The organism is Colwellia sp. 12G3 (assembly GCF_002836775.1).
In the GTDB taxonomy this organism is placed as follows: Bacteria; Pseudomonadota; Gammaproteobacteria; order Enterobacterales; family Alteromonadaceae; genus Colwellia.
Map to the genome: position 1 here is coordinate 692,057 of NZ_PJAQ01000068.1, position 115,343 is coordinate 807,399.

Genomic DNA, 115,343 nt, shown 5'->3' on the forward strand with positions numbered 1-115,343 from the left:
GAATTAACTGCCAATAAAGATATGGGATTGATTTTCCTGACTGGTCGAGATAGCGATATTGACAAAATTCTTGGCTTAGAAATTGGGGCCGATGATTATTTAACAAAGCCATTTAATCCACGCGAGTTAACAATCCGAGCACGTAATATTTTAAGTCGTATTGGACAAACGAGCGCAGAACCAGAACAAAGCATAGTGAGTTTCAATCAGTGGACGTTAGATGGTAATTCTCGTCAAATGACTAGCCCTGAAGGAGAGATAATTGCTATTCCTCGTGGCGAATATCGAGCATTAAGTTTGCTTATAAAAAATTCTGGTAAAATAATTTCTCGACAAGAATTAATTAAAGAAATGACCGGCAGAGATTTACGCTCAAATGACCGTACAGTCGATGTCACCATAAGACGATTACGTAAACACTTTGAATTGAATCAAAACACACCTGAACTTATTAATACCATTCACGGCGAAGGATATCGTTTTGTCGGCACCTTAGATTAAACTATTTTAGCAGCCTTCAGGGGCTGCCAAATTATCACCTAATAAAACTGCACAACACTTTATTTACTTTCCAACCAGCTTTTAAACGTAAGTATTGCTTGCTCATTAGCCAACTTTAATGCTGTTAACAACTCCCTTTTTTGCTCTTTGGGTGCGGTCGATTTTTCTAATAACTTTAATTGTGCATGTAATTGACACATACCAACACTCGCTGTTGCGCCTTTCATTTTATGGCAATGCTCTTCCCAGCCAGAGAGTGAATCGTTGAGTTGCGCACTTTCAATATCATTTAGGTAAATTGCAACTTGCTGACAATATAAAGCGAACATCTGCTCAACAATAGTTTTACCTAAACTGTCTAAATAACCTTCAAGTAATTCCAAATCTAAGTCTGGATTCGATTGTTCAGTTCCCATAGACACACCTTTTTACGCAAATAATATAGAGTACCTCTATATTACAGCAGTAATAAATATCAGACAAACTTCCTGAAAAATAGAGGAAAAGGCGTTCTATTCTCATCTTTTTTATCTATAGAGCAACAACAGTAATGATTACCATTAAAAAATAAGCTAGAATGTGCGCCCTTAGATCTACTCTTCGTCTTATTGCAAGAAAGTCTCGAAGTTTAGTTAGTAATTATCGTTTAAAGTGGAGTCGAAATGACGACATCAATGCCAGATATAGCCAACCATACAACAGCTCAAACCGAAGGTACACTTGACTGGGTTGGCATGAGTAACATTGAAATGCCTATAATGGTCGCTTCAAAAGGCCAAGCCGAGCGTATGGTGTCGGCACATATTGATGCATTTGTTAACTTAAAAGAAGCTCAAGCGAAAGGCATTCATATGTCACGCCTTTACTTACTTATTGATGAGTTATCTACAAGTAATGTGCTTAACTATCAAAGTTTAGTTAGCTTACTTGACGGTTTTATTAGTAGTCACCAAGAATTAAGTGATCAAGCCAAAGTTCAATTCAGCTTTGACTACCACTTACGTAGAAAATCATTGGTTAGCGGTAAAGAAGGTTGGAAAGCTTACCCGGTAACACTTACCGGTTATTTAAATAAGGGCAAACTTACTATAGAGTTAACCATTGATGTACGTTATTCATCAACTTGTCCGTGTTCTGCTGCACTTGCTAGACAATTAATCCAAAAGGCGTTTCAAGATAAATTTGCGCAACAAAGTGAATTAGCACTAACGGATGTCCATGACTGGCTAGGAACTACAGAAGGAATCGTAGCAACCCCTCATTCACAGCGTTCCGTTGCTGAAGTAAAAGTGAAACTTAATTCAAGTATTGATGACTTTCCTATTACCGAATTAGTTGATCTTATTGAAAACTCGCTGAAGACTCCGGTACAAGCAGCAGTTAAACGCGAAGATGAGCAAGAATTTGCTCGCCTAAATGGTCAAAACCTAATGTTTTGTGAAGACGCTGCACGTCGTTTACAGCATAGTATGAATCAGACAGAGCAATTCGATGATTTCTGGCTGCGTATTAATCATTTAGAGTCACTCCATGCCCATGACGCTGTTAGTGTCACTACCAAGGGTATCGAGGGTGGTTATCAGCCTTAGCTATAACCCGCTCTATTAAAACTAAAGCCAATAGTGATATCACTATTGGCTTTTTTTTGTCTTATCGCTAAATTAGAACTTATAGCAATTAAATTAATTAAGGGGATAATACCAATTGTACTAATTAATTGCCCATCTTCAAATGGTCTTAATCTACAATTTCTGCGTTGCGCTCAATCTCAATAGCTAGCTATTTTTCAATCACGCGCCTTGAACTTGAAAATTTATCCTCATTGAATTTTGATCACTAAATTAATACAAATGGTATAACTTCTATTTTAAAATAAGTAATGAGCAGAATGTTCAAAAGCAAAACAATGGATCGAGTAAGAGTTGGTCATTGGATACAACGGCGCTATTGGATATTTAAGAATGCACTTTTAGTTATTTAATGTCCTGCTTTAATAACTACTTCACGTATAACCTGTATAAATATTGAATATGCCCCCACAGCATAAACCCCGCCAAAATGTAGTTTTATTTCATGATTTTTCACAGGTTGAAATAAAAACCACAGAACAAAAACAACAAACACAATAAAAACAACAACATACAAAAACACTATTACTCTACTTAGTTACAAAAAAGAACGAAAATGTAAATTAGTTACGAGCAAATGCTCTATTTTCATTGACCTTTAGCGAATAACTGAGTAGTGTTGAATGTCCACTTACTTAATAAGAGGAGTATTTATGCATTTTTTCCATGCCTTTATTCCCCTTTGACTGTCCTGTGAGTAAGTTGGCTTATTATTTAGGAGAAAAGAATGCAGCTTTATGATCATAGCGTCCAAAAAGACAATTGTGGCTTTGGTTTAATCGCCCATCAACAGGGTGAGACCAGTCACAAACTAATCAAGACCGCTATTTCCGCTTTAGATCGTATGCAACATCGTGGCGGTATCGCCAGCGATGGTAAAACAGGTGATGGTTGTGGCTTGTTATTACAAAAACCAGACAGTTTTTTTCGCGCTGTAGCTGCAGACAATAACTGGAAGCTAGGTAAAAAGTATGCTGTTGGCATGATTTTCCTAAGCCCTGATCCTATTGAAGCTGCATTGTCTAAAAAAATATTAGAACAAGAGTTAGCCGATGAAAGCTTGACCTTAATAGGCTGGCGAACGGTACCTACCGACACTTCAGTGTTAGGTGAAATCGCTATCGGTAACTTGCCAACAATAGAGCAAGTATTTGTTGATGCTCCCCCAGGTTGGAGAAACTTAGAATTAGAGCGCCGTTTATATATGGCTCGTCGTCGTGCTGAAAAACGCATTACAGATGAAAAATTTTATGTGGCGAGCTTGTCTTGCTTAGTAACAATCTACAAAGGCCTAATGATGCCGGTAGATTTACCCAATTTTTATTTAGATTTAGCTGATATTCGGATGCAAAGCGCGATTTGTGTATTCCACCAGCGCTTTTCAACCAATACCTCACCCCAGTGGCATTTAGCACAACCGTTTCGTTATTTAGCGCATAACGGTGAAATCAATACTATTAACGGGAACCGTCAGTGGAGTCGAGCAAGAACTCATCGCTTTAAGTCACCGTTATTGCCAGACTTGCAAGATGCAGCACCTTTTGTTGGCCAAACAGGCTCTGATTCATCTTCTTTAGATAATATGCTTGAGCTATTTTTAGCCGGTGGCATGGACTTATACCGTGCCATGCGTTTATTGATGCCACCTGCATGGCAAAACAGTCCTTTAATGGATGATGACTTACGTGCCTTCTATGAATTCAATTCTATGCACATGGAGCCGTGGGACGGTCCTGCTGGCGTAGTAATGACTAACGGTCGTCATGTTGCTTGTAATCTTGATAGAAACGGATTACGCCCTGCCCGCTATGTCATCACACGTAATGGCTTTATTACCCTAGCCTCAGAAGTAGGTATATGGGATTACGGTGAAGATGAAGTGGTAGAAAAAGGCCGCGTTGGTCCAGGCGAAATGCTAGCGATTGATACCTACACAGGTAAAATATCTCATTCATGTGATATTGATAATGACCTCAAAGAACGTCACCCTTATAGAGAGTGGTTGAATAAAAACGTTCGCCATTTAGTGCCCTTTGATAAGCTAGAAGCTAACTTGATTGGTCAGCGGGTATTTACTGATATTGAGATGAGTCAATATCATAAAATGTTCAATTACAGCTATGAAGAAATTCAGCAAGTAATAAGAACATTAGCGGAGAATGGCCAAGAAGCGACTGGTTCTATGGGTGATGATACACCTATGGCGGTATTATCAAGTCAAACACGCACCCTATATGACTACTTCCGTCAACAATTCGCGCAAGTAACAAACCCACCAATAGATCCGTTGCGTGAACGTTATGTTATGTCACTAGGTACTTGTATTGGCCGTGAGCATAATGTATTTAACGAAACGTCTGGTCATGCAGACCGTATGTTATTTTCAACGCCTGTACTTATGTATACCGGTTTGAAACAATTACGTGAATTAGATCCTGAACACTATCGTTCAGATACGCTCTCACTAAGCTTTGATGCCAAAGAAGGTTTAGAAGCCGCTATCAGACGCATATGTGACGAAGCCGATGCACTTGTTCGCAACAGCCGCACTGTTATCTTGGTTTTATCGGATAGAAATATTCAACCTGGTTTACTTGTTATTCCTGCGGCAATGGCTGTTGGTGCAGTTCAAAAACGTTTAGTCGACCAACAGCTACGTTGCGATTCTAATATTATTGTAGAGACTGGCTCTGTACGTGACTCACATCAATATGCAGTATTGCTTGGCTTAGGTGCTACGGCAATATATCCCTATTTGGCGTTTGAAACAATTGAGCAACTAGTTGAACAAGGACAAATAGATTTATCAGCCCGTGATGCTATCGTTAATTACCGAGAAGGCATTAACAAAGGTTTATTAAAAATATTGTCTAAAATGGGTATTTCTACCATTGCCAGTTACCGCTGTGCCGGCTTATTTGAAGTCATTGGCTTAAATGAAGATATTATGGCACTTTGTTTTAGTGATTTACCAAGTCGCCTTAAAGGTGCTGACTTTAGTGATATTCAACAAGATGCAATAAACCTAACGCGCAAAGCATTTTTGCCTCATCAAAAAGTTAACCATGGCGGCTTATTAAAGTATGTTCATGGTGGTGAGTATCACGCCTTTAATCCTAATGTTGTTAACTATTTACAACGTGCGGTGCGAAACGGTGATTATAATGATTACCGTACTTTTGCTGATGAAGTTAATAACCGTCCAGTTGCCACCCTTCGTGACTTATTAAAATTCAAGGATGACTGCCAGCCTATTCCTCTCGATCAAGTTGAAGCGGAAGGTGAAATGTTCAAACGTTTCGATAGCGCCGCTATGTCAGTTGGTGCTCTTAGCCCAGAAGCACATGAGGCTCTTGCTATTGCAATGAACCGCTTGGGTGGATTTTCAAACTCTGGTGAAGGTGGCGAAGATGAACGCCGTTACGGTACCGTTAAAAATTCTCGTATCAAACAAATTGCCTCAGGACGTTTTGGTGTTACCCCACATTATTTAGTTAATGCCGACGTATTACAAATAAAAGTAGCGCAAGGGGCAAAACCTGGTGAAGGCGGACAGTTACCTGGTGATAAAGTGTCGCCATTAATTGCTAAGTTACGTTACTCAGTACCTGGTGTTACCTTAATTTCTCCGCCGCCACATCATGATATTTATTCGATTGAAGATTTAGCCCAGCTAATTTTTGACTTAAAACAAGTTAATCCAAAAGCGATAATTTCCGTGAAGTTAGTTTCAGGTCCTGGTGTTGGTACCATCGCCTCGGGGGTTGCTAAAGCGTATGCCGACTTTATTACTATTTCAGGTTACGACGGTGGTACTGCTGCGAGTCCGTTAACGTCAGTAAAATATGCAGGTTGTCCATGGGAAATGGGCTTAGCAGAGGCTCATCAATCCTTGGTAACCAATGGCTTGCGTCATAAAGTGCGCTTACAAGTTGATGGTGGTTTAAAAACTGGTGTTGATATTGTTAAGGCCGCTATATTAGGCGCTGAGAGCTTTGGTTTTGGTACTGCCCCTATGGTTGCGTTGGGTTGTAAGTTCTTGCGTATTTGTCATCTTAATAACTGTGCTACCGGTGTAGCAACACAAGATGAAGTTTTACGCGAGAAGTTCTTTAAAGGTTTGCCTGAACAAGTGATGAATTACTTTAAATTTATTGCCCGTGATGTACGGGAAATACTTGCCAGCCTTGGCGTAAAAAGTCTAACGGATATCATCGGTAGAACTGACTTATTAATACAAGTGGATGGTATTACCTCTAAGCAAAGTAAGTTAGATTTATCACCGATAATTGCGCCTGTTGTTGCCGGTGAAAATACAGCACTTCATCAAACTCAGGAAAACACCGCCTTTGATAAAGGACAGTTAAATCAGAATATTTTAGCTGCTGCGATTGATGCGGTAGCGCATAGTAAAGGTGGTGAATACCGCTTTAACATCCAAAATACTGATCGCTCTGTCGGTGCTACTTTATCAGGTGAAATCGCTCGTCACCATGGCGATCAAGGTATGGCAGCCTCACCAATTACGATACACCTATCCGGTACTGCAGGACAAAGTTTTGGAGTCTGGAATGCTGGCGGTCTACACATGATTTTAACTGGTGATGCCAACGATTATGTTGGAAAGGGTATGGCGGGTGGTAAACTCACGATCAAACCCCCTGTTGGCGTCGAGTATGCTAGCCATAAAACTATGATTATGGGTAATACTTGTCTATATGGTGCGACGGGCGGTAATTTATTCTCTTCTGGTCGTGCTGGTGAGCGTTTTGCGGTACGTAACTCAGGTTGCCAAGCGGTTGTAGAAGGCACTGGTGATCATGCTTGTGAATATATGACTGGCGGTATTGTCACTATTTTAGGCGATACAGGTGTTAACTTTGGTGCTGGTATGACTGGTGGTTTCGCTTATGTATTAGATGAATCAGGTGATTTAGATATTCGTCTGAACAAAGAGTCTATCGAAATGCTTGCTATTGAAGAGCTAACTATTCACCAAGAACATTTACGTGGCATCATCAATCAACACTTTGAAGAAACAGGCAGCTTACGCGCTCAGGAGATCCTTCATGATTTTGATAAATATGCTCCATTATTTAAATTAATTAAACCGACAGCTACCGATGTAAAAACCTTATTAGGTCACCGTAGTCGTTCAAGTGCTGAACTTCGCGTGCAAGCACAATAATTGATAATAATTTAGGATTAAAATAATGAGTAAAAATGTTTATCAATTTATTGATGTAAAGCGAATAGACCCAGCGAAAAAGTCTATAGACGTACGTAAGATTAATTTTGTCGAAATCTATCAACCATTAGGCAATGAGCAAAGTGCCGGCCAGGCTGACCGTTGTCTTGACTGCGGTAACCCATACTGTGAGTTTAAGTGTCCTGTGCATAATTACATTCCACAGTGGTTAGAGTTAGTGACTGAAAATCGCATTTTTGAAGCGGCTGATTTATGTCATGAAACTAACAGCCTACCTGAGATGTGTGGCCGAGTTTGCCCACAAGATAGGTTATGTGAATCAGCCTGTACTTTAAATGATGAGTTTGGCGCAGTCACTATAGGTAATATCGAAAAACATATTACTGATACCGCTATTGCGCAGGGTTGGAAGCCTGACTTATCTCACGTAGTAAAAACAGGAAAACGTGTTGCTGTTATTGGTGCAGGCCCTGCGGGAATTTCTTGCGCTGATAGACTGACCCGTAACGGTGTTGACGTTGTTGTTTATGACAGGCATGCGCAAATTGGTGGTCTACTAACCTTCGGCATCCCGTCATTCAAATTAGAAAAAAGCGTCATTCAAACGCGTCGTGAAATTTTAGAAGGCATGGGCGTTGAGTTTCGTTTAAATACTAATATCGGCACTGATATTAGTTTTGGTGATATTAGCGATGAATATGACGCTGTATTTCTCGCTTTAGGTACTTATAAAGACATGAGCGGCGGTTTCGATAATGAAGGCGCAAAAGGCGTTTATAATGCTTTAGATTTCTTAATCGGCAATACTCAGAAGCTCATGGGCATCACTGCAGCTGAAAGCAATCAAGTTAAGCCTTATGTTAACTTCAAAGATAAAAAAGTTGTCGTACTTGGTGGCGGTGATACCGCTATGGATTGTGTTCGTACGTCCATTAGACAAGAAGCGACGACAGTAACGTGTGCTTATCGTCGTGATGAAGCGAATATGCCCGGCTCACCGCGTGAAGTTCAGAACGCCAAAGAAGAAAGTGTAAATTTTGAGTTCAACCTTCAACCGCTTGATATTGCGGTTGATGAGCAAGGCCTTGTTATAGGTGTTAAGTTTGTTAAAACCCAACTCGGTGCTGCTGATGCCAGCGGTAGACGTAACCCTGAGCCTATTGCTGATAGTGAATTTATTATGGAAGCTGATGCAGTAGTTATTGCTTTTGGTTTTCTCCCTAGCCCACCACAATGGATGATAGATGCGGGTGTACAACTAGACCCTCGTGGCCGTGTGCTTGCGGTCGATAGCTCTGACTTTGCGCTACAAACCTCTAAGCAAAATATTTTTGCTGGTGGCGATATGGTACTCGGCTCTGATTTAGTAGTTACTGCCGTTGATCAAGGTCAAAAAGCAGCCATGGGTATTTTAGATTACATCACTCAGTAACTAAAAATTTAGTTTTTAACTCTTATTATTTAAAAATAATCTTTAGCATAATAAAAAAACGGTACGTTATTAACGTACCGCTTTTAATTGTATCATTATCGTTTATGTAACTTTATCGAGCTTAACTGCTAAGACTACTTAGCCTTACGTTCGTAAACACAAAAATCTAATTGATGGACATTATTTTCATCACTATCACGTACTTCACTACTCATTTTATGCCAGCTACCGTCATCGTAATTTGGAAATTGGGTATCGCCATCAATGGCAGCCTTAATATGAGTCACATATAAACGGTCAGCTTTAGGTAAGCAATGGGCATAAATTGCACCACCACCGATCACCATAATTTCGTCAACCGCTTCATCACCATTTGATCCACTAACTAGACCTAATGCCTGTTCGACTGAAGTTACTGTATCAATTCCTGCTGCTGCATAATTTTCATCGCGAGAAATAACAATATTACGTCGACCTGGTAAAGGTCTGCCAATAGACTCAAACGTTTTTCGCCCCATGATAATAGGTTTGCCTAAAGTCACTTTTTTAAAATAAGCTAAATCCGCAGGTAAGTGCCACGGCATATCATTGTCTTTGCCAATAACATTGTTATCCGCAGTAGCAACGATCATAGATAGAATGGTCATAAAACTCTCAAAATTATTTTGGTATTACTCGAAAAAGGTAAAAAAAAAAGCACTGGTTCATAAAAATAAACAAGTGCTTCATATTAACAGGTAATGTTATTGACGATATTCTACTTCAACATCGTAATCATCTTCATTCCAGTCGTCATCATCTAAGTCGTCGTCATTAGCATGAGCCGCTATAGTTTCTTCATGATAGGTATCCCATTTAAACTCAACAGTTTTACCATCAATCACTTCTTCCTCTTCTGGAGGTAAGTTTTCGATAAAGGTCATCACTTTTTGTGTTAACTCTTTCGTGCCCGTACGATTAAATGCAGAGATACTATGCACTTCACCTTTCCAATCAAGACCAGCTAAAATTGCATCAGTAATCTCTTTAGCTTCTTCTTCAAGCACTAAATCAAGTTTATTGAAGACAACCCAGCGAGGCTTACCAGCAAGTTTTTCATTATGCTGCTCTAGCTCACTGATAATGACTTTAGCATTCTCTAATGGGTCAGAGCCATCAACAGGCATGATATCAATTACGTGCAATAATATACGACAACGTTCAAGATGTTTTAAGAACTGTGTTCCTAAACCAGCGCCATCTGCAGCACCTTCAATAATACCTGGAATATCGGCAATAACGAAACTACGCTGTGTATCTAAACGTACCACACCTAAATTAGGCACTAAGGTAGTAAATGGATAATCAGCTACTTTAGGTGTTGCTGCAGAAACACTGCGAATTAGGGTAGATTTACCTGCATTAGGTAGACCTAATAAACCAACATCGGCAAGTAGTAATAACTCTAACTTAAGACTACGTATTTCGCCCGGCGTACCATCGGTTCTCTGTCGAGGAGAACGGTTAGTACTACTTTTAAAGCGTAAGTTACCTAAACCATGCCAGCCGCCTTTAGCAACAAGCATCTTTTGGCCTTTATGCGTTAAATCACCAATTTGCTCACCCGTATCTTGATCGATAGCGCGCGTGCCAACGGGTACTTTTAATAATAAATCGTCAGAGCCTTTACCCGTACAATTCTGTGGCTGACCATTTTGACCACGTTTAGCACGATGGAAACGTTCAAAACGATAATCTATTAAGGTATTTAAACCTTCGTCAGCGACCAAATAAATATCACCGCCATCGCCGCCATCACCACCATTAGGGCCGCCATACTCAATAAATTTTTCTTTACGGAAACTGACACAGCCGTTGCCGCCATCACCCGCTTCAACTCTGATCTCAACTTCATCAACAAATTTCATGGAATCTCAATAACCCTAATATGGTAATGCTTGTGCAATTATCACTAGTATAAACTATTTTTGCCTGACTAAAAATGAATCTCTGCTCAGTCAAAAAAAAATCAAAAAAAAACCTCGCATGAAGCGAGGTTTTTGGAGTGTTAAGTTATTATTAGTCAGCGATTATGCTAACGAACTTACGACTCTTTGGACCTTTAACTTCAAATTGTACTTTACCGTCAGATAAAGCAAATAAAGTATGATCTTTACCGATACCCATGTTGTTACCAGCGTGGAAACGAGTACCACGTTGACGAACAATAATGTTACCAGCTAAAACAGATTCGCCACCAAAGCGCTTAACACCTAGGCGTTTTGCTTCTGAATCGCGACCATTTCGTGTACTACCTGCAGCTTTCTTATGTGCCATGTCAAAATGCTCCTAATTAGCCGTTAATACCAGTAATTTTCACTTCAGTGAACCATTGACGATGGCCCGCTTGTTTGCGTGAATGCTTACGACGTTTGAATTTAACAATGGTAACTTTAGGAGCGCGGGCTTGAGTAACAACCTCTGCAACAACTTTACCACCAGCAACGTAAGGCGCGCCTACATTGATGTTATCGCCATTAGCGATCATTAAAACGTTATCAAATTCTACTGTTGCGCCTACTTCAAGCTCAAGCTTTTCTAGACGAACTGTTTGTCCTTCGGTTACACGATGCTGTTTACCACCGCTTTGGAATACCGCGTACATAGCTACTCCGTACTGCGTCATTATATTATTGACGCTAAATTTATAAAATATAGGGCGCGAATTCTACGCGAAGAAAACTACAAGGGCAAGTCTAAAGTCGATCATTTATTAACTTTATTGGCCTTTTATGCTTTTTAATTGCTTTTCACCTAAGAATTAAAACAAAGCGACTAGAAAACTACTTTTGCATAAAATTTAGTGTAAACTTTGCTTTCATAACTAATTGAATACTTTTGATTAATAACTAATCAAAATAGCTAAAGAAAAGTGGCATGGGCAATAAAGTAAATATTAAAGCAATACAGGCATTAGCGCAAAGCGATATGACAGCAGTGAACGATCTTATTTATGATCAATTACAATCTGATGTCGCACTTATTAATCAGCTTGGTATATATATTGTTAACGGTGGCGGTAAACGTATGCGCCCTATGTTAACGGTTCTTGCTGCTAAAGCATTCGCGTACCAAGGCGAAAAGCATTGGGAAATCGCAGCCATTATTGAGTTTATTCACACGGCAACGTTACTCCATGATGATGTCGTTGATGAATCAAATATGCGCCGTGGTAGAGAAACTGCCAATGCTTTATTTGGCAATAGTGCTAGCGTATTAGTCGGTGATTTTCTTTATACTCGCTCTTTTCAAATGATGACTAAACTGGGTGATATGCGCATTATGGATATTTTATCAGAGGCCACCAATATAGTGGCCGAAGGTGAAGTATTACAGTTAATGAACTGCAATGATGCAAGCACTACCGAAGAAAGCTATATGCAGGTCATTTATTGTAAAACAGCTAAATTGTTTGAAGCAGCAACACGCCTTGCTGCAGTAATAGCCAAACAAGATGATAAAATTGAACAAGCCATGGCTGATTATGGCAAGTACCTAGGTACCGCATTTCAGTTAGTTGATGACATTATGGACTATACTGCTGATGCTAAAGAAATGGGCAAAAATGTCGGTGATGATCTTGCTGAAGGTAAACCAACGTTACCATTACTCTATGCGATGAGGCACGGTAATGATGCACAACAAAAATTAATTAAGGAAGCCATTGAACTTGGTAATGGCATGGATAACCTTGAGTTAATTCTTGCAGCGATGGAAGAGACAGGTGCTTTACGTTATACCCAGCAACAAGCTGAAATTGAAGCAGACAAGGCCATTAACGCTCTCAACGTCATTACTGATAGCGAACATAAGCAAGCCCTTATTGCCTTAGCACATATCGCTGCTAACAGAAGTCACTAAGCCAAGACTTTAGCCTACGGGCAATGTATTAATTCGATGACTGCATGTGACTAACGCTTATAAATAAGTAGGCGATTCCCTCTAAATTTATGAATAAAAAAAACGCTGTTATCGGTTGATAACAGCGTTTTTTATTGTCGGTTTTACGGCTGCTTAGCTAGCCATAAAATCAACACCTTCTTGAATATCTTTTTTCAAGGTTGCAAGCATGTCTTCTTTTGCTTTTTGTTCAAAAGCACTTAACTCGCCGTAAGGTAGAATTTCACTTACACCGTTAACGCCTAAACGTACAGGTTGTGCGAAGAACAATGCATCTTCACCATTACCTTCAACGTATGCGTAATCAACAACATCTTCACCTTGTAGGCCTTTAACTAAAGACATACAAAAACGTGCAGCAGCAGCACCCATAGAAAGTGTCGCAGAACCGCCACCAGCTTTTGCTTCAACTACTTCAGTACCTGCATTTTGGATACGAGGAGTAAGCGTAGCAATTTCTTCATCTGTGAACGTAGCGCCTTCAACTTGAGATAGTAATGGTAAAATTGTTGTGCCTGAGTGACCACCAATTACGGGTACTTTAACAGTAGCAACATCTAAGCCTTTCAACTCAGCAACAAAAGCTTCAGAGCGAATAACATCTAGCGTAGTAACACCGAAAAGACGCGCTGCATCATAAGTACCTGCTTTTTTGAATACTTCAGCAACAATTGGTACCGTACCATTAACTGGATTAGTAATTACACCTACCAATGCTTTAGGACAGCTTGCAACAATGCCTTCTGCTAATACTTTAATAATACCCGCATTTACATTGAATAAATCAGCACGATCCATACCTGGTTTACGTGGCATACCCGCTGGAATCAAAACAATATCAGCACCTGTTAGTGCACCGCTAAGATCGTCACGACCAAAACCTGCAACTTTAACGTCAGTTGGGATGTGTGATAAATCTACCGCAACACCTGGAACAACAGGTGCAACATCATATAAAGACAACTCAGAACCTGCTGGCAATTGAGTTTTTAATAATAATGATAATGCTTGACCAATACCGCCTGCGGCGCCTAAAACAGCTACTTTCATGTGATTTCTCCGAAACTAAGTGGGGTTATTTGTTGTAAAAATTATGGTTGAAATATTATTCGAGTAAATACGTTAATTTTTTTCTGACCAAAAGATATAGTATAAGCAAGTAAAAAACAATTATTATACTCAGATATTAACTTTCAGTATGATGATGCGATAACGTATACTAGCTTTATTTATAGTGATTACAAACGCCACTTTAGTCTACTACAGGGTTGATTTCGCATTATGAGCGGTTTACAAAAACAAGAAGCACTAGTACAAGCATTTAAAGATTTATTAAAACAAGAGCAGTTTGGCTCTCAAGGTGAAATTGTCGATGCATTAAAAGCCAATGGTTTTGACAATATCAGTCAATCAAAAATATCTCGTATGCTTAGTAAGTTCGGTGCGGTAAGAACCCGAAATGCTCGCCAAGAGATGGTCTATTGTTTACCTGCTGAGTTAGGTGTACCAACCGCACAAAGTCCGCTCAAGCAATTAGTATTAGAAATAGAGCACAATGAAGTAATGATCATTCTTCAAACCAGTCCAGGTGCTGCTCAGCTAATTGCCCGACTACTTGATAGTTTAAGTAAAAGTGATGGTGTACTTGGCACGATTGCTGGCGATGATACTATTTTCATTGCGCCTACTGATGTTAGCAAGATCAATGAAACTATCAAAAAATTGGAAGAGCTCTTCTCTAAGAATTTAAGCTAAGAATTTAAGCTAAGAATTTAAGCTAAGAATTTAAATCCAAAGCTTAGGCAGCAGTCTAAGCTTTTATCGTACTTATCACTTTTTTTATGCTGCGAAGCAAAGCTTTTCCTGTAACGGGTTTAGCCATATGTAAGTTCATTCCTGCAGCTAAGCTCTGCTGTTTATCTTCTTCTCTAGCATGGGCTGTCATGGCAATAATAGGTAAATATTGATAATTACTCTGCGCTCTAATATGTTTAGCTGCAGTGAGTCCATCCATAATGGGCATTTGAATATCCATTAGCACAACATCAAAATTTTGTTCCGCTAAAGTATCTAAGGCCCCTTGACCGTTATCAGCTATCGTTACTTTAGCGTGCATATTTAATAGCAATTCTTTAGCAACTAACTGGTTAACTAAATTGTCTTCCACCAATAAAATTGACACGCCTCGTAAATCTCCTTCATCGTTGGTAGTTAATAATTTTGTCTTAGTACCTGTTGAACTGTTCGCTAATCGTTCTTGATGAAAGGGATTATTTTCAGTGATTATTCTTGAGCTGTTTGCCTGTTGAGTTGAGTAATCGACTTTATTAAGTAACGCTTGTGATATTTGATCAAGCGCATAACGAAACAAAGGCATATCAACTAATAAGTACCGTGTAGATAGTTTATCTAAATAGACGCAAGTCTCATTCCGTAATGGGGTTAATGCTGGCTGACACAAACACAGTAATCTAAAGTCAGCTAAAGACACACTTAACGCTTGATGACTTTGTTGTTGAACAAAGTCATCCTCGTCGACAAGTACTATACTATCTGCCACTATGTCCATGTGACTTAAACCTTCCACACCACTTACTAGATGTAATTGCCAGTTCATTTGAGCAATACTTTCCACAAAACTCTCTGAGAGTTTTTGATTTATAGCATAAACGGTTATGTTGGTTACTAGCGGCTGATTCAATTCTGCAGGTAAGTTTGTCAATAACTCTTTTGTCACTGGTTGAACTGAATGATCAACTATCGCTGAGTCCTGTTCCTCAATTATATCAAGCTTAACTATTTGTAATGGTAATACAAAGCTTAGCTCACTGCCCCGCCCTAACTCGCTAGTAAGACTGATCTCCCCGCCTAACAGTTTAATAATTTGCTGACAAATGGATAAACCTAACCCAGACCCACCATATTTACGTGTCATCGATTCATCGGCTTGGCTAAAAGCGTTAAATAAATGACTTTGATTATCACTGGCAATGCCTATACCGGTATCTCTCACTCGAAAGCGAACTTTAGCCACCGTATCTTTTAATAAAAGCACATCAATGATTAACTTAATCTCACCTTGCTCTGTAAACTTGATAGCATTATTAAATAAGTTAGCCAGCACTTGTACTAAACGCATTTCATCGCAAATTACATTGCTAGGTACATCTGCGCTCATATCAACCAGTATATTAACCCGTTGATGATCAACATTGGTAATATTGAGCTTTAATGCTTTATCAATAATGATCGGTAAATTAACTGCGGTTTGGCTGACAATCATTTTACCGGCTTCGATTTTAGAGAGGTCTAAAAGTTCATCGACTAGGTGAAGCAGTGTCGATGAAGCACTCTGCGCATTAACTAAATAATGTTGTTGGCGGGGATCTAGTGCAGTACGTGCTAATAAGTCCATCATGCCTTGCATAGCATTGATTGGCGTTCTGACTTCATGACTCATATTCGCCAGAAATTGAATCTTCACTTTGTTGGCATACTCAGCTTGATTTTTTGCTTTTTCCAGTGCTGATTGCGTTGCTTGCTGCAAAGTCACATCATGAAAAATACTGATAGAGCCAAGAATATTTCCTTGCTCATCGGTAAATTGATTACAAAAACCTTGATAAATATAATCTCCCGCATTAATAAGCGCTTGCTGCGGATAAATGTCATTGTTATTAGCATTTAACTTATTTATTTCTTGTGCCAAAGGCGCTGGCATAAAAGTAACTGACTTAACCCCTAGCATTTGTTCAACAGAGAGATTAGCTAAACGTTCAAAAGCTTTATTACACCCCATCAACAAGCCCTTAGGGTCGTTAAATACAATCAATTCAGGGATGGCATTCATCACAGAGCGTAATAGCGCATAATCACGTTGATGCTTAGCACTGCTCTCTTGTAACGCTTTAGTTTTTTCTATTACGCGACTATCCAACACATCATTTTGCTCTGTTAGCTGTAAGAGTAAACTACGATTTTGAGCAAAGATATCTTCAACCACTTGAAACCAATGTAACCAATCCGCTGCGGGGGTAATCTTGCCAGGGTCTCCTTCAGCACAATATTGAATATGACTAATAAATTCTGTAGTTGGCTGAATAAAAGTACGTTTTGTCATGGTATTTACCAGCATAAGAAATGCCAACAAGCCGATAAATAGCATCGCAAAAACAAAAATAAAATCACTATACTGGGGGGCTGAAAAATGTTCATATTGTTGATATTTAAGTAAGGTCCAGCCATTAACCGTGAGCATCTGTTTTTCAATCAACCAATCACCTAAGTGTTCAGAATTTTCCATTTTGGCTAGATGCTTAGCACTAAGCTCTTGAAGCGACTTTGGTAATAGGTCTTGCCAAGATGCACGGTAACTTAACGACTCCTTCCCGAGACGCTTTGAAAGTAGAATGTCATTATTTTCATTATATAAAATAAGACCTTGGTCATTAGATTCTAACTCAGGCAAGCTGGCATGCAAACGCGATAAGTTGATATCAATAACAACTGCTCCTAACAACTTGTCCTGATGAAAAACACCTGTGCCTAAAGAAGCATTCATGCCCCCGCCTGCAGCATCAAGATAAGGTGCAGACCAAAGTACCTGGTTAGTATTTGGGGTTAATGCTCGCATGGTTTGGTGATGTGGGCTATTGAGGGTTTTTTTACTAAACTGCCATATTTCTCGGTCAACCCAGGGATATATATTCACAAAGTCATCAAAGGAAATATAATAAAACCATGTGGCTTCTTCTAGGATATTTTGCGCCGCAATAAACGCAGGAGTTAACGCATTAGCCATAGCAATTTCTTGCTTTTTGAGTTCATCAAACTGACTCACTTCTCCTAGGCCTGTAATATTACTGCTTAAACGTTTACCTTGCTTAATAACATCATGCAGTGGCTTATTTAAATAAAACATATCACCTTGTTGTGACAAGGAAGGCATCGGAATGTTTATTTCGATAGGGTGCTTTAAAATATATTCGGCAAACTCTTTAATACCAACGACCGCTTGGACACTTTGCTCTAGCATAATATTTAGTTGTTCAGCTTCTTGCTTGAGCTCGGTCAAGCTTTGCTGTTTATGTTGTGCAATTTGATTAAAATAACGTAATGAAGCGGCAGAAAAGGCAACAAGAATAATGACAATAAAGGCCACTACAACAGTGATATTATAGCGTCTGAAAACTGTATTTATGCCCGTTTGGTAATACACTAAAGTGCCTTAACTTTTTGTTTAAATAACTCGATTACTTAGTAAGTTAAAGCAGTCACATCATTTAAACAAGAGCTAAAAAATAGTTAAGCAAGGATAAGTGCTTTATTTACCCCGTTACTTATCTAAGCTGTATCAAGTAACCTCAACCGTTTAACACGACTATAAATTCTCCTCAGCAAAAGCCGCGAGTCGGCTACGTACCACCCCATTTAAGTTGACTGTGGCAGAGCCTGGGAAGTCTTTAAAACGCTCGACAATATAAGTCAGCCCAGAAGTTACTGCCGTTAAATAGTTACTATCAATTTGTGCCAAATTACCCGAACAAACTAATTTAGTTCCTTCACCACAGCGAGTGATAATAGTTTTTAACTGAGCCGCAGTTAAGTTTTGACACTCATCAAGCAGTACAAGGGCATTTTGAATACTACGTCCACGCATAAAGTTTACTGATTTAAATTGAATATTGGCTTTATCTATAATGTAGTTCAAACTGCCATGCATACTTTCATCTTGTTGGTGTAATACTTCAAGAGAATCAGTTATTGCTGCTAGCCAAGGCGCCATTTTCTCTTCTTCAGTGCCAGGTAAAAAGCCAATAGACTCTGCAATTTCAGGCGTACTGCGCGTTACAATTATTTTGTCATAAAGACCACGTTCTATGACTTGCTCTAATGCAGAAGCTAAGGCAAGTAAAGTTTTACCACTACCTGCTGGCCCGGTCAGAATAACCAAATCAATAGTAGGATCCAATAAAGCATCCATCGCCATACCTTGATAAATATTTTTCGGATGAATACCCCAAGCATTTTTAGCTAATAAACGATCTCGCCCAAGATCTAAAATAGCAAGATTATCGTCATCCCAACCGGTAACTTTACCAGCAAAAGTATCACCACCATCAATTAAGTATTCATTGATATAAGTAAAAGGTACTGTATCTCTAGCAACATAATGCGTAGTTTGCCTCCCTTCTGTTTCACTATTAACAGCTTGAATTTGTTGCCAGAAGTCACCTTCAAATTTATGATAGCCTTTAGTCAAAAACTGGATGTCATCAATGAGCTGATCCGTTCGATAATCTTCAACGTGGGCTAGCCCTGCTCCCTTGGCTTTCAGTCGCATATTGATATCTTTAGTAACTAAAACTATTTTCTTATTCGGCATTTTCTTTTGGATATGTAAAGCGGCGTTAATGATACGGTTATCATTTTCATTAAAAGATAACGTATGTGCCGTTTTATCAAGTGCATAATCATTAATAATAGCAAGACTACCACTAGGATGTTGAGCGTCGTTTTGAGGTAGTTTAACGCCGGCAAGTACTTGCTCGGGACTGGCATCCCGTAAAGTGTCTTCAAGCGCTCTTATCGCTACTCTAGCGTCACGGCTAACATCTTTACGCCTATCTTTAATGGAGTCGAGTTCCTCCAAGACGGTCATGGGCACAACAACATCGTGTTCTTTAAAGGATAAAAAAGCGAAAGGTTCGTGCAGAAGGATATTTGTATCTAAAATATAGATAATTTGTTGTTCAACGTTATCTTCAGTTTGAAGCGGCGAGGATAACTTCTCATTTAACACATTCTCATTATTCATATTCTCTTTAGTCATGGGAAATCTCCGTGAGTCTCTGACAAAACAAATATAAAAGAGCAATACCGTCTTAAAAGTATAGCTTGTTAACAGTAATATCCTATTTATAGTGAAGCAAGCATAATTTTTTAATGATTCCGTCTATGATTAAGAGTAATATAGCGCTTTTTTTTTACCCCGAGTTTTAATGTTTAGTATCGCTTGTACTAATAATTAAGTAATCGTTGGAGAAGTAAGTTTATGCCATTTCAGGTTGGTCAGCGTTGGATTAGTGACAGTGAATCAGATCAAGGATTAGGTACAGTAACAGGGGTTGAACACCGCTTTGTTAATATTATTTTCACGGCAACAGGTGAAGCCCGTAAATACGCGAAAGAAAATGCGCCCTTAACGCGTGTTGTATTTAATCAAGGTGATCTTATTCCTAGTCACGAAGGCTGGTCTTTAAAAGTAACCTCACAAAGTGAAGCTCATGGCATAATTAGCTATGAGGGCATACGCCAAGACACCAATGAACAAATAACGCTAAAAGAAGTGATGATAGATCACTTTATTAAATTCAATAAACCACACGACCGCTTGCTCAACAGCCAAGTTGACCGTTTAGACTGGTTTCGCTTGCGTAAAGATTGTTTACAACACCAATATCAGCAGCAACAATCTGATTTAACTGGTTTGACCGGAGGTCGAGTTAGCTTAATACCACATCAGCTTTACATTGCCGATGAAGTGGGTAATCGCTTTGCCCCGCGCGTTTTACTCGCCGATGAAGTTGGCTTAGGTAAAACTATTGAAGCCGGTTTGATCATTCATCAACAATTAGTCACTGGCCGTGCCAAAAGAATTTTAATCATAGTACCAGAGTCTTTAATGCATCAATGGTTGGTTGAAATGCTACGCCGATTTAACCTTAATTTTAGTATTTTTGATCATGAGCGTTGTGTTGAAACCAGCCAAGATAATTATGTTGATGGCAAAAAATCTAATCCCTTTAGTTCTGAACAATTAGTACTGGTTAACCTCGGATTTATTACTAATAATCCAGAATGGTATGAGGCACTGGTTAGTGAAGATTGGGACTTAATGGTTGTCGATGAAGCACACCACTTAAACTGGCAACAAGATAAACCTAGCATTGAATACCAGTGTATTGAAAAACTTGCACAAGTTATTCCTGGCGTTTTATTGTTAACGGCCACCCCTGATCAATTAGGTCATGAAAGTCACTTTGCCCGTTTACGTTTGTTAGATGCGGATCGTTTTTATGATTATCAAAAATTTATCGAGGAAGAATCTCACTATAGTGAAGTTGCTGATGCCGCTAATGCTTTAGTGGAAGGTAACAAACTCTCTAGTGAGCAAGAGGCAACACTGTCTGAATTATTGAAAGAAATAGATATTAGCGCTCAGCTTACTGAGTTAAACCAAGTAGACACGTCACTATCAGCTAAAGTACGCCAAGACTTGTTAAAGCAATTACTTGATAGACATGGTACTGGTCGTATTTTGTTTAGAAACTCTCGAAACACTATTAAGGGTTTCCCTGCCCGTCAAGTTGTGCCAACAGCGCTGAATATGCCTGAGCAATATCAAGAAAACATTAATGAGTTTATGCTCAGTGACTGCCCAGAAAAATTAGCTAAATCAAAACAAGCTAAATATATTTTCACCCCAGAAATGCTGCACGGCTTAGATCAAAAAAATGATACATGGACTGATTTTGATCCTAGAGTCGATTATTTAATTGAATTATTACAGTCACTTAAAAAAGAAAAAGTCTTAGTGATTTGCGCGCATGCACAAACAGCGATTGATTTAGAAGCAGCGCTACGGATAAAAGAAGGAATTCGTGCCGCAGTTTTCCATGAAGGTTTATCAATATTTGAACGTGATAAAGCTGCCGCTTATTTTGCTCAAGACGAAGACAGTGCTCAACTATTGTTGTGTTCTGAAATTGGTAGTGAAGGACGTAACTTTCAATTCGCTCATCATTTAGTCCTGTTTGATTTACCAAGTAACCCAGATTTATTAGAGCAGCGCATTGGTCGCTTAGACCGTATTGGCCAAACAGAGGTCATTCGTATTCATGTGCCTTACTTTGAAGACTCTGCTCAACAATTATTATTTGATTGGTACCATCAAGGCATGCAAGCATTTGAGCACACCTGTATTACCGGCCGAGTGGTTTTTGAAACATTTGGCGAGCAGTTACTTTCGCTAGCATTAACCTGCCAGCAACAGTCAACTGAAGCAGAAACGCTTATCAGTAATAGTTGGCAAAAGCACTTAACTATTAAAGCCGAGTTAGAGTCTGGTCGAGATAAACTGTTAGAGCTTAACTCCTCAGGGCAAGGGCGCGCCCATGAACTGGTTGAAAAAATACAAAAAGTGGATGACGATATAGGCTTGCCACAGTTTATGTTTCAAGCACTTGATGTATTTGGCGTCCAACAAGATGATAAAGCTGATAATGCGATAGCCTTAAATCAAAGCGAACATATGCTTAATAGCAACTTCCCTTGTTTGCCTGAAGACGGAACAACAGTCACTTTTGATAGAGAGACCGCTTTAATTAATGAAAATTACCAGCTACTCACTTGGGATCACCCTATGGTCCGCGGTGTTATGGATATGGTATTGTGTGATGAAATTGGTAATGCCAGTATTGGTTTATTAAAAAATGAAGCGCTACCTGTAGGTACCTTTTTCATAGAATGTTTATTTACTGTTGAAGCAACTGCGCCGGCTCACTTACAATTAGGTCGCTACTTACCGACTACGCCAATTCGTATCTTAGTCGATAAGAATGGCAATAACTTAGCTGACAAAATCAGTGAAAATGTACTTGATAAGCAGTTATCACCTGTTAAAAAGCAAATGGCATTACAACTTATCAAAGCACTTAAGTCTCAAATTGCACCTTTGGTTGAGAAAGCAGAAGCACATGGTGCGCAACATATTGTTGCGATCCAAGAGAAATCACTAGTCGCTATGCAAAGCAAGTTATCCTTAGAACAACAAAGGTTAACTGCGTTAAAAGCAATTAATCCAAGTGTTCGCCAAGAGGAAATTGACTTTATTAGCCAGCAAAAAGATGAGTTAAGCCACTATATTGATAAAGCGCAATTGACCTTTGAGGCAATTCGCATGATAGTGGTTACACACTAACAGTCTGCATATTAATTGATAAGGGGTCAGTTCATACGAACCTGCTCCCCTTATCACTAATCATGAGAAAGTAATGAGCGCAAACCCTGATTTTATCTATCTCCCTTCTATGTCACCTTATCTTGATATTATTTACCAAGACGATGACTTTGTTGTATTAAATAAAGCAAGTGGCATTTTAAGTGTGCCGGGTCGCTTGCCTGAACACCAAGATTGTTTACAAAATCGTGTTCAACGAATTTTACCCACTGCAACTATCGTGCATAGACTCGATATGGCCACCTCTGGTTTAATGATTATGGCATTAAACAAACCAGCGCATGTCGCCATTAGCCGCCAATTTGAACAAAGGAAAACTAAAAAGACTTACCTTGCCCGTGTATTCGGTTTAGTCGAATTAAGTGAAGGCAGTGTTGATTTACCACTGATATGTGATTGGCCCAATAGACCAAAACAAAAAGTCGACTTTGAAAACGGCAAACAATCGTTAACACATTACCGAGTCATTAGTTATAGTGACTCGACAGATAAAAAAGCAAGTACTCTTGTAGAGTTGACTCCAGTAACAGGGCGTTCTCATCAGCTTAGGGTGCATATGCTAGCCTTAGGTCATCCTATTTTAGGGGATAGGTTATACGCATCAAAAGAAGCCTTAGCCATGAAAAAAAGATTACAGTTACATGCTTTGAATTTAAGCTTATTTCATCCGAGTACTGAGAAAGCCATTACCTTTAATGCGCCGTGCCCATTTATTTAACACTTTCTACTTTTTGGTCGACTGTCACTTGATAAGAGCACAGGTACTTTAACCCGCTGAGGAAAAAACGTGCATAAGATAAATCAAAATAAAATCAGCTCAAAAGTATTGGTATTATTTATCTGTACACTTACTTTTATTTACTCAATTCCCCCTTGCTTTGCTGAAGAGAAAAAACCTGATACTTCACTAGATAAGGCGGCGAAGACAACAAATAAAACGCCCTCACAGCAAAAACCTATCGCGTTGACCAAGCAGCATAAAGAAGATCTTAAACATTATTTAACAGCTGAGCAGGTAAAACCATTATTAGCGGGACCTGATGATTATTTAATGTTAGTGAAAAGGTATACCAGCGCCAATAGCAAAGGTGTTGCCATTTTATTACCTGAATGGCAGCAAGGAGCTACTAATCCAAAAGCAATTAATTACTTACGTAATATCTTGCCATCTAATGGCTGGAGTACCATTGCAATACAACCGAGTAACAAACCAGAAAATTACCCTTCAACAGCAATTACTGTTGAAGAGCAACAAAAAGAAAACCAATTAACCCTAGATGATTATAAAAATAAACTAAGTACTATGCTCAATGCAGTAATGAACACAGCAAAGGAGTATCCAGGTATAGTACTGGTTATTGCTCAAGGTAATAATGCCGCTTTACTCGTGGATTTATACAGCCAAGAAGGTAGTCAACGGCCCAATGCACTGATAATGCTTAGTAGCTATCGACAGAGTAACCATACTCTTATCAATAGTGTAAATGAAAACTTTGCCCGTCAACTGGCTTCTACTGAACTACCAGTGCTCGACCTCTACCTTAAACACGATAATTTAATTGTGTTAGACAAAGCGCCACAAAGAAAGTCGTTTGCAAAACAAGAAATGAAAGTATATTTCCGTCAGCGACAGTTAAACAATAGCGTGACTGGCTATTATCCCGAAGAAGAGTTGTTGAGCCAGATTAATAGCTGGTTAAAAGCAATAGGTTGGTAAAGTTATATAGCCAAAAAAGATGCAGAGGTATTATACCTATTAAGACTATTCACAGCATATAATCTGTGAATGCTTAAGGTGTTCAAGTACAAAACTTATCCATTTTATACTGATGTTAGTTTAATACCCATTGTACTAATTAATTGCCCATCTTCAAATGGTCCTAATCTACAATTTCTGCGTTGCGCTCAATTCCAATAGCTCGCTATTGCTCAATCACGCGCCTTGAACTTGAAAATTTATCCTCATTGAATTTTGATCACTAAATTAATACAAATGGTATAACTTTCTGTTAATTGTTCTGTTTAACAATAAATTCATACGCGGCTTGAATGTCTTGTGTTTTTTGCTTCGCACTTTCCATCATTTCTGGCGGTAAGCCCTTAGCAATTAACTTATCAGGATGATGCTGAGACATTAATTTCTTATACGCTTTTTTAATGACTGGCATAGTAGAATTTTTATCAATGCCTAGCACCTTATAAGCGTTAGCTAAATGTTGACCGCTAGTAGGTATACCCCCCTGTTGCCTATAATCACCACCAGCCTGTTGTTGATGAAAGTTAGTACCCGCAATAATCATTTCCAGTAAATTATCAAGCTCTCTTGCTGAATACCCTAACAATTTTGCTATGTTGTGCAAAACAGAACGTTCCGCACCATCTAACTCGCCATCACTAAAGGCAACTTGAATTTGGATCTCTAAAAACATTAACAATAAGTCATGTCTATTACCCATCAAGCGCTTAAACTTAACAAGACGATCTTTAAGGGGAAAGCCTGATGACTTTCCTTCACGGAAAGCATCTTGCGCTTGTTGACGTAAATCGCTGCTCAATCCCATCTTGTCCATATAGGCTTTAGCAAAAGCGATCTCATGACTAGTAACCTGTCCCTTGGCTTTAGCAACATGTCCCATCACGGAAAACGTGGTATAGAAAAAGGCAGCTTGCCTAGATATTTCATCCTCCTTACCGCCTGCGATACCGTTGAAATTAAAACCTCGGCCGCGGTCAAATAGGTGACCCAGCCAAAGACCAAGTAAAGCGCCAAACAAGTTTTTACTGAGCATAAAGCCAAACAAAAAACCTAAAATTTTACCCCAAATATGCATATTGTTGAGCATTCCTTAAAATAGTACCTAGCCTAAAGCTGAACCTATAGCAAATTGATTCAGTTCTTCCCACTCAGCGAGAATTAAAAGGCTTAGAGGCAAGGCATTGATTGTGGAGATGGTTATTCAGGAGAATATACTCCTGCATTCTCTAATAAGCTGCATCCATGCAGCGTCCTTGTCAAAATCAATAACGCTGCAAATACGCTTTTTAAACTGGTCCTTCCGGAGTACACTAAATACCCACTAACGTCGTTAAATTAATTTAATTTAGCATAACTAAACCTAAAAAAATTTGCCTTGCTAATGTATATTGAGCATAACTCTGAGTTGGAAAGAAATTTATTCAAATTGCTATTCGACATAAGAATTGAGTCCAACTGAAAAAATTGCTATATCATAAAGCAATTAGCCGTTAAAATACTTGATTCATAGCTATTTTATAAGTACTTTCATCATTTTCGGACAATAAATGCTTTTTTCCCGTACATTAAGTTTTGCCCTAGTCGTACTATTAGTTTGCTTTTCAGAAGTATCACAAGCTAATGTCGAAATAAAGAATCAATCTCCTGCCACTAAAGTCATGCAGTGTACATTACCTGTATTTGATGATATTGCTTTGGATATACCCGAGGTTGTTGATGGCAGTATTCGTATATCCTCTTTACAGGCAAGTATCGAACAAGACCAAACCGCACTATTTAATGGTTCTGTCATTTTGGTAGATAAAGACCAAAAAATAATTGCCGATCAGCTTTCCTTTAATCGTTTAAAAATGCAGATAGAAGCCATAGGTAATATTCATTTCCAAGGGAAACAAATAAATATTTTTGCTAACACGTTAAGTGCCAGTAAAACAGAACGCTCAACAGAAATGACCTCTGCCTCATATCAACTTGATGGTAACCCAGGTCATGGTACTGCAAAGAAACTGTCTATTAGCCGCGATGGCATGCTGAGTTTAGTCGACTCAACTTTCACCACCTGCTTGCAAGAAGTACCAGACTGGCAAATAAAAGCCGCTGAAATTAACTTATCATCCACCGGTGATTTCGGAGAGGCTTATCATGCTCAATTTAGAGTCTTAGATGTACCCGTTATGTATGTTCCTTATTTTTATTTTCCTATATCAAAAGAGCGCTTAAGCGGTTTTTTGTATCCTCAACTAGAAACAAGAACCAATACTGGTCTTGAAATTACCGCCCCTTTTTACGTCAATATTGCCGAAAACTATGATGCCACAGTTACTCCGCGTTATATGTCTAAACGTGGTTTGCAATTGCAAACTGAATTTCGTTATTTAATGGACCAGCAATCTGGAAAAATTGATCTAGAATATTTAGACAATGATAAAGAAATCAAAAGCAATGATGACTCTAGATATTTAGCGCGCCTGCAACATATAGGCACCTTTTCTGAAGATTTTCGTGCCTATATTGATTACACCACTATTAGTGATGATAACTATTTAGTTGATATTGGCAGTAAACAGTATAATTCAAACGATGCTTATCTTTATCAAACAGGTGAATTGGCTTACTTTGGTGAGCAGTGGCAAGCGACAGTACAATTGCAAGATTTCGAAGTCCTGGGTGATCATCAGCCTAGCTATAAAACATTACCGCATTTTGAACTATCAGCTCAACAACCACTAAATTTTTTATCTGGCCAATTTGAACTTTATTCAGAAATGACTAATTTTCAGTCTTCTGAAAAAGATCAAGTAGAAGCAAATCGTTACCATGTTGAAGCAGGCTTTACCTTCCCAATTGTTAGACCTGCTTGGTTTTTAAACTCTGAAGTAAAGTTAATGCATACCTATTATCGACAAGATAATATTAGTGACGGAAGCCCATTAGAAGAAACCGTAGAAAGAACCTTACCTAAGGTACGTATCCATGGTGGTATTAATTTTGATAGACAACTTAGCGCTTTTGGAGATAGCTATCGCCATACCCTAGAACCGCAGTTGCAATACCTTTATGTACCAGAAGAAGATCAATCCGATATAGGCTTATATGATACGACAATCCTACAAGACGATTTTCACGGTATCTTTAGAGATACTCGTTATAGTGGCTTAGATAGAATTGCGGCAGCTAACCAATTTACTTGGGGTATTACCAGTCGATTACTCGATGAAGAGAACTTGGAAATAATTCGCGTTAGCCTTGGTCGTATTCAATATCTAGGTGACAATAATACCGACCTTGCCAATGATGCCTTGTTAACTGATAATGGCAACATTGACAATAAACAATCGTCTGTTGCAGCTGATTTATTTTACCGAATAAATCACCAGTGGCAAGTGAGTGGAGATATTCAATACAACACCATAGAAGACTTTACCAATAAAGGGCAAGTTAATATTGATTATCAAATTAATAAATATAATCTAATACAATTGAACCATCGCTATACTCGTAATGTCTCAGGAGATAGCTTAGAACAAGCTTCCCTCTTAACAAGTGTTGCTATTAACAAAAACTGGGCATTTGTTGGACGTTTAACACAAGATTTAAAGCAAGATAGAAGTTTAGAGACTTATGCAGGCTTTCAATACGAAAGTTGCTGTTGGGCAGTACGTATAGCCTATCATCGCCATATTATCTCTAACTTGGATCCAGCCAGCGACATTACTGAGGGTCGTGAAGAGTTTGATACTGGCATTAGTATCAAATTTATCATTAAAGGCTTAGACGGCAAGCAATCAGCCATAGGTACTCAAGAGATGTTTGATAAGAGCATATTTGGTTATAAACGCCCTTATTACTTACAAAACTAGCACCATTCGCACTATTAAAAATATAAAACAAGATATAAAAAATATGAAATATAGAATTAAAGCAATACTGTTAGCCTCTAGTCTTATCATGACTACTATCACGTCCGTACAAGCAAAAGAAGAACTGCTTGATAGAGTTGCTGCCATCGTTAATAGCGGTGTAGTACTTGAGTCTGAAGTTAATGACCTACTCGTTAATATAAAGCAACAAGCTAAAAGCAATAATCAAAGCTTACCCTCTGATAATGCTTTACGCATTCAAGTAATGGATAAACTCATTAATGATAGCTTGCTTAGTCAAATGGGTCAGCGCATGGGTATCCAAATAAGTGATGCACAACTTGACCAAACTTTAAATAATATGGCCAAAGAAGACAAGATTACTCTAGCTCAGTTTCGTCAGAAAATTATTAGTGAGGGTAATAGTTATGAAAAATACCGTGAAAATGTTCGGATAGAACTGGTTTCAGGTGAAGTAAGCCGTAATAGTGTTAGACGTCGAATATTTGTTTCCCCACAAGAAATACAAAATTTACTTAGTGTGATGAAAGAGCAAAGTACTAATAATGTCGAATATCATTTAGGCCATATCTTAATAGAATTCCCAGCCGATGCGAGTCAAGAAGATTTAGCGGCAGCTAAAATCCGCGCAACCAAGGTTGTAGACCTACTTAATGATGGCTCTGACTTTGCTAAAATTGCGATTACTTCTTCAGGTGATGCTAATGCCTTAAAAGGTGGTGATTTAGGTTGGAAAAATATTAATGAAATGCCTACACTCTTCTCTGAGTTAATTAATGATAAACCTAAAGACACTATTGTTGGCCCAATTCGTACAGGCTTAGGTTATAGCATAGTTAAAATATTAGATATTCGAGGTAGAAAAATAGTCGAAGTGGAAGAAACAAAATCTCGTCACATATTAATAATACCATCAATTATTTTGAGCGATGCAAAAGCGGAATCTTTATTACAGGTTTTTTTAAATCAAATTGAAGCGGGTGAAGCAACCTTTGAAGAATTAGCTAAAAAACATTCTGAAGGGCCAACATCTGTTCGTGGCGGAGATTTAGGATGGGCAGATCCGAAAAGCTATGACCCTGCTTTCACAGACGCACTAGCCTCAATGAAAATTGGAGAACTTCATAAACCATTTCGCTCCTCTTTTGGTTGGCATATTATTCAACTAGAAGATCGACGTTTGGTTGATGCCACGTCACAATTAAATGAAAACCGCGCTTACCAAATTCTCTTTAACCGTAAATATGGTATGGAAAGCACGCGCTGGTTAAAAGAAACCCGCGATGAAGCCTACATTGAAATATTTGAACAGGATGGCAAGTAATGACACTACGCATTGCCATTACACCCGGTGAACCAGCAGGTATTGGTTCCGACCTAGTTATTACTATTGCTCAACAAGACTGGCCTGTTGAAATGGTTGTCATTGCTTCAAAATCATTATTACAAGAAAGGGCAAAAGTACTTTCTTTACCGTTAACCCTAATCGATTATGATCAGCATACTCCAGCCAAAGCGCAACAAGCAGGGACTTTAACAGTGCTTGATGTTGAACTAGCCGAACCTTGTATTCCTGGAACGCTAAATAGTGCCAATGGCGCATATGTAGTAGAAACGTTAAGAATTGCCAGTGAAAAAAACATCTCAGGTGAGTTTGATGCAATAGTGACAGGTCCTGTACACAAGGGTCTAATAAATAAAGCAGGTATTGCCTTTAGTGGCCACACCGAATATTTTGCTAATCAAGCTAATTGTACTGATGTTGTTATGATGCTTGCTACCAAAGGTCTTCGAGTGGCATTAGTAACTACGCACATACCTCTGGCTTACGTGTCTAAAGCAATTACCTATGAGCGTTTACAGAAGGTTACCCGGATTTTACATCAAGATTTACAAGATAAATTTGGTATCAAATCACCTAAAATTTATGCTTGTGGTATCAATCCCCATGCGGGTGAAGATGGTCATCTCGGCCGCGAAGAAATAGAAGTTATGGAACCCGCTTTTGCTGACCTTCGCACCGAGGGCATCGATATTATCGGCCCTTTACCTGCCGATACAATTTTTCAGGAAAAATACTTGGCTGAAGCGGATGCTATTTTAGCTATGTATCACGACCAAGGACTTCCCGTACTAAAATACAAAGGCTTTGGCTCCTCGGTAAATATTACACTTGGCCTACCTTTTATTCGTACCTCTGTTGATCACGGAACAGCACTTGAACTTGCAGGTAAAGGTACAGCAGACTCAGGTAGTTTTATTGAAGCAATGAACAACGCCATCAACTTAGCTAATAACAAATAGTTTAACAAAGAAGTAGTTATGAACGACAAAAAACATTTAGGTCACCAAGCAAAAAAACGCTTTGGACAGAATTTTCTCCATAATGATGCTGTTATCAGTGACATTGTTGATGCCATTAATCCAGAGCCTGGTGAAAACCTAATAGAAATTGGCCCTGGTTTAGGTGCCTTAACAGAGCCTGTTATCGAACGTGCAGGTAAATTATCCGTCGTTGAATTAGACAGAGATCTTGCCCATAGACTTCGTCATCATCCATTTTTAGCCAAAGATTTAACTATTTATGAAACTGATGCACTGAAATTTGATTTTGCTCAGTTAGCAAATGAAGAAAAACCATTACGAATTTTTGGTAATTTACCTTACAACATTTCTACGCCGCTTATTTTTCATCTGTTAACTTTTAAAGATAAAGTAAAAGATATGCACTTCATGTTACAAAAAGAAGTGGTAGAACGAATGGCTGCAGGGCCTCACTGTAAAGCCTATGGTCGTTTATCAATAATGACTCAGTATCAGTGTCAAGTACATCCTGTGATGGAAATAGGACCTGAGGCTTTTAAGCCCGCTCCAAAAGTCGACTCTGCGATAGTACGTTTGATTCCTCATACACATATTGAGAATCCAGTTAAAGACATTAACGCATTAAACACCGTTTGTTTGGCCGCATTTAACCAACGTAGAAAAACGATTAGAAATACTTTTAAAAAGTTAATTAGCGAAGCACAGTTAGCTGAATTAAACATTGATGCTAATTTACGTCCAGAAAATTTAACGCTTGATGAATTTAAGAAACTTGCTGATTTTATTGTGGATAACCCACCAGAGGTTGCTCCAGTAAAGGAAAAAAGACACATGGCAAAAAATAAAAAGACTCTACATGCTAACGACAGTTTGAATGGGGATTCTGCAATCGAAGCAGAGTAATACCAATTTGACTAAGTTTGTTCCCACTCAGAGCTTGTCAGCGGTTTGAGAACAAATTGAATTTTTTATATTATAGTTATTCTATATGAAAGAAATTCAGTGCGGTTATCGAATCGCTGACAAACTCCCGAAGGGCGAGTATCTAATAAAAGGTAAAGGCTTACATGCTACGTTATTGATTTTGATAAGGGAATAACCATTCTCTTCAATCAATGCCTTGCCTCTAAGCCTTTTAACTCTCGCTGAGTGAAAAGAAACTTAATCAAAATGGTATAGCTTATGGCGATTTATCTGGTCGGCGATATCCAAGGTTGCTTTAACGAGTTAACTTCCTTGCTTTCAAAAGTCAATTTTGATCGTAAAAAGGATATCCTCTATGTCGCGGGCGATCTAGTTGCTCGCGGTCCAGATTCTCTTGAAACGTTACGCTTTGTTAAATCCCTTGGCAAGCATGCTAAAGTCGTTTTAGGTAATCACGACTTACATTTATTAGCGGTTCACGCTGGCATCAAAAAAGCTAAAAAATCAGATAACTTATCAGCAGTATTAGCAGCCCCTGATGTTAATGAGCTTATGGACTGGTTAGCCGCACAGCCTTTATTACAAAAAATATCGAATACTGAGCCCTGTTTCCCAACGGAATCTAGTCATCATGAAGACACTGCCTACATGAGTCATGCTGGTATTTCACCACAATGGCAGTTAGTAGATGCGCTAGAACAAGCCGAGTTTGTTCATACTAAGTTAGCAAGTAGTGACCGTAATACTTGGTTAGCATTAATGTATGGTGAGGAGCCTAACAACTGGCATAAAGCAAAAACTGACGTTGAAAAATTTCGTTATAGTATTAATGCGTTTACTCGCATGCGGTTTTGTTTTCTAGATGGCTCACTAGAGTTTACTCAAAAAGAGTCTCCTGAAAATACAAATATTGACAACATCGTTGCTTGGTATGAATTATCTAAAACGATCCGATATACTCAATGGGTTTTTGGTCATTGGGCCTCGCTCATGGGTAAAAGTTCACACTCTAACGTTTATCCCTTAGATACAGGGTGTGTTTGGGGGAATCATTTGACCCTGCTTCGCTGGCATGATAAAAAATACTTCAAGCAAAATGCTGAAATGAATAATTAGAAGAGGTTATTATTGTACAAAAAACTATGGTGGATAACTTTTCACACCGTATAATACTAAAATATAAACTAAATATTTACTATTACAAGCCGATACAAGCTAAGCTTTGTATATCATAAACAAATAAACGTATTAACTAGGCAAGTAGCCTACCAATTGGGTGGATTCTATGAATTTGACTGTAGCTGTAAAAATAATTGGTGGCTTTGCCATTATCTCAATTTTACTGATAGTAATTAGCATAATATCGTTATCTAACTTAAATACCATCAGCAAGTCGACTCAGCAACAGAATACTTTGGCGATCCCAACTCTCAAAGCCAGCAATAAGCTTGCGCTTGAACTTAGTAAAATGAGTAATTTGGCCCTAAAAGGCTATTATCAAACTGATCTTAATCTATTAGCTGGAGATCTTAAAAATTATAAAGATATAGAAACAATATTTACAAGGCAATTATCAGAATTAAAGCAAATTGTAGCTTCTGAACAAGATTTGATAACTAATTTATCTCAAGTTGACCAGTTATACTCAACCTTTAATACTGCTAGTATTGGTTTGTTTAGTAACCATAAAATCAGTATCGAACAAAAAAAGTTATTGACTGAAAAAATTAATACTTTAGAAGAAAAAGCAGATGACACCGTCATGTTATTGTTAGATTTAGCTGATCATGAACTTGCTGATACTAAACTTCAACGTGCAATCAGCTTAAGTGAGCAGTTGGAAAACAAGTTTAACTCTATAGTCTCTTCTGTATTCGAGTACCGCGATATCCTAGATGAGAGTACTACTCAGCTTATTGAGAATGAAGTATCTCGTAGCCTTAATGAGGCAAAAGGGTCAGTTGATGCTATCGTTGCTGAATTAAATGCTCATGGTATTGAAGATATTTCACAGGAAGTGACGTTAGCATTCAACGAAATACAAAACCTTCTATCACAAGACGATGGCATACTAGCTCACAAAGCAAAGCAACTTAGAGCTAATCAACAAGCAACTTCCCTGCTACTAAAAGAAGAAAAAGTTGCCGATCAAGTTAACAAAGTATTAGATAATCAAATTGAACTTGCTAACCAAACAACTATTGAAGCAAGTCAACTGGTTGCAGATTCAGTTAGCCGTGGTAGTACTCAAACAACCATTATTATGCTCATATCAATTGCTGTAGCGCTAATAATCGCGAGAATTACACTTATTGGTATTACTCGTCCATTGGCACGCGTTAATGAAATGCTCAATATCGTTGCCTCTGGTGATCTTTCGATGAAACTTGATGAAAGTGGTAAAGATGAGTTTGCTCAACTATCCAAAAATTGCAATTTATTAATTGATAGCTTGCGTAATTTAATTGAAAGCATTGTAAATCGCTCCGCTCAACTGGCAGCCGCTGCTGAGCAAACGTCAGCTGTTACCGCCCAAAGTACCACAGCGATAGAAGAGCAACGTAATCAAGTAGAACAAGCGGCTTCCGCTACCACTGAAATGAGCAGTACTGCACAAAGTGTTCTATCAAGCGCTAATGATGCCCTTGGCGAAATTAAACACGCTGATGATGAAGCAGAACGAGTTAAGGTTATTTCTGCAAGAAACCGTCAAACCATTGAGTTACTTGCTAGTGAAGTTGACTCAGCTGCGCAAGTAATTAATCAATTACAACAAGACAGTGCCTCCATTGGTAGTATTTTAGATGTAATACGAAGTATTGCCGACCAAACTAACTTATTAGCATTAAATGCCGCCATTGAAGCTGCGCGAGCAGGTGAGCAAGGTCGAGGCTTTGCTGTTGTTGCAGATGAAGTACGTACTCTAGCAAGCAGAACCCAACAATCGACCTCTGAAATACAAACAATGATCGAAGCACTACAAACGGGCGCAGGTAAAGCAGTAACCGTAATGGATGCAGGTAAGGTTAAAGCGAGCGAATGTGTTAAGCAAAGTGAAGAAGCAGATCATGCCCTAGAGGTTATCACTCACGCGGTTCATGAAGCATTTGATCGCAGTTCACAAATTGCAACAGCTGCTGAAGAGCAAAGTGTGGTTGCCCATGAAATTAGTGAAAATCTTGAGTCTATCGTCACTATTGCAGAGCAAACCACTGCAGGCTCACAACAAACAGCAGCATCAAGTAGTGAAGTTGCACGTTTAGCGGAAGAACTACAACAATCGGTTCAAGAGTTTAAATTATAACAATAAAGTAAAGCTGTAAGTCTATTTTACTCCTTAACTTACAGCTTATACGATACTAATGGTTGACATATAAGTTTCTAACTATATAATGCACCCAGCTTGAAGTTAGTTTTATTTTTTTGTACACCATTTCGATGTTATCTCATGCTTACGTAGATAAGATATCTGTAACACGTCCTGATTTATAAGTAATAGCAACTCTTTTTAGCAAACCCCTAGCAGCTTCGCTTGTGCAAAGATTGTTAGTATAATTACTCTTAAATATTTATAGGATACACATATGTCTACTACTACTGGTACAGTAAAATGGTTTAACGAAGCTAAAGGTTTTGGTTTTATCGAGCAAGAAAACGGTCCAGACGTTTTTGCTCACTTCAACGCTATCGTTGGTGACGGTTTCAAAACTCTTGCTGAAGGTCAAAAAGTTGAATTTACAGTTACTGACGGTCAGAAAGGACCTCAAGCTGAAAACATCGTTGCACTTTAATTTGCAATAATTAGGTAGGTTATTCGGGTAATAATTCGATAACAAATCTAAAGATGTTAAAGAAAGGACATACCTTAATTGGATGTCCTTTTTTATTACCTGCTTTATAGTCGTCATAATATCAGCATATTGTTGACTTACGATTTAAATTCTTCCTACCCATCTTCTTCTTGTAAAGTTGCTATATCTAGCATTATCTGGTGTTTATATATGTGATTAGGCATGTAATATCATTACCTCGTAATATCACGTTCATTAAATTATTTTTTCTTCGCACCACAAAATCACAAACTTAATGGAACTGGTATAACCTTTACCATAAAGGTTAATGTTTCAAAATTGATAGGCGGCTTTAGCCATTAAACACAGCCATTAAACAATTATTATTTCCACAGAAAGTATACGTAACTTTTATCTGGCCCTTTAAAGGAAAAAAACCAGTACTTGTTACAGTACTGGTTTTTCAATCTGCGCCACTCACTAATCAGTAAGTTAATACAGTAATATATATGAACGATTAATCAACTTTGATACGTGTAATATCAGCACCTAAGCCTTGTAGCTTACCCTCAATACATAAGTAGCCACGGTCAATATGGTAAATACGGTCTACTTGCGTTGGTGATTTCGCAACTAAACCTGCAATCACTAAACTTGCTGATGCACGTAAATCAGTCGCCATCACTTGAGCACCGTTAAGACTAGTTACCCCTTTAACAATAGCGGTGTTACCTTCTAAAGCGATATCTGCACCCATACGTTGTAATTCTGGTACATGCATAAAACGGTTTTCAAAAATAGTTTCAATAACTGTTGCAGTACCTTCAGCTAGTACATTCATCGTCATAAACTGTGCTTGCATATCAGTAGGAAAAGCAGGATGAGGAGCTGTTCTAACATTTACCGCTTTAGCTCGAGAGGTCATTTCTAGTTCTATCCAGTCATCGCCGGTAGTGATTGTAGCACCTGCTTCTTGCAGCTTACTCAATACTGCTTCTAAAGCCTTAGGGTCGGTATTCAAACATTTGATATGACCTTGAGTTACTGCAGCAGCGACCAAGAAAGTACCTGTTTCAATACGATCAGGCATAACAGTATATTCTTTACCACAAAGCTCGCTAACACCTTCAATAGTTAAAGTATCAGTACCCGCCCCGGTAATTTTTGCACCCATACTAATCAAACAATTAGCAAGATCAACAATTTCGGGCTCTCGAGCAGCATTTTCAATAACGGTAACGCCATCAGCTAACGCAGCAGCCATCATTAGATTTTCGGTGCCGGTTACACTAACCGTGTCCATGAAAATAGTTGCCCCGCTTAAACGGCCTTGCTTTTTAGCCACAATATAACCGTCTTCAACGGTAATATCTGCTCCCATAAGCTTTAGGCCCTGGATATGCAAGTTAACTGGTCTTGCGCCGATGGCACAACCACCCGGCAAAGACACTTCTGCATGCCCCATACGAGCGAGTAATGGGCCAAGTACGAGAATTGAAGCGCGCATAGTTTTTACTAAGTCATACGGCGCACGACAAACATCAATGCTACTAGCATCGATCATAAGTTTCTCTTCGTTAAGCCACTCAGTTTTAGCTCCTAACTGACCTAATAATTTAACCGTTGTTAAAATATCATTTAATTGCGGTACGTTACTAAAAACAACAGGTGTTTTAGATAATAGCGCTGACATCAAAATAGGAAGAGCAGCGTTTTTTGCTCCAGAGATCACGACATCGCCGCGCAGTGGTTTACCACCAATAACTTTAAATGCGTCCAAAATAACTACTACTTACTTAAAAAGGATTAAAAAACATCGAGCCAGTATACACAAAAATGCCCAGCAATAAAAAGCTAGGCATTAAAAATACAAATTAGTAACACTATTACTAATTAATACTAACTATTAAATAATTTATCACGTTGCCACTGCGCTTTATTAAATGTCTTCACAGTAACGGCGTGGATTGTGCCATCTTTTATAATATCAGCCAATGGCTTTAAAACGGCTTGTTGGCGTTTAACACGACTCAAGTCATCAAACATATCACTTACCGCATTGATTCGGCATTGAGAACCATCAAAAGCCACATGAAGTTCATCAAGTTCAAGTACTTCATTTATTAACTTACTTACTAAATTTTCAATCTCGCCAACTTCCAAGGGAGTCTCCTTTGTTCATTATTTTTATGATACTAATCACATGTTATAGGTAATAAACCATCTACGCCACTTAAGGTGATTAATTTAGTTAATTTGTCTGGTATATTGCTAAAACTCAATTGACAAGAGTGATGTGCGGCTTGCTCTAAAAGATAAAACAACCAAGCGAGGCCAGCAGTGTCTGCCTTGCTAACCTTGCTTAAATCCACTTTAACAGCGCCATGCGCAAACCAATTTACATACTCACTATCTTTAATATCCGCTATAGTATAACGGCTCAATTGGCCAGAGACTGCTAGGGTACCATGATTAAGAACTATATTCGCTTTACTCACTGTTTATCCTTGCTGCTCTTTTTTTTCTGTTGTATTTTCATTTTTTACTGCTCGATTTTTAAAAACAATGTCACGAGTACTTTTAGTCTTTAATAATTCAGTAACGTAAGGCAGGCCTTTTTGCCTAATAATGCTGCCTAATTCAGCTTGCTTTGAATCAAGTAAGCTAATTCCCTCTGCAACCATATCAAAGGCTTGCCACTGTTTAGTCTTTGTATTCAGTCTAACCTTGAATGCCACATCAATATTATCTCGACCCGGCATAATAATGCTTGTATTTACAGCGACAATTTTTTTATCCTCAAAGGTTCTTTCTGGAGAGAAATTTACTACTTGATTATCATATAAAGTAAACACTTGCGCATAAGAGCTCACTAAATATTCTCGAAAAACGGGTACGAATGCACGTCGCTCTTCATCAGTAGTTTTCTTTAAGTACGTACCAATAACCTTAAAAGCCGAATATTTATAATTTATATACGGCATCAGTTCTTCTCGGACGATGTCTTTTAACAAATTGGGGTTGTCTTGAATTGCTTGTTGTTCGCGTGCAAAACGTTGAAAAGTCTGCTCCGCCGCGCCTTTTATCATGAGGTACGGGTTGCTTTGATCAACAGCTGAACGTGTTGCATTTATAGGGAGCTCAGTTACCTGAGAAGCTAGCGTAGTTGCTTCTTCGCTATTAGCGATAGCATTATGACTAATTATCAGGCTAACCACTAAACTAATAAATATATTACCTCTACCAAATTTACTTATGTTCACTTACTACTCCTCACCACTTCCTTGGCTAAATAAAAATTGACCAATCAACTCTTCTAATACTAAGGCTGGCTTAGTATCTTCAATAAAATCACCTGGTTGTAATGTATCTACAGATTCATCTACAAAACCAGGTTGTATACCTAAATATTGTTCCCCCAACAAACCTGCCGTTAGTATTGCGACAGAGGTAGCTTCTGAAAATTCATTATATTGTGTATAAATTTCAAGAGTAACCAAAGGGGTATAATCTTCTTTATCTAACGATATATTGCTAACACGGCCAACAACAACCCCGCCTACTTTAATAGGTGAACGCACTTTTAAGCCGCCAATATTATCGAACTTAGCAAAAAGCTGATAGCTTTCACCACCACCACCTATACCTGAGTTTGCTACTTTAAGCGATAACATCAATAAGGCAGCTAGACCTAATGCAACAAAAAAACCTACTAATAATTCTACTTTCTTTGACACCATGTCTTTCACCAACGCCTTGTAATAAAAATTGAACAATAAAATTATAACGGAACAACAATGTTCAGTAATCGCTTTACCAGCGTTAACTACTTTACGAACATTAATGCCGTTAAAATAAAATCTAAAAATAAAACTAATAATGATGATTGCACTACTGTTGAGGTAGTCGCCCGACTAATCCCCTCAGAGGTAGGCTCACAATCGTAACCTTTGTATACGGCAATCCACATAACAACAAAAGCAAATACAATACTTTTAATAATACCGTTGAGGATATCTTTTTGAAAGTCGACTTGGTCTTGCATTACTGACCAAAAAGTCCCGCCATCAACACCTAGCCAGTCAACACCAACAACATGAGCGCCAAGGATACCCACCATAGAAAAAATAGCTGCTAATAAGGGGAGGCTAATAAATCCAGCCCAAAAACGCGGCGCTATAACTCTCCTTAAAGGGTCAATTGCCATCATTTCTAAACTTGATAATTGCTCTGTCGCTTTCATTAAGCCAATCTCTGCTGTCAGTGCAGAGCCAGCACGCCCTGCAAATAATAAAGCAGCAACCACGGGGCCAAGTTCACGTAATAACGACAATGCAACCATAGGACCTAAACTAGCCTCAGCGCCATAACCCACAAGAATAGTATACCCTTGTAAAGCTAAGACCATACCAATGAAAGTGCCGGATACTACAATAATCATTAAAGACAAGACGCCAACGCTGTAAAGCTGTTGCATCAATAAAGGTGTACCTTTACGAATATTGGGTATATGCATTAACGCAGAAACCAACAAAATTACTGCTCGGCCTAAACCACCTATCAAATTTAGAGTTTGCTTACCTAAAAACTGTATCTGCTGCACTATTTGCCGCCTTGAAACTGATTCATTTATTTAACTCTTTTTGAAGGTATCTTAATGAGTTCATCACTATAAGCTGGTGCTTCATAATGAAAAGGTACTGCGCCATCAGCCTCTCCTTGAATAAATTGTTGCACTAAAGGAGAGCTATCTTGTCGTATTTGCTCAGGTGTGCCATGGCCAATGATTTTCTTTTCTGCCACAATATAAATATAATCTGCGATGCTCATGACTTCGGGAACATCATGTGAAACCACTATAGATGTTAACCCTAGAGCATCACTTAATGAGCGTATTAACCGGACAATAACGCCCATAGAAATAGGATCTTGGCCCGCAAATGGCTCATCATACAAAATCAACTCAGGGTCGAGGGCAATTGCGCGCGCTAATGCTACTCTGCGTGCCATTCCCCCAGAAAGTTCACTGGGTTGCAGGTGTCTTGCACCTCGTAAACCAACCGCTTCTAATTTCATCAGTACTATTTTCTCAATGATAGCTTCAGATAGTTTGGTGTGTTCTCTAATCGGAAAGGCTATATTATCGTAAACGTTCATTTCGGTGAATAACGCACCGCTTTGAAAGAGCATACTCATATGTTTTCGCGCTTCATATAAGTCTTTACGAGAGAGTAATGGGATATTTTTACCGGCAAAAAATATATTACCGCTTTCAGGTTTTATTTGACCGCCAATTAAGCGCAGCAATGTTGTTTTACCAATGCCACTGGGTCCCATAATCGCGGTAATTTTCCCTTTAGGGATAGACAAGCTAATATCATCATAAATGACTCGCTCACCCCGTTTAAAGGTTAGATTTTCAATTTCAACCAAGTTTATTTCTGGTGCAGAGTTTGTCATCGTTCAACGTCACTGTTTATTATTGCCTAAATAGATACCCGTTCCACTTGAAGATGCAGGATTCAGCTGGAATTATAAACGCCTTTAGGCAAGGCATTGATTGAAGAGAATAGTTATTCTATTGTCGAAATCAATAACGTAGCATAAAGCATTTATAAACCAGCCCTTTTGGGGAAAACTGAGCAAACCATATTCGTCGTTACATTTGTTTTTAAGGGAATAACCCTTAACAAAAAAATGTGCCTTGATTATGATTTGCTCAGGTTTCCTGAAACGAGCATCTTCAAGTGGAGCGGGTATACAATAGAAATTCTAATAATGGTAGGTGATCTTACCTTAGCGACTAGAATTCTTCATTAGAAATAAACCAATAACAGCGCAATATTTGTAAAAAGCTGAGGTTAATTTGTAAGAAAGTGATCGTTTTTGCTTAAAAGTAAGGCAAAAGAATACTATTTTCATTTTGGCCGCATTATTTACTTCTTTTTTGCTCAACAACCAGCGACAATTTACGCTTAACTTTGGAGTCCTTAATGCTAGAACAGATTTTTATATTACTTATCGCCCTTGTTGCTTTAGTTTGGAGTGCCGATAAATTCGTTTTTGGCGCCTCATCATTAGCGAGAAACTTAGGTATTTCACCAATGATAGTTGGTTTAACCATCGTTGCTATGGGATCTTCAGCACCTGAAATGATGGTAGCGGCAACCGCATCATTGCAAGGTAATCCCGATACGGCCATTGGTAACGCTATAGGCTCAAATATTACCAATATCGCTTTAGTGCTTGGTATTACCGCTTTATTACAACCTTTAACCGTTTCATCACAAACTATAAAACGTGAAATCCCACTTATTCTGGCCGTAACCGCTTTAGGCTATTGGTTACTTATTGATGACCACTTAAGTTTTATTGAAGGCATTGTCTTAATGTCTGGCTTTGCCATTTACATTATCGCACTGCTTGTTATCACCTTGAAGAAAACAAAGGGCAAGCCCAGTGATGACCCCTTGATTATTGCTGCAGAGCATGATGTTCCTGCCGCTGTAGATATGAAATCATCTTTACTATGGTTAACTGTTGGAATCATTTTATTACCATTAAGTGCGAGCTTTTTGGTTGACTCTTCTGTATTTATAGCCAAAGCATTTGGTATTAGTGACTTAGTTATTGGATTAACTATTATTGCTATAGGTACTAGCTTACCTGAGCTCGCCGCTAGCATTATGAGTATTATCAAAAAAGAAGACGACTTAGCATTAGGTAATATAATAGGTTCGAATATCTTTAATATCCTGGCTGTATTACCAATAGCGGGGCTGATTGCGCCTGGAAATATTGATCCGTTAGCTGCCAGTAGAGATGCACCTTATATGTTAGGTGTTACTTTACTGCTATTTATTTTATGTTTTAGTCGACGCTTTGGTGCATTTAGAATTACCCGTGCCAAAGGCGGATTATTACTGTTAAGCTTTATCGCCTATCAAGTATTACTTTTTAGCCAATTATAATCATAAGAGCTGATATAAATTAATCATTATGCAAAACTTCAAACAGTTAGCAAAAAACGTTATTGAAATTGAACAGCAAGCTATTGCTGAACTAGTACAGTATATTGATGATAATTTTGAGCTTGCCTGTCAACTCATGTTTCATTGCAAAGGTCGAGTTATCGTTATTGGTATGGGTAAGTCAGGTCATATTGGCGGTAAAATAGCAGCGACACTTGCCAGTACCGGCACACCCGCTTTCTTTGTTCATCCTGGAGAAGCCAGTCATGGTGATTTAGGCATGATCACCAGTAATGATGTGGTGTTAACCATCTCTAATTCAGGTGAAACCAGTGAAGTACTTGCCATCATTCCAGTTATTAAACGCATCGGCGCTAAATTAATTTCAATGACAGGTAACACCGACTCTACCTTAGCTAAACTAGCCGATACACATGTCTGCATTAAAGTATCTGCTGAAGCTTGCCCTTTGGGTTTAGCGCCTACATCAAGCACCACTGCAGCACTAGTTATGGGTGATGCTTTAGCTGTCGCTCTACTTAATGCTCGTGATTTTACCGCTGATGATTTCGCTTTATCTCATCCAGGTGGTAGTTTAGGTAAACGTTTATTACTTCGCCTAAACGATATTATGCATCAAGGCGAAAGAATCCCTGTTGTTTCTGAGCATGCACTGATCAAAGATGCCTTGGTAGAAATGTCATTAAAAGGTTTAGGCATGACTGCTATAGTGAATGACAAACAGCAGCTAGTCGGATTATTTACTGATGGCGATCTTCGCAGAGTATTAGATAATAGAGTCGATATTCACAGTGATAGTATCAGCACAGTAATGACACATAACCCCAGAGTAGCGCAAAGTGATATGCTAGCCGCACAGGCCTTAAAGATAATGGAAGATAATAAAATAAACGGCCTAATCATTGTCGATAACAACAATAAGCTGGTTGGCGCAATGAATATGCATGACTTCTTAAGTTCTGGAGTGCTTTAATGAATACCCTATATGGCAATGTACAAAGTAACATATTAGCTAAAGCGCAACAAATAAGACTCTTGGTATGTGATGTTGATGGCGTATTTTCTGACGGTAGAATATATTTAGGCAATGACGGCGAAGAGCTAAAAGCTTTCCATACTAAAGATGGCTTTGGCATAAAAGCGCTAGGCGCCAGTGGTGTTGATGTTGCGATTATTACTGGAAGAAACTCTGCAATTGTCGCTAATCGTATGAAAGCATTAAATGTTGCTCATATTATTCAAGGCCAAGAAAATAAATTACCCGCCTTAATTGAGTTAACTCAACAGTTAAACATTAACCTTAACGAAGTCGCTTACATAGGTGATGACACACCTGATTTACCTTGTATTGAAGCCGTAGGTCTCGGCATTAGCGTTTCCGACGGCCACCCTTTAGTGTTACGTAATGCTGATTACACAACATTTACTCGTGGTGGTTTTGGCGCCGTACGGGAAACGTGTGATTTGATTATGCAAAGCCAAGGTAGCTTAGCCAGTGCTTCGGGCGCGAGTATATGAATCGATTAAATAGCCTAGCGCTATTTGTCTTACTGCTTAGTGCGCTAGTTTATGGCATTATTGAATGGCGTACTGCATCAATTGAGCAAGATACCTTAATTGTTAATGAACAACGCCCTGACTTTATCGCTGAGAAGCTAGAAAGTAAAATATATAGTGATTTAGGGTTACTGTCTCACACTATTGAAGCGGAAAGAATGGAACATTATGCTGATTTAGAGGTCAGTTACTTTGAATCGCCAAATTACACCTTATATCCACAAAAGAATGCTTTGCCTTGGAAGGTAAGTGCACAAGAAGCAACGCTTTACAAAGACAACCGTGTAGAGTTAAAAAATCAAGTGCATATTAAAGCAACCGACATTGGCAGTTTAATAAAAGAGATTCATTGCAAAACAATCGCATTAGATTTAAAAACAAATATCATTAGTTCAGAGCAAGCTGTTGTTGTGGTCGGCAAAGACTTCACCATGTATGGCTCAGGACTAATTATCGATTTAAACACTAAACAAATGACCCTAACCCAGCATGAACGTACTATCTATAAAAAATATGATGAAAGCTAATTTAAGCCGTATTACCTTCAAACGTAATACCTTCAAACGTAATACCATCAGAGTATTAGCACTTACTTCTTGTCTGTTTATTTTTAGCCCTGCTCAAGCCGCTAAAAAAGATCTAGAACAAGAGATCACCATTAAATCACAAAGACAAGCTGCAGATCTTAAAAATAAAATAGCCAGTTACTTAGACAATGTCAGTATTCGTCAAGGCTCTATCTCTATTACTGCTGATATAGTTAAAGTATTTAGTGTCGTCGATAAGAAGACTGGCGACAAAAATGATACTTATTTAGCCAAAGGTAAACCCGCTATATTTCAGCAAAAATTAGAAGACGGTAGCTTAATTAAATTACAAGCTGATGAAATAACTTATAGTCCTACTTCCCATATGATTACGATTACAGGTAATGCTTTGGTCAAGCAAGCGGGTAGTGAAGTGAGTGGTAATGAAATAACATACAATACCTTAAATGAAAAGCTAGAGGCCAAAAGCGCTAGTAATCAATCAGTTACCACCGTATTACAACCCACCATTTTGAAAAAACAGAAAGAAACATACGAGAAATCTAAAGCGGAAAAAGTAACTGAAAAGGTAGTTGAAAAAAAAGGCGATAACCGTGACAACTAACTCAGAACAGCAGGCTCCCGTAAATACCCTTATTGCCGATAGCTTATCGAAGTCTTATAAAAGCCGACAAGTCGTTAAAAATGTTAGTTTGCAAGTCAATGCAGGACAAATTGTTGGTTTGTTAGGACCAAATGGTGCGGGTAAAACTACTTCCTTTTATATGATCGTTGGCTTAGTGCCGAATGACAATGGGACTATCAAGCTAAACGGTGAAGACTTAACGCTTGCCCCTATGCATGAAAGAGCCCGTAGCGGTATTGGATATTTGCCGCAAGAAGCCTCTATTTTTAGAAAGCTTACCGTAACTGATAATATCATGGCGATATTACAAACACGTAAAGAGCTTACTGAAACTCAGCGAGCTGAAAAACTCGAACACCTCTTAGAAGAGTTTCATATTTGTCATATCAAAGATAATACCGGTATGAGCTTATCTGGTGGTGAAAGACGAAGAGTCGAAATTGCCCGTGCATTAGCCGCAGACCCGCAATTTATTTTATTAGATGAACCTTTTGCCGGGGTTGACCCAATTTCGGTTGGCGACATTAAAAAAATCATCTTACACTTAAAGCAACGAGGCATAGGTATATTAATCACAGACCACAATGTTAGAGAAACTTTAGACGTTTGTGAGCATGCTTACATAGTTAGTCACGGTGAAATAATTGCACAAGGTAATGCAGATCAAATTCTTGCTAATCAAAAAGTCAGAGATGTATACCTTGGCGAACAATTCACGCTATAGTAAAGTTATAAGTTAGTCATTTTAGCCAACAACGTTAATTGAAAAGTAATGACACATTGCAAAGACGTAACTACTCAGAATAATAAATAGGAAATCATATAACCTAGATGCGCCCTACACTACAGCTCCGTATTGGACAACACTTAACGATGACTCCACAGTTGCAACAAGCGATCAAGCTATTGCAATTATCAACGTTAGAGTTACAACAAGAAATTCAAGAAGTTTTAGAGAGCAACCCACTACTTGAGTTAGATGAAAAAGCCGCAAGTGAAAGTTCCACTGAACAAAATAATCTTGAAGAAGCTTTTTCAACCAACACGAATGACACAACAACTGAACAAGACACTGGCGACGGTAGTGAAGATCAAAAGGCCAGTATTGACGAAATATCGACTACTGAGGCCATGGAAAAGAGTGATATACCAGAAGAGCTCAATATCGATACCACCTGGGAAGATAGTTATAGTGCTGGAGTATCAAATACTGGCGCAGTAAGTAGTCCTGCTGATGATTATACCTATCAAGGTGAAACAACCGATTCCATACAAGATCACTTATTATGGCAAATGGAATTAACGCCCTTCACCAGTACCGATAAAACCATCGCTATTGCGATTATTGAAGCGGTTGATGATGCAGGATATTTAACTGTTTCAACCGAAGATATCTTGGAAAGTGTCGGTATCGACGGTCTTGAACTTGATGAAGTAGAAGCCGTATTAAAGCGTATTAATATGTTTGATCCTATTGGTGTCGCTGCACGCTCAATTCCCGACTGCCTACTTATTCAATTAAATCAATTTAGTGCTGACACTCCTTATCTCAAAGAAAGTAAATTGATTATTAGTGAGCATATTGATTTACTTGGCAATCGAGATTATCGCCAGTTAATGCGTAAAACCAAATTAAAAGAAGATCAGCTACGTGAAGTGATGCGTTTAATTCAAAGCTTGAATCCTCGCCCTGGTGATGTGGTAATTAAAGGCAATGATCAATATGTTATTCCTGATGTTACTGTTGAGAAAAAAAATGGACGCTGGGTAGTTGAATTAAATTCTGATACAACACCAAAATTATCGATCAATAAGCAGTATGCTGCCATGTCTAAAACAATGAAGTCGTCAACTGATGATGGGCAATTTATTCGATCCAATTTACAAGAAGCTAAATGGTTTATTAAGAGTTTAGAGTCACGCAATGACACGCTACTTAAAGTATCCAACTGTATTGTTCAACGCCAGCAAGGCTTTTTAGAACATGGTGCTGAAGCCATGAGACCTATGGTCTTAAACGATATAGCTGAAGCTGTTGATATGCACGAATCGACCATATCACGCGTTACCACGCAAAAATATATGCATACGCCAAGAGGTATTTTTGAGCTGAAGTACTTCTTCTCTAGCCATGTTAGTACCGAAAATGGTGGTGAGTGCTCATCTACGGCAATTCGCTCTTTAATTAAAAAACTAATCTTAGCGGAAATACCTGCTAAACCGTTAAGTGATAGTAAAATGGCTAATTTATTGGCCGAGCAGGGAATAAATGTGGCACGACGTACCATTGCTAAGTACAGAGAATCATTAGCAATACCACCGTCAAACCAACGTAAGAGTTTACTTTAAAATACTACAATAAAAGGATCATGCTTATGCAAATTAATCTTTCTGGCCACCATGTTGAAGTAACAAGTTCATTACGAGAATATGTCGATACAAAGTTCTCAAAACTAGAACGACATTTTGATCACATCAATAATGTACATGTGGTACTTACCGTAGAAAAGCTTAACCAAAAAGCTGAAGCTAATATTCATATGAATGGCAGTGAAGTATTTGCATCAGCAGTGAACACCGATATGTATACTTCTATTGATACCTTAGTTGATAAACTTGATCGACAGATTCTTAAGCATAAAGGCAAAATATCTCATCATTAAGTTGAGTTAATAGAACGCTTTAAAGTAATTAAAGTATGTTACAGCTGGCGCCCTGAGCTAAATGATTTAGGTTAAGTGGCGCCTAAAAACCATAAACACAATTATGCAACTATCAGAAATATTAACAACAAGCTCTACCTGTTGTGCAGCAGCAGTAACCAGCAAAAAGCGTATTTTAGAAAAAATATGTCAACTCGCCGCTTCTCAGATAACTGACATAGAGCAAGATGAACTATTAGAGAGTTTACTCGATAGAGAGAAAATGGGTAGTACCGGTATAGGTAATGGAATTGCCATTCCTCATGGTCGACTACCTAATTCAAGTAAAGCCGTTGCCGTATTAATAACAACTGAGCACGCGATCGACTTTGATGCCATTGATAATCGAGAAGTAGATGTTTTTATCGCTTTATTTGTACCTGAAAATAGCTGCCAAGAACATTTAGATACGCTACAAAATATTGCTAAATTATTTAGTGACAAAAAAATGATCAAGAAAGTTCGAAAATGCAATGATAATCAAGCACTCTATAACTTAATTCAGCAAGCAAGCTAGCAACATAAAAAGTTGCCGAAAACAAAAACTCCGGAATATAATAAATGAAACTAATCATTGTCAGTGGTCGCTCTGGCTCAGGTAAATCAGTTGCGCTGCGAGTTTTAGAAGATCTTGGTTATTATTGTGTAGATAACATCCCTATTAATCTCCTGCCAGCATTAATTCATACCGTTATTAACGACTATGAAAACGTTGCGGTCAGCTTAGATGTTCGAAACTTACCGAAAGATCCTGAAGATATTCCAGAAATTATTGATTATTTACCTAAAGCGGTAGACGTGAACACGCTGTTTTTAGATGCTGATGATAATGACTTAATCAGACGCTTTAGTGAAACACGCCGGTTACATCCCCTTATTCGAGAGAATATGGCACTTGATCAAGCTATTGCTTTAGAAAAATCATTACTAGAGCCTATATCCACTAATGCTGATTTATATATTAATACCAGTCAACTTACCCCCCACCAACTGGCTGATTTAGTGAGAGAGCGGATCTTAGGCAAGAAAACCGGCTCTATGGTATTAGTGTTTGAGTCTTTTGGCTTTAAACACGGTATTCCTGTTGATGCTGATTATGTTTTTGATGCTAGATTTCTACCTAATCCATTTTGGGAAAAATCACTTAAAGGTAAAACAGGTGTCGACTTAGAGGTGAAAGATTTCCTCGCGAGCCAAGCTATTGTTACTAAATTTATTTGGCAAATTAATAGTTTTATGATGACTTGGTTACCGCATTTAGAACGAAATAATCGTAGCTATGTCACTATAGCAATTGGCTGTACTGGTGGTAAACATAGGTCTGTTTATATCGCTGAAATGTTAGCAAAAAATTTCCGTAAAGAACGTGAGGATATTCAAACTCACCATAGAGATATTGATGTTAAATCTACCTAAACTATTGGCAATCAAATGAGTACTATCTCTCAGCAAATAACAATCTGTAATAAGTTAGGCTTACACGCGCGTGCCGCGACTAAACTAGCCCAACTAAGTCAAAAATTTTCTGCGCAAATCACCCTCGAATTGGCAGGTAAAGAAGCCGATGCGAGTAGTATTATGGCGCTAATGCTATTAGCTGGCGGCCAAGGAAAAATTGTAAATATCACAGCTCAAGGCAAAGATGCACAATTAGCATTAACTGAAATATGCCAACTTATTTCTGATAAATTTGACGAATCTGAATAATAATACCAACCTAAAAGCGCCCTCTATAAGATAAAAAAGCTGATAAAACCACTAAGTTACGATAAACTTAAGTAGACTTCAGCTATTTTCAAAAGACAGCTGTTTTTCTTTTCATCATTAAGCAACCCTCCGTTTCGCGACCTTCTCAGCGATACACTCTTTAGAGGGTTTTCTGTGCACTATACACTTAAGAAGTAGAGTCGCTATGCCAGAATTATCAGAACAAGAGTTTAACCAACAAAGGTTACAACAGGTTAACGAAGCCCTTGGCAGTGGTATGTTCGTCTACGTACGAAAACTGCTACAGCACATGCCCGCTTATGATTTAGCTCTTATATTAGAATCATCCACTGCAAAAAGTCGTCCGGTACTTTGGCAACTTATAGATCCTGACTTTCATGGTGAAGTCCTCGAAGAGCTAAATGAAGAAGTCCGTAAGGGTATTCTGAAAAGCATGCGTCCTGAAAAGCTTGCAGCGGTTGCTGAAGGCATGGATATTGATGATTTAGCTGAGGTTTTCCGTACTTTACCAGACAGTATTTATAATGAAGTACTGAATTCGATGGACTCGCAAGACCGTACTCGTGTCGAAACAGCGTTATCTTATGAAGAAGATACTGCTGGTGGGATAATGAATACGGATACTATCACCTTACGCCCTGAAGTCACTGTTGAAGTAGTACTAAGGTACCTACGTCTAAAAGGTAAACTACCTGACGCAACCGATTCATTTTATGTCGTTGATCGTCAAAACCATTTTATTGGTGCAGTATCACTTGCTGCCATAGTGACAGCGAAGGCTGAAGTCATTGTTTCTAGTTTGATTAATGCTGAAGTTGAAGCGGTGCAAGCAGATATGGATGAGCAAGATGTTGCGCAGCTATTTGAACGTCACGATTGGTTTTCAGCCCCGGTTGTTGATGGTGCTGGTCGCTTACTCGGTCGTATTACCATTGATGATGTGATCGATATCATTCGTGAGAATGCTGAACATTCTATGATGAGTATGGCGGGTTTAGATGATGAGGCGGATACGTTTGCCCCCGTTATTAAAAGTACTAAGCAACGTTCATTATGGCTTGGTGTTAACCTTATCACCGCATTAATGGCTGTTGCCGTTACCAGTATGTTTGAGGGTGTCTTTCAACAATTAGCTATTTTAGCCGTGTTAAATTCTTTGGTGCCTAGTATGGGCGGTGTTGCAGGCAATCAAACCTTAACACTGGTTATTCGAGGTATGGCATTAGGTCATGTTGGTGATAGTAACGCTCGCGCTCTGCTCAGTAAAGAAGTGGCGATTGGTTTTTTAAATGGCATAATTTGGGCGACATTAATTGCGACGGTTGTCGCTATTTGGAAACAAGATTTAATGCTTGGCGGTGTTATTGCGTTCGCTATGCTGATGAACATGACGGCTGCAGGACTTGCTGGTGTAAGTATTCCGCTGCTTTTAAAGCGCCTCAATATAGACCCGGCCCTGGCCGGTAGCGTTATTATTACTACGGTAACCGATGTTGTGGGTATTTTCGCTTTCCTTGGAACAGCCACGTTATTGCTTACTTAACCTGCACTATGGATAATGGGTGCTTGATGCTTTAGTGAAATCAATTCATTAGGTTTTAATCCGAAAACCTCAACAAAGTCACAGTCGTTGAATGTCCCATCAATGTTTCAATTTCTGCGGTTATCAAGGCAAAACGTTTATGAATAGCTGGCTATTTATCGACGTTTTAACGATGAGAACTACAATAATGGGAATGTTGAGCAAGTACTGCTTATCTAGAGTTCAGGTTACTTAATTACCTAGTCATTGCTACTGAGTAATCACAACCTAGTTTCACTGACAAAAAAAGCGTTATCAATATAATATTGATAACGCTTTTTTATTCATATATTTATACATTGAATAAATATTTACTTGCTAATGTCCAGCGACTTGCATCTCATCAATGAGAATGGAACCAGTACGGATACTTCCGCGCATATCAACATCAGAGCCAACAGCAACAATGCCTTTGAACATCTGCGCTAAATTACCTGCTATGGTTATTTCACTTACAGGGTAAGAAATTTCACCATTTTCGACCCAAAATCCTGCCGCGCCACGAGAATAATCACCATTTACCACATTTACCCCTTGCCCCATTAATTCAGTAACCAGTAAACCAGTACCTAACGTTTTTAACATAGCGTCGAAATTACCGTTATGACCCTGAGCATCGACCAACCAGTTATGGATGCCACCGGCATGACCTGTGGTAGTCAATCCTAGTTTACGTGCTGAATAACTCGTTAACAAATAGGTTTGTAATGCACCTTGAGTGATGATTTCTCTATCCTGCGTTAGAACCCCTTCACTATCAAAAGCACTACTCGCTAATCCTTTAGCAATGTGAGGTCTTTCACTAATATTTAAAAATTTAGGGAAAACATCATTACCTAGGGCATCAAGTAAAAAAGATGATTTTCGATATAGATTACCGCCACTAATCGCCGCAATAAAGTGCCCCCAAATGGTATTGGCAATATCAGCTCTAAACAATACAGGGACTTTACCTGTCGGGATTGTTTGTGGTTTTAAACGAGAGAGCACCTCTTGTGAGGCTTGCAGACCAATATTTTTAGCGCTTTCTAATAAAGAAAACTCGCGACTTACGGTGTAAGCATAATCACGTTCCATATCATCACCGTCACTCGCAATCATCACACAGCTCAAGCTATGTCGAGTACTCGGGTAACCGACTAATTGTCCATGACTATTCCCGTAAACCTTAAAACCAGAAAAGGTATCAAAATTGGCACCGTCTGAATTACTAACGCGAGGGTCAACTGCTAGTGCACTTTCTTCACATTCTTTAGCAAGTTCAATCGCTTCCTCTGTACTTATTTCATGAGGATGATATAAATCTAAATCAAGTGGGTCCATAGCCAGCAGAGACTTATCAGCTAAACCTGAACAATCATCTACCGAGGTATATTTAGCGATGTTTACTGCAGCGGTAACCGTCTGAATTAATGCTTTTTCTGACAAGTCAGCTGTAGAAGCACTACCTTTACGGCCTTCACGGTAAACAGTGATACCTAAACCACCATCATTAGTAAACTCAACATTTTCCACTTCCCCCATGCGAGTACCGACACTTAAACCTTGTTGGCGGCTCATCGCAACTTCAGCACCATCTGCGCCAAGTGATTTAGCAAGTTCAAGTACCGTGCTAACACGTGCTTTAACTTCGCTGAGTTGTTTCATTAGGGGATCATGCGATTTAGAGGCTAGGGTCATATTGGTTTCTACTTTCTCTTTTCTTTAGTAAGGAGTAATAAGGCTTAAACAGTGACTTAGAATATTTATACCAAACGGATTAATTAATTGAACAACTTAGAGCTTCACTAGCGAGCTTAGAACAAATAAAATGGATTAAACACAGTTATCTCTATATTTCATTCATTTTGTGATGTTATCAGTTTGCTAGTGAGCTCCCAAAGGGCGAGTTTAAAAGGCTTACAAGCAGCGTTATTGATTTTGACAAGGGAATAACCATTCTCTTCAATCAATGCCTTGCCTCTAAGCCTTTCAATTCTCGCTAAGTGGTCAATAAATTAGTCCGATTGGTATTAATTTAGTGATATAATAAGGGCAATTATTATTTATTTTAACATGGTATTAGACATTATTATGCCCCAGTCAGCCAAAGATATCGACGAATCTTCAGAAGAAATGGAAGAAGAGTTAAAAAGTAAAAGTGAAGTTAAGCGTGAAATGCATAAATTACAAGATTTTGCACAGAGCTTAATAGAAATGTCTAAGCATCAACGAAGTCGCTTACCTTTAAGTGATGACATAAAAGATGCCATGATTTTAGCCGATAAGATCTCCAATAAGCATGAAGCTTTACGACGCCACATTCGTCATACTGCGAGAATACTTTTGGAAACTGATCTTGAGCCAATTCACCATGCTATTGAAGTTATGGCTAATAAGCATCAGCAAGAAACGGCAAAATTTGTTCGTTTAGAAACGATTAGAGATGAATTGATTGACCACGGAAATGACGCTGTTGAAGCATTACTTAGTGAGTTCCCAACAATCGAGCGACAAAAAATTAAGCAGTTGATTCGCCATGCAGCGAAAGAGAAAAAGGCAGAGAAGCTGGGTAAGCATTATAAGAACTTGTTCACTTACCTAAAAGAAAATGCTTAAAAGAAAACGAATAAAAACTGTAGATATCTGCAAGCACTACTATTCATAGTAGTGCTTGCTAACTTTTACAGTTAACTCACTTATTAATTCTCGCTAATTACTGCGTGCCTCCAACCGTCATTTCATCTACTTTTAAGGTAGGTTGACCAACGCCAACTGGTATACTTTGACCATCTTTACCACAAACACCAACACCGGCATCAAGTTTTAAATCATTACCTACCATACTGATTCGTTTCATCGCTTCAGGTCCATTACCTATTAAGGTAGCGCCTTTAACGGGTGACGTAATTTTACCATCTTCAATTAAGTATGCTTCTGAACTGGTAAAAACAAATTTACCTGAAGTAATATCTACCTGTCCACCAGCAAAGTTTGGTGCATAAATACCTTTTTTAACCGACTTAATGATATCTTCAGGACTAGACTCGCCCGCTAACATATAAGTATTAGTCATTCGCGGCATAGGCAAATGCGCATACGATTCACGTCTACCATTACCTGTTGGTTTTACGCCCATCAAGCCAGCATTATGCTTATCTTGCATGTAACCTTTTAATATGCCCTTTTCGATCAGTACATTATATTGTCCTGGCGTGCCTTCATCATCAATAGATACTGAACCGCGACGATAGGCTAATGTACCATCATCTACAATGGTACAAAGTTCAGAAGTCACTTGCTGACCAACTTTACCTGAAAATGCTGACGAACCTTTACGATTAAAGTCACCCTCTAAACCGTGTCCAACCGCTTCATGTAATAATACACCAGGCCAACCTGCACCTAATACTACAGGGTATGTACCTGCCGGTGCTTCAATAGCAACTAAGTTAACCAATGCTTGTCTCACAGATTCTTCAGCATAAGCAAGGTAACGTGGTTTGTTATCTCCCGCTTCAACCTCAAAGAAGTAACTGTAATCTGTACGAGCACCGCCACCAGCACTTGCACGTTCTCGTTTGCCATTGTCTTCAACTAATACCGAACAGTTTAAACGAACTAATGGACGGATATCTGTGCCAAAGGTTCCATCGCTAGCGCTAACTAATATAGTTTCATAGACACCTGATAAGCTAGCTATAACTTGCTTAACCCGGCTATCGACTTGACGTGCATGTGCTTCAACTTGATGTAATAAATCAATCTTTTGCTCTTGTGTTAAGCTGCCAAGCGGCTCAACTGATTGATAAACTTCAATCGGTGATTGACGGCTAAACGCTTTAACGCTTGCACCAGTACCACTATCTGCAATACCTTTTGCCGCATCGGCCGCCTGTTGAAGTGCTTCAGGGGTAATATCATCAGAATAGGCAAAGCCCGTTTTTTCGCCTGAGATTGCTCTTACACCAACACCACGTTCAATGTTATATGAGCCTTCTTTAACAATGCCATCTTCTAGGACCCAGGTTTCATGCTGACTCGCTTGAAAATAAAAATCAGCATAATCAACTTTTCGGCCCATCATACTGTTTAGGGTTTTTGACAACATCTCTTCGTCAATATTACTATCACTTAATAAGGATTTTTCAACTATGTTCATTAGGTCTTAGCTCAACTTCTATGTTCTTTCATTATAATCAAATTGCTGCTATATATTCAGCGGCGAGTTCAAAGGCATGCTTTGACGTATGCGTGTTAATTCTTCGGGGTGGTAGTCGATTGAAATATAACCTTCACCCGTTTCAATACCCTGCTCAATTTCGCCCCAAGGGTTAATGATCATTGAATGACCCCAAGTTTCACGACCATTTTCATGAACGCCTTCTTGACCTGCAGCTATAATATAGACTTGATTTTCAATAGCCCTTGCTTGTAATAAAATTTGCCAATGCGCTTGGCCTGTAACTCTTGTAAAAGCACTGGGTACGGTAATAATGTCAGCGCCAGCTTTTGATAGTTGCTGAAATAAAGTCGGAAAGCGTAAATCAAAACACACTGATAGACCAATGTTAGCAAATTCGGTGTTAACAACACTTATTTCTTTACCTGCTTGCGTATAACGAGACTCACAATAACTTTTTGTACCATCACTTACACTAACATCAAATAAGTGAATTTTATCGTATTGTCCTATTAACTCACCATTCGGGTTAAAAAAACAACTGCTATTAGTAAACTTGTTAGTAGATGCCGTTAAGATTGGCACGGTTCCCGCGACTAAATAAACATGAAATTTTTTGGCTAGCTCTCCAAGGGCTAAACATAGATCATTACCACTTGCCGACTCTTTAGCTAAATTTAATTGTTCGCGGTCTTGACCACCAAAATACAAACAACACTCAGGTAATACCACTAAGTGTTGAGTATCTTCTTGGTTATTCGTCATTTTCTCTTCTGAATTAACGCTACTGTTGGAGCAATCAGAAGAGACAGCGGTGATTTTTGCTAGTAACTCAGTTATTTTAGCAAGGTTTGTAGCCACATTAGCCGCTGAAGATAATTGTATCGCACTGAGTTTAATCATTAGTTACTCTTACTAGCCGAGTTTTTGACAGGAGTATCATCGTTAACAGACTCCTCTTGCTTAGCACCTTGGGTAGGCAGCGTACTTTCTACACTAATACTTTTGCTTTTTCTGTCAACTTCCTTAAAGTCAGGATTATCAATAGTGCCCTTTAGTTCAAAGGTAAATTCAGAAACCACCTGTGATTTAATCACCTGATCAATAGCAACGCCTGCTAAAAAGGTAACTGGATTTAGCGTTGCGATCCAAGCTAGCACAGGTAAACTTGACGTTAAATTAGGCTTGTAGGACATATCATAATCAAGCTCACCCGATACCAAGTTAGTATGACCTGTCATAAACAAGTTACCTGCAGTACCGTTCATTTCGGTATTGTCAGTCGATAGCGTGCCTAGCTTTAATTGATAGTCACCCTTGATGCTACTATAAAACATACCATCACTGAAAATATCACGAAAATCGAGTGTTAATTTACGTACTAAAGATTGTAAACTGAGCACTGAAAAAATACGCGCGCCTTTATCACTTACATCGGCTAAATAACCATCATCAAGTCGACCATTGACTGTCCCGTTTAATTGGGTAACGTCAAAGTCATGCAAACCGCCATTCCAATTCAGGTTTAGTTCAATCTCAGCACCACTATCCTTAATGATTGAGTCAAAAGAAAGTGCCTTCATCTCTGACTCTATGTCTTCAACGGAAACTTTCCCCACTAACGCAGTATTTGATTCTTGTTCATTATGAAGCCATCGGCCCGTCAGCGTTAATTGTGTTTTATTACGCTTTGCGGTGAAGTTAGTAAAGTCGATTGTCTGATCATCAATACGCTTAACTTGTACATCAACCTCCCCTAAATCTAACAAGCCAATCGCACAATGATCACAATGAAACGTCAACGGTGGAATATTAGCAAAAACAATATCATTTTCAGCTCTATCTGGTTGCTCAATAGCGAGTGATGAATTAGCCTCACGCTCTTTTGTGTTTTTGGGTAGTTTTAAAAATTCAGCATTAATATCTATGCCTTCTTTTAACCAATCAGGGTAAATCTTTATTTGGCTGCGCGTTTCTTTGGCATTAAGTTGTAATAGCCACCACTGTTTTTTATCTAATAAGTTAAAAGAAACATTAGTGAGTTCCTGCCCGAGTATTTTCAACTGACCAATTGAGCCTCTAATTCTCTTTGGTTTTGCTAAGAAAGGGACTGAATTTTCTTGCGCTGCACTACCTGAGTCATGATTAATGCTGTCAATAATGTCGCTGATTAATGGCTGCCACATAGAAAAGTCGGCTTGGGCAAGCTTAGTGGTGATATGAAAGCCATCACTGGGCAACGCCATAGCACCTTGACCAAACATTAAATTAGCACGGGTAAATGCGGTACTTTGGTGATCTAACTGTCCTGAAAAATGCATTTTATCACCATAATTCAGTACAATCTTAGACTGTGCCTCCGCACCATTAATTTGCAGTGATAAGCGGTTTTCTTGCTCACTGTTACGGTCATAAGGAGCGGGTAATAGTAGCTGAGTATTGGTTAAATCAGAGTCAAAATTTGCCGTGTAAGAAAAGCCCCCTAAGTGGTGCTGATGTAACGACAGTTTCCCTTGCCAAGGTAATTCGCCTTGGGTATAGCGACGCAATTCTTTAGGCACATGAGTCAACCATTTTGACTCTTGCCATAAGGCTGATAAGTTAATGTCCGTATTATAATAATCGGCCTTATCCATACCATTGATATCAAGTGAAACTGGTAGCCCTTGCCAATGTAAAGTTAAATCTTTAGTGCTTATTTTATCATTGCTAAAACTTAGCTGACCATAGACTTCACTAAAGTCCATTTTAGGTGTTTGCAATGCCACTTGATTATTATCAAAGTTAATAGTGCCACTTGCTAACGCTTGTTCATTATTATTAAGTGGTAGGTTTAAATTAAAATCCCCGCTCACTTCGCCATTAATCTTTAACTGTTCTAATACACTGCCAACGCTATCTTTGAACGGGCTTTGATTCATCAAGTCGCCAATATAACTAGCTTGCGTTGGCTTTATCTGTGCATCTACCGTTAAAATTTGACCATGCGCTAAATCAGCAATACCTGCGCGAACTCCTGTGACATCTAATCCTGTTAGTTTTCCGCCGCGACCTGTAATGAGCATTGAGTTATTTGTGAAGTTTAAATTGGCGACAAAATCGGTTATGGCAGGCCAATTTTCAACAAATTTAAATTCTGATTGACTTAATTCAGCATCAACAACAAAAATACCACTGCCATCGGTAAACGGAAAGCGACTGATCGGACCGTTAATGAGTATTTGTGCATTTTCAACACGCCCTGAAACAACCGCTGCGTTTAAGTAATTAACTAAATTATCACTCATAATGGGTAAGGGTAAGTAACGCCCCACTAAGCCAGCATTGCCATTGGTAACATTAGCCAGTAGCGCTAAATTTATTTCACTGTCAATTGGCGCTTCAACTTTAACTTGCGCCGATAAATTAATTTCTTCGGACAGAAAATCTAATGCTTCAACCGTTAATGCCCAGCCCTTGTCATCAAAGACAGCATTTAACTGTCCTGACATGCTTTGATAGGGAAAAGCTTGTACAAACAACTTATCAAAATCTAAATTACCTTGCTCAGCACTAAAGTCTACGGCGAGATAGTTATTTAGATAACTAAGGCTTCCAGAGACATTTTCTAGACCTGGAATGCCATGGCTATAGCTATTATTAAACGCAGAGAAGTTTGTCACTATTTGCAACTCGTTATTTTGGTTACGAATATATAGGTCTTCAATCTTCCCTGTTAACGTCATCTGGGACAGTAAATTTCGCGTTTCTTTTTTTGCTACGATCAATGGCGTAAGTTGTGCCAGCATAGCGACGTCAATCTCTGATAGATGTAAAGAAAAATCACTTTCTTGCTTAGCTAACATAACGCTAAACCTTTGTGATTCTTGCTCATTAAGCTGTAATGATAATGGCGTACTGTATAACTTAAAATTTCGCTCAGCTTTACCTTTTACTAGTAATAATTGCCCTTGGTCTAAGGTTAATTTTTGTTTTTTATTCTCAAACTGCCAATGCATACTGCTATCTGAAAAATTAATTTGTAAGCGATTGACCTCACTACTTGTGACCCGTAACCATGCAGAAAAGTTAATATCAGTCTTAGTTTTATCATCTTCAAGCACTAAAACATTATCCAACCATGGAGTTATATCAATCTGGTTGGCTTGTAAGTACATTTGTCCGGTAAGTTCGCTACCTTTGTTACCCTGTAAGTCTAGTTTCAACTGCAAGTTATTTGAGCTTAGGCCATTGAGTACCACACTACCTTCGGCCTGATGACGTTCACCGGTATTTAACCAACGTAACTGGTTTACTCTTATGCTGCGAGTGATAGCCTTATTGCGTACCGTAATTTGGCTATCAAGAATAGAGAAACGCGTTATACGGTTTAAAAAAAGATCGCTAATAACACTAATATCATCAGCTTCGGTATCTTTTATAAGTTTACCTGAGCTATCGTCATCTTTCTTATCTAACCACAATTTTTCAGAGACATCGGCTGTCGCACCAGACAGAATAAGATTTTTTGATATAAGATTTTGTTGTGAGATAGTACTCCAAAAGTCTACTTGTAGCTCAAGCTGCTTGATGAACACTGATGCTCTTTCAGTGTTCAGTATTTGCACATCACCAATGATCAATATTGGTCCTGACTTTTGCCAAGTCATACTCAGGGTGCCAATAGAGATATTCGTTTGCGACTTTTCATTTAAGTAGTTCTGTAAGGGAAGTCGGTAGTGGTGAACATAAGGTAAAAATAGACGGAAAGCACTAATCAGAACCGCCAACAAGACCAACACAATGGCAACTGTTTTATAAAGGCGGTTTAGCCAGCGGTTAGAAGTACTTACAATGCTCATTAAAACTTAGAGAGTCCTATATTTGTTCTGATGTAATTGCCAAAAGTCTATTAAGCAACGTCCTCTTAACCAGGATTAACAGGTTTAGAGACAAGCCAAGGATTGAATAAAATCGCTATTACATCATAACAACGTCAAATTGTTCCTGATTATACATGGGTTCGGCTTGTACTTTAATCAACTTACCAATAAAAACCTCAACTTCGGCTAAGTTATGGTATTCATCATTGACGATAAACTCACTCACCGCATTTGAAGCATAAACCGTGAACTTATCTGCGTCATGAGCACGATTTACGCGTACTATTTCTCTTAGTATTTCAAAGCACACTGTTTCTACTGTTTTTAAATGACCACGACCAGTACAAAGAGGGCATTCTCCACATAACACATGTTCTAAACTTTCACGGGTACGTTGACGTGTCATTTCGACTAGACCAAGTGCCGAAAAACCATGAAGACTGTATTTTACCTTATCTTTACTCATTGCCATATTTAGGCTGTGCAATACGCGACGTTTATGATCTTCATTATGCATATCGATAAAATCGACAATAATAATACCACCTAGATTTCTTAGTCTAAGCTGCCTAGCAATAACTTGAGTCGCCTCGATATTAGTACTAAATATGGTATCTTCTAAATTACGATGGCCAACAAAAGCCCCCGTATTTATATCAATGGTAGTCATCGCCTCAGTTTGATCTATTATCAAGTAACCACCCGACTTTAGCTCTATCTTACGATGCAATGCTCGCTGTATTTCTCGCTCTACTGAGAACAAGTCAAAGATAGGAAGCTCACCTGGGTAATATTCTATTAATGGTGTTAACTCAGGCACAAATTCTTGGGTAAATTCGACTAAGTCTTTATAGGTGAGATTTGAGTCAACTCGAATACGCTCAAGGTTAATGCCAACAAAATCTCGTAACACTCTAAAAGATAGCGATAAATCTTGATAAAGTGGTAAATTAGTTTGCTTACGTTGCTTGCGAGTTAAAACTTTTTGCCAAACTCTGCGTAAGAATTCTGCGTCATGTTGTAGTTCTATTTCGCCCGCCCCTTCTCCAGCAGTTCGAACAATAAAGCCTTGATGTTCATCACAGTAAGGACTAACGATGTCTTTTAAGCGATCTCGTTCCTTTGCATCTTCTATCCGTAATGAAACACCTGCATGCTGAGAATTAGGCATCAGAACCAAGTAACGCGAAGCAACGGTAATATCTGTGGTTAAACGCGCCCCTTTTGAGCCAAGTGGATCTTTTACCACTTGCACCATAATGTATTGTCCTTCATGCACTAAGGAGCGAATATCAGGTACTTGATCTGTTTCTTCTTTTAAGATGAGTTTGGTATTAATATCGGATGCATGCAAAAAAGCCGCTTTATCTAGGTTGATATCTACAAACGCAGCTTGCATACCCGGTAAAACACGAATAATTTTTCCTAAATAGACATTACCAACAATGCCACGTTTGCCTTGTCGCTCAATATGCACTTCTTGCAATGAACCATTCTCGATTAAAGCAACACGTGTTTCGCTAGGAGTCACATTTATTAATAATTCTGCACTCATAATATCCCTTACTTCAAAAACTTATTTTAAAAATCATTTAGCATGAATGCTGCCAATAAAACCGGCATTAGTCAGTAATTGCGCTGTTTCATATAATGGTAAACCCACTACAGCAGAGTAACTGCCATTAATGGTTTTTACGAATTGTCCTGCAATGCCCTGAATACCGTAACTTCCTGCTTTGTCTTGAGGTTCACCCGTTAACCAGTAGGCTGAAATTTCTGCCGTTGTTAAGGTCTTAAAAACGACCTCGGTAGTGATAACTTGACCTTTTACACTGTTTTTACTGACAAGCGCAATAGCCGTTAAGACTTGATGTTGGTTATCAGACAATAAAGATAAAGTATTAATACACTCTTCTTCACTATGTGGCTTACCCAATACTTTGTCATTAAATACCACACTGGTATCTGATCCTAAAACAAAGGTATAAGCCTGTTCAGCTTCAGGCAATAAATCAAAAACATGTTGAGCTTTCTGTTTTGCTAAGCGTAAAACATAGTTATGTGCTAATTCTGCTTGTTCTTCAGTTTCATCAATATCACTCGCCTGAACGGAAAATTGATAGCCTAGTTGCGTCAATAACTCCCGACGTCTAGGTGATTGCGAAGCTAATATAAGCTTTTGAGTGGTAGTTGTTGAGTTAGCTAATGAGTTAGTCATAAAATTATTTACTGCTGTTATAGCTAGCCCTTGAGGAAATGTTAAATTATTTAATACCAAAGTGACGGCGAATACGGCGGAGCAATAAAAACACCCATGGCCAAAGTACAATCGTAGTCACTACTGGATATAAATAATTAGGTAAGAATACAACATCACTTAAAAAGCGTTGTAACCAGAAAACAACCAGATGATATTGTGCAGAAAGCACACCGACAATTAGCGCTTGCTGCCACACTGAGAAATTTCTAATCTTTTGAAAATTGACGACAATAATATAAACGGATAACGCCATCGCACACGCATGAACACCCAGTACAGAGCCAAGTAACACATCCAGAATTAAGCCCATTACCCAAGCGGTAATTATGTTCACCTTACTTGGTAACGCTAAACACCAATAAACTAAAACGATTAACACCCAATCAGGGCGAAAAGCATCAAAGCTCAGTGGCATAGGTGTAATGCTTGCCATCAAGGCAATAAGCAAGGTAAGCAGAATGATAAAACCATTATTGCTAAACATTATGACTTCCCTGCTGCAGTGCTGATTTTTTTAGAACGAGTACTATTAGTAGTCTGCTTTTTTAACTCTGCTTTCGGGGTATCTTTCGAAAGTAACAACATATAGCGCAATCTATCTATTTGGGCAACTGGCTCACTATATATAGTAGCAAACTCACGTGATTCATCTGTACGTACGAGTACTACACGAGAAACGGGGTACCCTTCTGGGTATTTCCCACCTAAACCTGAGGTGACCAATAAATCACCTTCTTTCACATCAGCGCTATGGGCAACGAAGTTATGAATAAGACGATCAATCTGACCACTACCCGACGCAATGAGCCTTAAGCCGTTCCGCTGAACTCTAACAGGTATTGCATGGGAAATATCACTGATTAGAATAACCCTTGAGCTACTCAAACCAACATGTAAAATTTGCCCAACAATGCCTTTTTCGTCAAGAACAGGCTGTCCTTCATAAACACCATCATTGGCGCCGCGGTTAATAACAACCTGATGAGAATAAGGGTCACCATCAACGGATAGTATTTCAGCGAACATTTTCTTTATTTCATTACGAATTGGAGAAGCGAGCAACGAACGTAATCGTTCATTCTCTAGGCGAACAATATTTAATTTCATCGCTTGTTCGTGAAAAAACAATTCATTTTCACGAAAATCTTGGTTTTCCTGCATTAACTGTCGGCGAGTCACAATGTTTGTTGATGCCCAGTTCATTATTTGTTTAGGTGCATTGGCCATATATTGCAATGGACTGACCAGCGATTGTAAATAGCCGCGGGCAGTTTCGAAACTTGCCATTTTATGGTCGAAAAAAATCAAGGCCACCGAACAGCAAAGCACCAAGATGAGTCGGTGTGCTGGTGATGTACCTTGATTAAAAATTGGGTTCATATAAAACCAGTCACGAGTTGATAGCTATGGATTAAAGCTATTTGAAAAGCATTAGAAAGCGGATATTTTCGAAGGTATTACATTCAAGGACAAGGCAAAGGTACGGAATTGACGTTAGTCAATGAGTACCTTTAACGATGTGATTGGATTAAATAACAATGAAAGTATTCAGCTGTTACTCATAAGAGAAAAGATCACCACCATGCATATCAATCATCTCTAATGCTTTACCACCACCACGAGCAACACAGGTTAGTGGGTCGTCAGCAACAACAACAGGAATGCCTGTTTCTTCCATTAACAAACGGTCAATGTCTTTTAATAACGCACCGCCGCCAGTTAACACCATACCGCGCTCTGAAATATCAGACGCTAACTCAGGTGGAGATTGCTCTAAAGCCACCATAATTGCGCTCACAATACCAGATAATGGCTCTTGCAGTGCCTCTAAAATTTCGTTGCTATTCAAGGTAAAACTACGCGGAACACCTTCAGCAAGATTACGGCCACGGACTTCAATTTCAACTAATTCTTCACCCGGATAGGCAGAACCAATTTCATGCTTAATACGCTCAGCTGTTGCCTCACCTATTAAGCTACCAAAATTACGACGAACATAGTTGATAATGGCTTCATCGAATTTATCACCACCAATACGTACTGATGACGAATAAACAACACCATTAAGTGAAATAATACCAACTTCTGTAGTACCACCACCTATATCAACTACCATAGAACCAGTCGCTTCAGAAACGGGCATACCTGCACCAATTGCTGCAGCCATTGGCTCATCAATTAAATATACTTCACGTGCACCCGCGCCCATCGCAGATTCACGAATGGCACGACGCTCAACTTGGGTAGAACCACAAGGAACACACACTAAAACTCTAGGGCTAGGGCGTAAAAAATTGTTGCTATGCACTTGTTTAATGAAGTGTTGTAGCATTTTTTCAGTAACAAAAAAGTTAGCGATTACGCCATCTTTCATCGGACGAATGGCTTCAATATTACCCGGCGTTCTACCTAACATTGCTTTTGCCGCAACACCTACGGCTGCAACACTTTTCGAACCACCAGAACGGTCTTGACGAATAGCGACTACAGAAGGCTCGTTTAATACAATACCTTGGTCTTTTACATAAATAAGTGTATTGGCGGTACCTAAATCGATTGAAAGATCGTTAGAAAACATGCCGCGTATTTTTTTAAACATAAGCTCAAAATGTCCTGTAAAGTGCTAATTAAGTAGACTCTGCTAACGTGCGAGTAACAGATCGGATAATCATACCTTAGAAGTTAGCTAATGTGTTGCTTTTTTGAAGGAAAGCAGCAAAGAAAAGTTAAAAATATATATTTAATTACGGCAAGTACATTATGCTGATTTTTAGCCGTATTTATTTAAGGGCAAAAAACGAAAAATGAGACTAGAGTCTCATTTTAATTTTTTATTCTTAACAAGCACTTTTGAACTAGTTTGTTTTTTCTATTTCACGCTGATAAATAATGCGGTCATTGCCACGATATATACCAAAGGTAGCAATCCCTCGTGGATTATCATTAAACAAACCATCAACTCCTTCGGTGTCATACGCCCAATCATATTGTAACCAATCACTGATATTATAGATAACACCTACCTGACCCGTGTTAACACCCTTTATGCTATCAGTTGGCGCTTCTAATATTATATCGCGTGTTTCACCCAAAGGTAATTCATCAGAAAACTTGCCTGGCACTATAACTTGTACGGGCGTTAATGCCGGGTCTAGGCTGATATTACTTAAAGATATATTGTTATAATCATAGGTAGTACACGTATCGTTTTTACTTAGTACGTAACCATCATCGGTATAATAATTAACGGATAACGTTTGTGGTAAATCCGAAGTATCGGGACCATAGCTATTTGCCAGTTGAGCACGACCAAAACGAATTAATTTCCCAGAAGGTTTTAAAGTAAGGATTAGGCCGTTAGCGCTATCCAGATCATAATCTTGTGCTGCCACAGAATCGCTATCAATAATTGACACCATAGACAAATCTATATCGCTAGTGAATTCATTAACTTCACTATTTTCTTCATGTGCATACACAAAGTTATCATCATCATGATAACTATAGCTAATAACACCTTTTACTCCTGTAAAATTAGCATCGTCTAAATTAGCGGTTAAACGTACTAAGTTAGTAGTATCTTTACCCATTCGACTGGTATCAGTGACGGGAGCTAACGTTGATACACTGGGTACAGCGAAGTTGGGCACCATTAAACGTTGAAAACTTGTTAATGATAGTTTTAAGAAATCATCAATATAGTTTTGTGTTAATACATCATCTTTATTCCTTGCCTCAATAACAAAAGATGGTGTAGTCAAGTAACTTAATGCCCCTTTTGTTGGACTGCCTGATAACATTTGACCGCTATAAACAAACGGTAATTCTGTTGAGTCACCCACACTACAAGTCCCTGTTAATATTCCATCAGCAATACTCGTTATAGTAAAGTGACTGGGGATAAAGCGACCGACATAAGGTGTATTTCCTTCAATGCTAACACCCGCAGCTAAATAGTCTTCTTTGAGAGCTTGTAAAGAGATAATGCCCACTTCATCATAGGTAGCAATATCTACTTGGCTACCAAAAGTAAATTCAGCTCCTGTTTCTACACTCAACGTTCCATCTATGTCTGACGTAGGCAGTAACTGCGTATGAGACAAATTCGATAAACTGACATCAATAAAATTATTTGTCGTTGCGTTAGTCGTTAAATCTTCACCTTGATCTGCTAGGCCATTAGCATTTGCGTCATCACCCGTTTTCCACGCTACTGCTCGTGTGTTTATACGTATTTCATCTGCCGCAACGGTAAATACATCTTCTTCTCCACCACTACCATCTGTTGCCGCAGGGTTTACTTTATAAGCGGTATCACCCGTTGGTAAGTTTTTATCAACGAATAAATCAAAAGCGAATGGACGTACAATAATAGGATTTGAAGTACCTTTAATAAAATCTCCCGAAGGATTTCCTTCATCATCTGGTAATTCATAACGCGCATTTAAAACAATAGAACCTGCATTAGGGTAAGTAAAAATATATTCAGCACTGTTTTGTGGAAGATCACTGAAATCTAAGGTAACACCACTAAAGGGTAAGTCGTCAAATGCAGTTCCACTTACTGCAGTATCTATATCAGTACCCGAAATATTGACTGATTGTGAGCCACTAATTGGGCTTTGATAACTTGCTGCCATATCGATAACGGCTACATCCGCAGGATCACCAATCAATAAAGGTATACATGCACTTGGGTCCAGAGGATCTGCTTTCACTGCTTCAATTCTAAGCGTGTCAGCATTAAAACCAATATCCGATGGTTTACCTGATAACTGAAGCGGTAATGCAGTACCACTTTTATCTGCCACAAAGCGAAAACCTGCATCAACAAAAGTTACATCACAATCTGTTGGTGAACCATTGATGCACTCAAACGTTTGATCAAGACTCAGTGTAGCAATACCCAGCTTAGTATAACGATAGTCAATATTAACCTCACCACCAACAATAGTAACTTCTTTAGTTAATACAGGGTTGTTTCCTTCACTTACGGTGAGTGATACGAGAAAGTTATCGTGATTAAGGGTATTACATGAGGCATCACTGCAAGCACGTAAGGTTACAGTATCAACTTCACAGGTTAATCCTTGCCCATTGAGGGCATCTATTTCAAAGTGATCGATAAAACTTTCACAGGGATGTCTTTCCTCAAAAATATCATAGACTTCTGTATCCGATAAAGCCCCATCATATATTTTTACTTCATCAATATAACCCTCGAAATATCTACCATTAAAACCTTGATCTTGTCCTATTTGTAGTGGGTCGTTATTTGTATTTAACAGGCCTAAATGATCATTATCACCTGCAACTTGTCCGTTTACGTAAATATATTGCTGACCGCTTTTATAAGTTATAGCTATGTGATACCACTTATTAAGCTCAACAATAACAGCATTATCAGTTCTGAAATTATCCGTGTCCCACCACCAAAAAATCTTACCTGCGGAATCAACATGAAACTCATAATTTTCATCTTTAGATAGAATAGACATTAAATTGTTGCCCGTGGGAAGTCTTGTTGGATAAATCCACGTGGTAATTGTGAGTTCATCTGTAAAATCTAAGGCATCATCATCATCAACTTGAACATACTCCCTGCGACCGTCGTCAAATGTACCATAACCACAAGTACCAAGAGGTCCAGGGAGTGCAGGGGTAATATTATCTGTTTTTGCACCTCGAATAGCGGTACCATGGAGAGAATTTCTCACTTGATTAACGACCTCATTGGAAGTTCCATTCCAAGCAAGTTCATCCATCTGATAATATGCAATAAGTAGAGAGCTACAGTCATGGGTTTCACTTGCTACAACTCTAACCTCAGCACCAGTTAACGCGCCGTCATAAACCCTAACTTCATCAATACGTCCTTCAAAGAAGAATGCGCCATTAGGTAAATTATCCCATGAAATCTCTCCGCCAATATCTAAAGTTGTATCGTTAGTATCCAATATTCCTGTATTGTTACCGGTATCAGTTTGCACACCATTAATGTAAAAACGCTGAACGCCATCAGTGTAAGTAATTGCTACATGACTCCAAGTATCAATTGGGACAGAGGTAAAAGTACTAACACTTTTACCTACACCACCAGAGTTATATTGAAAAAGTAAGGTATTACCAGCCCCAAGTGAAAGTTGATAATTATTTTTATTTGAGTTCCTTCGAGCTTTACTGACAATAACTTGTTGCGCTGCTTTAGTTGGATATACCCATGCGGTTATTGTCAAACTATCAGACATATCTAATAGGTCATTATCAGGAATTGAGACATGAGCATCTACGCCATCAAACTCCCCATATCCACAAGTTCCAGGACTTCCAGTAAGTGCCGAAAAAGCATCATTCGTATTTGCTCCGTTGAGCGACTGCCCATTATTGCCATTACCTGTATTATCTACCACTTCAGCAACAGAGCCATCCCACAAGGTTTCTTCCAGGCGATAGTCAACGACGAGAGCAGCACCACTAGACCCATCATTCCCACCACCAGGCGTAGCTGGATACTCATTTAAGTTTTTTGATTCAAGCCACTCACCTGTACCATCCGGTTTTCTGAGTAAAATTTTAGTACCGTTTGTTATATCATTAGGAATTGGGAAAACATATTCCAATTCATTGTAACCGCACTGATCTGGGAGTGGGACTGGGAAATTTTGACCTGAATAATTACCAACTTGGATATAATCGATGAATTGACCTGATTTATCGAGTAAAGATAAATCAAAGCCATCCTGAAAGTCGATGAAACCTTTATCAATTATAGGGTCTTCAACCCATATCCATTGTGTTGCATCATTCATATCTGCAACTGAAATGTCCTTACATTCCGAGGATTGGTTATTACCATTTCCCTCATCATGACAAATTCTAATAGTCCATTGGTCATATATTACTGAAGAAATAGCTAAATCAAGTAACTCAATTTCAATAAATACCCCGCCGTTACCACCTTCTTTCATGATTTCATTCAAAGTCGCATTACCTGAATGCGCTGAGCAAACTGCAAGCACTTTTACACTAATGAGTGAAAAAAATAAGACGATATAAATTGGTAAAAGCTTATTCATTGAGATTAGACCTAAACTATAAAAATATTTGATGATAATGCAGATACAACAAAGGTAACGATAAGTACCTAAAAATGCAATATGAGGACTAGTAACTTATAATTTTTACATCTTCCTCACCCAAAAGAAGCAGAGAGAAAGCAATCATTAAGAACTGGAAATAGAGTTATCACAAACTCCTCGCTTCAACTTGAATGGTACGACTGCTTTTAACAAGTACTTTGCTACTAGCTTCCATAGTACCGCTGCCGCATTGACCTGTACTGCTTATACGGTAGTAATTCGTTCCATCGAGACCTGTATGATACTTTTCACAGCTTGTTGATGCTGTGCAATCATAAAGCCCGGGAATATCTTCATTCAAACTTGTCTGTAAGTCATAGTCCTTGTCAATAAATGCTATATCACAAGATGTCGAAGAAGTAACATTAAGAGGAAATAGTAATTGTAGTTCAGCTTGCATAGCAGAATTTGCCGCCATATAAGCGCGAGTACCTAAGACTTCTTGTGATACTGTCTCACTACTGGTTGAGATCATACGCATCAATATACTGCCTAATAGGGTTAAAATGATAATAACAAACAGAGCCAGTATTAGAGAACTACCTTGCTGCTTAACGATAAACGGTAAGTTGTTGAGCGCTTTATTTTTAGAGAATTGTCGATAACGAATAGGCATATTGGCGTAAGGCTATAATTCATATGGCAGTTGTTAGTACAAAGGTAACGCTAAGCGCCTATTTTTGCAATATAAAGCATAAAAAAAGCCCCGTAGAACGGGGCTTTGATTGGAGTACTTCTTTGCTTGACGCTGTTTTGAAAAAACTAAGCTGATTTTCTTTTTGTCATGGTTTGCAAAATAATTAAAGCAGTCGCAAAAATGATGATAGTTAGTGGCTCAGGAATAGGCTTAGGGGCAGGACCTTGTGTTAGTGAATCACGAACATAGAATGTATCGAACCAATAGTTATCTGGCACACTCCAAGGGTCATAACTTAGTACAGTACCTTCACGAAAGTTTCCACTGATATCTTTTGCACTAAAATCAGTAGTACTTAACGTATAATCATCTGCTCTATTGATGTTGAAAAATCGTGCTGCATTTTTATAACTACTATCTGATCTTCGAAAGGAAGCAGAAGTTATATTATCTCTAAAAAAATCGAATTCAGTAGTTGTTGCTTCTCTCCAACCAAGAACTTCAGGGGCAAGTAATTGATTATACGTAACTCCATCCTCAATATAAAATTCTACATTGTAATCTGATGCCCATACCCAATCTAATTCAATACCGGAATGATCTACTGTAATGTAGTCATTGTCAGTTAACAGCGTGCCATGAGAGTAGCTGGTTGTTAATAAGCATAAAACTAATATTAAATTTTTTAATAACTTCAAAGTTTAATCCCTTTTAGAAATATTTTTACAAGTGTTACCATATAGAGACAGAATGCAAAAAACGAGCCATCAAACCTAACCAACTAATTATTATATGTTTATTATATAACACTATAGAAACCACAGTGATACTGTAAAAAGAACTGACACAGAAATGACAACTCTAGAATATATTATGGAACATTATTAATATGAACTTCATGGTCAAATACATAATTTTCCTCATTCCGAGTAAAGTTAAGGTGGATTTGAACAACTGCATTTCTAGTTAAGGTACTATGGACATACTTGAAAGGAAGATGTCCACTGATATCTGCAATAACATGCTCTGCCATTAATGATGGGCTACTTCCACCAGGTATTGTTAAGTTTCCGCCAATACTACTGTTATATCTGATAATACGAGTAGCTAATACACAATATTTAACTTGTCTATTAGCAATGTATAACCGATGAGTAGGAGAGTCTTCAATAAAATGAACATCATCGGTATTAAGCAAGTTTATTTGCCAAATATTAGGTGTTTCAACGACGTTATCAATAGCAAAAACCTTTCCTACATCATCATCATGCGGGTCGTAAACATCTGTATGATGTAATGGGTAAACCATTGCTAAATGATCACAACCATCCATACTATCACACTCATAAGAGGTACCATTATCCTTTTCAAATGGAATAACTGAAACCACCTTACTCGCGAGTTCTGGGGCTACAGGTATATCGGTATATACTGTGCTGGCGATAATAGGTATAAATTCAATACATTGCATTTTATCATTGCTAGACTCTCCAATACGGATACTATTGGGTACGGCATTACGTAACTCTCGAGTTAATCGTTCTGTCACAAAACGAGCATTACTTATTAATCCATCACGATTAGTAGCATTTAAATAAGTTTGTGTTGATAAGGTAATAAACCCACTGATGCCCACAGCCATAATGCCTAATATGATAATGACTAAGATTAGCTCTATTAAGGTAAAACCTTGAGCACGCTTTAAGCTTTTATTATTACGTGTCATTTGATGCTTTGACTTGAAGGAAGTCATTAAAAATTAGCCTTATGACTGGTAAACTCAATGGCTGTACCTAATGGTGTTGTCACAGCAACAGTTATACGTTTGACTAAACCGTTAGCCAAACCTAAATCAGCCCCTGCATAAATGACCGCTACATTGATAGTGAATTCATTATAACTATTATCAATAGAGTCGTTAGTAGAGTTTACCCGATCACTGAAACCATCAAAATCATCAACATCATCAAATAAATTACGATTTGTTTCTCCATCACCTGTGTCTGGACCAAAATCAGCTTCAGCTGTACAGTTGTTTGTTCCATCATCTGGCTCACCGCATCTTGCACGACCACCAGTCATGTCAGAGTTATTATCAAACGCACGGCTAGTAATATCACTCATCAAACTCTGCGCAAGCTCTGAAGCTTTAATTTGCAAAACATTATCAGCACTTTTTTCTTCTGCCGGCGCTATCAAGGTACTGACTATCGCTAATGATATGGTTAATACCATAATGCCAACAATAAGCTCAATTAAAGTAAAACCTTGTTGAAGCCTAAATTGAAATCTAAGGGGAGTCGAATGCATGAATATAACCCTCCGGTTCTATGGTAATAGTTAGGTTCTGCTCACTTGGATGGATGATATTAATTTCGCAACCATCATCACAATTAAAAGTAGGTCGCCCCATCCAGTCAAAACCAACTTTCTTCGGGTTAACATTTCCATCAATATTAAAGGTAATTTGATAACGACTATCAACTAAGTGCCCCGTGGCATCAGGGATCCAATCTTCAATAGGGTTTGGTGTATCAAAAGTAATATTATCGCAATCAGTTCTGTCAGGCACACCATAACGAGGATAATCTTTGTCAAAAACAATTTGGTGGCAATAACCATCGCTAGAATTTGTTTGTTGCATAGCGCGCTGTTGGGTTAAACGTAAAGCTGAAATGAGTTGTGCTCTATGGGTATGTGCTTCATAGCTGGAAGTACCATCAAACTTAGGGGCAACTGACACAGCTAAAATGCCAATAAGAATGATCACAACAATCAATTCTATTAAGGAAAAACCTTTGTTATTCATTTTGCTTCTCTATTGCTACTGACAAAAATTTCAACAAAAAACGCCTAAACTGACATGCAAAAATATACCTAATATCTTACAACACTTTAGCGATAGATTGTATACTCAATCATCGCATTTTCTGGCCATAATATATTTTGACTTTATTACCTTATTTTAAATTTCTTCTCGTACTTTATTTTATTGTTGGTATGCATGTTATTTTTGATACTCCTGGTGGTGTAGGTTTATATTTCTCCTACAATATTTTTGCATGGTTAATCACCTCAATACTCATTGCGCTAGGGCTATGGCAAATTACACTTAACAAGAGAATTTACTATAGTAAAATGCTGTTATGGTTATCTTTAGGTTGTGTATTTTTAGTCATTCCTGTCTTTTATGATTTTGAATTTACCGATCATGCAATTCCACGTATTCTCGCTTTAATTGGTGGTTTACTTTTCCTATTTTCACTCTATCAATTTCAGCTATCAAAACTTGATGCCTTACACTTACTTAGCTTAATTTTACTGGCAGTCCTTATTGAAGCGTGTTTTGGCTTGATGCAGTTTTTTATTTTCGAAGAAGGTGACTGGGGAGGATACATCGTTGGTAGCAGCAGGCCACATGGTGTGTTTTTGCAACCCAATGTAATGGCGAGTTTTATGGCAACAGGCTTAGCTATTGCATTATTTCTTTCGATCAAAAAATCACTATTTAAAAACAGGTTGGCATTTAAATGCCTCATTACCTTTAGCCTTTTTGTTACTAGTTTCTTGTTAATCTTACTGCAATCCCGAACTGGTTTTGTCGGAGCATTAGCCGTGCTTTTACTTTCTGCACCTTATTTATATAAGAAGAATAGAAAACAATTTACCATTAATATTGCCATAGTTGTGATTGCCACATTAAGTGCATTTATAAGCCTTGAACACTCTGATATCCCTGTACGTGGCAGTCAAGTTTATGAAAACGTAGGAGCACGGGATGTAATTTTTATTGTCAGTGTCGATATGATTAAAGAAAAGCCTTTGTTGGGTTATGGGTATGGGGGCTTTGAGCGTGGTTTTATTGACCATTTCAATCATTATGCTATTGAACACCCTGAGATTGGTAATACCTTAACTCGGTTATCTCACCCACATAATGAAGTGCTTTTTTGGGTTGTTGAAGGTGGGGTTGTTGCCCTACTTGCCTTTGTCTTTTTTACCATTGGCTATATAACAACTTGGCTAAGACTTCCTTTTAAAAAAGGCTTAGTTTTATTGGGATTGATATTCCCCATACTGTTACATAGTCAATTGGAATTTCCTTTTTACAGTTCAGTTAGCCATTGGCTAGTCTTTTTGATTATGCTTTGGGTACTCGATCGTTATTCTTTAGCCGAAGATGAAGAGTCAGACTATATAGATTGTCCACAAACTTTTTTGATCCGCTTTTTCGCACTGTTAATTCCAGCTATTTTCGTGCCTTTTTTATTAACCGCATTGCATACCGCTGACATATTAGTTGAACATGAGAAAAGTCCGAAAAAATCATTAGAAAGATTTAATGACATTATTAACCCCATCGCTTGGCAGAGCCGTTTAGACGCAGCTGTTTATGCACACATTCTTATTGCTGGCATACGTGAGCATGATGTAGTTAAACTTAAAAGCTATCTGTATTGGGCACTAAAGCGCATCAAACATAAACCTAGACCTATACTTTATAAAAATTCTTTACTGATATTAAGGGCTTTAAATCAAGTAGAAGCATGTAAATTATTACTTAAAGAGGCGCAGCGTACTTATCCGCAAGAGGAAAACTGGAATGATAGTCTTTTAGAGGAAAAAACTCCCACTATTGATGCAAAATAAGACTTTTAGTGTAAACACCAAGCCGCAAATTTTAGACACAAAAAAGCCGAGCTAAGCTCGGCTTTCATTTATCAACTAACTATAAAATAGATTAACATTCGTCTGTGTTACTGTTAATCACTGGTTTGGTATTTTTAGCAGTAGACTCGTTATAGGTAGCCACACAAGTTGTTGGTGTAGTTACACCTTTATAAGAGTATGTTGCTGATGTCGCTGTTGCAGCTTCAGTAAAAGTAAAAACAGCATCACTAGATGATACATCGATATCCATTAACAAGTTAATTGACTCTTTGTCTGGGTAACCATTTACAAAAGTGATATTGGCTCCTGCAATGCTTAATGGACCGACTTCAGTTCCTGCAACTAATGCTTTGGCATGAGCCATATCAGCCGCTGAGTTCAATGAACCTTCCACAGCTTTGATTACAGATGCTTTAGCGTCACCAGTTAAATCAATAAACTTAGGTGCAGCTGTTACCGCTAAAATACCCAATATAACAATGACTACGACCAATTCAATTAAGGTAAAACCCTTTTGGCTTGTTTTAATATTCATACTACTTTTCATGCTTCTTCCTCAATTTACGAACGAATTTAATTAAAATATTTAAGATTATTTTACGGTTGTTTATCATTTATATAAATAATGACTGAGCTATTTGCTGGCTGATAAGTAAAACTATTACCTACCTCCGTTAACGGCGATGGAGCAATATAGGCTCCGGTACTGTTACGAGATAATGTTTCTTTCAAGTGGTAATGGCATAATGTCGATGAACCGCTGCCGGTTACATTGGCTAAGTAACGAAAACCACCATCAGCATTAATATCAGCAACACTACTCGCAAGTGACGGCGGTTGCTGTAACAAACTATTCCATACGCTAATACAATCAGCTATTGCCATGGTTTTAGCATTAATACCGGCACCACTGTTAGTACCAACAATATAGCCAGGGCTAATAGTTGGAGAAGATGTACGATCTTCACTGGTTAAATAGACGATAGTTCCGTCATAATTAACCATGTTTATATTATTAGTATCTTTTGGGCGAGCTTCAGCTTCCCATTGTGAGCGCGCTAACGATACCCCAGTAGCAAAACCGCCTGCCATGCCTTCAATATTGGCCTGTTTAGCTTGTTCAGTGAGATCAACGAATTTTGGAATAGCAGTTGCAGCTAGAAAACCTAAAATAACAACAACAATAACCAATTCAATTAAGGTAAAACCTGTCTGTTTTGGCGCACGCAAACCTGTCTGTAACCGACTATTGAGAATAATACTTGGATGGAAAATATTTTTTATCATTGAGATAACCTTCTTTATCAGTTGACGCTTTAAGTTTTACTCTGTGAGCGTTAGCCCAAACTCTGTATTTAACTGATCTTGGCTTGAATAATAACATTATGATTCAGGGCTAACCAGATTTCAATACTGAATTAATGTAATTACTTGTACACGCTAAATAAATTACTATTTAAACCTCAATTCAACATCACTATCTACTATAGCAAATTAATTAACCTGCTTTACCTTCCCTGTATCAGTACGATAATCAAAAGATTGCCCGTTAGCAATACTATAACGGCATAAACGCCCGTTTTTAATAGCTTTATTGTGAATTTCAATCGCTATTACTACCGATTTAACTACCTGCAATGGCATTGCTAATGTTTGCTGCCAAATATTATGACAGGCTAAACTAGTATGGTTATTATCAATCCAACCAAACCTATTAACATTAACATACTGCTTTTCATTACTACTCAATCGACTCAACACGACAACATTAGGTTGTTCATCCATTAACCATTGACCATGAACTACGTTCACTTTACTGGTAAAACTTTGCGCTAAACCGACAAAAACGGTATTCGTTATTTTTTCTTGCTGACTAAAAAAAAGGTCTATTAACAGTTTCATCAGTACTGCAACGATTATTATTACTATTAAAAATTCAATGATTGAAGCTTGCTTTTTCTCAGTAGCACTGGGTGTTTTTTCCATGATTATTACTGCTAACCTTTCATGGCTGAGGCCATATCCCACATAGGAGTAAAAATACCTAATGCTAATACCAACACCATAACAGCAACAACCACTAAGAGTAGCGGTTCAATTCTTGCTGTTAGGGTTGCCAAGTCATAATCAACTTCTCGCTCGTAATAATCACCTACCTCGGTGAGTAATTCATCCACTCGTCCAGTTTCTTCACCTACCGCTACCATCTGCAATACTAAAGGCGTAAATAAGGCACTGGCAACAGCAGAACGTAATAAGCTATCGCCACTTTCAATACCTTGGCGCATAGCGGAAATCTTTTTCTGCATATAACTATTATCAACCGCCTCAGCCACTAGCGTTAAACCTGTGGTCATAGGAACACCTGCTTTTAATACTATAGCAAAACTATGGGCGAAACGGGCCAATATAGAACGTTCGATAATACTGCCAATAATAGGTATTTTTATCTTACGCCTGTCCCACTGATATCGTCCTTTCTCTGTCTTTAGAGATTCTTTAATCATGAAAATAATCATAAAAATGGCAATTAACATGTAGTGCCAATAATTTATAAATAAGTTGGAGCTGGCAATAATAAACTGCGTGGCAAGCGGAAGATCAGCCCCTAACCGAGAAAACATATCGGCAAATGTCGGAATAACAAAAATATTTAAAATAACCATAGCTGCAGAGATGGCAATAAGTACCATACTAGGATAGCGCAACGCCGCTTTAATACGTTTACGGGTATCTAATTCACGTTCGAGGTAAGAGGTTAACTTAAAAAATGCCTGGTCTAGCTGACCAGTATTTTCACCTACATGGACTAAAGAGACAAAAAGATGATCAAAAATCTTAGGGTGATTATTTAATGCCGAAGAAAAAGTATAACCCCCTTCAAGTTGCTTACCTATATCTGTTAATGCCTTTTTGAGCGCTGATGAATTAGCCGATTCAATCATGCCATTAATTGAGCGTAATATCGGTACACCTGAGCGCATAAGAGCATACATCTGGCGACAAAAAACAATTAACTCTTCTAGTGAGACCCTACCATTATTAAGTAATTCAAAAACATCTACACTCGCGCCACTAGTACTACCTTCCGGCACGGCGACAATAGAAATAGGGGTAATCCCCTTTTTAAATAATTTTTCCGCGGCAATATCTACATTGGCAGCTTCAATGTTGTCTTTTACTTGGCTACCGCTGGCATTTCGCCCTGTATAATTAAATGACGCCATAAAACTCTCTATGTTCTAACATACGTTATTTGCCTAAATTTCTGTATGGTTGATTAATTAATATCAATAGTTTCAACTAGACGTAATACTTCTTCGACAGTAGTAGTACCTTGCACTGCATAATCAAAAGCCGCTTTCGCTAAAGGGGTAAAACTAGGGCTTGCCTTAGCTAACTTAGCAAATAATTCACTGTCATTGCGTTTTAATGCGGACATCATACCTTCATTCATTTCAAGTAACTCAAACACACCTACTCGGCCTTTATAGCCGGTATATTGACAGGTTTGACAGCCTTTTCCCTGCATAAATTGGCTATTTCTTGCCTGCTCGCCTGCTAAGTTAGTTAACCAAAACAGTTCCTGTTCATCTGCTTGATATTCAATGGCACATGAGTCACACACTCTACGGACAAGTCGTTGAGCTACAACCGCTCTCAGTGCACTACCCACTAAAAACCCTGCTGCGCCCATATCAATTAAACGTAAAGCACTTGTTATCGCATCATTGGTATGCAAGGTAGATAAGACTAAGTGACCCGTTATTGCGCCTCGTAAACCTATTTCTACCGTTTCTTGGTCTCGCATTTCACCCACCATCATAATGTCGGGATCTTGGCGAAGTGCAGTACGTAAAATACTTGAAAAAGTTAAACCTATCTTAGTGTTAATTTGAACTTGGTTAATTCGGGGTAAGCGATACTCAACCGGATCTTCAACGGTAATTATTTTCTTGCTCGCTTCATTCAATTCACTTAACGCGGCATATAATGTTGTAGTTTTACCACTACCCGTAGGGCCAGTAACTAAAACCATGCCATGTGGACGATGAATTTGTAAGCGCACACGCTTAACAATATCAGCCGGCATACCCGTTTGCTCTAATGATAAAAGACCCGCAGATTGGTCTAATAAACGCATTACTACCGATTCGCCGTATTGAACTGGCATTGTAGACATACGTACATCAATGTTATGACCACTGATATCTAAATTGAAACGACCATCTTGTGGAATACGTTTTTCGGATATATCAAGACCAGCCATCAACTTAAGTCGCAACACCATGGCAGAGGCAATTTTATTTTCTTTGAGGATTTTTTCCTGTAAGACACCATCAATACGCTGACGGATACGCAGTTGATGCTCTTCCGGTTCAATGTGAATATCTGAAGCGCGCATTTGTACTGCATCTTCAAATACTGATTGCAATAACTTACCTACGGTTGCATCGCCGCCTTCATCAAGAAAGGTCGTAGAAAGATCAAAGCTAGAAGATTCTTCATACTCTTCCTCTAACTGACTGGCGAAAGATTCTATTTCAGCCGTTCTACGGTATAAGCTATCGAAGGCATCAAAAATCTGTGACTCCAAAACTACCGCCAGTTCAATGCGTTTAGGCGATAACATTCGTTCAAGCTGATCTAAGCCACTTAAATCTGCAGGATCACTCATTCCTAATAAGACTGAAGCGCCTTTGTCTTCAATAATTAAGGCTCTTAAACGTCTGGCATGAACTTCTGGCAGTAAACTAGCAACATTAGGTGATATTTTATGTTGCGAAATATCCATAAAGGGTACATCTAATTGCTGTGCCAAAAACTGTAACAATTGTCTTTCAGATAAAGAATTAAGCTCAATTAAGGTGTCACCGAGCTTACGACCCGTTTGCTTTTGACTTGATAACGCTTGCATAAGTTGCTCATTGGATATGATGTTCTCATGAACCAATAAGTCACCTAAACGCATCTTTAATTTGGGTGCTGCCATAATTTGTCCTACTGTCCTATTGCTTGTATGCGTTGCTCAACAAAATTTACTGAAGAAACGGATAAATCATTTTTTGTCAGTGCTTGTTTATAAGCCTTATTGGCTAAAGTAAATTGGCTGTTTTTATCATGTAATACTGCTAAACCAAGATACCAACGTCCAATATCAGGCTGCATAGCTATCAGTACTTTATATGCCTCAACAGCCACTTCATTTTGTTGTGCTTGCTGTGCAGTATTTGCCAGCATAATTTGATATTGCTCATCTTTTAACTGGGCTAAGGGTTTCAAGGTATTTAATGCTGCAACAACTTGTCCTTGCCTTAAGTGAATGCGAGCCTTCATCTGGCGTAAGCTACTGTCTTTGCTGTTTAAAGCAATACCTTGTGATAGTAAATTTACCGCATCTTGATAGGCTTGACGCCCAAACCATAAAGCCGCTAATTTTTTACGCGTTTGGCTATCATTTGGTTTGAGGATAACCACTTCTTCTAAAAGTTTTTCAGCCTGCTCAATTTGCTTGGCCGATAAGGCTTTTTCAGCGAGTGTAAGCTTTTGCTCTGCTAGTTCATCCGCCGATAATTGACGGCGGGACACCGACATTTTATTTGCATTGCTTCTACTTTCAGTTTTACCGCCATTAGCAACGTCATGATTATGGCTTGAAACGGTTCCTAAGTGGCTATGTTCATCTACTATCACTGCCGTTTTCTTCGCTGGTGTTACTCGACTTGAGTCATTATTTACTAACGGCTCTACTGCTATTCGCTGAGAATTATTGTCAGCGTTGTGATTCGCTGATACCTTGTCTAAAGTTCTCGGCCCGGATACATCAACCTTAGTAGGTAATATCACCTGCAGATTTTCATTCTTATTGATTTGCTTATTGTCTTGCTGAGGCTTTGCGATAGAAATTGCCGCTTGGTACGTTTTATTTTCAACTAAGTCTAATTTATTAAGCGGAGTTTTTTGGCTACTTTGTAAAGCATTAGCGCGACTAGTTGTTTGATTACTTATTTGCTGAGTAACTTGATTACTAATTTTCTCAGCTTTTAACGCGGTATTTTCACTAACTAACTGCCAAACATAAAAGCTAATTAAACAAATACCAAAGACAGAAATACCGCTGAGTAATGCAATTTTTATTGGTGAATAAGATGATTCGACATGACCAGGTTGGACGGAATGGGCATTAGGCTCAGGACTTCGTTGTTCTAAGTCCTTCAACATTTGATTAATGACACTCATTATTTAACCACCAAGGTATAATAGACTAATAATAAGGCGCTCAATCCCCCTAAACATGTAAAAGCCAACAAGCTTATTTTTGAGCCTTGTTCAATACTTTCCGTATCCTTTACCGCAGCTTTTAGTAATTTAACCGTCATTTTGTAATGTCCTTCACCATAAGCAAGCATTAGCATTTTGTGACACAAAACATTAACTAACCGTGGAACACCTTGGCTAACTCGCGCAATGTTTTGGCATATCCTTACGGGGAAAAGCTCTGCACCTTTATAGCCCGCAACTTGTAACCTATGATGAATATATTGTTGTACTTCATGAGCATTCATAGCGCGTAATTTATAGGCAAAAGTAATACGTTGTTTTAGTTGTCTAAATTCTGTTTTTGCTAAACGCTCATCAAGCTCTGGCTGCGCAAACAAAACCACCTGCAATAACTTACGTGTTTCAGTCTCTAAATTAGTAAACAACCTTAACGCTTCTAAGCTATCTTCAGGTAACGCTTGTGCTTCATCAAGTATCAGTACTACCGAATGCCCTTGGCTATGTAATTCTAATAAACGCGTTTGAATTCTCTGCGTAAGCAGCTGTACCGACATACGTTGCGCTTGTTTAACGCCAAGCTCTACAGCAACCGCTCGCCTTAACTCATCAGGGTTGAGATAAGGATTTGGTATGTACGCCGTGACGAAGTGTTCTGGTATTTCATTTAGCAGCTTTCGACACAATAATGTTTTACCTGTACCGACTTCACCCACTACTTTAATGAAACCTTCGCCTGTTTGTAGTGCGGTTGATAACACGGCTAAAGCTTCATCATGCATGGTCATTGGCAAATAAAAATTTGTATTAGGAGTTAAAGTAAAAGGTAACTCTCCTAAGCCAAAATGATATAAGTACATAATAAATTTACCAATTAAGCTAAATAACAAAAACTAAATAACTAAGTGCTAATAGTTATTTGTTTAGATTATTAGCGCTAGTGTCAGCTGCCGCTTGGCATACGAGATGTTCTTTTGCATATTCCGCATCAGTGCATTGCTCTTGGCATTCCTGTGTTAACGTACCCTCAGCTGATAACTCACACGCTGCAACGTCTTCTGGGAACCACTTTGTCAATAAACTGCGTGCATCTTGTAACTGGTTTTTCCACGTATCTTGACCAACAACAATGGGTTTAAGCATGATAACTAATTCACGTTTTTGCGTTGTTTGAGATTTGTTCTTAAATAACTCACCAAGGTAAGGTATATCACCTAAAAACGGAGTTTTAGATTCTATATCAACTTTATACGTTTCAATTAAGCCACCAATAACCACGACTTCACCTGATTGAGCACGGATAATGGTGTCTGATTCTCGAACACTACTTTGCGCTAATGGCAATATAAGTTGTTCACTACCAATCTGAATAGTTTTGTTCTGCTCTTTAGTAATAGTCACTGATGGGTGAACATGTAAAATAACACTACCATCTTTACTAATTTGTGGGGTTACATCTAATGCAATGCCAGAGAAAAAAGGTGTTAGTTCAACTTCAGGTGTTGTGGTGGTTGAAGTACCTGTTGTTGTCGTACTGGAAACTTCAGTCACAAAGTATTCATCTTCACCGACTTTAATAACCGCTTTTTGGTTATTAGTGGCGGTAATACGTGGACTAGAAAGTACTTGCACATTACCTTGAGTTTGTAATAACTCTATAACGCCAGAAAAGTTGCTGCCATTAGTTTGCTTACTAAACGCCATGCTATTAACACCACCAATGGTGTTCGAAATAACATTACCAACAATATTACCTGTTGTAGAGTAAACAATATTTGCACTACCTACTTGGTCTAGTACTTTTTCCCACTTTATCCCTTGCTGAAAATCATCATTAAGTGTGACTTCCATGATTTTTGCTTCAATGATTACTTGGCGATGTAAATGGCTTTCAGTCGCTGTGATAAACTTCTTAACCGCGGTAATTTCTTGTGGCAACGCACGTACTGTCACCAAACCTGCTTGTGGTGAAACAATGACTGAACGACCTTCACCCGTTCCAACAAAAGCGGTTAATGATTCTTTCAATTCATCCCAGAAATTTGACTCATTCTCAGTATATAAATTGATACCACTACTTTGATTACTCGAACCACTATTACCACTCTGGCTATTACTGTTACTGCTATTACTATTGCTATTGCCACCGCTATTGTTATTACTATTATTACCGCTATTAGGGTCATTTTCTGAGACACCACCAGAATTAATAGTGGTGCTCGATGAACCAAAGCGTTTAAGGAACAAGTAATTTAAGGCGATTGTTTCAGTGCGTATGCCCGGAGGAAAAACCTGAACAACGTTGCCATGGCGAACGATTTCATAACCGTAGACCTCTTCAACAACGCTCAGTGCTTCCGATAACGTAACATTATTTAAGCTTAATGATATTTGTCCGCTTACATCAGGGTGAATAACTACGTTATAACGTGAGCCTCTAACAATGGCTTGAAAAAAGTCTTTTGCATTGACTTCTGTTGCCGAAATTTCCAAACGTTTTTCAGCCAACATACCTTGCTTAGCCTGGTTCATGTTATTTAACATCAACTCTTGCTGTACTGAATTTGGCACTTGTGTTAACGGTTTCGGCCCATTAATCTTGTTTGTTTGGTTAATCGCTGCATCTAAATCTTCTTTAATTTCAACCGGGTCATTAGGTACTGATTGACAGCCGACTAAGGCTAAAAATAACGTTGATAAGGCAATTTTTAATTTTATTTTTTTCATAGGGGGACTTGTTTTTATCATTAGTTAGCTACCGTATTTTCTACAACGTTACTTTTAAAACCTTTACTTTTAAAAATATTAATTTTCAAGTGTTTAGATTTACTACGTAAGATCACGCTATGACTGTTAATTGCGGTGATGCGATACTCTCCAATAGAGTCAAACATTTTGACTATTTTGCCATTAATCACCGCAGTATGAATGCCATCACCGTGGATGATCGACGTCAATATAAAGCCGTCATCACGCTTTATTTGATTATTGCTGCCAGAAGCACTTACGCCAAAAGGCCGAGTAGGATCAACATCGGAAGCCAGACTTACTGAAGAAATCAGTATTGTTACCGCAACTAAGCTTGTGGCTAACAATGAATTAAAATGAGCTTTAAACACCAATAAACTCCTTATTTAACCCTAAGCTGTAGATCGTTATATCTACTTCACTGCGCGGATACTCTTTCACTTCGAATTGAAAATCTTGCCAAAAAAACTTCCACGATAACTGCTCAAGCTGCTGTAAATAATTACGCAGTTGGAAGTATTTACCTGACAATTTGATTTTTATACCGTGTTTATATAGGTTTAAACCAAGTTGCTCTTTTGTTGGTGCAACCTTATCTGCAGCATCGATTTGTGGTTGCACTGCTAAATCTAATAACGGTTTAGCACCCATTAATTCGAAAGACAGTAATGATACACCAGGCTCTAGATTAAGTAGTTTAAGTAGCGCTTCACGCATTTCACTCGGGCTAATCAACTCTGTCGTTAAATGCACTAATTTACTGTCAATTTTAGCCAGTTTAGCTTCAAGTTGAGCGATTTGTTTAACGGTATCACGGTCAGGATCTTGCTTTAGTGCCGTTTGATATTCTTTAATAGTAAAATTAAGCGTTTGATTACCAGACGTCATTACTCGGCTTTGCTTGTCAAAGGTAATAACTCTGGCACTTTTATCATCTATAAAAATATATGAAATAATAAAAAATATTGCCACTAGGCCTGTTAGTAGCAGTAAAGACTGCTCGCGACTTGTTAGCTGAAGAAACTTATCACTATAGTTTTGCCATTGGTGCTTCATTAGCTTTTACCCTTGTTCGCTATAGAGCTGACAACAAACTCGGTAATATTTTGTTCATTTTTAGCCAATTTAAATTGCACAAACGCTTTGCCAGATAATAAACGAGATGTTTTAAATCCTGCTAACCATGCGGGTACCGCTTGAGGGTTTCGGGCTAACCCGGTAAAACTCATATCGTTGGCATTGATACTAATGGTTTGTAATCGAATATCTTTATGATGCATAGCTGACAGATCGTTCATCGCCATAACAAAGCCGCCTGCAAACGTTTCGTTTGAGTCGGTTAGTTTAACTAATAGTGCATTTTTATGCTGCATAACTAACTTTATCGTGCCTAAGTTTTGCATCAAAGCAGGTGATACTTGCCTATTATTCAGTTGAGACTCTAACTGTTGAGCAAGCTTTTGTTTTTGCTGTTGCTCGATTAACAAAGCATCATATTTAGCGCCTGACTGTCTATAATTGACTTCAGTAGCTACCGCCCAACTAACCATCACCAAGAATAACCCTAACCAAACACCTACCACTCTTGGTAATGTTAATAAGGGTTGTTCTGGAAAAAGCTCAGCTTGCAATAAATTAATAGACTGTTTAGTTGTCATAACGCGCTCCCGCTAAAACTTCTGCCTCAGTATTGTATGGGACATCCTCTAAACTTGCGCCGATTACAGCACCAAATTCTCGATGTTGATGATACGGCCTTGGTAATTCAAGTAAGCTCACGGGCACTGCGCTATTTTCTGCTAGTTTATCTACCAAGAAACCTTCCAACTCAATGGGTAATAAAACTTTAATACCTTTAATTGGTGCTTGTTTTAACTGACGTTCAAAGTAATCTGTAGAGCGTTGAATTTCTAAGCTGAGATTATCAACAACAGTAAGAGATAACTCATTTACTGTTTTAGTCGCTATTTGAGAAAATCCTCGTAAACGGCGTTGAAAGAATATTTGTTTTTGCTTAACGATGATTAAAATAATCTCTTCATTAGGCTGCTGGCAAACTAATAAATATGCATCATTTTGTGGCGGTAATAAGTTAGCAAAAGCAAATTCTTGGGTAGTAATAGCACTTACTTTAACCATGCCTTGCTCTGTCGCTGTCACTAGTTTCTTTAATTCATCTAAGGGAGCGCAAACCACATTAATTCTTTCTTGGCCTCCAGCAAGGGTGGGAGCATCATAATAGTCCAGCACCATATTGGCAGGAGATATACTCACTAGATCTTTAATTTGCCACTTCAGCGCGCTGTTAATTTCATTATCAGGTACATTAGGCTTGTCAACTTGTACCACTTGAGATTGTGCTTCATTGAGTACTAAGCTAGCGACTCCCTCAAGTTCACAGTTATCGTGTAATGTCTGAATAGCCTTCGAAAAGTGTGCTGAATTAGCCTTTTCATGATGAAACAGCACTTGAGCTGTTTTATTTTCATCAATAGGGCTATTAAGTTTTTGCTGAGGAATTGAGCATAAGGAGACACCCTGCTGCTGAAAAGCAATACCAAGACGCTGACTTGAACTTTTTTTTGAAAAAATTTGGCTTATTTTCGTTAAAAATGACATTTATCGGCAATATCGCATCATGGCTAAAATTATTAGCAATATACCCTTTTATTTACCTGTAGAGCAAGCTTTACTAGCCCCTATTAGCTAAGTTTATTAGTCGTTTATACAATAATTATAACGGCTAATTCTATATATATTTGCTTTTCCATCGAAGGAAATAGCGCTAAGAAATACTTGGGCAAGTAACGATATCGTTTATAATAACCTCTATACTTTTCGTTAACTCAGCTTTAATTATAAAACCATGCGTAAACCATTGTCATTATTAGAAAAAATACAGCACCCCCTCTTCGATAAACATAATATTGATGTCAGAGTAAAACGCGATGATTTACTGCATGACATAATTTCGGGCAATAAATGGCGTAAACTTAAATACAACCTAGAACAACTTAAAAAGAATAACTACCAAGGTGCGCTAACTTTTGGCGGCAGTTACTCTAACCATATTCATGCCTTTGCTTACGCATGCAAACAAGAAAATATTCCCTGTGTTGGTGTTATTAGGGGTGAATCGCACTATGTGAACAATTTCACTTTACGCTGGGCTAGGCACTGGGGCATGCACTGTTATTTTGTCGATAGGAAAACTTACCGTCGCCGCTTTGAGACAGGCTTTATTGATGAACTTAGTAAAATATATCCCCACCACTTTATTATACCCGAAGGGGGGAGTAACACATTCGCCATCCCAGGTGTAGCAGAGGTATTAACAGAATTAAATAGCCAAACCGATTTCGATACTTTGATCACTCCTGTAGGCAGTGGCGGTACTCTAGCTGGCTTGATTTCTGGGGACAGTGTCGCCAATAGCAAACAACATAAAATTTTAGGAGTGGCGGTATTAAAACAAGCAGAGTATTTAGTTGATGAAGTTAAGTGCTTACTTACGCCTGAAGGGCTGACACATAAAAACTGGGAATTACTAACAACGTTTCACCGAGGTGGTTATGGCAAGTTTAGTAGCGTTGATGTGGAACGTATCATAGCCTTCAACCAACACACAGGCATAACCTTTGAGCCAGTATATTCAGGTAAGATGATTTTAGCTTTACTTGATTTAATTTCACAAGACTACTTCAAAGCCCATGAACGCATTGTGTTATTGCATACCGGTGGGCTACAAGGACTAGGTGGAATGATTGAGCAAGGTAGGCTAAATGCCAAAGACTGGCCGATCTTACCTAAAGTTGCGCATGAATAGGATCACTAACAAGCGATTTTAGATCCTATCACGTGGCTTGCCACGACTAATTTCTGTCGATAGACTAACAACTAGAACTTTAACTGATAGCGACCTTGATTATCTGGACGGCCAAGAAACGATAAGGCTGATTGTAACTCCGCGGGGAAGTTTTTCCCTGGTTTTAAATACCCTTGCCCAGACGCTTTTTGATCAGCTAATGATAAACGTGCAGTAAAACTCAAACCTAGATTGTTTTTAGGCAGTATTTGGGCTATTAAATCACCCTTTTCACAATTCAAATCTGCGTCTATTTTACCTAATTTAATGTTGTTTTCCAAAGCAACCACACCTGAGCGTAACCAACTAACTTGTCCCTGCGCTTGCTGACAAACTAATTTTTCTGAGCTATTAAGTACCAATTCTCTAAATGATAATTCGATATTCCCCTGAGCAGTGACGGGAATAGGTAATGGCAGTTTTTTAGCAATATCATTCGCTGAAATAAAAAGTTCAACATCATGTAGTTGTAATTTATTAGAAGATATCGTTAAGGTAAACCTTCCTTCAGGCCCTGCTGAAGTGGCATCACCAAAACTAACATCTACTGATGGTGACAAAATTAACAATGACCAAAAACTAAGCTCTGTTTTAATTTGTTGAACTTGATTATTATTCACTGCAAGTTGTGCAATTTCGCCTTGCCATATTGAACCAGAAACAGTATCAATTTGGATATTCTTAGGTAGTTCTATATTGTTTATCAAAAATGCTAGTGGCATTGTTGCCACTAAAAAGAATACATAACTGCTCAAAAAAATTGCCATAACAGCAAACCACTTCTTCATCTAATTTCTCTATCTTCTATTATTTTGTATGTTGTGAACGTTAGCTACTGCAGTTAAGCATCACTTCAATATTCGTGTCGATATTCGTATCGATACTGACTACCGTTTAGGTCACTGCTTAGCAAGATGCAAGCGTCTAACTTTCACCTCACCAGCTTTATCACCATGAGTTAAATCAATAGCCATCACTTGCAAACCTTCATTGTTAGCTAAATGCTCCAACCAAAACAACAATTGTGTAAAAGGTGTGCTGTCTATCCACACTTGTAAGTCATCACCCTGAGGCTGCATTCGAGTAATGGTCAATTTATAGGTTTTTGCACTACGATTCGCCACACTAGATATGCTACCACTAAGGTTAGACTTACCACCAGCGCGTTTAGCTTGCTGATACAAAGCAGTGTTTTCTTGCACCCAAGTTAGCAATTCTTGCTGCCTTGTTAACTTACTATTAGCCGCAGCTATACTGTTATTTATCGGTTGCCATATCGCACTATAAAAAATAAAGACGATAGAAACCAGTGCCATCGCGGCCACAAGGCGTTGCTCTCGACTGTTTAGTTGTTGCCACCATGCTTTCATTATGATGCTTCCTTATTACTTTGCTGCTGGGGCGGAGCTTTTTTATTATCTGACCCTTTTTTATTGTCTTTATTCGTGATGCTGAAGGAGCCTGTTACTTGATCGCCTTCATTACTTTGCGAACCTTTCTTAACGGTCAAATTGGCTGCGTTTAATGCAACACTAAACTTCTCAAAAGCTTGATAATCTTTCGCTGTTGCTTGAATACGAAGTTCTTGTCGCTTACCATCAAACTTTAACGACTCTGGTTTTAATGCTGGTACTTTAGTAAAGGCAGGTTGTAATTTAGCAAGCATAGCTAAAAAGCCTTGCTTATCACCCACGCCACCGAGTAAAGCTAATTCTCGATTCAATTGGGATTTTATTGTCGAAACCCGTACTCGTTTTGTTTTTGGAAATGCTTTTTTGTAACTGTTAACAATGTTTTGTTCAACTTTTTCTTGCTCGGCATTAAGCTGCCATAGCTGCATACTTTTATCACCTAAACTAAGTAGAAGAGCAAACATGGCAACACCCGCCACCCATAACCATTGTTGTCCTGCATGACTACGATTTTGTTTAATCTGATATTGACCTTGTAGTAAATTAAAACGATTTAATTTACTACCATAATTCGCCGCCATTAATGCTAAAGGCAACTCTTCAGGCATAGCTTTTACCGCTAATTTCTCACTATGTGCTAAGCGGGAATATGCTTCAATGCTGACACTGCTTTGCTGATCATTTCCTTCATTGTCTTCACTGTTTTCATTGTGCTCAGGTGTCTCTATCGAAAAGGCCTGGCATTGTAATTGCCAAGCACTTGCGTCTAAAGTAAATCCCTGCCAAATTTTTTGACGAACAATGATTTGCTCTTGATTCGCATCACCAAGGCTTATAGCACTCCACCCGTCTTGGGTGAATGGCATCGCTAATACATCGGGTAAAATGTATTTAGTATATATATCAGCATCCGCCAACCATGAAAGCCATTGTTGCATCTGGTTATGAGCCACAATGGCGGTAAAACAATTATTCCCCTGCTCATCATTAGCTAAATCAGCATAAGCAAAAAATAGCGTTTCAACGTCTTCAGCTAAACCGTCTTCCAACATATACGGTACTGCTAAACGCATTGCTCTAGAAGATTTGGCAGGGACTTTTAAGGATTTCAGCAGTACATCACAGCCAGGAACCAAAACTTTAATCTGGCGTTGCTCAGCTTTACTGGTAAGTTCACTAAGTTGTTGAGCATCTTTTAGCTCACCACTTGCGATAATTTCCTGTTCATTGTTGCTAGTATCAGCGACAACCAACCAATGGATGGAATTGTGCGCTTGACTTCCTAAACGGATAAATAATGTTTCTGTCACTAGTTACGTCCTATAGTACGACTAATTACTTGAATTTGTTGGGTGTCATTAACTTTCATTATTGAACTCATAGCAAAATAGCTATTATTAAAACGTGCACTGGCTTTCAATTTGAAGTATTGGCTATCGATAACGAACTGAGCTTTTTGCCATTTTTCCATTTTGATCTTACTTAATTCAGGTAGCTTATAGAAATCCTCTAAATTTTCATAGCCAGAGCTGTCTCGTGCGCTAAGGATTTCCTGCGCATCTTCTAAACTTGAATCAAGTAAAGCTTGCAATAATTCTGGTTTTTCCGCATCAAGGGTGTTGATATTTATTAGGTGCTGAGCATTTTGAGGCAGTACACACACATAGGGAGTCAACGCTAAAATAACGGCAGGCGTAAAGTGTTCAATTAATCTTAATTCGTTGACACTCGCTAAATAACTATTCGCTGCAAGATAAGGAAATTCACGTGAAGCATAATCATTATCTTCCGCGCCACCTGAGCCCGTTATCATATCATTACTATCAAGCCAATCGGTCAACGCATTAACCATAGCTTCAGCTTCAAAATTCCCCACATCTTCTATATTTAAATCAATAATTAGCGCTTCTAGTACGGTTGCTGCAGGTAGCTGTTTATCACTACCTGATTTGCTTTTTGGTGTTACTGTACTATCGGTTCTACTCTCTGATTTTGATGAGCTAGGCGACTTGTCAGAGCCACTATCAGCAGCTTCAGCTTTTGTTTTTGCTTTAGGATGCAAAGCATTAAGGTTTAGGCAACTTTGTAGATCACTGATTTCACCACTTATTTCGCCAAAATCAACCGGGTAATTATTGCCCTCTTCAGCCCAAATCTGTTCCAGATGTGTCACATCTGGCTCATCTTTAAACGCTGTAATTAACACGCGTTTAGAGAATGCTTCAGCGCCCAAAGCATACCAATATGCTTGTTGATTGAAACTGATATTGGTACTACGCTGCATTTGTGTTTGTAATCGGGTAGTCATTTGCGCCGCAATAATCGAGGCTAAAGCAACAATAAGCATCACGGTAATTAAAGCCACACCCCGCTGATTTTTTCCAATTAAATGGCTAGATATCAGTTTAATAAACATAAATTAAGTCTTACTCTGTTCATCAGCACCAAGATCACCCGCCACTAAGAATTGACGACGAATCAAGCCATAATCTTCAGTTTCAATTTCAATAGCAATAGCTTGCGGTAAGGCTTCTCCAGACCATTTTTTTTGCCATTTTTCGCCATCATAAAACTCAAACGCCAAACTAGTTACTTGAGTAACTAAAGGCCTTACTCTCGGCTCTTGACCGACAACAGCATCAACAAAATTATAATGTAAGCGTTGTAGTGTTTCATCAACGAGACGATAGGCAACACTTTGCATATCACTGCGCGGTAACAATAATCCGGGATTTGTCCAGCCATTTCTTACGAAAGCAATCGCTTGCTCATCGGCTAAAAAGCTGTCATCTGAGGTTTGCAAAAATCCCTTACTGGGCTCTTCACCATTCACACGCATGGTACGTTTAGCTATTTGAGTAAAATCTCTTTCCATCAATAAGAAGGCACGTTGTAACTCATTTTGCCTTTCACTACGAAGCTTTGAATTTTCATCCCCGCGTAAAACGGTATCAAAAATGGTAAAACTCGCCAAACTTACCACGGAAAATATCGCAATAGCGATCAGTACTTCTAGCAAGGTAAAACCTTGATGACTTGATTTAGACTCTGTATTAATTATTACCTTCATCAGGGTTTATCCTGAGCAAGATAAGTCATTAGGCTAGCACTGACTAACTCATCATCTTCTTTTAATCTTACTTCCATCACTAAGGAACGTAATTCTTTATTCGTTGTTTTAATCACCTTCTGTTGCCAATACCAAGTTCTACCGGCCATCTCAACCTTGCCTTTACGGTTATTTTTCGGCGGCCAAGTTTTATCTAAACTCACTTCAACCAATTGATTCGATGCGACCCAATTAGCAAACATTTGCTCTTCTAAATGGCTAATATGACGATAATTATTATCCGCTACGCCAAGCAAAGCCACACCCGCAATCGCAAAAACAGCCATGGCCAGCATGACTTCAATTAAGGTAAAGCCAAGCGGTTTAGAGTGATTAACTTTATTAGTCATCGAGCAGGGGTCCCTCAATAGTTAGCGGCACACTGTATAAACCGGTAACGCGATAAGCTAAATCTTCTGCACCTTCAATATATGCCAACTCTTTAGTTAAACGAAAAGTGACACTGAAAGGACTTAGATCGCCCCCAGAGAGAATATAGACTTGTGGGATTATTTTTTTCTCTTGATCTTCTTTCGATAACAAAGTGAAATCGTCTTCATCTTTTTCTCTAAAGGTGTCTGCATCAAAAAGCATTGGCTCTTCAATAGGTAAATCATCTAGCTCTATGCTGATTTCTATTTCTTCAGGTAGCGTGATATTAGCTTGCCAATCTTGTTCCGGAATCTCAGCCCATTGGGTACCGTCATAACCGACAAACTGATAGCTGTCTTTTTTGACGATTAAACCTAATTCAATATTATTAAGCATGCCATATTCAGCTGCCACTTCAAAAATGGCGGCAAAACGGGCACTCTCATGCTGCAACTTATCCTCTGGATTATTCCCGGAAAAGTTAAATTGCACCAAGCTGGCCATAAGACCAATCAGCACTACCACCACCATCACCTCAATTAAGGTGAAGCCACGATTTTTTGCTATTGATGATGCTTGGTTTAATAGTTTTAGCTTCATAAGGTAATGAGTTACGTTTTAACTTTAAGCTGTAAAGCTCAATTAGAAGGAAAAGGCACGGAGTTGACGCTAGTCAATGAGTACAATTGACGCCTTAATTGAATTTTACAGCAACAAGTTAAGACTGAAACTATTGGAAGTCGCCCAAATTCCAATTACCAATATCATCTTCTGTACCGGCTTCTCTGTCTGGTCCCACTGAAAACACATCCATTTTACCCTGCTCGCCTGGATTTAATAATACGTACTCACTACCCCATGGATCTTTTGGTAAACGTTTAATGTAACCATCTTCAGGAAAACGACGTGGTTCTGGCTCAATATTTGTTCGTTCAACTAGCGCTTCAAGTCCTTGCTCTGTCGTTGGATAGTCGTAATTATCCATCTTATATAAACTCAAAGACGTTTCTAGTGCCGTGACATCTGATATCGCTTTTTGCATATTAGCGCGCTCTTGGCTACCCATTAAATTTGGTACAACCATACTGGCTAAAATACCCAAAATAACAATAACTACCATCACTTCTAGTAAAGTGAAACCTTGTACTTTTTTTATGTTCATATTGCTTTCCTAACGTCTGATAAATTAATCTATACTCGCTTCCAATCAATATGCTTCTTTTAGAGTGAACTTTGAAAGGTAACGGTTATAACTACTGTAAAACTGATAACTAAATTTTAGCCACCCACTAGGCTATTAAGTTGTAAAATGGGTTCTAAAATAGCCATTACAATAAAGAGTACGACTCCCGCCATGCAAACCATAAGAGCTGGCTCAAATGCTTTTAATGAAATGCTCACTAACGCGTCGAACTCTCTATCTTGGTTGTCTGCCGCACGGCCTAACATATGCTCTAATTGACCACTTTTTTCGCCACTAGCAATCATGTGTAACATCATAGGTGGAAACAACTTTGTTTGTTCCAATGACACACGTAAGCTCGACCCTTCACGTACCTTATCGGTCGACGCTTTCACTTGTTTTTTAATATATAAGTTATCAAGTACCTCACCTGAGATTTTCATACTTTCTAACAAGGGGACTGCACTTGCCGTTAAGATACTTAATGTACGAGCAAAACGCGCAGTGTTAATACCTCTAGCGACTTTACCAATACCTGGTATCTGTAATAAATATTGATGAAATGCCATTTCAAAGTTGGGTTTTTTCAATAACTGTGAAAATAACAACACCAGTGCTGCCACCAGTATTACTAGTACTAAGCCATAATCCCGAAGAAAATCACTACTCGCAATCAAAAACTGAGTCGTGCCGGGTAAATTCTCACCCATATGTTCAAACTGACCGACAATTTTAGGGACTACAGCCGTCAGTAAAATAGCAATTACGCCAACAGCAACAACCGTCATGATAATTGGGTAAACAAGCGCTTGGATAAGTTGCGAGCGCATCTGTTGACGTTTCTCGGTATAATCAGCCAAGCGATTAAGCACCTTATCCAGATGTCCTGACTTTTCTCCTGCTGCCACCATAGCTCTATACAAGCGATTAAAGGCTTTAGGGTATTCGGCCATGCTTTCTGATAACCCATAGCCTTCAGTTACTTTGGTGCGCACGCCCATGATCATACTTTTAATACGGTTCTTTTCACATTGCTCTGCAACCGCAATGAGCGACTCTTCTAAAGGTAATCCGGATTCAATTAACGTTGCCAATTGACGCGTGATAAGTGCTAACTCTGCGGCAGAAACTTTACCGCCAGCACTTTGACTAAAGCTAGCTGATAAGCCCTTTTTATCATTAGATTTTTTATTATTCGCTAATGTTGCCGTAACTGAGGTTGCCATTAAACCTTGTTCACGTAATAAGCCACGTACTTGCCTAGCCGTATCGCCTTCGATAACGCCTTTTTTATTTTTACCGCGACTATCTACCGCTTGGTATTCAAATGCTGCCATAATTGCTTATATTAGTTACTTATTTTGAGTAGATTTGCTTCATCGTTAATAATTTCTTGTTAATCTTCACGAGTAACTCGCAAGACCTCTTCCAAAGTGGTTTGCCCTAACATGACTTTATCAAAACCATCTCGGCGAATACTCGCACTAGAATGTCGTACGTATTTTTCAATAGCCTGTTCACCTTGACCATTATGAATAAGTTCACGTACTTTTTCATCAACAGGTAATAACTCATGAATACCTACTCGGCCTCGATAGCCCTTAAAGCTGCATTCACTGCAACCAACAGCACGATAAATCACTGATTCATTATCATCTGGCAAGGCTAATAATTGCCTTTCTTCTGCATCCGGCAAATGACTTTCCCGACAATGTGGGCAGAGGGTACGTACAAGACGTTGAGCCAATACGCCCAATAAACTCGACGACAATAAGAAAGGCTCTACGCCCATATCTTCCATACGGGTTATTGCGCCTGCGGCTGTATTGGTATGCAAAGTTGATAAAACCAAGTGACCCGTCAAACTTGCCTGCACAGCAATTTGTGCTGTTTCTAAATCTCGAATTTCACCCACCATCACCACATCAGGATCCTGACGTAAAATGGCACGTAAACCACGGGCAAAGGTCATGTCCACTTTTGTATTGACTTGAGTTTGCCCTATACCTTCAATAGCATACTCAATGGGATCTTCGCAGGTTAAAATATTGCGCTCTTTCTCATCTATCTGAGTTAACCCTGCATAAAGCGTGGTACTTTTACCTGAGCCTGTTGGACCTGTTACTAAGATAATGCCATGCGGTTTTTCTATCAGTGCGGAAAAATTAATACGATTAGTGTCGGTCATACCTAAATGCTTTAAATCTAACCGAGCCGCATTTTTGTCTAATAAACGCAATACCACACGCTCGCCATGACCCGTTGGCATAGTTGAAACACGCACATCAACTGCACGTCCGCCTATGCGTAATGAGATACGACCATCTTGAGGAATGCGTTTTTCAGCTATGTCGAGCTTTGCCATGACTTTAATTCGAGAAACCAACAACGATGCGAGTTTTCGATTAGGCTTAAGCACTTCACGCAAAACCCCATCAACTCGAAAACGTATTTGTAGTGTATTTTCAAAGGTTTCTATATGAATATCCGAAGCTCTTTCTTTGATCGCTTCGCTGAGCATAGCATTGATCAGTTTAATGATTGGCGCATCGTCTTCATTTTCAAGTAAGTCTTCACTTTCAATGAGCTCATCGGCAAGTGAATATAAATCAACTTCATTACCGATATCTTCCATCATTTGCTGTGCTTCAGAAGAGTCTCTTTGGTATGCTTGCGTTAACAATAATTCGAAAGCTGGCAGCTGTAAAAAGTCAAATTCAAAAGGCGCTTTAAGTACACGACGCACTTCTAAAATAATATCAAAATTTACGTCAGCCAAGCAGTGTAAAATATAACCACCTGTTTCTTCATCAGTAGAAATGAGAACACTGTGCCGTTTAGCAAACGAAAACGGCAATAACCAAGTGCTACTCACTTGTGCGTGCTCTGCCTCATCAATAGCAGTAATTTCTACTTCATCAGACATTATTGCTTCTCTTCCGCAACAACGCCTTCTGTTGCTGTCGGTGGTTTAGGTAATTCGATATTTTTTTCATCCAACTTCTGCTGATAATCTTCAAATGATGGTGGTAAAGTCAATTTGTCTTGCCACTGCGGTAATATTGGCATATTTTCATTACTCATTAATGACAAACCTTCCTCATGTTTGCGAATTTGGTCTGCGCGAATGTAGTTATATTTTGATTCACTAATCTCTGTCATCAACGCTGAATCACGGACAATAGTAGCGCGTAAAAACACCATCAAATTACGTTTTCGTGTGCTATTTGTGGTTGATTTAAACAAGTGACCAATAATGGGTATATCACCTAGAATGGGTACTTTTTGTACACTCTCTTGCACGTCTTCATCAATCAAACCACCGAGTACCACAGTGTCGCCACTATCAGCCATCACCGTTGTTTTAATTTCTCTCTTGTTTATTGATATATCAACACCTGTTGAACCACTAACCGATGAAACTTCTTGTTCGATAACCAATTGCACCGCATTGCCTTCATTCACTTGCGGCGTTACACGTAGCTTAATACCCACTTCTTGACGATCAACGGTTTGGAATGGATTGGCATTATTACTGCCCGTCGCTGAGCCTGTGATAATAGGGACTTCTTGCCCAACAATAAAATAGGCTTCTTCATTATCTAAGGTAGTTATACTGGGTGTCGCTAGAATATTAGAATTAGTATCACTGCTGACCGCTTGCACAATAGCGCCCCAGTCATTTTTAGCAATACCAAACATCATGCCGCTAACATTGCCTAATACTTGTGCGATGATACTGTAATCACCATTGGTGCCCTCTTCTGTGTAACCCGGTGTCACAATTTCACCATTACTAGGGCTAAAGACTGGAGGTACATAATTCCCAGGTATATCTTCTGCAGCTTTTGCACCAGCTGCAACCGAAGAAATACTGGCAGGGCCATTAGTAAATTGAGTAAAACCACCTGCCTCGTTATACCACTGCACACCTAAGCTAATACCGTCACTTTCAAACACTTCAACAATAATAGCTTCAACTAAGACTTGTGCACGTCGAACATCTAATTGACGAATTACCGCCTCTAAAGATCGCAACATATCTGGTTGGGCGGTAATCACTAAGGCATTAGTTGACTCGTGCGCATCAATACTCACATCACCTTTTTTACTGGTACGCGCTTTTGTCGTCGCCGTGCTAGTGTCGGATGCAATTGAATCACTAACACCTTGGAGTACTTTCACTAAATCTTCAGCTTTAGAATATTTAAGGTAATACACACGGGTATTACCATTACTTTCTAGTTCGCTATCTAAACGTTTAACTAAACGTGCCACACGCTCTCGTGCTTTCACTTCACCACTAACGATGACGCTATTAGAACGGTCGTCGGCAACAATTTGAGGAATTAAAAAGGTAGGTTGGCCTGCTTTAGCACCAGTTGGTTTATTCATCGCTTCAATAATACGCACCATTTCACCCGCTGAAGCATATTTGAGCTTGATGATTTCAACATCTTGATCGCCCGCTCTATCAACGCGTTCAATAATTTTAACCAGTCGATTAACGGTAGCTGCAGTGCCCGTTAACATAATCACGTTAGCGGGATCGTAATTAACGACGTTACCGCCACCCGCTTGGTCTGATAGTTGTCGTAAAAGTGGAACTAATTCACGCACGGTGACATTTTTGACTTCAACAACACGGGTAACCATTTCATCACCCATGATATTACTATCATCGCCAACGACCGGGATAGCCGCTGTTTTAGCATCTTTATTACGAATAATTTTAACAATATTGTTATCCATTTCCACCGCAGCATAACCGTAGACATCAAGAACATTGAGAAAAAATTGATAGTATTGCTTTTCAGATAACAAATCATAACTACGAACATTGATTTTTCCGCGGACATTCGGATCAATGATCATGGTCTTATTTAAAGTTTTACCCACACTAACAACGAATTCAGTAATTTCAGTGCCCTTAAAATTAGGAGTGTAATTAGCAGCACTGACTTGACCAACGAAACACAAGCAATTGAATGCTACTGCTGTCGTTAAGGTTAATAAAAACTTTTTCATCATTTAGGATATCTCTGTTTTTTATTTTATTAAAAATCTTTAATAGATAATTTATATGGTAATTGTTACGTTCATTAAATGGTTCGCCTAAGCATTTAATCTAAGCTAATCAGTATTTCAGTCAAACTACCTTGGCGATCGATCAACAATGAAATATCACGTGCCTGCTTCATTTCTGCCATGGCTTGCATCGCCTGAGCAGGATCAATTAAATCAAAACCATTCATTTCAACGGCAACATCACCCGCTTCTAGGCCCGCTTGTTTGAAAAACTCTGGTTTTTTACCTGGACGTAGTGTGTAACCAACTATGTTGCCATCTTCCCGTTTAGGTGAAATACCTAAATAATCACCTATTTTTGCTGGATCATTAGCGAGTTCTTCCCGAAGGTTATTTGCTGTTTCGGTTAATTGCTTATTATCTCTTTGGTCGACAACATCTGAACGAGTTGACTGCGGCCCCTCTTTAGGTCGAGATTTACTCGGGGCTGGTTTACTCGAAACGTCTTCAGCTGGCTGGTTGTAATCAAAACCATCAAGCATTAGCGTTTCCAGACGGCCTGATTGTTTGATTATCACTCGATCCGTTAACACTTGTTCAAGATTGGCACGTGTACCAATAATGATATCTCCAATACCGTAGGTCTCTTGCTTACCTTGATTTTCAATAACTGCCGCAGCGATAGATTTTTCATCACTAGCGACAAGACCCGATAATATTAAATTTAATTTTGTTTCTGGCACATCGGACATTTCAATTTCAGGCGTTGCATCAGCATTCTCATTGTATTGGCCAAAAAGATTAAGCGCTTGAATTTTACTTACATTGATCGTCTGATCTGATTTATTGGCATTGAATTTTGTTGAATTACCATTAATAGCAGTGTTTTGACTTAATTGAACTTGTGGTATCACTGACCAAGTGATCTTTGCGCTTATATAGGCGATATAAACCAATAATATTGCCATCGCGAATTGCGCAACACGCCGATGACCGAGTTGAGTGATTAAAGGAGTAAAAGCTGTCATGTTAGTGGGAAATACCATAGCTACTTATATACTTATATTGTTATTATTTTGAAATAATCTATTCATTTATAACCGGAGCCGAATGTTAGATTTTTGTTAAGTAAACACGGATGATACTTGACAGAAAGGTTAGCAACAAGCCATAGCCAGAGTTTTTTAAGCTATTTAAGCAAATTTAATTGTAACTGAACCGCTAAGGCTAGAGATATAACGGCTGGTATGTTAATTTTCAGACCTCTAGCTTTCATAAAAGTTCAAGTTTTCAGGTATATTATGTCTACAAGTCAAAACCCTCAAAATAACGCCATCAGATTAGATAAATGGCTTTGGGCAGCAAGGTTTTATCGAACCCGTGCTATTGCCAAACAGATGATTGATGGCGGAAAAGTTTTTTATAATGGTCAACGTACTAAGTCAGGTAAAGCCGTATCAATCGGTGATATAATAAAAATTCGCCAAGGGGTTGAAGAAAAAACAGTCACTATTCTCGTATTAGCTGACAAACGCAGTGACGCTACTTTTGCTCAAACCTTATATCAAGAAAGTAAGCAAAGTATTGATAGCCGAGAAAAAAATGCCCTAGCACGTAAACAAGGCATTTTACTTAGTCCTGCTAGTGATACTAAACCAGACAAAAAACAACGTAGAAAACTACGTGAATTTAAAGAAAGGATCTAACTGCAATGAGCCAATTCAATGTTTTAAATCGCTACTTATTTACCGACGCCCATGCCAGGGGTGAACTAGTACAATTAAATAGTAGCTTTAAAAGTATTATTAAAAATCATAACTACCCTGTTGGTGTAGAAAAGTTACTGGGTGAGTTGCTCAGTGCTACTTGCTTATTAACCGCGACGCTAAAATTTGAAGGGGATATCACCGTGCAATTACAAGGCGATGGCCCTGTAGGTTATATGTCTGTAAGCGGTAATAATAAACAGCAAATGCGCGGCATTGCTAAAATGGCAGAAGAAACATCAGCTGAAACGCTGCAGACGTTAATTGGTAAAGGCACAATGATTATCACCATTCGCCCGACCGTTGGCGAAGCCTATCAGGGCGTTGTTGCTTTAGATCAAGATAATCTTGCGGATTGCTTAGCCCATTACTTTGATGTCTCAGAACAAATCCCGACTAAAATTTGGTTGTTTTGCGATACTGACCAACAATTATCAGCCGGTGCCCTAGTACAATTATTACCTGATGGCGATGGTAGTGTGGCAAACAAAGAACAACAATTAAGTGACTTTGAACATTTATGCCAGCTGACTAATACCATTAAAAGTGAAGAAGTCTTTTCTTTAGAAGCTGAAGCATTGCTTTATCGTTTATATCACCAAGAACAAGTGAATATTTTCGACCCGCAAACAGTAAGCTATGTATGTGGTTGTTCTGCCGATAAATGTTTATCCGCAATATCACAAATTGAGCCAAGTGAAATTAAAGCAATATTGGCTGAGCAAGGAAAAATTTCGATGACTTGTGATTATTGCATCACGACTTATGATTTTGACGAACTAAGCCTAAAAAGTTTCATTTCGAAAGTTAACCATTAAAAAAACTGCCTTTTTTTCAGTAAAAACCAGTAAAAAGCTGTCACCTTAATTATCACTTATCCCACATAGTGATAATTAAGGGCTCACCAATACATCGTCATACCCCTTTATTTCCTTACCATACAAGCTATTTCCTTGGATATAAATAACAATATACTCCCCCATTCATGACATTTATAATGAAAACTTTCACAATAAACTATTTTTTACTTTCGTTTTGTTCGTTATTACCCTAAAATACCCCCAATGAAGACATGGTGAAAACTTTCATGATGCACTTCATTAACCAACTTACTTAAATTAAAATTTGTCATACTTAGGAGTGAACTTGCTATGACCGCCCCGAAAAACTCAATTGATTTGTCACAATACGGCATCGACGATGTTAACGAAGTTGTTTATAACCCATCATATGAGTTACTTTTTAGTGAAGAAACTAAAGCTAGCCTAGAAGGCTTTGATAAAGGCGTAGTAACTGAGCTTGGTGCAGTTAATGTAGACACGGGGATATTTACCGGTCGCTCTCCTAAAGATAAATATATTGTTCGCGATGAAGTAACTCGTGACACGGTATGGTGGTCTGATCAAGGTAAAAATGACAATAAACCGATGACACCTGAAACATGGGATCATTTGAAAGGCTTAGTAACTACACAACTTTCTGGTCAGCGTTTATTTGTTGTTGATACTTACTGTGGTGCTGATGAAGCAACACGCTTAAAAGTACGTTTCATTACCCAAGTAGCTTGGCAAGCACACTTCGTTAAAAACATGTTCATTCGCCCTACTGATGCAGAGCTTGAAAATTATGAACCTGATTTCGTCGTAATGAATGGTGCGAAAACAGTTAATGACAAATGGGAAGAACAAGGTTTAAATTCAGAAAACTTTGTTGCTTTCAACTTAACTGAAAAAATTCAATTGATTGGCGGTACTTGGTACGGCGGCGAAATGAAAAAAGGTATGTTCTCAATGATGAACTACTACCTTCCGTTACAAGGCATAGCTTCTATGCATTGTAGTGCTAACGTTGGTGAAGATGGCGATACTGCAATTTTCTTCGGCCTATCTGGCACGGGTAAAACAACACTTTCTACAGATCCTAAACGTCAACTTATCGGTGACGATGAACATGGTTGGGATGATAATGGTGTGTTTAACTTTGAAGGTGGTTGTTACGCTAAGACAATCAACCTAAGCAAAGAAAACGAACCAGATATTTATAATGCTATTCGTCGTGACGCTTTATTAGAAAACGTTACGGTTGATGCGAATGGTAAAATCGATTTTGATGATAATTCAAAAACAGAAAACACCCGTGTTTCTTACCCGATTCATCACATTGATAACATTGTTAAGCCTGTTTCACGTGCTGGTCATGCTAAAAAAGTAATTTTCTTAACCGCTGATGCTTTTGGTGTATTACCACCTGTTGCTAAGTTAACACCAGAGCAGACAGAATATTACTTCCTTTCAGGTTTTACTGCGAAATTAGCAGGTACTGAACGTGGTATTACAGAGCCAACACCGACTTTTTCAAGCTGTTTTGGTGCTGCTTTCTTAAGCTTACACCCTACTCAATATGCTGAAGTTTTGCATAAACGTATGGATGCTGCTGGCGCTGAAGCTTACCTTGTTAATACTGGCTGGAATGGTACTGGCAAACGTATTTCAATTAAAGCAACACGTGCCATCATTGACGCTATTTTAGATGGTTCGATTGATGATGCAGAAACAGAAATCGTACCGTTATTTAACCTAGAAGTACCTAAGGTTTTAGCGGGTGTTGAAGGTGATATTCTTGATCCTCGTAATACTTATGAAGACGCGAGTATCTGGAATGGTAAAGCGGTTGACTTAGCAAAACGTTTTGTTAATAACTTTGAGAAGTTTACTGATACTGACAATGGTAAAAAATTAGTTGCTGCCGGTCCTCAGCTTCAAAATGAAGAGTTAAAAGCCGCTTGCTAATCTCTTTCTTGATAGGGTAAAAGGTTTAGCTTTTTACCCTATCAATATAAAGCCAGCTGTTATGTAACAGCTGGCTTTTTTATTGCCTAAAATTTGAATGATACAATGATAGCAACGCTATTACGTTTGTGATCTTGTTGTGTAATACCAAGTTGATTAAGTTCTTTCCCACTCAGCGAGTATTAAAAGGCTTAGAGGCAAGGCATTGATTGAAGAGAATGGTTATTCAGGAGAATAAGCTCCTGCATTCTCTAATAAGCTGCATCCATGCAGCGTCCTTATCAAAATCAATAACGCAGCATGTAAACCTTTTAAACTCGCCCTCTGGGAGCTTTCTCGATGTTCATTAACATCGTTAAGTTTATTTGATTTAGAATGACTAAACCGAAACAAATTTGCCTTGTTATTGAACATCGAGCAGAGCTCTGAGTTGGGAAGAAATTTAATCAAATTGGTATAAGGCTAGACGCTTGATTCAGTAACAGCTGACTTTTGAAATACAGAGCAACGCTGACCTAGAATATTTTATCCCGCATCAGTGAAGCAATAGTTTTGTGAACGTGTTTGAAGCAAATACAAATAGCATCTCTGCAGAGATCATATAGCGAGCCTTAAATACTTTAAGAGATAAGACCAATAGGTATTAGGTATTTATTGAAATGAAGGCCCCTTTAGGGAGCTCATTAGTAAACTAATCACATCATCAAATGGATAAAAGTGGATTTATTTAAACACGAGTGGCAGATACACTTTTGCCTGTAAGCCACCTGAAGGTCTGTTTGAAAGCTCAACTTTACCGCCATGGGTATCAACAATGCGTTTAATAATAGCTAAACCTAGACCGCTACCTTCTGTGCCTCGGGCGGTATCACCTTGAGTGAAAGGTTGAAATAAACGTTCAATATCGGCTTCTGGAATACCTGCGCCATTATCACTGACCTTAACGAAAGCAAAGTCTTTCTCGACTCCGGTGGACACTTCAATTTCATCGGTGGTATAGCGAATAGCATTTTGTACTAAATTTGCCAGCGCACGTCTAACAGCAACATGCCTTAAAGGAATGTTAGGGCAATCAGCGGGGTAAAACGTTATCAACCTATCACTTGGGGTTTCAACGTTCAGCACTTCATTAACCAAATCGTTTAAGTCACCTAATTCTGCTTTATCTTTTGAATCATGACGAATGTAATCAATGAATTGGTCGATAATGTTGTTCATATCCTCAATATCCGTTTCGATACCTTCCTTTAGAAAGTCATCTTGCTCTTGCATCATTTCACTCGCTAAACGAATACGAGTCAAAGGCGTACGTAAATCATGAGAAATACCCGCCATTAATAAATTTCGGTCCTCTTCCAGCTGCTTAATACCTTTAGACATATGATTAAAGGCTTGAGTTACCGCCATAATTTCTGAGGTGCCGCGCTCAATAAGTGGGTCAGGGAAATCACCTCGCCCAACAGCTTCTGCGGCTATTTCTAAAGACTTCAACGGTCGGTTGAGCTGTCTTACAAAAACCCAACCGCCCATAACACTTAATAAACCAATGACAATCATAAAGAATATTAAGGGTGAAAAGCTGCCTTTTTCCATGCCGATTAACGGAATTTTTACCCAGAGATTTGGCGCTTGAGGTGCTCGTATCCAAAAAAGATACTCATCACCTTGTGATATCCTCACTTCTGCAGGACCACCAAGTAACTCTGACATTTGCTCAGAACGATAAGGATATAATCCCGCATTTGCTAAACCAAACTTGTAGGCATCTTCTTCACGATAAACACCTATGCCGGTTTCATTATGAAATGCCTTAGCCATTTTAGGGCTTAACTTGGCATCATCAATATCGATAAAAACCACGCGCACTTGTTTAGCCAACAACTGATTCATTTGTTGCTGGTTTGGTTCAATAACATAGAGCGCAAAAGAAATGTAGGAAACGATTTGATTAATAAACAGTAAAAAACCTATTAACAAAACCGTTTGCCCAAAGGCACTGCGTGGCAATATTTTCATATAAATGACTTAACTTGAAAGAATAACGAGCTATTGGCTAAGCTGGACTCCCATCAGGAACAAAGACATAACCTAAGCCCCAAACAGTTTGTAAGTATCTGGGTTTAGCCGGATCCACTTCAAGCATTCGGCGCAATCGGGATACTTGTACATCAATACTACGTTCTAAAGCTGAATAATCTCTACCACGAGCGAGATTCATCAACTTATCACGTGATAATGGTTCTCTCGGGTGAGTAACTAACGCCTTAAGAACGGCAAATTCACCACTGGTTAATGGCATGCTAACATCATCTTTTTGCATTTCTCGGGTAGCTAAATTCAGGTCGTAACCACCAAAGCTAATTATATTCTCTTCTAAGGCTGGCGCCCCAGGAGCTTCTTGTGTACGACGACGTAACACAGCTTTAATACGAGCAAGTAACTCTCTTGGGTTAAAAGGCTTAGGCATATAATCATCAGCACCTAGCTCTAAGCCAATAATACGATCAACTTCATCACCTTTGGCCGTTAACATAACAATAGGGATATTATTGGAGTTTTGACGTAAACGACGGCAAATAGATAAACCATCTTCACCTGGTAACATTAAATCGAGCACTAACAAGTGAAAGTTTTCACGTTCAAGTAAACGGTCCATCTGCTCTGAATTAGCGGCGCTACGGACTGTAAAGCCTTGTTCAACTAAATAACGCTCTAATAATGAGCGCAAACGCATATCATCATCTACTACTAAAATTTTAGGTGTTTCTTGAGTCATATTTTATTTCACCTTGCTCGGTTTGCTTTTTATTATAAATCTGGAGTTAACGCTACTATAAGTGATATTGCTTACAATAAGAAAGTGACAAAAGTAAAAGAAGCGAAGTATTTGTTACAATTTATGTAGTAGTTCAACTCAACTAGCTATTTAAGGTAGTGAATACTTTGCTCTGTCACACATTGGGTGAAGCTCTTTTTACGTTCTTCGTGAGAAAGAGAAGACACAGCCTGCTTTACCAATTTCATTTTTTGTTCATTTTCGGCTTTAGGTAAGTGCGAGAGTTGTTCATGAAAGCAACCAAACAAACCAAAGTTTAATGCTACCTCTGATTGCATAGTATCTTCCCCCAAACAATTACCAAGCTTTTCTGCCAAAGTATTTTTATCCATTTGATTGATTAAAAAATGAAGGGAGTAGTTAGCCTTGTCAGTTTGCCGTGCTTGATTACAACTAAAAAAGATATCCGCGACCGCAACAATAGGAATTAATTGTTGATGTTGTTTACTGAAACGTTTTTTCAGCAAGTCATTATGCGCCTTGATATCTGTAGCACTACCGCCCGCTGAAGAACTGGCTGAATTAGCTGAAACAAGCCACCAAGCTTGGCTTGGTAAAGCACAACAAGCCAAGGTAATTAATAATAATTTTAACAATATTTTCATAGGATTAGGCTCTAGCAATGAATTGCGAAATGAAATTTATGCACAATTAAGATATTGTGCATCACTGCTAAAACTAAGTATAGTTAACTTATGTATAAAGAATGTAGGAAAACGTATGACCTGTTCCCTTAAAACCTTTGCTAGCACATTGTTTTTAACAATCTTATTATTGCTTAGCAGCAATCTTGCTAACGCTAATGAATCGCTGTATGAATTTGAACAAGCGATGGCGCAAAATAAAGGCAAAGTTGTCTATGTCGACTTTTGGGCGTCGTGGTGTGTGCCTTGCCGAAAATCGTTTCCTTGGATGAATGCTATGCAAGTTGAACATCAAGAACAGGGCTTGGTGGTATTGAGCATTAATCTTGATGCACAGGCAGCATTAGCTGAGAAATTTTTACTAGAAACCCCTGCTAACTTTGCCATTATCTACGATGAAAAAGGGCTATTAGCTAAAAAATTCAAATTAAAAGGTATGCCGAGCAGTTACTTATTTGACCGCCAAGGCAAACTGATCAGTGCCCACAGCGGTTTTAATGGAAAAAAACAACAAACGTACGAGCATGAGATCGAACAAGCGCTAGCGCAGTAACTAAAAAGTGCAGTAATTTTCACAATGAAAAACCTCAACATATTTACTGCACTTTTATAAGGATCTCAATAACAATCTGTTGTTAGTTGAGCTAGTTAATCGCACTCAGTTTAAGCGAAGTTGCTTTGATACCGTCATAGTTCGACCTGCACGTTGTTTATCTGATGTTCGAGCACGGACCTGTACTGAGCCATTAACTTTGATAGGCTCTTGATAATTTTGCCACTTACCATTGCTAACGCGGTATTCAATGGGTAAAGCTTTAATCGCCATATTGGTCGACAATATACCTGACTCAATTATTGCACCTACCGTTGGCACACGGTAAAACACGCCTGCCAGATCTAATTTAGCCAATTCTTTCTCACCAAGCGTTTGTGAAAAAGTTAACCATTGCTTATCACGGGTTTGACGTAACTCATCAGTAAAAATAGCCGTATCTTTACTATATATAAAGCCTTTAGCATTATAAGGAACTTGCCAACTAGCTTGATGCCAAGCTCGCTCAGCCAATGCTAATAATCTAGGGTAAATCATATATTCAGCCTGGTCATCACTGCGCACTGTTTCACTCCACAGTTGTCCTTGAATACCACTGATAGTAAAGTTATTCAGCAAGGGTTGATGCGTTATTTTTCCTAAGTCATCTATTTGTTTACTATCATTAGCCACATAACTTTCACCTAATGTATCGACACGAAACTCAGCATGAATAGGTAAATTATCTGGCATAAAGTTAAACAAGGAACGTGTGGTAACGCGCCTTGATGCCCAATGGTAACCTCGTTCCTTTGGATCAATTTGATAAGGAAAATCAAAATAAAGGACATCCGGTGTTGCTAGCACAATATTCCAATTACGATGAGCTTGCTCACTGACTTGTTTGTGCGCCCCCCAAGGTAGTGCATCCCAAATATAAGAATAAACATCCCTTGGCATCTTCGTTATATCGGTCTCTTTTAAACCATCATTCCAACCGCCAACAGTAATACCCTTACTTGCCACCAACTGTGAAACGCGCTCAATAAAATGTGCTCCTAAATGTTCTGCATCACCAAAGTCATTACTCTTATCAGCGATTAACGCCTTACACACTGGCGATTCAAGCCACGCCCCTGCGGTTTCATCTGCGCCAATATGATAAAGCGCTAGCGGATGTCCTGCTGCTTGATGCAGTGCCTTTAAGTCTTCTAAAACACGATCAACAAAGGTGTAAGTTGACTCCATACAAATATTTAAGGTGTTATCGTTATAATTTTGAATAGAACTGTATTGCGTTTTATCATTAAAGTCAGTTAACAGGTAACGCTTAGCTTCAGTCTCGTTTTCCTTATTCATATAATAATGATAACGCGCTTCCATCGCTTTGATTGCTGCTCTTGAATGCCCCGGCATATCTAATGATGGGATCACCTGGATATGATGCTTAGTTGCCATACGTAAAATTTCTTGATAATCATCAATACTATAATAACCATCTCTATCACTGGCACCACCGCCAAGTTGTGGTTGTAAGCAGGTCTTATCAGATAAATCTAAACAACGCTTACTGCCCACATGCGTCAGTTCTGGCAAGCTGGGCAACTCTAAACGCCAGCCTTCATCTTCAGCCAAATGTAGATGCAGTTTATTAAGTTTATAAGCCCCCATTTGCTTGATCAGCGAAAACATAAACGCTTTGCTATGAAAGTTACGTGCAACATCGACATGCTGACCACGGTAATCATAGTGTGGCTGGTCATCAACGTTGACTAAAGGAACTTGTGTTGATCCTAACGTAACTAAACTGGCTAAGCTTTGTAGGCCATAAAAAGCACCGGTACTGTCTTGCGCCCTGATGATGATAGCGCTGTCATTAATAACTAATTGATAATGTCCTGAGCGCCAATCAGCCTTTTTCTTATCGTTAAGTTCAATATTTACCAACACGCCAGCAGTGCTTTCTTTTATTCCCAGTAATGCTAATCGCTCAAAAGCAGCGGCTAATTGTGGGTATTTAAGATCACCGCTTAGTTTTACTTTTAGCCCCGCAGCCAAGTCTAAACGGGCATTATTATCTTCAATTTTTATTGATTTAGGTGTTGGTATAATGGCAAAGGCAACATGACTATTCGCTATCGAAACTTGAGGCTCATTATCATAAAGCCATTGGGTAGAGGCATATTGATTAACGTCATCAGGCGCTGACTTTATTTGTTTAGGGATATCGGTAAAAGGCACGACCCATGGTTGAACTTCTAAGCCAGTGTCTTTATCAACGAGGCTTCGGGTGCTATCAACAATAGCCGCTGTTAAGCCTTCACTCGATAGCCAGTAGTTTGGCATTAATTGTGATTCGGTTATCAACGTACTCTTTACCCATAATTTTAACTTATGATCTTGTCCGTCTTGAAAGCCGAGAAAGTTAGCCTTAGGGGTAATTTGATGTATATCACCGTTAAGATGTAATAAGTTAAGCTGATCACTACTGCTGGCGTAACTTGGGTATACTTGCGAGTAATTTAATTGCCATGTTTGGTTATCATTATAATAGCTAGGACTTCCTGCAGGTACACTCAAGTGAATTTCAGCGCTATAACAATATTTAACTGTTTCACCATGTAGATCGGGGCAGTCGGTTTCAACATTACTGATAAACTGGTATTTCACCTGCAGGTTTTTAGCCAATGCATTGAGTTGTTCTTGTGCAGTTAACTCTGCTTTTTTTTCCGCCGTCATTTTAGTAGTAATAGTGTTACCCTGTTCGGCAACTTCGCCCTGGCAAGCAGCAAGTAATAGACTAGTTGCAGCTATTAAAAGATAGCGTTTTTCTTTAATCATAGTTAAGACTCTTTAATTAATTCACTAAAATATTCACTGATTTATCAGATGCTTTTTAAGCTTTTATTAACGACTTTATCAGTTATTATTTGATTAGGTCAGTCATAAAAGCCTAAAAGACACTTTATATAAAACGAGACCACGTTTTAGGACTAAACACAGATAATAAAAAAGCCTAATTCAGATAACTGAAGAAGGCCTTTAATACATAATTAATATGTTTATCGCTTAAGATTAAGCATTCGGTGATTGATGAATATGCACATCACGCTGTGGAAATGGAATAGTAATGTTTGCTTTATCAAATTCAATTTTTACTTTTTCCATCATATCAAAGTAAATTCCCCAGTAATCTTCTGCTTTCGCCCAAGGACGTACAAACAAATTAACTGAACTTTCACCGTGCTCACCAACCCAAATATCTACCGCTTGGTCTTTCAATACACGCTCATCGGCTTCAATTATTGAACGTAAAAGCGCTTTTGCTTTAACAATATCATCGTTATAGCCAATACCAAAAACCATATCAACACGGCGCGTACCGTTAACATTAATATTAGTTACACAACCATTCGATAACAAACCATTAGGAATAATAATACGTTGATTATCAAATGTTTTTAAGATGGTGTTAAAGATTTGAATTTCTTCAACACTACCTACATAACCCTGGGCTTTAATAGCATCACCGTTTTTAAACGGACGAAATAGTAGGATTAAGACACCACCAGCGAAGTTAGCTAAACTACCTTGCAGTGCTAAACCAATAGCTAAACCAGCAGCACCTAAAATTGCAATAAATGACGCGGTTTGAATACCTAACATAGAAGCAAAAACGATAATTTGAATTGCTTTTAATAAAGTACCTAAAATACTTAATAAAAATTTGTGTAAGGTAATCTCAACTTTTTTCTTTGCTAATGCTAATTCAACTAAGTTAAGCACTTTTTTGATAATAAAATTACCGACGAAATAGGTAACTATCGCTAATAAAAATTGCACGCCAAATTGCAGTCCCATATCACCGAGCATCTGCATATAATGTTCTATTTTTTCTATATTGCTTTCCATGGAAATGGTATCCTACGCTATGTTAAATTGGAGTTAACTTCAAAGTTAACCTTTGGAGTTGGATTGTAAACTTTTTGTAAAATGGAGTAAATTATATTCCATTATATTTTCATCACTCAAGCACGTGTATCACAGCACATTAATTATAAAAACCTAACAAGGAACGTCCTAAATTATGGCAAGCCTGCTATCTTTTTTTACTCATAAATTTTTCAAGATATTATTAGCTTTATACGTGGGCTTGTTTCTACTCATCTGGCTTCTTTCTTCACCATTAATTAAGCACTTTATTAGCCCTCTTCTGGCAGAACAGCAATTACACTTAGCAGATAACGCCAGTATTCGATTCAATCCATTTTTAATGCGCATAACCCTAAGTGATATTGACTTATTCAGTACTAAAAGCAAACAGGAAGAAACTGTTTTTTCATTAGCAAATATGGAAGTTCAAGTCGCATTGTGGCAACTGGCTTTTGACAAAATTGTACTCAGTAAATTTTTACTTGAGCAAGGCACATTAAAAGTTACTCAACATGATGGTCATTTAATCATTGCTGGTATAGCAATACCTAGCTCGGCTGAACAAGCAGAGCAAAGTAATGCACAAGTCACAAAAGAATCGATTGATGAACCAGTGAGTGATTTCCCTTATCAACTAGTACTACCTGAGTTTATATTGAGCCAATTTACTATTGAAATAGAAAGGAATACTCTGCAGGAAATAAATAAAGCCCATCACATAAAAATTGAGCAATTATCATTAAGCCAAGTAAAAGCCACTCAAAACGAGCAACAAGCTAACTTAACGTTAACAGCATTAATTGATAAAACTCATTTAGCACTTTCAGCTAATACACAATTAACCGCAGGTAAAGGTGATATAAACAGTAATATTAGTTTAAAAAACTACCCCGTTGAAAAATTAGCCCGCTACGTTGAGCAACTGACCGAACTTAAGGGTTCTCTGTCTTTTAATAGCCAACAAACAGTTACCCTAGCTGAACAAGGTATTAATCTTAGAGTTAAAAAGGCCAACTTAACATTACAAAACTTATTAGTCGGATTAGAGCAGCAACACTTTACCCTCAATGACCTGCAATATAATTTCACCGATCTTGCCCTTGATTTACAAGACAACGAGGTTACTCACTTAGCTGGCAAGAGCAGTATAAAATTGACCGATGCCGTTTTAAATCATAATGAGAGTAAAGCAAAAATCGTCGCATTTAAGCAGCTTAGTTTAGATGACATTCGTTTTGTTTTAGACGATGAACCTAGTGTCGATATTGCTAATGTTGTACTGGACGACTTACTGTTTTCTAAAAAAGCCGATTTAACTGATGCTATGGCTCAGAAAGTGATTGCTAGAATTAACAAGCTTGCAGCCACCGATAGTGTAGATATAGAAGCCGAAGAGATAGTCAATTTGCCACCTGTTATGCAGTTGAAAAAACTAATAGTAAATAACATACATATCCACGAAAAAAGTATTGTTATCAACAGTATTCTTTTTGATACCTTAACAGGTGATATTATTGTTAAAGAAAACAAAGAACTTGCCAACTTAGTCACCCTAGGCGATAAAACAGATCAACAAAATTCTGCAGAGGCAACATTAACCGAAGAATTAGCAACGATTGAAAAGGAATTAGAGGGCAATGAAGCAAACAGTAATGGCTTCGTTTTTAGCTTCAATGAATTGCGCTTTATCAATAAAAATTCTTTTGGTTTTACCGATTTCAGTGTGGATCCTATTTACCAACGCACCTTATTTTTAGATACCCTTGATGTAGGTGCTTTAAGTAACAGTAAAGACAAAAAACAAAATCAGACCCCTTTTACCCTAATTGGTCGTAGTAATAAATATGCCAACTTTAATTTATCTGGTTACCTACAACCTTTCTCAGAGCTTGCTACTTACCATGCAAAAGGTGATTTTAAAGAATTTTCTTTACCTGCTATTTCTTCATATTTAAAAGCTTCAACGGGTATTGAAGTAAAAACAGGACAACTAAATACCGCTTTAGACCTAACGCTGACTGGCGATGAACTCAATGGTAACGTTGTTGTATTACTGCAAGCCTTAGAAACGGGTTTAGTTGATAGTGAAGAAGCGGGTAGCCTAATTTCCCAAGGTGCCTTACCGTTAAATATGGCCTTGGGCATGCTAAAAGATGGTGATGGTAATGTAGAGCTTGATGTACCGCTAAGTGGCTCTACTTCAGATCCAAAATTTGGCTTAAGCAGTGTTGTAACCTTAATCACCAAAAAGGCCATAATTTCAGCGACACAAGATTACCTGATGACCACGTTTGTTCCTTATGCAAACATAGTATCGATTGCGATCACAGCCGGTGAATTCGCCTTAAAGCTACGCTTTGATGATTTAGAATATCAAGTAGAGCAAATTGAACCCGATGATAACCAACATGCTTATTTAAAAGAATTCATTGCCTTGATGCAAGATAAAGAAGATACCCGCGTAACTATTTGCGCTATCAGTGTACCGGCTGACATAGGTCTTAAAGCGGGTGTTTCGGTAACAAACAAAGCAGATATAAAACGCTTAATAGACTTGGGTGAAGAACGCGAACATGCCTTTAAAGATTACTTAATTGAACAAGGAAAAATCAAGTCATCTCGTATTTTATTATGTAAACCACAAATAGACAGTGATGAAGGAGCAATACCACGTATTGCAATATCCGTTTAATCGCTCAGTTGATAACTATCATTAATCGTTAGATGTTGTAATATCAATTAGTTGAAAAATTAGGGAGCAGATAAAATGAAAGGGTTCAGTAAATTCTTAGTACCATTATTGTTGCCGTTATTGTTAAGTAGTAATGCTTCATTCGCAGTGCAACCAGAAATAACCGAAAACAAAATAATAAAAAATCAACATGGTAAATTAGTTTGGGCTGACCTTTACACCGGTGATGTTGAAGCGTCACTTAAGTTTTACCAAAACACTTTTGGTTGGACCGTTCAAGAGTTTGCAAAAGATAGTGCTAAATATCATATACTTTACGACAATGGCCAAGCTATTGCTGGCGTTCTTACCCGTGACTCCAAAAGAAATAAAACAGATAATGCCTTATGGGTTGGTAGTATTGATACTGATAATGTTCCAAGTAGAAGTGAACTCTCTGCTAAGAATAATGCCAGTATAATATTGGCACCTCACGAATTTAAGCTTTATGGTAAAAGAGCGGTTTTAGCTGATCCACAAGGCGGCATTATTGCACTACTTGAGTTAGACCTGACGAACAAACACCATCAAAAAATAAGTAATAAGTGGGATTGGGCGCAGTTATTTAGTACCAATACCAAGCAAGCCGCGTTGTTTTACCAAGAGACTTTTGATTATACGATAGAGGCAATTAATGCTGAAGAAGATAGCTTCTATTTAATTCAAGCTGATATGGTTCAAGCCAGTATTGTAAGGCTACCCGAATCGTTTGAGCAGAGAGACCGTTGGGTTAATTTTATCGAAGTTAACAACGTAGCGACTACCTTGTCAAAAGCCACCTTCAATGGCGCTACTATTATTTATCAACCAGAAGATAAAGGTGTCGCCATTATTAGTGATCCTAATGGCGCATTACTGGGTTTAACACAGCAGGAAAGTGAGTAATGAAAAAAATTAACACCTTATTACTCATAGCTACCGTCGTTGTTACTGCCTTCTTCATAAGTTCGTGTGAAAATACTCAGGTAAGCGGCTCTGTTAGTTATGGTATGGGTTATGGCGCTGGTTACCCGATGTATTATGGCAATAGTTACCATAGCCATAGTAGTATTGTCGTTGTTAAACCTACTAGACATAATCGTTCTCGACCTAGCAATGCACAATCTCGTCCTGCTAGAGCGAAGAGAAGATAGCCTAAATTCAAATCATAACAGCGAGTAGCGGCAAATTATTTATCTGTCGCTACGAACGATTAAAGAGAAACGCTTTTGAAAAAAATGACTCGTCAAGATAATTTTATTTAT

The 115,343-nt window shown here is 38.5% G+C and carries 99 protein-coding genes (2 of these 99 running past the window's edge); 39 read left to right on the top strand and 60 right to left on the bottom strand.

All coding sequences use genetic code 11. The features are described 5' to 3' along the window. Positions 1-501, top strand: partial view of a two-component system response regulator ArcA gene (gene arcA / locus CXF71_RS20605; protein ID WP_101234787.1) — the 3' portion only. It extends 201 nt beyond the left edge of the window; 501 of the gene's 702 nt are visible here — the last part of the coding sequence; its start codon lies off the left edge, out of view; its stop codon occupies positions 499-501. 59 nt (positions 502-560) lie between these two features. Here arcA and CXF71_RS20610 read toward each other — a convergent pair whose 3' ends face one another. Then, complete coding sequence (locus tag CXF71_RS20610; protein WP_232771564.1) at positions 561-917, bottom strand: Hpt domain-containing protein; 357 nt, start codon at positions 915-917, stop codon at positions 561-563. A 246-nt stretch (positions 918-1,163) separates the two neighbouring features. Here CXF71_RS20610 and folE2 point away from each other — a divergent pair, with 246 nt between their 5' ends. The 3 genes from folE2 to CXF71_RS20625 all read left to right on the top strand — a co-directional run bounded on the left by folE2 (position 1,164) and on the right by CXF71_RS20625 (position 8,770). Next, positions 1,164-2,090 (top strand): GTP cyclohydrolase FolE2, encoded by a 927-nt coding sequence (gene folE2, locus CXF71_RS20615; protein ID WP_101234789.1) that lies wholly within the window; start codon positions 1,164-1,166, stop codon positions 2,088-2,090. 766 nt (positions 2,091-2,856) lie between these two features. Continuing rightward, positions 2,857-7,317 (top strand): glutamate synthase large subunit, encoded by a 4,461-nt coding sequence (gltB, locus tag CXF71_RS20620; RefSeq protein WP_101234790.1) that lies wholly within the window; start codon positions 2,857-2,859, stop codon positions 7,315-7,317. Between the two features lie 25 nt (positions 7,318-7,342). Further along, positions 7,343-8,770, top strand: coding sequence for an FAD-dependent oxidoreductase (locus CXF71_RS20625; protein WP_101234791.1), 1,428 nt, complete (start codon positions 7,343-7,345; stop codon positions 8,768-8,770). A gap of 134 nt (positions 8,771-8,904) precedes the next feature. Here CXF71_RS20625 and folA read toward each other — a convergent pair whose 3' ends face one another. The 4 genes from folA to rplU all read right to left on the bottom strand — a co-directional run bounded on the left by folA (position 8,905) and on the right by rplU (position 11,414). Continuing rightward, complete coding sequence (gene folA / locus CXF71_RS20630; protein WP_101234792.1) at positions 8,905-9,417, bottom strand: type 3 dihydrofolate reductase; 513 nt, start codon at positions 9,415-9,417, stop codon at positions 8,905-8,907. 96 nt (positions 9,418-9,513) lie between these two features. Then, on the bottom strand, positions 9,514-10,677 hold the full coding sequence (cgtA, locus tag CXF71_RS20635) for an Obg family GTPase CgtA (protein ID WP_101234793.1): 1,164 nt from the start codon (positions 10,675-10,677) through the stop codon (positions 9,514-9,516). Between the two features lie 151 nt (positions 10,678-10,828). Continuing rightward, the gene (gene rpmA, locus CXF71_RS20640; RefSeq protein WP_033092242.1) at positions 10,829-11,086 is read right to left on the bottom strand and encodes a 50S ribosomal protein L27; all 258 of its coding nucleotides are present in this window, start codon (positions 11,084-11,086) and stop codon (positions 10,829-10,831) included. A gap of 16 nt (positions 11,087-11,102) precedes the next feature. Continuing rightward, on the bottom strand, positions 11,103-11,414 hold the full coding sequence (rplU, locus tag CXF71_RS20645) for a 50S ribosomal protein L21 (protein WP_101227764.1): 312 nt from the start codon (positions 11,412-11,414) through the stop codon (positions 11,103-11,105). A 272-nt stretch (positions 11,415-11,686) separates the two neighbouring features. Between rplU and ispB the strand changes: the two genes are divergently transcribed. Then, complete coding sequence (gene ispB, locus CXF71_RS20650; protein WP_101234794.1) at positions 11,687-12,670, top strand: octaprenyl diphosphate synthase; 984 nt, start codon at positions 11,687-11,689, stop codon at positions 12,668-12,670. 153 nt (positions 12,671-12,823) lie between these two features. Here ispB and mdh read toward each other — a convergent pair whose 3' ends face one another. Beyond that, on the bottom strand, positions 12,824-13,759 hold the full coding sequence (gene mdh / locus CXF71_RS20655; protein ID WP_101234795.1) for a malate dehydrogenase: 936 nt from the start codon (positions 13,757-13,759) through the stop codon (positions 12,824-12,826). 231 nt (positions 13,760-13,990) lie between these two features. On the opposite strand from mdh, the gene argR reads away from it, so the two are divergent. Further along, positions 13,991-14,464 carry a transcriptional regulator ArgR gene (gene argR / locus CXF71_RS20660; RefSeq protein ID WP_101227761.1) on the top strand — a complete coding sequence of 158 codons (474 nt, stop codon included), beginning with the start codon at positions 13,991-13,993 and terminating at the stop codon, positions 14,462-14,464. Between the two features lie 55 nt (positions 14,465-14,519). On the opposite strand, the gene CXF71_RS20665 is transcribed toward argR, so the two are convergent. Both CXF71_RS20665 and CXF71_RS20670 read right to left on the bottom strand, forming a co-directional pair. Beyond that, on the bottom strand, positions 14,520-17,927 hold the full coding sequence (locus tag CXF71_RS20665; RefSeq protein ID WP_101234796.1) for an ATP-binding protein: 3,408 nt from the start codon (positions 17,925-17,927) through the stop codon (positions 14,520-14,522). Positions 17,928-18,089: 162 nt separating this feature from the next. Further along, the gene (locus CXF71_RS20670) at positions 18,090-19,541 is read right to left on the bottom strand and encodes a PhoH family protein (RefSeq protein WP_232771565.1); all 1,452 of its coding nucleotides are present in this window, start codon (positions 19,539-19,541) and stop codon (positions 18,090-18,092) included. A gap of 222 nt (positions 19,542-19,763) precedes the next feature. Between CXF71_RS20670 and rapA the strand changes: the two genes are divergently transcribed. The 3 genes from rapA to CXF71_RS20685 all read left to right on the top strand — a co-directional run bounded on the left by rapA (position 19,764) and on the right by CXF71_RS20685 (position 24,447). After that, positions 19,764-22,691 (top strand): RNA polymerase-associated protein RapA, encoded by a 2,928-nt coding sequence (rapA, locus tag CXF71_RS20675; RefSeq protein ID WP_101234797.1) that lies wholly within the window; start codon positions 19,764-19,766, stop codon positions 22,689-22,691. A gap of 73 nt (positions 22,692-22,764) precedes the next feature. After that, positions 22,765-23,448, top strand: coding sequence for a bifunctional tRNA pseudouridine(32) synthase/23S rRNA pseudouridine(746) synthase RluA (gene rluA, locus CXF71_RS20680; protein ID WP_101234798.1), 684 nt, complete (start codon positions 22,765-22,767; stop codon positions 23,446-23,448). A gap of 69 nt (positions 23,449-23,517) precedes the next feature. Beyond that, positions 23,518-24,447, top strand: coding sequence for a DUF3530 family protein (locus tag CXF71_RS20685; RefSeq protein WP_101234799.1), 930 nt, complete (start codon positions 23,518-23,520; stop codon positions 24,445-24,447). A 292-nt stretch (positions 24,448-24,739) separates the two neighbouring features. On the opposite strand, the gene djlA is transcribed toward CXF71_RS20685, so the two are convergent. Further along, positions 24,740-25,561 (bottom strand): co-chaperone DjlA, encoded by an 822-nt coding sequence (gene djlA, locus CXF71_RS20690; protein ID WP_101234800.1) that lies wholly within the window; start codon positions 25,559-25,561, stop codon positions 24,740-24,742. Between the two features lie 472 nt (positions 25,562-26,033). On the opposite strand from djlA, the gene CXF71_RS20695 reads away from it, so the two are divergent. The 7 genes from CXF71_RS20695 to CXF71_RS20725 all read left to right on the top strand — a co-directional run bounded on the left by CXF71_RS20695 (position 26,034) and on the right by CXF71_RS20725 (position 35,407). Beyond that, a complete protein-coding gene (locus CXF71_RS20695; RefSeq protein WP_101234801.1) occupies positions 26,034-28,346 on the top strand; it encodes an LPS-assembly protein LptD in 2,313 nt (770 codons plus the stop codon). A gap of 22 nt (positions 28,347-28,368) precedes the next feature. Continuing rightward, positions 28,369-29,691 carry a peptidylprolyl isomerase SurA gene (gene surA / locus CXF71_RS20700; protein WP_269800831.1) on the top strand — a complete coding sequence of 441 codons (1,323 nt, stop codon included), beginning with the start codon at positions 28,369-28,371 and terminating at the stop codon, positions 29,689-29,691. Beyond that, entirely contained in the window at positions 29,691-30,671 is a 981-nt protein-coding gene (gene pdxA / locus CXF71_RS20705; protein WP_101234802.1) for a 4-hydroxythreonine-4-phosphate dehydrogenase PdxA, read from the top strand. The genes surA and pdxA overlap by 1 nt, the downstream gene beginning before the upstream one ends. Before the next feature lie 18 nt (positions 30,672-30,689). Next, positions 30,690-31,595, top strand: a complete 906-nt coding sequence (rsmA, locus tag CXF71_RS20710; protein ID WP_101234803.1) for a 16S rRNA (adenine(1518)-N(6)/adenine(1519)-N(6))-dimethyltransferase RsmA — start codon at positions 30,690-30,692, stop codon at positions 31,593-31,595. Between the two features lie 279 nt (positions 31,596-31,874). Then, complete coding sequence (locus tag CXF71_RS20715; RefSeq protein ID WP_101234804.1) at positions 31,875-32,732, top strand: symmetrical bis(5'-nucleosyl)-tetraphosphatase; 858 nt, start codon at positions 31,875-31,877, stop codon at positions 32,730-32,732. Between the two features lie 169 nt (positions 32,733-32,901). Further along, on the top strand, positions 32,902-34,920 hold the full coding sequence (locus CXF71_RS20720) for a methyl-accepting chemotaxis protein (RefSeq protein ID WP_101234805.1): 2,019 nt from the start codon (positions 32,902-32,904) through the stop codon (positions 34,918-34,920). Between the two features lie 280 nt (positions 34,921-35,200). Next, the gene (locus tag CXF71_RS20725) at positions 35,201-35,407 is read left to right on the top strand and encodes a cold-shock protein (protein ID WP_011045258.1); all 207 of its coding nucleotides are present in this window, start codon (positions 35,201-35,203) and stop codon (positions 35,405-35,407) included. A 517-nt stretch (positions 35,408-35,924) separates the two neighbouring features. Here the strand turns inward: CXF71_RS20725 and murA are convergent. The 7 genes from murA to mlaF form a co-directional block, all read right to left on the bottom strand. Then, positions 35,925-37,187: a UDP-N-acetylglucosamine 1-carboxyvinyltransferase gene (gene murA / locus CXF71_RS20730; protein WP_101234806.1), complete on the bottom strand. Its 1,263-nt coding sequence runs from the start codon at positions 37,185-37,187 to the stop codon at positions 35,925-35,927. A gap of 119 nt (positions 37,188-37,306) precedes the next feature. Continuing rightward, positions 37,307-37,570 carry a BolA family protein gene (locus CXF71_RS20735; protein ID WP_101234807.1) on the bottom strand — a complete coding sequence of 88 codons (264 nt, stop codon included), beginning with the start codon at positions 37,568-37,570 and terminating at the stop codon, positions 37,307-37,309. A gap of 32 nt (positions 37,571-37,602) precedes the next feature. Then, the gene (locus tag CXF71_RS20740) at positions 37,603-37,905 is read right to left on the bottom strand and encodes an STAS domain-containing protein (RefSeq protein WP_101234808.1); all 303 of its coding nucleotides are present in this window, start codon (positions 37,903-37,905) and stop codon (positions 37,603-37,605) included. Between the two features lie 3 nt (positions 37,906-37,908). Then, positions 37,909-38,670: an ABC transporter substrate-binding protein gene (locus tag CXF71_RS20745; RefSeq protein ID WP_101234809.1), complete on the bottom strand. Its 762-nt coding sequence runs from the start codon at positions 38,668-38,670 to the stop codon at positions 37,909-37,911. Between the two features lie 3 nt (positions 38,671-38,673). Next, positions 38,674-39,147 carry an outer membrane lipid asymmetry maintenance protein MlaD gene (mlaD, locus tag CXF71_RS20750; protein ID WP_101234810.1) on the bottom strand — a complete coding sequence of 158 codons (474 nt, stop codon included), beginning with the start codon at positions 39,145-39,147 and terminating at the stop codon, positions 38,674-38,676. Positions 39,148-39,233: 86 nt separating this feature from the next. Continuing rightward, a complete protein-coding gene (mlaE, locus tag CXF71_RS20755; RefSeq protein WP_101234811.1) occupies positions 39,234-40,010 on the bottom strand; it encodes a lipid asymmetry maintenance ABC transporter permease subunit MlaE in 777 nt (258 codons plus the stop codon). Between the two features lie 26 nt (positions 40,011-40,036). Next, a complete protein-coding gene (gene mlaF, locus CXF71_RS20760) occupies positions 40,037-40,867 on the bottom strand; it encodes a phospholipid ABC transporter ATP-binding protein MlaF (protein ID WP_101234812.1) in 831 nt (276 codons plus the stop codon). Positions 40,868-41,400: 533 nt separating this feature from the next. Here mlaF and CXF71_RS20765 point away from each other — a divergent pair. The 12 genes from CXF71_RS20765 to mgtE all read left to right on the top strand — a co-directional run bounded on the left by CXF71_RS20765 (position 41,401) and on the right by mgtE (position 51,102). After that, a complete protein-coding gene (locus CXF71_RS20765) occupies positions 41,401-42,378 on the top strand; it encodes a calcium/sodium antiporter (RefSeq protein WP_101234813.1) in 978 nt (325 codons plus the stop codon). 28 nt (positions 42,379-42,406) lie between these two features. Beyond that, positions 42,407-43,372, top strand: coding sequence for a KpsF/GutQ family sugar-phosphate isomerase (locus CXF71_RS20770; RefSeq protein WP_101234814.1), 966 nt, complete (start codon positions 42,407-42,409; stop codon positions 43,370-43,372). After that, positions 43,372-43,917, top strand: a complete 546-nt coding sequence (gene kdsC, locus CXF71_RS20775; RefSeq protein ID WP_101234815.1) for a 3-deoxy-manno-octulosonate-8-phosphatase KdsC — start codon at positions 43,372-43,374, stop codon at positions 43,915-43,917. Before CXF71_RS20770 ends, kdsC begins: the two co-directional genes overlap by 1 nt. Further along, positions 43,914-44,483 carry an LPS export ABC transporter periplasmic protein LptC gene (gene lptC / locus CXF71_RS20780; RefSeq protein WP_101234816.1) on the top strand — a complete coding sequence of 190 codons (570 nt, stop codon included), beginning with the start codon at positions 43,914-43,916 and terminating at the stop codon, positions 44,481-44,483. Before kdsC ends, lptC begins: the two co-directional genes overlap by 4 nt. Beyond that, complete coding sequence (gene lptA / locus CXF71_RS20785; protein WP_232771566.1) at positions 44,470-45,108, top strand: lipopolysaccharide transport periplasmic protein LptA; 639 nt, start codon at positions 44,470-44,472, stop codon at positions 45,106-45,108. Before lptC ends, lptA begins: the two co-directional genes overlap by 14 nt. Beyond that, positions 45,098-45,853, top strand: a complete 756-nt coding sequence (lptB, locus tag CXF71_RS20790) for an LPS export ABC transporter ATP-binding protein (RefSeq protein WP_101234818.1) — start codon at positions 45,098-45,100, stop codon at positions 45,851-45,853. The genes lptA and lptB overlap by 11 nt, the downstream gene beginning before the upstream one ends. 107 nt (positions 45,854-45,960) lie before the next feature. Further along, positions 45,961-47,478, top strand: a complete 1,518-nt coding sequence (locus CXF71_RS20795; RefSeq protein ID WP_101234819.1) for an RNA polymerase factor sigma-54 — start codon at positions 45,961-45,963, stop codon at positions 47,476-47,478. A gap of 26 nt (positions 47,479-47,504) precedes the next feature. Next, positions 47,505-47,792 (top strand): ribosome hibernation promoting factor, encoded by a 288-nt coding sequence (gene hpf, locus CXF71_RS20800; protein ID WP_101234820.1) that lies wholly within the window; start codon positions 47,505-47,507, stop codon positions 47,790-47,792. Positions 47,793-47,895: 103 nt separating this feature from the next. Then, positions 47,896-48,348, top strand: coding sequence for a PTS IIA-like nitrogen regulatory protein PtsN (ptsN, locus tag CXF71_RS20805; RefSeq protein ID WP_101234821.1), 453 nt, complete (start codon positions 47,896-47,898; stop codon positions 48,346-48,348). Between the two features lie 44 nt (positions 48,349-48,392). Continuing rightward, a complete protein-coding gene (rapZ, locus tag CXF71_RS20810; RefSeq protein ID WP_101234822.1) occupies positions 48,393-49,247 on the top strand; it encodes an RNase adapter RapZ in 855 nt (284 codons plus the stop codon). A gap of 15 nt (positions 49,248-49,262) precedes the next feature. Then, positions 49,263-49,538 carry an HPr family phosphocarrier protein gene (locus CXF71_RS20815; protein WP_101234823.1) on the top strand — a complete coding sequence of 92 codons (276 nt, stop codon included), beginning with the start codon at positions 49,263-49,265 and terminating at the stop codon, positions 49,536-49,538. A gap of 205 nt (positions 49,539-49,743) precedes the next feature. Further along, a complete protein-coding gene (gene mgtE, locus CXF71_RS20820; protein ID WP_101234824.1) occupies positions 49,744-51,102 on the top strand; it encodes a magnesium transporter in 1,359 nt (452 codons plus the stop codon). Positions 51,103-51,459: 357 nt separating this feature from the next. Here mgtE and pmbA read toward each other — a convergent pair whose 3' ends face one another. Beyond that, positions 51,460-52,821, bottom strand: a complete 1,362-nt coding sequence (pmbA, locus tag CXF71_RS20825) for a metalloprotease PmbA (protein WP_101234825.1) — start codon at positions 52,819-52,821, stop codon at positions 51,460-51,462. Between the two features lie 393 nt (positions 52,822-53,214). On the opposite strand from pmbA, the gene yjgA reads away from it, so the two are divergent. Next, positions 53,215-53,739, top strand: coding sequence for a ribosome biogenesis factor YjgA (gene yjgA, locus CXF71_RS20830; protein ID WP_101234967.1), 525 nt, complete (start codon positions 53,215-53,217; stop codon positions 53,737-53,739). 97 nt (positions 53,740-53,836) lie between these two features. Here yjgA and tldD read toward each other — a convergent pair whose 3' ends face one another. The 14 genes from tldD to CXF71_RS20900 form a co-directional block, all read right to left on the bottom strand. Then, positions 53,837-55,282, bottom strand: coding sequence for a metalloprotease TldD (gene tldD / locus CXF71_RS20835; RefSeq protein ID WP_101234826.1), 1,446 nt, complete (start codon positions 55,280-55,282; stop codon positions 53,837-53,839). A 48-nt stretch (positions 55,283-55,330) separates the two neighbouring features. Then, positions 55,331-56,206, bottom strand: coding sequence for a carbon-nitrogen hydrolase family protein (locus tag CXF71_RS20840; RefSeq protein ID WP_101234827.1), 876 nt, complete (start codon positions 56,204-56,206; stop codon positions 55,331-55,333). After that, on the bottom strand, positions 56,206-60,144 hold the full coding sequence (locus tag CXF71_RS20845) for a YhdP family protein (RefSeq protein WP_101234828.1): 3,939 nt from the start codon (positions 60,142-60,144) through the stop codon (positions 56,206-56,208). The genes CXF71_RS20840 and CXF71_RS20845 overlap by 1 nt, the downstream gene beginning before the upstream one ends. 118 nt (positions 60,145-60,262) lie before the next feature. Next, on the bottom strand, positions 60,263-61,720 hold the full coding sequence (gene rng / locus CXF71_RS20850) for a ribonuclease G (protein WP_101234829.1): 1,458 nt from the start codon (positions 61,718-61,720) through the stop codon (positions 60,263-60,265). Between the two features lie 33 nt (positions 61,721-61,753). Continuing rightward, on the bottom strand, positions 61,754-62,383 hold the full coding sequence (locus CXF71_RS20855; RefSeq protein WP_101234968.1) for a Maf family protein: 630 nt from the start codon (positions 62,381-62,383) through the stop codon (positions 61,754-61,756). A 46-nt stretch (positions 62,384-62,429) separates the two neighbouring features. Beyond that, entirely contained in the window at positions 62,430-62,909 is a 480-nt protein-coding gene (gene mreD / locus CXF71_RS20860; protein ID WP_101234830.1) for a rod shape-determining protein MreD, read from the bottom strand. Continuing rightward, positions 62,909-63,805, bottom strand: coding sequence for a rod shape-determining protein MreC (gene mreC, locus CXF71_RS20865; protein WP_101234831.1), 897 nt, complete (start codon positions 63,803-63,805; stop codon positions 62,909-62,911). Before mreC ends, mreD begins: the two co-directional genes overlap by 1 nt. A gap of 175 nt (positions 63,806-63,980) precedes the next feature. Next, positions 63,981-65,024, bottom strand: coding sequence for a rod shape-determining protein (locus CXF71_RS20870; RefSeq protein WP_101234832.1), 1,044 nt, complete (start codon positions 65,022-65,024; stop codon positions 63,981-63,983). A 256-nt stretch (positions 65,025-65,280) separates the two neighbouring features. Continuing rightward, positions 65,281-69,501: a LamG domain-containing protein gene (locus tag CXF71_RS20875; protein WP_101234833.1), complete on the bottom strand. Its 4,221-nt coding sequence runs from the start codon at positions 69,499-69,501 to the stop codon at positions 65,281-65,283. A 169-nt stretch (positions 69,502-69,670) separates the two neighbouring features. Continuing rightward, positions 69,671-70,180, bottom strand: a complete 510-nt coding sequence (locus CXF71_RS20880; protein ID WP_101234834.1) for a hypothetical protein — start codon at positions 70,178-70,180, stop codon at positions 69,671-69,673. Positions 70,181-70,326: 146 nt separating this feature from the next. Then, complete coding sequence (locus tag CXF71_RS20885; RefSeq protein WP_101234835.1) at positions 70,327-70,899, bottom strand: hypothetical protein; 573 nt, start codon at positions 70,897-70,899, stop codon at positions 70,327-70,329. 173 nt (positions 70,900-71,072) lie between these two features. Beyond that, positions 71,073-71,954 (bottom strand): prepilin-type N-terminal cleavage/methylation domain-containing protein, encoded by an 882-nt coding sequence (locus tag CXF71_RS20890; RefSeq protein WP_101234836.1) that lies wholly within the window; start codon positions 71,952-71,954, stop codon positions 71,073-71,075. After that, on the bottom strand, positions 71,954-72,511 hold the full coding sequence (locus CXF71_RS20895; RefSeq protein WP_101234837.1) for a prepilin-type N-terminal cleavage/methylation domain-containing protein: 558 nt from the start codon (positions 72,509-72,511) through the stop codon (positions 71,954-71,956). Before CXF71_RS20895 ends, CXF71_RS20890 begins: the two co-directional genes overlap by 1 nt. Beyond that, the gene (locus tag CXF71_RS20900) at positions 72,492-73,010 is read right to left on the bottom strand and encodes a prepilin-type N-terminal cleavage/methylation domain-containing protein (RefSeq protein WP_101234838.1); all 519 of its coding nucleotides are present in this window, start codon (positions 73,008-73,010) and stop codon (positions 72,492-72,494) included. Before CXF71_RS20900 ends, CXF71_RS20895 begins: the two co-directional genes overlap by 20 nt. 137 nt (positions 73,011-73,147) lie before the next feature. Between CXF71_RS20900 and CXF71_RS20905 the strand changes: the two genes are divergently transcribed. Further along, a complete protein-coding gene (locus CXF71_RS20905; protein ID WP_101234839.1) occupies positions 73,148-74,851 on the top strand; it encodes a PglL family O-oligosaccharyltransferase in 1,704 nt (567 codons plus the stop codon). A gap of 91 nt (positions 74,852-74,942) precedes the next feature. Here CXF71_RS20905 and CXF71_RS21865 read toward each other — a convergent pair whose 3' ends face one another. The 12 genes from CXF71_RS21865 to CXF71_RS20965 all read right to left on the bottom strand — a co-directional run bounded on the left by CXF71_RS21865 (position 74,943) and on the right by CXF71_RS20965 (position 86,518). Beyond that, positions 74,943-75,419: a type II secretion system protein gene (locus tag CXF71_RS21865; protein WP_269800830.1), complete on the bottom strand. Its 477-nt coding sequence runs from the start codon at positions 75,417-75,419 to the stop codon at positions 74,943-74,945. Positions 75,420-75,469: 50 nt separating this feature from the next. After that, positions 75,470-76,159, bottom strand: a complete 690-nt coding sequence (locus CXF71_RS20915) for a prepilin-type N-terminal cleavage/methylation domain-containing protein (RefSeq protein WP_101234840.1) — start codon at positions 76,157-76,159, stop codon at positions 75,470-75,472. 207 nt (positions 76,160-76,366) lie between these two features. Next, the gene (locus tag CXF71_RS20920) at positions 76,367-76,858 is read right to left on the bottom strand and encodes a hypothetical protein (protein WP_101234841.1); all 492 of its coding nucleotides are present in this window, start codon (positions 76,856-76,858) and stop codon (positions 76,367-76,369) included. A gap of 11 nt (positions 76,859-76,869) precedes the next feature. Beyond that, complete coding sequence (locus CXF71_RS20925; protein WP_101234842.1) at positions 76,870-78,099, bottom strand: type II secretion system F family protein; 1,230 nt, start codon at positions 78,097-78,099, stop codon at positions 76,870-76,872. A 53-nt stretch (positions 78,100-78,152) separates the two neighbouring features. Further along, positions 78,153-79,865 (bottom strand): GspE/PulE family protein, encoded by a 1,713-nt coding sequence (locus tag CXF71_RS20930; protein ID WP_101234843.1) that lies wholly within the window; start codon positions 79,863-79,865, stop codon positions 78,153-78,155. 8 nt (positions 79,866-79,873) lie between these two features. After that, positions 79,874-81,112 carry a tetratricopeptide repeat protein gene (locus CXF71_RS20935; RefSeq protein ID WP_101234844.1) on the bottom strand — a complete coding sequence of 413 codons (1,239 nt, stop codon included), beginning with the start codon at positions 81,110-81,112 and terminating at the stop codon, positions 79,874-79,876. Further along, positions 81,112-82,011, bottom strand: a complete 900-nt coding sequence (locus CXF71_RS20940) for an ExeA family protein (RefSeq protein ID WP_101234845.1) — start codon at positions 82,009-82,011, stop codon at positions 81,112-81,114. The genes CXF71_RS20935 and CXF71_RS20940 overlap by 1 nt, the downstream gene beginning before the upstream one ends. A 55-nt stretch (positions 82,012-82,066) precedes the next feature. Beyond that, on the bottom strand, positions 82,067-83,878 hold the full coding sequence (gene mshL / locus CXF71_RS20945) for a pilus (MSHA type) biogenesis protein MshL (protein WP_232771567.1): 1,812 nt from the start codon (positions 83,876-83,878) through the stop codon (positions 82,067-82,069). Positions 83,879-83,898: 20 nt separating this feature from the next. Beyond that, a complete protein-coding gene (locus CXF71_RS20950) occupies positions 83,899-84,270 on the bottom strand; it encodes a hypothetical protein (RefSeq protein ID WP_101234847.1) in 372 nt (123 codons plus the stop codon). Continuing rightward, positions 84,263-84,955: a hypothetical protein gene (locus CXF71_RS20955; protein ID WP_101234848.1), complete on the bottom strand. Its 693-nt coding sequence runs from the start codon at positions 84,953-84,955 to the stop codon at positions 84,263-84,265. The genes CXF71_RS20950 and CXF71_RS20955 overlap by 8 nt, the downstream gene beginning before the upstream one ends. Next, the gene (locus CXF71_RS20960; RefSeq protein WP_101234849.1) at positions 84,955-85,557 is read right to left on the bottom strand and encodes a PilN domain-containing protein; all 603 of its coding nucleotides are present in this window, start codon (positions 85,555-85,557) and stop codon (positions 84,955-84,957) included. The genes CXF71_RS20955 and CXF71_RS20960 overlap by 1 nt, the downstream gene beginning before the upstream one ends. After that, complete coding sequence (locus tag CXF71_RS20965; protein WP_101234850.1) at positions 85,547-86,518, bottom strand: hypothetical protein; 972 nt, start codon at positions 86,516-86,518, stop codon at positions 85,547-85,549. The genes CXF71_RS20960 and CXF71_RS20965 overlap by 11 nt, the downstream gene beginning before the upstream one ends. 247 nt (positions 86,519-86,765) lie before the next feature. On the opposite strand from CXF71_RS20965, the gene CXF71_RS20970 reads away from it, so the two are divergent. Then, positions 86,766-87,725 carry a 1-aminocyclopropane-1-carboxylate deaminase/D-cysteine desulfhydrase gene (locus CXF71_RS20970; RefSeq protein WP_101234851.1) on the top strand — a complete coding sequence of 320 codons (960 nt, stop codon included), beginning with the start codon at positions 86,766-86,768 and terminating at the stop codon, positions 87,723-87,725. A 71-nt stretch (positions 87,726-87,796) separates the two neighbouring features. On the opposite strand, the gene CXF71_RS20975 is transcribed toward CXF71_RS20970, so the two are convergent. The 12 genes from CXF71_RS20975 to gspC form a co-directional block, all read right to left on the bottom strand. Continuing rightward, entirely contained in the window at positions 87,797-88,552 is a 756-nt protein-coding gene (locus CXF71_RS20975) for a type II secretion system protein N (protein WP_101234852.1), read from the bottom strand. A 111-nt stretch (positions 88,553-88,663) separates the two neighbouring features. Continuing rightward, a complete protein-coding gene (gene gspM, locus CXF71_RS20980) occupies positions 88,664-89,134 on the bottom strand; it encodes a type II secretion system protein GspM (protein ID WP_101234853.1) in 471 nt (156 codons plus the stop codon). Continuing rightward, positions 89,134-90,486: a type II secretion system protein GspL gene (gene gspL / locus CXF71_RS20985; RefSeq protein WP_101234854.1), complete on the bottom strand. Its 1,353-nt coding sequence runs from the start codon at positions 90,484-90,486 to the stop codon at positions 89,134-89,136. Before gspL ends, gspM begins: the two co-directional genes overlap by 1 nt. Next, a complete protein-coding gene (gene gspK / locus CXF71_RS20990; RefSeq protein WP_101234855.1) occupies positions 90,486-91,592 on the bottom strand; it encodes a type II secretion system minor pseudopilin GspK in 1,107 nt (368 codons plus the stop codon). The genes gspL and gspK overlap by 1 nt, the downstream gene beginning before the upstream one ends. 3 nt (positions 91,593-91,595) lie before the next feature. Then, positions 91,596-92,246, bottom strand: a complete 651-nt coding sequence (gspJ, locus tag CXF71_RS20995; protein ID WP_101234856.1) for a type II secretion system minor pseudopilin GspJ — start codon at positions 92,244-92,246, stop codon at positions 91,596-91,598. Beyond that, on the bottom strand, positions 92,246-92,635 hold the full coding sequence (gspI, locus tag CXF71_RS21000) for a type II secretion system minor pseudopilin GspI (protein WP_101234857.1): 390 nt from the start codon (positions 92,633-92,635) through the stop codon (positions 92,246-92,248). The genes gspJ and gspI overlap by 1 nt, the downstream gene beginning before the upstream one ends. Beyond that, positions 92,628-93,257, bottom strand: coding sequence for a type II secretion system minor pseudopilin GspH (gspH, locus tag CXF71_RS21005; protein WP_101234858.1), 630 nt, complete (start codon positions 93,255-93,257; stop codon positions 92,628-92,630). The genes gspI and gspH overlap by 8 nt, the downstream gene beginning before the upstream one ends. A gap of 130 nt (positions 93,258-93,387) precedes the next feature. After that, positions 93,388-93,819, bottom strand: coding sequence for a type II secretion system major pseudopilin GspG (gene gspG, locus CXF71_RS21010; RefSeq protein WP_101234859.1), 432 nt, complete (start codon positions 93,817-93,819; stop codon positions 93,388-93,390). A gap of 116 nt (positions 93,820-93,935) precedes the next feature. Then, the gene (gene gspF, locus CXF71_RS21015; RefSeq protein ID WP_101234860.1) at positions 93,936-95,177 is read right to left on the bottom strand and encodes a type II secretion system inner membrane protein GspF; all 1,242 of its coding nucleotides are present in this window, start codon (positions 95,175-95,177) and stop codon (positions 93,936-93,938) included. A gap of 59 nt (positions 95,178-95,236) precedes the next feature. Then, positions 95,237-96,766: a type II secretion system ATPase GspE gene (gene gspE, locus CXF71_RS21020; RefSeq protein ID WP_101234861.1), complete on the bottom strand. Its 1,530-nt coding sequence runs from the start codon at positions 96,764-96,766 to the stop codon at positions 95,237-95,239. Next, positions 96,766-98,871: a type II secretion system secretin GspD gene (gspD, locus tag CXF71_RS21025; protein WP_101234862.1), complete on the bottom strand. Its 2,106-nt coding sequence runs from the start codon at positions 98,869-98,871 to the stop codon at positions 96,766-96,768. The genes gspE and gspD overlap by 1 nt, the downstream gene beginning before the upstream one ends. Before the next feature lie 92 nt (positions 98,872-98,963). Then, a complete protein-coding gene (gene gspC / locus CXF71_RS21030; RefSeq protein WP_232771568.1) occupies positions 98,964-99,896 on the bottom strand; it encodes a type II secretion system protein GspC in 933 nt (310 codons plus the stop codon). A 273-nt stretch (positions 99,897-100,169) separates the two neighbouring features. Between gspC and CXF71_RS21035 the strand changes: the two genes are divergently transcribed. From CXF71_RS21035 to pckA, 3 genes are all read left to right on the top strand, one after another. After that, on the top strand, positions 100,170-100,574 hold the full coding sequence (locus CXF71_RS21035; RefSeq protein WP_101234864.1) for a S4 domain-containing protein: 405 nt from the start codon (positions 100,170-100,172) through the stop codon (positions 100,572-100,574). Positions 100,575-100,579: 5 nt separating this feature from the next. Further along, entirely contained in the window at positions 100,580-101,452 is an 873-nt protein-coding gene (hslO, locus tag CXF71_RS21040) for an Hsp33 family molecular chaperone HslO (protein ID WP_101234865.1), read from the top strand. Between the two features lie 333 nt (positions 101,453-101,785). Beyond that, positions 101,786-103,423: a phosphoenolpyruvate carboxykinase (ATP) gene (pckA, locus tag CXF71_RS21045; protein ID WP_101234866.1), complete on the top strand. Its 1,638-nt coding sequence runs from the start codon at positions 101,786-101,788 to the stop codon at positions 103,421-103,423. Positions 103,424-104,146: 723 nt separating this feature from the next. Here the strand turns inward: pckA and envZ are convergent. The 3 genes from envZ to CXF71_RS21060 form a co-directional block, all read right to left on the bottom strand. Then, entirely contained in the window at positions 104,147-105,439 is a 1,293-nt protein-coding gene (gene envZ, locus CXF71_RS21050) for a two-component system sensor histidine kinase EnvZ (protein WP_101234867.1), read from the bottom strand. A 37-nt stretch (positions 105,440-105,476) separates the two neighbouring features. Beyond that, positions 105,477-106,199 carry an osmolarity response regulator transcription factor OmpR gene (gene ompR, locus CXF71_RS21055; RefSeq protein WP_101234868.1) on the bottom strand — a complete coding sequence of 241 codons (723 nt, stop codon included), beginning with the start codon at positions 106,197-106,199 and terminating at the stop codon, positions 105,477-105,479. 146 nt (positions 106,200-106,345) lie between these two features. Further along, positions 106,346-106,864 (bottom strand): hypothetical protein, encoded by a 519-nt coding sequence (locus CXF71_RS21060; protein ID WP_101234869.1) that lies wholly within the window; start codon positions 106,862-106,864, stop codon positions 106,346-106,348. 115 nt (positions 106,865-106,979) lie between these two features. Between CXF71_RS21060 and CXF71_RS21065 the strand changes: the two genes are divergently transcribed. Beyond that, positions 106,980-107,456, top strand: a complete 477-nt coding sequence (locus tag CXF71_RS21065; RefSeq protein WP_101234870.1) for a TlpA disulfide reductase family protein — start codon at positions 106,980-106,982, stop codon at positions 107,454-107,456. A 105-nt stretch (positions 107,457-107,561) separates the two neighbouring features. On the opposite strand, the gene CXF71_RS21070 is transcribed toward CXF71_RS21065, so the two are convergent. Together CXF71_RS21070 and CXF71_RS21075 are read right to left on the bottom strand one after the other, a co-directional pair. Next, on the bottom strand, positions 107,562-110,276 hold the full coding sequence (locus CXF71_RS21070) for a family 20 glycosylhydrolase (RefSeq protein ID WP_101234871.1): 2,715 nt from the start codon (positions 110,274-110,276) through the stop codon (positions 107,562-107,564). Between the two features lie 234 nt (positions 110,277-110,510). After that, positions 110,511-111,347 (bottom strand): mechanosensitive ion channel family protein, encoded by an 837-nt coding sequence (locus tag CXF71_RS21075; protein ID WP_101234872.1) that lies wholly within the window; start codon positions 111,345-111,347, stop codon positions 110,511-110,513. A 175-nt stretch (positions 111,348-111,522) separates the two neighbouring features. On the opposite strand from CXF71_RS21075, the gene CXF71_RS21080 reads away from it, so the two are divergent. The 4 genes from CXF71_RS21080 to CXF71_RS21095 form a co-directional block, all read left to right on the top strand. Beyond that, entirely contained in the window at positions 111,523-114,060 is a 2,538-nt protein-coding gene (locus CXF71_RS21080; protein WP_101234873.1) for a DUF748 domain-containing protein, read from the top strand. Positions 114,061-114,135: 75 nt separating this feature from the next. Next, positions 114,136-114,984 (top strand): VOC family protein, encoded by an 849-nt coding sequence (locus CXF71_RS21085; RefSeq protein ID WP_101234874.1) that lies wholly within the window; start codon positions 114,136-114,138, stop codon positions 114,982-114,984. Further along, entirely contained in the window at positions 114,984-115,232 is a 249-nt protein-coding gene (locus CXF71_RS21090; protein WP_101234875.1) for a hypothetical protein, read from the top strand. Before CXF71_RS21085 ends, CXF71_RS21090 begins: the two co-directional genes overlap by 1 nt. 84 nt (positions 115,233-115,316) lie before the next feature. After that, positions 115,317-115,343, top strand: partial view of a potassium channel family protein gene (locus CXF71_RS21095; RefSeq protein WP_101234876.1) — the beginning only. It continues 678 nt past the right edge of the window; the window shows 27 of its 705 coding nt (coding positions 1-27); the start codon lies at positions 115,317-115,319; its stop codon lies beyond the right edge, outside the window.

Bases quoted from the DNA above. Each gene is read 5' to 3' on its own strand.
- mdh (WP_101234795.1), bottom strand. From the start codon at position 13,759: ATGAAAGTAGCTGTTTTAGGCGCCGCAGGCGGTATTGGTCAAGCATTA.
- ptsN (WP_101234821.1), top strand. From the start codon at position 47,896: ATGCAACTATCAGAAATATTAACAACAAGCTCTACCTGTTGTGCAGCA.
- envZ (WP_101234867.1), bottom strand. From the start codon at position 105,439: ATGAAAATATTGCCACGCAGTGCCTTTGGGCAAACGGTTTTGTTAATA.
- CXF71_RS20935 (WP_101234844.1), bottom strand. From the start codon at position 81,112: ATGAGTGTCATTAATCAAATGTTGAAGGACTTAGAACAACGAAGTCCT.
- rapA (WP_101234797.1), top strand. From the start codon at position 19,764: ATGCCATTTCAGGTTGGTCAGCGTTGGATTAGTGACAGTGAATCAGAT.
- CXF71_RS21060 (WP_101234869.1), bottom strand. From the start codon at position 106,864: ATGAAAATATTGTTAAAATTATTATTAATTACCTTGGCTTGTTGTGCT.
- pdxA (WP_101234802.1), top strand. From the start codon at position 29,691: ATGACACTACGCATTGCCATTACACCCGGTGAACCAGCAGGTATTGGT.
- CXF71_RS20765 (WP_101234813.1), top strand. From the start codon at position 41,401: ATGCTAGAACAGATTTTTATATTACTTATCGCCCTTGTTGCTTTAGTT.
- CXF71_RS20880 (WP_101234834.1), bottom strand. From the start codon at position 70,180: ATGCCTATTCGTTATCGACAATTCTCTAAAAATAAAGCGCTCAACAAC.
- mlaD (WP_101234810.1), bottom strand. From the start codon at position 39,147: ATGGTGTCAAAGAAAGTAGAATTATTAGTAGGTTTTTTTGTTGCATTA.
- gspK (WP_101234855.1), bottom strand. From the start codon at position 91,592: ATGTTTATTAAACTGATATCTAGCCATTTAATTGGAAAAAATCAGCGG.
- mshL (WP_232771567.1), bottom strand. From the start codon at position 83,878: ATGAAAAAAATAAAATTAAAAATTGCCTTATCAACGTTATTTTTAGCC.
- CXF71_RS20670 (WP_232771565.1), bottom strand. From the start codon at position 19,541: ATGACTAAAGAGAATATGAATAATGAGAATGTGTTAAATGAGAAGTTA.
- hpf (WP_101234820.1), top strand. From the start codon at position 47,505: ATGCAAATTAATCTTTCTGGCCACCATGTTGAAGTAACAAGTTCATTA.
- rapZ (WP_101234822.1), top strand. From the start codon at position 48,393: ATGAAACTAATCATTGTCAGTGGTCGCTCTGGCTCAGGTAAATCAGTT.
- lptC (WP_101234816.1), top strand. From the start codon at position 43,914: ATGAATCGATTAAATAGCCTAGCGCTATTTGTCTTACTGCTTAGTGCG.
- CXF71_RS20890 (WP_101234836.1), bottom strand. From the start codon at position 71,954: ATGACTTCCTTCAAGTCAAAGCATCAAATGACACGTAATAATAAAAGC.
- gspF (WP_101234860.1), bottom strand. From the start codon at position 95,177: ATGGCAGCATTTGAATACCAAGCGGTAGATAGTCGCGGTAAAAATAAA.
- djlA (WP_101234800.1), bottom strand. From the start codon at position 25,561: ATGCATATTTGGGGTAAAATTTTAGGTTTTTTGTTTGGCTTTATGCTC.
- rsmA (WP_101234803.1), top strand. From the start codon at position 30,690: ATGAACGACAAAAAACATTTAGGTCACCAAGCAAAAAAACGCTTTGGA.
- mreC (WP_101234831.1), bottom strand. From the start codon at position 63,805: ATGAACCCAATTTTTAATCAAGGTACATCACCAGCACACCGACTCATC.
- CXF71_RS20915 (WP_101234840.1), bottom strand. From the start codon at position 76,159: ATGATAAAAAATATTTTCCATCCAAGTATTATTCTCAATAGTCGGTTA.
- kdsC (WP_101234815.1), top strand. From the start codon at position 43,372: ATGAATACCCTATATGGCAATGTACAAAGTAACATATTAGCTAAAGCG.
- CXF71_RS21075 (WP_101234872.1), bottom strand. From the start codon at position 111,347: ATGGAAAGCAATATAGAAAAAATAGAACATTATATGCAGATGCTCGGT.
- CXF71_RS20625 (WP_101234791.1), top strand. From the start codon at position 7,343: ATGAGTAAAAATGTTTATCAATTTATTGATGTAAAGCGAATAGACCCA.
- gspD (WP_101234862.1), bottom strand. From the start codon at position 98,871: ATGATGAAAAAGTTTTTATTAACCTTAACGACAGCAGTAGCATTCAAT.
- gspJ (WP_101234856.1), bottom strand. From the start codon at position 92,246: ATGAAGGTAATAATTAATACAGAGTCTAAATCAAGTCATCAAGGTTTT.
- CXF71_RS20960 (WP_101234849.1), bottom strand. From the start codon at position 85,557: ATGACAACTAAACAGTCTATTAATTTATTGCAAGCTGAGCTTTTTCCA.
- CXF71_RS20955 (WP_101234848.1), bottom strand. From the start codon at position 84,955: ATGAAGCACCAATGGCAAAACTATAGTGATAAGTTTCTTCAGCTAACA.
- folA (WP_101234792.1), bottom strand. From the start codon at position 9,417: ATGACCATTCTATCTATGATCGTTGCTACTGCGGATAACAATGTTATT.
- mreD (WP_101234830.1), bottom strand. From the start codon at position 62,909: ATGTTTAGCAATAATGGTTTTATCATTCTGCTTACCTTGCTTATTGCC.
- CXF71_RS21085 (WP_101234874.1), top strand. From the start codon at position 114,136: ATGAAAGGGTTCAGTAAATTCTTAGTACCATTATTGTTGCCGTTATTG.
- CXF71_RS20975 (WP_101234852.1), bottom strand. From the start codon at position 88,552: ATGAAGAAGTGGTTTGCTGTTATGGCAATTTTTTTGAGCAGTTATGTA.
- tldD (WP_101234826.1), bottom strand. From the start codon at position 55,282: ATGAACATAGTTGAAAAATCCTTATTAAGTGATAGTAATATTGACGAA.
- gspM (WP_101234853.1), bottom strand. From the start codon at position 89,134: ATGAAAGCATGGTGGCAACAACTAAACAGTCGAGAGCAACGCCTTGTG.
- CXF71_RS20940 (WP_101234845.1), bottom strand. From the start codon at position 82,011: ATGTACTTATATCATTTTGGCTTAGGAGAGTTACCTTTTACTTTAACT.
- CXF71_RS20855 (WP_101234968.1), bottom strand. From the start codon at position 62,383: ATGACTAACTCATTAGCTAACTCAACAACTACCACTCAAAAGCTTATA.
- gspE (WP_101234861.1), bottom strand. From the start codon at position 96,766: ATGTCTGATGAAGTAGAAATTACTGCTATTGATGAGGCAGAGCACGCA.
- CXF71_RS21065 (WP_101234870.1), top strand. From the start codon at position 106,980: ATGACCTGTTCCCTTAAAACCTTTGCTAGCACATTGTTTTTAACAATC.
- CXF71_RS20900 (WP_101234838.1), bottom strand. From the start codon at position 73,010: ATGAATAACAAAGGTTTTTCCTTAATAGAATTGATTGTTGTGATCATT.
- rluA (WP_101234798.1), top strand. From the start codon at position 22,765: ATGAGCGCAAACCCTGATTTTATCTATCTCCCTTCTATGTCACCTTAT.
- CXF71_RS21090 (WP_101234875.1), top strand. From the start codon at position 114,984: ATGAAAAAAATTAACACCTTATTACTCATAGCTACCGTCGTTGTTACT.
- CXF71_RS21080 (WP_101234873.1), top strand. From the start codon at position 111,523: ATGGCAAGCCTGCTATCTTTTTTTACTCATAAATTTTTCAAGATATTA.
- CXF71_RS20715 (WP_101234804.1), top strand. From the start codon at position 31,875: ATGGCGATTTATCTGGTCGGCGATATCCAAGGTTGCTTTAACGAGTTA.
- CXF71_RS20770 (WP_101234814.1), top strand. From the start codon at position 42,407: ATGCAAAACTTCAAACAGTTAGCAAAAAACGTTATTGAAATTGAACAG.
- CXF71_RS21035 (WP_101234864.1), top strand. From the start codon at position 100,170: ATGTCTACAAGTCAAAACCCTCAAAATAACGCCATCAGATTAGATAAA.
- gspH (WP_101234858.1), bottom strand. From the start codon at position 93,257: ATGAAGCTAAAACTATTAAACCAAGCATCATCAATAGCAAAAAATCGT.
- CXF71_RS20930 (WP_101234843.1), bottom strand. From the start codon at position 79,865: ATGGCAGCACCCAAATTAAAGATGCGTTTAGGTGACTTATTGGTTCAT.
- yjgA (WP_101234967.1), top strand. From the start codon at position 53,215: ATGCCCCAGTCAGCCAAAGATATCGACGAATCTTCAGAAGAAATGGAA.
- CXF71_RS20725 (WP_011045258.1), top strand. From the start codon at position 35,201: ATGTCTACTACTACTGGTACAGTAAAATGGTTTAACGAAGCTAAAGGT.
- mlaF (WP_101234812.1), bottom strand. From the start codon at position 40,867: ATGACAAACTCTGCACCAGAAATAAACTTGGTTGAAATTGAAAATCTA.
- hslO (WP_101234865.1), top strand. From the start codon at position 100,580: ATGAGCCAATTCAATGTTTTAAATCGCTACTTATTTACCGACGCCCAT.
- CXF71_RS20970 (WP_101234851.1), top strand. From the start codon at position 86,766: ATGCGTAAACCATTGTCATTATTAGAAAAAATACAGCACCCCCTCTTC.
- CXF71_RS20920 (WP_101234841.1), bottom strand. From the start codon at position 76,858: ATGGAAAAAACACCCAGTGCTACTGAGAAAAAGCAAGCTTCAATCATT.
- CXF71_RS20610 (WP_232771564.1), bottom strand. From the start codon at position 917: ATGGGAACTGAACAATCGAATCCAGACTTAGATTTGGAATTACTTGAA.
- CXF71_RS20795 (WP_101234819.1), top strand. From the start codon at position 45,961: ATGCGCCCTACACTACAGCTCCGTATTGGACAACACTTAACGATGACT.
- rplU (WP_101227764.1), bottom strand. From the start codon at position 11,414: ATGTACGCGGTATTCCAAAGCGGTGGTAAACAGCATCGTGTAACCGAA.
- gspC (WP_232771568.1), bottom strand. From the start codon at position 99,896: ATGACAGCTTTTACTCCTTTAATCACTCAACTCGGTCATCGGCGTGTT.
- CXF71_RS21865 (WP_269800830.1), bottom strand. From the start codon at position 75,419: ATGAAAAGTAGTATGAATATTAAAACAAGCCAAAAGGGTTTTACCTTA.
- ispB (WP_101234794.1), top strand. From the start codon at position 11,687: ATGGGCAATAAAGTAAATATTAAAGCAATACAGGCATTAGCGCAAAGC.
- lptA (WP_232771566.1), top strand. From the start codon at position 44,470: ATGATGAAAGCTAATTTAAGCCGTATTACCTTCAAACGTAATACCTTC.
- gltB (WP_101234790.1), top strand. From the start codon at position 2,857: ATGCAGCTTTATGATCATAGCGTCCAAAAAGACAATTGTGGCTTTGGT.
- gspG (WP_101234859.1), bottom strand. From the start codon at position 93,819: ATGAACATAAAAAAAGTACAAGGTTTCACTTTACTAGAAGTGATGGTA.
- CXF71_RS20870 (WP_101234832.1), bottom strand. From the start codon at position 65,024: ATGTTTAAAAAAATACGCGGCATGTTTTCTAACGATCTTTCAATCGAT.
- CXF71_RS20925 (WP_101234842.1), bottom strand. From the start codon at position 78,099: ATGGCGTCATTTAATTATACAGGGCGAAATGCCAGCGGTAGCCAAGTA.
- folE2 (WP_101234789.1), top strand. From the start codon at position 1,164: ATGACGACATCAATGCCAGATATAGCCAACCATACAACAGCTCAAACC.
- CXF71_RS20895 (WP_101234837.1), bottom strand. From the start codon at position 72,511: ATGCATTCGACTCCCCTTAGATTTCAATTTAGGCTTCAACAAGGTTTT.
- cgtA (WP_101234793.1), bottom strand. From the start codon at position 10,677: ATGAAATTTGTTGATGAAGTTGAGATCAGAGTTGAAGCGGGTGATGGC.
- rpmA (WP_033092242.1), bottom strand. From the start codon at position 11,086: ATGGCACATAAGAAAGCTGCAGGTAGTACACGAAATGGTCGCGATTCA.
- CXF71_RS20965 (WP_101234850.1), bottom strand. From the start codon at position 86,518: ATGTCATTTTTAACGAAAATAAGCCAAATTTTTTCAAAAAAAAGTTCA.
- CXF71_RS21070 (WP_101234871.1), bottom strand. From the start codon at position 110,276: ATGATTAAAGAAAAACGCTATCTTTTAATAGCTGCAACTAGTCTATTA.
- CXF71_RS20845 (WP_101234828.1), bottom strand. From the start codon at position 60,144: ATGAGCATTGTAAGTACTTCTAACCGCTGGCTAAACCGCCTTTATAAA.
- pckA (WP_101234866.1), top strand. From the start codon at position 101,786: ATGACCGCCCCGAAAAACTCAATTGATTTGTCACAATACGGCATCGAC.
- CXF71_RS20875 (WP_101234833.1), bottom strand. From the start codon at position 69,501: ATGAATAAGCTTTTACCAATTTATATCGTCTTATTTTTTTCACTCATT.
- pmbA (WP_101234825.1), bottom strand. From the start codon at position 52,821: ATGACCCTAGCCTCTAAATCGCATGATCCCCTAATGAAACAACTCAGC.
- ompR (WP_101234868.1), bottom strand. From the start codon at position 106,199: ATGACTCAAGAAACACCTAAAATTTTAGTAGTAGATGATGATATGCGT.
- CXF71_RS20815 (WP_101234823.1), top strand. From the start codon at position 49,263: ATGAGTACTATCTCTCAGCAAATAACAATCTGTAATAAGTTAGGCTTA.
- argR (WP_101227761.1), top strand. From the start codon at position 13,991: ATGAGCGGTTTACAAAAACAAGAAGCACTAGTACAAGCATTTAAAGAT.
- CXF71_RS20840 (WP_101234827.1), bottom strand. From the start codon at position 56,206: ATGATTAAACTCAGTGCGATACAATTATCTTCAGCGGCTAATGTGGCT.
- CXF71_RS20720 (WP_101234805.1), top strand. From the start codon at position 32,902: ATGAATTTGACTGTAGCTGTAAAAATAATTGGTGGCTTTGCCATTATC.
- rng (WP_101234829.1), bottom strand. From the start codon at position 61,720: ATGAGTGCAGAATTATTAATAAATGTGACTCCTAGCGAAACACGTGTT.
- gspI (WP_101234857.1), bottom strand. From the start codon at position 92,635: ATGACTAATAAAGTTAATCACTCTAAACCGCTTGGCTTTACCTTAATT.
- CXF71_RS20695 (WP_101234801.1), top strand. From the start codon at position 26,034: ATGCTTTTTTCCCGTACATTAAGTTTTGCCCTAGTCGTACTATTAGTT.
- mgtE (WP_101234824.1), top strand. From the start codon at position 49,744: ATGCCAGAATTATCAGAACAAGAGTTTAACCAACAAAGGTTACAACAG.